Consider the following 115,343-nt stretch of genomic DNA (forward strand, 5'->3'; position numbering starts at 1 on the left):
CTCGCCGCGTGAGGCGTGGCGAGCGTTGGCTCGCATGGATGGAAAGCTGGACTGCGGTGGGAGGCGGGTGAAATGCGCTTGCGAAAACACGCTTGCGCAAACACGGTTTGATTACGACAATTCAGAAGTAGCCGTGCTGGGAAGCGGCCATCTAACGGAGGATTCGATGAAAAGGCCCATGCGCTACGTCGTTGCCGCGGCAACGTTTATCGGACTGGCGGTGCCGTTTTCCGCATCGCACGCCCAGCTTGGCAACCTGCTCAACCAGAACTCCGGCAACGGTGCGGCGACGGGTTTGAGCGGCCTCACGGGCGGCAGTTCGTCAGGGGGTCTGGGCGACCTCGGGAGCGCGTTGTCCGGCGGCTCGGTCACGTCCAGCAGCAGCAGCAACGTCGCGGGCGTGCTGCAGTTCTGCATCAAGAATAACTACCTGGGCGGCAGCAGTGCGTCGTCGGTCAAGGACTCGCTAATGAGCAAGCTGCCGGGCGGAGCCTCGAATTCGAACAGCAGCTATAGCGATGGCGCGAGCGGCATCCTCGACACCGGTAGCGGCCAGAAATTGAGCCTGGGCGGCGACGGCGTCAAGCAGCAACTCACCAAGCAGATCTGCGACAAGATCCTCGACCAGGGCAAGTCGATGCTGTAGCGCGTTTCGCTAACCGGCACGCTCAGGCATGTTTCAATTTGCGGTCCACGGGTGGCTGAGCCGGATGAGCCGGATGACCCGGCTGAGCGTGCGGCGGCACGCTCTTCACCCGCAATGGTTGCGGGCGATGTGCCTCGTTATGCGGGTGGCCGCTCGGGTAAGCCGTGGCGTGGGTAGCCGGATGCCCCCGGTGCGGCGCTGCCACTGAACGCAGATTCTCGCGGCGCCGAACCACTTCGAGGCGCCGGTCTCCATGGCCGTAAAAATGCCGATGGCGTCGGCCGTCCGATCCCGTGACCCAGATATAGGTATCGCCGCCCACGAACACGATATCGCTTTTGGCGGCAACCGAGATGTAGGCGTCGTTGGGTTCCGGGACGACCTGTTCCACCATAACCGGTCTCACGGCAACCGGCGCCCGGGGCGCGGGCGGATTGCCCGCCACCACGGCGACCCGCGCGGGCGGTGGACTGGAGCGCGCCGCGACCGGTGTCGGCGCAGTGGTCACGCAACCGGACAAGCAGAACGCCGTCGTGATTGCGGCGATGGATGGTGCCAACTTCGTATGTGTCAAACGTGCCCCGCGTGCCGGTCATGATATTGAGTCGGGATATCGGCCCCTTGAAAGGAATCTTTAATCCTGGCTTGTGAGCGTGCGCGGCGCGCGGATTATTGGAGATTTTGCTTTTGTCCGTGCGAGGCTTTATTCTTCCGGAGCTTTCGCGCAGGGCCTCCTGTCGTCCGGCTGATGGTTCGGTTGATGCACACCCTTCAGCCTTGGCTTTTTGTGCCGTTAGCACAGTGAACGTATCCATATAAACGGACGGGTCGCGCGTCCTCGCAGAATGCAGACCACTGACAGAGACATGACAAGGGCGAACGGTTTGGCATTGCACGACCAACGGGCGCTTGCCCATGGTTGACGCTTCCAGTCCCGCCAACCCGGCCGACAGCACCGCGCTGGCCGCGCCGACGATCGAAGCTCAATTGCAGGCAGTGCGCGACGGCGGCCAGCCATGGGCGGGGACCTGGGCCTGGTACCGGGCCGGTGAGCAATTGCACCTCGCCGGTCAAGGCCATGCGCCGTTTGCGTGGCCGCCAAACCTGACCCAACACGGGCTCGCCCAGCTCTGCTCGCGGCGCGGCTGGCTGAGCTGGCCGACCGGCTGTGGCGAAAGCGTGCTCGGCTGGCTGGTGGCGCCGGCCGAATTCGCCGGTGACGCGTCCCTGCTGGAATTTGCCCGAAGTCTGGGAGAGCGCGCGCAAACCGATGCGCTCGCACGTGCCCAGAACACGCAGCGAGTGCTGTATGAGATTGCCTACCTGGCGAGTTCGGTACCGGATCGCGCGGAGTTTTTGCGGCGGGTGCACGAGCGGCTCGGTACGATCATCGACGCCGAGAACTTCTACCTCGCGCTGTACGACCGCAAGAGCGGCAGGATTACCTATCCGTACTATGTCGACGTGATCGACACCGACGTCATCGAGGCGGAGAACTTCGACATTCTCGACCCCGAGCGTCCGTCGATGACGGCGCAGGTGCTGACCACCGGGCAGCCGTTGTTCGTCGACGCGGCGATGATTTTCGCGGGCGTGGAGGCGGGCGTCTTTTATCCCATTGGCGACTGTCCCGAGTTCTGGATGGGCGCGCCGCTCAAGAATGCCTCGGACGAAGTGTTCGGCATGCTGGCGATGCAGGTGTACGACGTCTCGCGGATCTACAGCGCCGAGGACCGCGAACTGTTCCTCGTGGTGGCGCGGCACGTGGCCATGGCGCTGGACCGGATTCTCCACCGCGCCGATCTCGAAGAGCAGGTGGCGCGGCGCACCTCCGAGCTGTCGCGCGTCAACGAGGCGTTGCGTGAAGGCATTGCCGAGCGCGAGCGGGCCGAACACCTGCAGGCGACGCTATTCCAGATTGCGGAGCTGTCGAGCCGCCCTGGCGACATGGTCGAGTTCTTTCGCAGCCTGCATCACATCGTCGGCGAGTTGCTGGACGCGCACAACTTCTATATCGCGCTGTTCGACACGGAGACGCGGATCGTCTCGTTTCCGTACTATGCCGACGAACACCTGCACGAGCCGCCGCTGCCGCGCCTCGATCGGCGCGGGCTGACTGAATATGTGATCAAGCAGCGCCGCCCGTGTCTGATCGATGCGGATACCGCGTTACAGCTGATCGCCGCTGGCGAAATCGACATGGCCACGCGGGATGTGCGAATGTGCTCGTGGCTCGGCGTGCCGCTGTTCGATGGCGATGATGTGCGCGGGGTGCTCGCGGTCCAGAGCTATGCACCGCTCGTGCGCTATTCGCAGCGCGATCAGGAACTGCTGACATTCGTGTCGCGCCATATCGATACCGCGCTATCGCGCCGTCGCGCCGCCGAGGCATTGCACGCGGCCAACGCTGAGCTTGAAGCGCGGGTGCAGATCCGCACGCGCGAACTGGACAACGCCAACGCGCGCCTCGTGCATGAGAACTCGCACGATGCCCTGACGGGACTGCCCAACCGCAGTCATCTGTTGCACCGGTTGCAGTCTGCGTGGAGCGCATATCGCGAGGAAGGCCGCGAATTGACGGTCATGTTCATCGATCTGGATCGCTTCAAGATCGTCAATGACAGTCTGGGTCATCACTTCGGCGACCTGCTTCTCGTGCAGGCGGCGGCGCGTCTGCGCGGCTGCATGCGCTCGACCGATCTGCTGGCGCGGCTGGGCGGCGACGAGTTTGCGGTTCTCTCGCCGAATGCGTCGCTGTGCGATGCCGTCGCCACCGCGGAGCGCATCCTGGAGGCGTTCGATCTGCCGTTCGATATCGACGAACATATGGTGTTCTCGTCGTGCAGTATCGGTATCGTCAATGCCGATGGTCAGTACCACAGCCGACCCACCGATCTCCTGCGCGACGCCGATATCGCCATGTATCGCGTGAAAAACGCCGGTCGCGACAGTTTCGTGGTGTTCAACCATGAGTTGCGACGCGAGGTGCTGGATCAGGTGGAGCGCGAGGGTGCGCTGCGCAATGCGCTCAAACGGCAAGACGAACTGCTGCCGTTCTTCCAGCCGATTGTGGATGTAGCGACGGGCGACGTGGTGGCGCTCGAAGCGCTGATTCGCTGGCGGCAGCCCGATGGCCGCATTATCAGTCCGGGCGAGTTCCTGCCGGCCGTCGAAGGTTTGCGCTTGATCGGGCGCCTCGACCAGTACATGCTCACGCGTGTCGCCATCATTTTGTCGGACCCGCAGCGTGCGGACTGGCCGCCAGTCCACGTGAACTGTTCGAGCTTCAGTATCACGCGGCCGGAGTTTGCCGACGAGGTGCTCGCCTTGCTGCATAAGCATGGCGTATTGCCGTCGCGCGTGTGTCTCGAATTGACTGAGGGCGCGCTGGTGGCGGAACCGGATCTCGCACGCAGCACCATGCAGCGTCTTGCGGACAACGGCATGTCGGTGGTGCTCGATGACTTCGGGGCGGGGTTTTCTTCGTTGAGCTACGTCCATCAGTACCGCTTCAGCGGTCTGAAGATCGACAAGTCGTTTATTCTCGAACTCACCACGAGTTCACGCAGCCGGGCCATCGTCAGAGCCATCGTACGCATGGCCGAATCGCTTGGGCTGACGCTCGTTGCGGAAGGTGTCGAAGATGCCGGTACGCTTGCCGTGTTGCGGGAGATGGGGGCCGCTCAGGCGCAGGGATATTTCTTCGCGAGGCCCATGCCGCTCGACGTCCTGCTCGGCTCGCCGAACCAGCAGCGTCTCGCTCTCAAACCCGCGGAGATATCGGCCTCTTAGCACAGCTGACGGGTGAATTCCGGATGCGCTAGCCGGTGTCTGGCTGAGGCTCGAGTTGAAGCTGAAGCTGAAACTGAAGGGCAATGAATCCCGCCGGCCGCGCACACTCTGCGGCCGGCGCTTTCACAACCTCAGGAATTCGCGGCCGCCGCGACGTCATCGAGCTTCCAGGTTTTATCGAACCACGGCGCGAGGGGGCCATACAGCCGGAAGATCATAAACCAGCTCTTGCCCGGAATCGTTTGAATCCAGTTGCTCTCGTGTCCCGAGGGGGACCGCGGACCAAAATAGATATCGTACGAACCGTCGCTATTCTTCTTCAGGCTCTTTTCGCTCGACACGCTTGGGAATTGCTGATCCGTCTGCAGCATCGAACGGGTTTGCGTGTCGTACAGGACAATCGACCAGAAGTTTTTTACCGGCACGTTTGGCGGAACATGCAGGACGTAGTTTTTCGCACCGTCGAATGGCTTGCCCTCGCTGTCCCGGTTCGACGAAGCGTACTGCGATCCGATACCGGGCATCGCGACCGCCATGGCCGGCGTGACGACGGTGGCGGCGTAAAAGTACAGGGTGCGCGCGTCGAAGTTGCGCGCGCCGTCGGCCAGCCACTCATAACTTCCGCCGATAAACGGTGTGATCCAGTGCCGGTCCGGGTAAATGAGCACCTCTTTTTCGCGGTTGGCAAAGTCGATGGTGCGCGCGGTGGCGTTGCCCACGGCCGCCGCGTCGATCAGGATCTTCTTCATCCGGTCGTCGGGTGCAAAGGGCTTGCCCTTTTCGATGCCGATGGCGCGGAAAATCCCCGTCATGTCCGGGCCGTATGCACCCGCCGGTTCTTCCTGGATGATCTCGTTCACTTCATCGTAGAACGTGACGTCGTTCGCGTGGATCGTGTTCATCTCCTTGTCGGACATGTTGACGAAATGGGTCGGCGGCGGGTTGTCCTTTTGCGCGTACGGATAGACACGCAGATGCGCCTTGATGCTTTCGGTCGCAGGACGGGCCGAGCCGTTTTGCAGGAAGCCGCGTCCTACCAGCCAGTTTCCGTAGGTCGGCGATTTGACGATGTGATAGCCCTCCGTGGGCAGCGGTCCGCTGTAATCGGGCGGCACCACCAGATACTTGCCGCCGCGGCCCTTGTCGGGACCCGCGATACCGTAGTCCGTCACGTAGCGGAACCAGAAATCGTCGATCACACCAAGCACAGCCGGAGGACCTTCCACCACCACCGGACCGTTTTTCAGATCGAGCCAGCCAAAGTAGTAAATCGACTCGGTATTCGCGGTCAGAAATAGTGACTTCGAATCCATCAGCGTTTCGAAGATGGCGATGGTGCCGTTATCCGGCCCGAGCTTGCGCAGTGCTGTACGCATCGCCACCAGCGAGGCCCCGGGGATGCCGCTCAGAAACGCCTCGACGCCTCGTTGAAAATCGAGGTTGTCGTAGACCATTTGCGCGGTTTGCGGCGTCGGTACCCCGTCGATAAATTCTAGCTTGCCGAGGCGGGTTTCAGCCGTCGATGGCGTCAGAATTTGCGGAGGAAGGGGCGTGGTCATCCGCAAGTTGTCCTGAGCGCATGCGGCGGCCGTCCACACGAATGTCAGAGCCGCTACCGTAAGACGGGTTGCAGTGGTGCGAGAGTGTTTCATGGGTTATCCGTTATCAGTGTGTGACGTGATGCGATCCACACTGATAACGGGATTCAGGTCTTTTTGCAAGAAAGTCGGATTGCTAACCACCTATGGTTTGTCGACTCGCTACGCCATTTGAAATGCCGATTGTCATTGTTCAGTTAATCACAATTTTTCCCGCTTTACTGAAGCGATACGGTGACGGTGCAACGCGGACGCGGTGATATCCGAACCCGTGCGATGATGCGGGTTCTCTTCATATTTTCGTACCGTACAGCCATGTCATCGACCAGCGCTACGCGCGCTAATGCGCTTCCTCTCAACAGCATCGGCAGCATACTCGCGGCCATGTTCTGCTTTGCTGTGGTGGATGCCCTGGCGAAGACGGTCGCGTTGCAATATCCCGCCAATGAAGTGACCTTTTTCCGCATGCTGTTCGGCCTCGCGCCGGCCATCGCCATGTGCTGCCGGGGACGTGTCTCCTTGTTCGAGCGCCTCGCCAACCTCGATATCAAACGACAGACCCTGCGCGCGCTGACACTGCTCGGCGCCTCAGGGCTGTTCTTTGCCGGCTTGCCTTATGTCCCGTTGGGCGAAGCGGTCGCTCTTGCGTATTCGGAGACGCTGATCGTCATTCTGCTTGCGCCGCTGATCCTCAAGGAACGGTGGACGGCAAACGGTGTGGTGGCGGCGCTGGTCGGATTCTGCGGCGTGCTGCTGGTGGTGCGCCCAGGCGGCGCTCAGTCGAACTGGCTGGGGCCGGTGTTGCTTCTGCTGAGCGCATTCTTCGGCGCGTTATCGATCGTGCAGATCAAGCGCATCCGGTCCACCGACGACTCGTCGACGACGGTCCTGTTTTTTACGCTGGTGGGAACGGGTGTGACGGGCCTGACGCTCGTCTTCAGCTGGCGCACGCCATCCGCCAGTGCGCTCGTGACCATGGCATTTCTCGGCGCTTTCGGCACTGTCGGGCAGATTCTGATGACGGCCGCTTTTCGCCGGGCGGATGCTGGAAAACTTGCTCCGTACAACTACACGAGTATCGTGTGGGCGTCGTTGTTCGGGTATGTCGTATGGGGCGAGACGATCCAGGCCATGTCCCTGATGGGCATTGCGCTGATCGTTGGCAGCGCGATTGCGGTCGCGGTGGGCCGCAACGACAAGGAAGGCCCGCTCGCCTAACCTTCACGCAGAAGGCAGGTCCGCCAGACGCCTCCGGCGCACGGCCGAGGCATGCGGCACGCCCGGCACCAGAAACGTCGATCCGACAAGCACGACGGCGGCTACCGTAGCCAGCCAGTAGACCGGCGCAAACGAACCGGAGGCGGCTTTGCAAAGCCCGCCCAGCACATTGCCCACCGCGCCGCCCACACCGAACGCCGCTTCGCAGATGCCGCACACCATGGCGGCGAGCCTGGACGCACTGGTCTTGGCCACGTACGCATGCAGCAAGCCGAAGATCGGGAAAAACGAGCCACCGAACGCGATTGCCGCGACTGCGAGTGCATAGCTGCCCGGATGCGACGCGGCGACCAGCGACGCGCCGAGAAACAGCACGCCGGCGCAGACGAGCGCGGTGCGCAGGCCGTCACGTGGTGGTGCGCCCGCGCGACCACAGGCGTGATCACGATGGGTGCGCCTGTCGCCGAGCATGCCGAGCGCCAGACCGCTCACCGCGCCGACCAGACCCACGAGTGCCCACGCATGGGCGGCGACCTCGAAACCCAGATGCAGGTCGTCGTGCGCATAAGCGGAGAAATACGTGATGAACGGGACACCGGCCAATCCGCACAGCAGCGCGATGGCATACACCAGCAGGTAACGTCGCGCGACCATCTGGCGAACCCTGGCGCCGCCGCGTGGCAGTGCGGCCTCGCGCCATGGGTCAACCGGTCGACGCAGGCAGCCGAGGCGGGCAAAGACGATCGCAATCAACGCGACAAGGAGCATCGTCAGCGCCGCGCTGACGAGCCAGACCGAACGCCAGCCCCACCAACCCAGCAACGCAGGCACCATCAAGCCGTTCAGCAGGACGCCGTAGTTGGTACCGCTGGAGATGACGCCAATCGCTTTCGCCTGATGCCGCGGGTCGATCAACGGTGTGATCAGCACCATCATCGGCACCCACGTCGCCGCCGCACAGGCGTTGAGCGCGATCAGCACGCCACCCATCAGACAGGTGCGGCTGGCGAAGGCGAGACACGCGAGACCGGCTGCCGAGAGCAAGGTGGCAAGCAGCACGATTCTGGCCGGCCCAAACCGGGCGGTGGCGAAGCCTGACAGCAGTGCCATGGCGACATTGGCGAGTTGTCGCGCAGCCGTGATGAAACCGGCCTGCGCGTAGTCGAAACCGATCGTGTGCTGCATCTGCGGCAGGAGGACCGGGAACAGGTAGACCCCGAACCCATACGTCGCGGCAATCACGGCGCTCAACAGCAACGTCAAGGTGAAGGGATTCGAAACGCGGGGCAGGGTATCCATCGTGATGACCGGAAGCGAGAGGGTAATTTCATTTTCGGCCACACGGCTTGATGACGGAAATGATTTAATTTACTACCATTCATTAAGCCGCCTAATCATTGATCCCGCGCCATGAACCTCGACCCTGCCTTGCTGAACGCGTTTGTCGCCGTCACGGAAGCCGGTGGTTTCACAAAGGCAGCACGACGCCTGAACCTGACGCAACCGGCGATCAGCCATCAGATCCGGCGGCTCGAAGAAGAGGTGGGGCGGCCGCTGCTCTATCGCACGACGCGAAGTCTGACCTTGACCGAAGACGGCGAGGAATTCCTGCGCTATGCGCTGCAGATTCTCGATGCCATGCAGGCAGTGACGCGCCGCTTTCGTTCGTCGCCGGTCGTGGGCAGCGTGCGCTTCGGTGCGCCGGATATTTTCATGGGTGAGCGGCTCCCCGCGCTGCTGACGCAGTTTTCGCGCGCCTACCCGAACGTGCGGCTCGACGTGAGCGTGGGCATGAGTCTCGACTCGCAGGCGATGGTCGAAGCGCAGGAACTGGATCTGGCCGTCGTGCTGTGCGCGCGCCCCGAAACGCAGCGTGACGCGGAGGGCGTCGTGCTGCGGCGCAGCCGTTTCGTGTGGGCCGCGGCCGATTCGTTCGAGTTGCGCGAAGGCGGGTCGTTGCCGCTGGCGTTTTTCCCGGCGCCGTGCGTCAACCGGCGGGTGGCCGTGGAGGCACTCGAGGGTTTGCCGGTCGACTGGCACGTCGCGTTTACCTCGTCGAGCCAGTCGGGCATTCGCGCGGCGGTCATGGCCGGGCTCGCCATCACGCCGTTGACCTATGACGATCTGGAGCCCGGCATCGTGGTGATCGACGGGCGCTATGGCCTGCCGCCGCTACCGGAGGCGGAATTCAGACTGCTGTGGGGCAAGGGCGACAAGACGCTCGCCGTGCGGGAATTCGGACGTCTCGTGCTGGATACGCCAGCTGAGGTCCCGTTCCGGACCCGCAAGGCCAAGGCCGCCTGAGCGTAAGGAAGGGCGCACACGGAGTGCCAGGGGCGCGCACGGAGTGCCAAGAGGGGCGTTCGCGAGGCGCGCTCGCGATGCGCTCAGATTCGCAACAGACGGACGCGACGCACACACCTTCATGTGCGCACGCCCGCCTGTCGCAAGCCTTATTTCAACGATTTCAGACCTTGTCGACCGAAGCCTTGTAGATCTCGGCGATGGCCGCCGCCAGGCTCGCGTCGAACTCGCTGTCGCTCATGGAAACCTTGAGGTCGTTGATCAAAGCCCGGGAGAAGCTGGCAATCATGCCGTGATTGGCCGCCAAGCGTTCGCAGGCATCGGTGCGCGTATAGCCGCCTGACAGCGCGACCACCCGTACCACACGCGGATGGTCGATCAACGGACGATAGAAGTCGGGCACATCCGGGATGGTCAGTTTGAGCATCACCTGGCTCGTTGCCGGCAGGGCGTCGAGTCCCTTGAGCAGTTCGGCGCGCAGCGTGGCCTCGGCGCCTGCCTTGTCCGGACTTTTGATCGACACCTCGGGCTCGAGGATCGGCACCAGACCGTGTGCTTCGATTTGCGCGCCCAGCGCGAATTGTTGCTTCGCGATCGCCGCAATACCGTTTTGCGAATTCAGCTTGATGACCGAGCGCATCTTGGTGCCGAAGATTCCCAGCCTGGCGGCCCGCGCGAGCAGGTCGTTCAGCCCCGGGATCGGCTTCATCAGTTGCACGCCGTCAGCCTCGGTTTCCAACCCCTTGTCGACCTTCAGGAACGGCACCACGCCGCGGTCTTCCCACAGAAAGCTGGGCACCGGTTTGCCCTGCGCCTGCCCGTCCATGGTCGCCTCGAACAGGATGGCGCCGATCACCTTGTCGCCGGTAAAGGCGGGCGCCGTGATGATGCGCACCCGCATCTCGTGGATCAGCTGGAACATCTCGGCGTCGCCGTTGTAGGCGCTCTCCGGGATGCCGTAGAGCTTCAGGGCACCCGGTGTCGAGCCGCCGCTCTGGTCGAGCGCGGCAAAAAATCCCGGTTTTTCACGCACTTGCGCCAGCATCTTGTCATTTGCCATGGACATCTCCTTCGTTCGAAAACCGATTACCTGACTCAAGCCTAACGGGTCTGGAGCCATTGCGTTCAATAGATGAAGTGTACTGCGATGAGCGCCGCTGTCCGGTTCGATCAAAAGACGCGCCCAAACGTTCAATGACTATGCCGCTCGTGCGCCGCCGGGCGTGGCGGCTTCGCCTGCCGGCTCAGCATCAGGGTGACGATAGCGGAGACGGCGAGCGTCGCGGCGACCACGTACAGGCCGGCCGAATAACTGCCGGTCACGTTCTTCAGCCAGCCGATCACAAACGGTCCGACGAAGCCGCCGAGGTTGCCCACCGAATTGATCATGGCAATGCCCGCTGCCGCGCCCGCGCCGGAAAGGAAGCCGCTGGGCATGGCCCACAACGGCGCTTTCGCGGCGCTGATGCCGATGTTGACCACCACCAGCGCGAGAATCACCATCAACGCCGTGCTGGCCTGACCGACCAGCACGAAGCCGAGGCATGCGAGGACACACGGAATGACCACGTGCCACGTCCGTTCTCCGGTGCGGTCGGAATGTCTGGCCCACAGGATCATCGCGAGCACGGCCAGGACGCTGGGGATACCGGCGATGAGGCCGGTTTCGAACGAGCCGAAACCGTATTGACGGATGATGAGCGGAGCCCACAGTCCGAGCGTGTACAGACCCGCCGAAGTGCCGAAATAAATCAGCGCGAGTGCGAGGACGCGGGGATCGAGCAAGGCACGCAGCGCGCCTGCGGTATGGCCGGCGTGCGACTCGCGGGCGTCGGCTTCCGTCTTCAGTTTCGCGATCAGCCATGCGCGTTCCTCGGGCTGCATCCAGTGCGCTTTCGCGGGCGAATCCGTCATGTACTTCAGCACCACGAAGCCCAGAATGATGGCGGGGATCGCTTCGAGGAGATACAGCATTTGCCAGTCTGCGAGTCCGGCGAGCGGTGGGAGTTTCATGATCGCGCCCGAGATGGGTGAGCCGATCGCCGTGGAGATGGGCGCCGCCGCCATGAACCACGCAGCCGCCACGGCGCGCTGACGCACCGGGAACCACAGGCTCAGGTAGAGAATGATGCCGGGGAAGAAACCGGCTTCCGCGACACCGAGCACAAAGCGCAGCGCATAGAAGCTGTGCGGCCCGACCACGAAGGCGGAAGCCGCCGAGACGATGCCCCATGTCACCATGACCCGTGCGATCCACAGACGGGCGCCGACCCGGTGCAGGATCAGATTGGATGGCACCTCGAACAGGAAATAGCCGATGAAAAACAGGCCGCCGCCGAGTCCAAACGCGGTCGGAGACAAACCGATGGCCTTGTTCATCGTCATCGCGGCGAAGCCCACGTTGACGCGATCCAGAAAACTGACGAAATACAGCAGCATGACAAACGGAATGATCCGCAGCATGAGCTTGCGGGAAACCCGGGCTTCGAGATCGGAAATCATTGTCTCCTCCTTGGAGGCGTGAGCAGTGCTCGATGGCAAGCGGCATGCGCCGGTCTGCTGCTTCGTATGTGGCTGCGCAGGGACGAGCCGGACCGGCCGCGCGAGGCGGCGGTTCGGTCGTCCTGGTCTGGATGTAGCGGGACGCTTCGGGAGCGTCCGTCGTGGGATGCGATGGACGCTCGGGTAGGCGTTTGACTGCGCGCGACGATCCCGCGCGCTTACGCGGCGTTCGCGCGGGGCACGGCCGATGTCTCGATGAAGCCGCACACGGCGGCCGTGACCTGCGCGGTGGTGGCCGTGCCGCCCAGGTCGCGCGTGTGCAGCGACGGATCGGCGGTGACAGCTTCGACGGCCCGCATGACACGTTGCGCGGCAGCTGTTTCGCCGAGATGCTCGAGCAGCATGACGACCGACCAGAAGGTGCCGACCGGATTGGCGAGGCCCTGGCCCATGATGTCGAACGCCGAGCCGTGAATCGGCTCGAACATGGACGGGAAGCGGCGTTCAGGATCGATGTTGCCCGTCGGCGCGATACCCAGGCTGCCGGCGAGGGCGGCAGCCAGATCGCTCACAATGTCCGCGTGCAGGTTGGTGGCGACGATCGTATCGAGCGTCGCGGGACGATTCACCATGCGTGCGGTCGCCGCGTCGACCAGTTCCTTGTCCCACGTGACATCCGGGAATTCCTGGGAGATTTCGAGGGCGATCTCGTCCCACATCACCATTGCATGGCGTTGCGCGTTGCTCTTGGTGATGACCGTCAGCAACTTGCGCGGCCGGGATTGCGCGAGGCGGAACGCGAAGCGCATGATCCGCTCGACGCCGGCGCGCGTCAGGATCGACACGTCGGTGGCGGCTTCGAGTGGATGGCCCTGATGGACTCGGCCGCCGACGCCTGAGTATTCGCCTTCGGAGTTTTCGCGGACGATCACCCAGTTCAGATCTTCCGGCTTGCAGCGCTTCAACGGCCCATCGATGCCCGGCAGGATGCGGGTCGGCCGGACGTTCGCATACTGGTCGAAGCCCTGGCAGATCTTGAGGCGCAGACCCCACAGCGTGATGTGATCGGGAATGTCCGGGTCGCCGGCCGAGCCGAACAGGATCGCGTCCTTGTCACGCAGGGCGTCGAGGCCGTCCGCGGGCATCATGATGCCGTGTTTGCGGTAGTAGTCGCCGCCCCAGTCGAAGTCTTCAAACTCGAACGCGAATGCTTTGGTGGTCTTCGCGAGGGCTTGCAAAACTTCCGCGCCGGCCGGTACGACTTCCTTGCCGATGCCGTCGCCGGGAATGGTTGCGATGCGATAGGTTTTCATGTCTCCGTCCTTCAGGTTGGGTTCGTGTGAATGAACTTTACCGCTCTCAGGACGCAAAAACCGGTGCTAGACTCAAAGCATCTTTAACTTAAATTCACAAGTGAATCTCATGGCCGAAGCCGTCCAGCCGTCCGATCTGAGTTTCTTTTCGACGCTCGCGGCCTCCGGCAGCCTGAGCGCCGCCGCGCGCGAACTGGGACTGACGGCGGCGGCCGTCAGCAAGCGCCTCACGCAGATGGAGCGCCGCGCCGGCGTGGCGCTCGTCAACCGCACAACGCGGCGTATGACGCTCACGCCCGAGGGCGAGTTGTATCTGGAACACGCGCGCCGGATTCTCGACGAGATCGATGAGTTGGCCGGCCTGCTCGGCAGCGCGCAGCAAAGCCCCAAAGGCTTGCTGCGGGTCAACGCGACGCTGGGATTCGGCCGTAGCCATGTCGCGCCGGTGGTCTCACGCTTTGTCGCGAAGTATCCGCAGGTGTCGGTGCAGCTTCAGTTGTCGGTGACGCCTCCACCGTTGACCGACGACGCGTTCGACGTCTGCATCAGGTTCGGCGAGCCGCCGGATACGCGGGTGGTCGCGCGTCGACTGGCCGCGAATCGCCGGGTGCTGTGTGCGGCGCCTGCGTATATCGCGTCGCGCGGATTGCCGGCCGCGGCGCACGATCTGACGCGGCACAACTGCATCGGCATTCGGCAGGGCGACGAGGCGTATGGAGTGTGGCGATTGACGTCGGGGCGGGGCGCAGCACGCAAGACAGAGGCCGTGCGGATCAACGGCAGCCTGACGACGAACGACGGCGAGATTGCGGTGAAGTGGGCACTCGAAGGCCACGGCATCCTGATGCGCGCCGAATGGGATATCAAGCCGTACCTTGCCGACGGATCGCTCGTGCGGGTGCTGCCGGATCATGAAACGCCTAACGCCGATGTGTTCGCGGTTTATTCGCAGCGTCATCAGATGTCTAACCGGATTCGCGCCTTCGTTGACTTCATTGCGGTTGAGCTTGGCGGGGAAGTGCGCGCGGTGAGGTAAGTAGCAGGGGCGTGCGCGCGCAGACGCTCGGCCCGCCTGGAGTTCAGCAGGCCATTTAAAATAGTTCGGTGTACTAGATAAAATTCTCTGGTCAGACGTAAGTCGTCGGTCGCTTCTGCTGTCGGTATCTTTGACTTCCTTCATACCTCTGCTGATCAGATTCGCTCCCATATTTTGAACGAGATGTGATCTCCTCTCACAGCAATAGCCGCATTGATCCGATGACCGACGATCGGAATGTGGCCTATTTGTAGACATCATCCACTCGTCTGGCTACTCCATATCATATTTTTAATACGACAGATTATTTGGGAATCCAGATTAAAGTCTCACGAATACCGATCCTCACGAAGGTAGGTAAATTTAACGGAATCTAACATTTTTCACCTTGTTTTAAGGGGAAAAATGAGTCGCATCCATTTCGTGGGTGTGGTGCCGAACAGTTTGTGTCCCCCTGCTCGACTACTTTGATTTGGCGTCTGTGTCAGGAGGGATGCATCCCAGTCGTGTCAAGCCTTCGATGTGCGCATGCTGCGCGCGGATCGTATCTCTCCCTATCCAGACCTGTTCAATGAGTGGCTTTCGAGGCGGGGTTCGAAGCAAATCGATTCTGCCCCACATGGTCGCGAAGATCCGGTTTCTTCAGATGATCGGACTTAGAACGGCTTTTCAAAAAAATGGCATGAATGGGTAATTAGGAGTGCGTCATGAAGAGATATAAAAACGGACTCGGTGCGATCGGGACCAGGAGGATGGCGATTGCAGCGGCCGCCACGCTATACGCGGCAATGGTTTGCGCGCAGCCGGATCCGAACACCGCGCAAACGGCGCCAGGCGGAAGCACCGCTTCTTCGGCGCCCGTGCTGCTGGCGGAGAATCAGAATCCCACACAAGACTGTCCGGAGGGGGCAACGCTCGGTTGTCGGAAGGACGAAGGCGGCCCACAACCGGTGATCGGTAACGGCCAGGCTGCAAATAACAGCGGCGGGACAGTTGGGCCGTTGGGGTCACTGGGTGCAGTAACCGGGCCGGGCTCCACGAATGGCCCCGGTGCGGGCGGCCTGGGCGCCGGTAGTGCGGGCGGCAGCGGCTCTGGCAGTGGTGGGAACGGTAATGGCGGTACGGGTACTCATGGGCCTAGCAGTGGTGGTGGTTCTGGTGGTGGTGGTTCTGGTGGTGGTGGATCTGGTGGTGGTGGTTCTGGTGGTGGTGGATCTGGCGGTGGTGGTTCTGGTGGTGGTGGTGGTGGGTCTGGTGGTGGTGGATCTGGCGGTGGTGGATCTGGCGGTGGTGGATCTGGCGGTGGTGGTTCTGGCGGTGGTGGATCTGGCGGTGGTGGGTCTGGCGGTGGTGGGTCTGGTGGTGGTGGTTCTGGCGGCGGTGGGTCTGGTGGTGGCGGATCTGGTGGTGGCGGATCTGGCGGTGGTGGTTCTGGCGGTGGTGGTTCTGGCGGTGGTGGTTCTGGCGGTGGTGGTTCTGGCGGTGGCGGTTCCGGCGGTGGTGGATCTGGCGGCGGCGGGTCTGGCGGCGGCGGTTCTGGTGGTGGTGGATCTGGCGGTGGCGGGTCTAGCGGTGGTGGGTCTGGCGGTGGTGGATCTGGCGGTGGTGGATCTGGCGGTGGCGGATCCGGTGGTGGAGGTTCTGGCGGCGGCCACGGCGGCGGTCATGGTGGTGGTTCAGGCGGCGGTGGTTATGGCGGTGGTGGTTCTGGTGGTGGTGGTTCTGGTGGTGGCGGTTCCGGTGGTGGTGGATCTGGTGGTGGCGGTTCTGGCGGTGGTGGTTCTGGCGGTGGTGGTTCTGGCGGTGGTGGTTCTGGCGGTGGTGGATCCGGTAGTGGAGGTTCAGGTGGCGGCCACGGCGGCGGTCATGGTGGTGGTGGCTCCGGTGGTGGTGGCTCCGGTGGTGGTGGATCTGGTGGTGGTGGTGGTGGTTCTGGTGGTTCTGGTGGTTCTGGTGGTTCTGGTGGTTCTGGTGGTTCTGGTGGTTCTGGTGGTGGTGGTTCCGGTGGTGGTGGATCCGGTGGTGGTGGATCCGGTGGTGGTGGATCCGGCGGTGGCGGTTCAGGTGGCGGTGGTTATGGCGGTGGTGGATCTGGAGGTGGTGGATCTGGCGGCGGCCACGGCAGCGGCGGTTCCGGAGGCAGCGGCGGTTCCGGAAGTAGCGGTCATGGCAGCGGCCACGGAAGCGGTGGATATGGCGGTGGTGGTTCGGGCAGCGGTGGTTCCGGCAGCGGAGGCTCCAGTGGCTCTGGCGGAGGCGGCCATGGCGGCGGCTATGGCGGCTGCGGCAGCGGTGGTGGTAGCGGCAGCGGACACGGTGGCCACTGACGTTGGCAAGCCAGCTCGAAAAACGGGCTGGCAAACCGGAAGCATCTTCGCGTTGCAATTTCGCGAAGATGCTTCGTTCGTCACGTCTTGGCTATCTGACACTGACGCGACGAAGAGTCGGCCACCCGATCTCGCCGTAAAGGCCTGCGGTCGGTCGGGCGGGCGCGCCAGCGTCATCCGTTCATGGATGATGCCCGCAGCGCCGCGAACCGGCCGCAAAGATCATTGAACCGTGGGCTGGGCAGCCTGGCTGCTTGCCGCACTGGCACTGTGCGCCTCGGGCGCTGCCGCCCCAGACGCCCCAGACGCCACTGGCGCTTTGTCCGGATTGCGCGGATCGTGCAACTCGCTGTCGGACCAGCCGCCGCCGAGATCGCCGATCAGCGTTGCAGTGTCCACAAGCCGCGTTTCCTGCACATTCAATGCCGTTTGCTGACTGCTCAACTGGGTCGCCTGCGCGGTTGCCACGGTGGTGTAGTCGACGGTGCCGGCCTGGTATTCGTTGAAGGCGATCTCCGTGCCGTGGGTGGCGTCGCGCACGGCGGCATCCAGCGTATTGCTTTGCTCGGCCAGGATACGCAAGCCGGACAGATCGTTTTCGACATTCTCGAACGCAGTCAGCACCGTGCCGCGGTAGTTCGCCACCGACGCGTCGTAGGCGGCCCGCGCGGCGGCCACTTTGCCGCTCCGCTCGCCGCCGTCGAAGATCGTTTCCGTGGCGCTGCCCCCCAGCGACCACACGTAATTGGCGACATGCAGCAAGCCGCCCAGCGGCGACTGCGTAAAACCGTCCAGCGCCGAGAGCGACACGTCCGGGTAATACGCGGCCACCGCGATGCCGATCGTCGCGTTCTCCGCCGCCATCTGACGTTCGGCGGTGGCGATATCGGGCCGGCGCTGCAGCAGGGTCGACGGCACGCCGACCGGAATCGAAGGCAAGCTGGGCAACGCGGGATTGAACGGAATGTCCAGGTCTTCCGGGTTCTTGCCGACCAGCACGGCAATGGCATGCGCGTACTGGGCGCGCGCCACCCCGAGTGCGATCAGACTGGACTGGGCGTTTTCGAGCTGGGTCCGCGCGGTGACCACGTCGGACGGCGCGATGGTGCCGTACTTGTCCTGATTCGACACCACCTCGAGAAAGTGCTGATACGCTTTGACGGTGTCCTGCAGCAGCGCGATATTGGCGTCGCTGGTACGCAGCTGGATCACCGTGGTCGCGAGCGTCACCTGTTCGGAGAGCGTCGCATTGGCGAGCGTCGCTTCGCTCGCCTGCGCGGTGGCGGAATTCTCCTCGACCGTGCGGCGCACCGCACCCCACAGGTCCAGGTCCCAGCTGACATTCCCTTCCAGCGATCCCGAGTTGTTGATCGGCTGGATGGTGGTGCCGAAATTGCGGCTTGCGGCCTGGCTCGACGAACTGGTGGCGCTGCGCGCGCGGGTGGCCGACCCGGTCACGCCAATCGTCGGAAACAGCGCGGCGCGCGCCACCTTCACCTCGGCGAGCGCTTCCTGATAGTTGGCATAGTCCTGCCGCACGGTCTGGTTGGAGACGGCCACCTGCGGTTCGAGTTCGTTGAGCAGCGGATCGTTGAAGGCGGTCCACCACGCGCCCTTGGGACCGTCGGCGGCCGGCTCGGCCTGGCTCCAGCCCGGCAACTCGCGGTAGGTTGCGGGAACACTGACCTGCGGCCGTTGATAGTTCGGGCCGACCATACAGCCGCCGAGCAGCAGGGTGATAGCAGCGGCTAACGATTTTGCCAAGCGTTTGGCCAGCGGTTTGCAGTCAATCTTCATCTTCATGCCTTCGTATCCGTTTGCCCCGCTTGCCGCGGCGGTCCCATCTGCTCTGCCTGCTTGTTCCACGGCAATGCCGAGGACCACCTGACCAGCTTCGAGCGCAAGCGGTCCAGATACAGGTAAATCACCGGCGTCGTATAAAGCGTGAACACCTGGCTCAGGATCAGGCCGCCCATCACCGTGATACCGAGCGGCTGGCGCAGCGACGCGCCCTGGCCGATGCCGATCGCGAGCGGCACCGCGCCGAGTACCGCGGCAAAGGTGGTCATCATGATCGGCCGCAGACGCACGACCGCGGCGCCATGAATCGCTTCCTTGGCGGACTTGCCTTCGTTGCGCTGCAACTGGATCGCCACATCCACCATCATGATGCCGTTTTTCTTCACGATCCCAATCAGCAAGATGATGCCGATCAGTGCGATCACCGAGAACGGCGTGCCGAAAATCAGCAGCGCGAGGGTGGCGCCGATGCCGGCCGAGGGCAGCGTCGAGAGGATCGTGAGCGGGTGAATCGAGCTCTCGTACAGCACCCCGAGCACGATATACACCACGCCTAGTGCGGCGAGGATCAGCAACGGAATGGTGCCCGTCGATTGCGCATAGGCCTGCGCCGCGCCCGCGAACGAACCGTGGATGCTGGCCGGCATGCCGATCTCGCGGGCCGCGTCGTCGATCGCCTTTTGCGCCGTGCTGAGCGAGCCATCGGGCGGCAGGTTGAACGAGATCGTCGCGGCCACGAGCCCGCTCTGATGGTTCACCTGGGTCGACGTATGGTTGTTGACGTAGTTCGTCATGGCCGGCAGCGGCACCATCGTTTCGGCCGCAGTACTGTCCGCGCTGCCGCTCGAACTGCCGCCCTTGCTGTTCGCGATGCTGTTGGTGGTCGCGTTGGCCTGGGCGTTCGAGTTCAACGCGTTGGTGGTCGAAGTAGCCGCCTTGGTGCTGATCGCGCTCGGCGCCGTCACGCCGGTCACCGTGGCGCCCGGCATTTGCGTCTGCGCGGTGCCGGGCGCATTGCCCGCCGCCGTGCTCAGATAAATCTGGCTGAGCGTCTGCGGATATTGCCAGTACTCCGGCGCCACCTCCATCACCACGAAATACTGATTGAGCGCGTTGTAGATGGTCGAGACGGTGCGCTGGCCGAATGCGTCGTACAGCACGTTGTCGATCTGGTTCGGCGCAAAGCCGTAGCGCGCCGCCGTGGAGCGGTTGAAATTGATGTAGGTCTGCAGACCGTTTTGCTGCAGGTCCGAGTTCACGTCGAGCACCTCGCCGCGCATCTTGCCGAGCGCGGTCACGAGCTTGGGTGTCCACGAAAACAACGCGGCGGAGTCTTCGCTCGTCAACGTGTACTGGTACTCGGCAGCCGACTGCCGTCCGCCGATGCGCAGATCCTGCTGGGCCTGCATGAAGAGCCGCGCGCCCGAGACCGCGTTCAGCTTGGGTCGCAGGCGGTTGACCACTTCGGTGGCGGTCGCGTGGCGCTGCGCCAGCGGCTTGAGTTCGACGAACACGTTCGCGGTGTTCAGCGCGCGGCCGCCGGTAAAGCCGGCAACCGACTCCACCGCCGGATCCTTCTGCACGATCTCCTGCAACTGGGCGAGCTTCTTTTCCATCGCCGGGAACGAGATGCTCTGATCGGCGATGATCTGCCCGATCAGAATGCCGGTGTCCTGTTCCGGGAAGAAGGTACCCGGCAGCAGCTTGAGCAGGAACACGTTGGCCACCATCAGCCCGATCAGCAGCAGGATGACCAGCAGCGCGTGGTCCAGCACCGCCGTGAGCGAACGCGAGTAGGCATTCTTGAAGCGGTCGAATTGCGCTTCGATCCAGTTGGCCCAGCGCGCCCGCGAATGGCCGGCGTGTTCGCGGCTCAGGACGTAGGCGCACATGGCGGGCGTCACCGTCAGCGAGATCACCAGCGAGATCAGGATGGCAATGGACAGCGTCACCGCGAACTCGTGGAACAGCAGGCCGACGATGCCCGGCATCAGCAGGATCGGCAGGAACACCGCAATCAGCGAGAGGCTCATCGAGATCACGGTGAAGCCCACTTCGCCGCTGCCCTTGAACGCCGCCTCTTTCGGACTCAGGCCCAGTTCGAGGTGGCGTGTGATGTTTTCCAGCACCACCACCGCATCGTCCACCACGAAGCCGGTGCCGATGGTGAGCGCCATCAGCGAGAGGTTGTCGATGCTGTAGCCGAGCAGATACATCGGCCCGAAGGTGCCGACGATCGACAGCGGCAGCGCCACCGCCGGCACCAGCGTGGCGCGCGGCGACTGCAGGAAGATGAACACCACGCCGACCACCAGCAGCACGGCAATAAACAGCGTGCGCTCGGTATCGGCCACCGAGGCGCGCACCGATTCCGAGCGGTCGATGGCGACGTTGACATGCACGCTGTGCGGCAAGGTCGCTTCGATCGCCGGCAGGACGTTGCGGATCTGCGCGACCGTGCTCACGACATTGCTGCCAGGCATCGGATAGACGATCACCAGCACCGCCGACTTGCCGTTGTAGAGCCCGGCGTTGCGGATATTTTCGTTGGAGTCCCTCACCTGGGCGACGTCGCGCAGCAGCACCGGCGAGCCGTTGCGGTAGGCGACCACCAGGTCGCGGTAAGGCGCCGCCTTGGTGATCTGGTCATTGGACAACACCACGTAGCGCTGCTCGCCCTGGTCGAGGTGACCTTTGGCGCTGTCGGCGTTCGCCGCGGAAATCGCCGCGCGTACGTCTTCGAGGCCGATCCCGTAGCTATTCAGCTTGCCCGGCTGCAACTCGACGCGCACCGAAGGCAAGGCGCCGCCGCCCAGCGTGATCTGACCCACGCCGTTGACCTGCGAGAGCTGCTGCTGGATCACCGAATCGGCCGAGTCGTAGAGCTGCGCCTTGGTGAGCGTGTTCGAGGTCAGCGCCAGCACCATGATCGGCGAATCCGCCGGGTTGTACTGGCGATAGGTCGGATTGCTGCGCAAGGTGGTCGGCAGGTCGGCGCGGGCCGCCTGGATGGCGGCTTCGACATCGCGCGCGGCGCCGTTGATGTCGCGCTTGAGCCCGAATTCGACCACGATCATCGACGAGCCGACATAGCTGGTCGAGGTCATCTCTTCGACATCGGCGATCGAGCCGAGCCGCCGTTCGAGTGGTTCGGCCACGGTCGAAGCCATGATGTCCGGGCTGGCGCCGGCGAGGTTGGCCTGTACCACGATCACCGGAAAGGCGATGTTCGGCAGCGGCGCGACCGGCAGCCGGAAATAGGCCAGCGTACCCGCGATCAGGATCGCGACGGCCAGCAGGGTGGTCGCGACCGGACGCCGGATGAATAACGCCGAGATGTTCAAGGCGTGTCCTCCGCCGTACCTGCGGGCGCACCTTCAGAGGGACCCTGCGGCTTGTTGCGGTTGCGCCAGCGTCTCGTGCGCTCGGCCATGCGGTCGAAGAACAGATAGATGACCGGCGTGGTGAAGAGCGTGAGAATCTGGCTCAAGGCCAGCCCGCCGATGATCGCCAGACCCAGCGGGCGGCGCAGTTCGGAACCCGTGCCGGTGCCGAGCAGCATCGGCAGCGCGCCCAGCATGGCGGCGAGCGTCGTCATCAGGATCGGCCGGAAACGCAGCAGCGACGCCTCGAAGATCGCCTCGCGCGCCGGCTTGCCGTGGTTGCGTTCGGCATCGAGCGCGAAGTCCACCATCATGATGGCGTTTTTCTTGACGATGCCGATCAGCAGCACGATGCCGATAATGCCGATCACGTCGAGGTCGCTGCCGGCGATTATCAGCGCGAGCAGGGCGCCGATACCCGCGGACGGCAGCGTAGAGAGAATCGTCACCGGATGGATGAAGCTCTCGTACAGCACGCCCAACACGATATACACGGCCACCAGTGCGGCGATCAGCAGGTACACCTCGCTCGACAGCGAATCCTGGAAGGCCTGCGCCGCGCCCTGCAGCGACGAGGTGATCGACGGCGGCAGATTGACCGCCTGTTCGGCCTCGTGGATCTGCTTGACCGCCGTGCTCAGCGACGCATCCTTCGCGAGGTTGAACGAGATGGTGACGGACGGGAACTGCGCCAGATGGCTGATGACGAGCGGCGACTTGACGATCTGGATCTTCGCGATCGCCGACAACGGCACCTGGCCGCTGCTGCCGGTCTGGCTCGGCAGATACAGGTTGCCGAGCGAATTCACGTTCGGCAGCGTTTCCGGTTTGGCGACGAGAATCACGCGATACTGGTCCGACTGCTGGAAGATGGTCGAGACGATCCGTTGACCCAGGGCGTCGTAGAGCGCGTTGTCGACGGTCGCCGGGGTGATGCCGAAACGCGCGGCCAGTTGCCGGTTGACTTCGACGTTCACGCTCAGGCCGTCGGAATTCATATCGCTTTGCACGTCGGCGAGCGACGGAATCTTCTGCAGGCGCGCGATCAGTTCCGGCACGTAGGTCTGGAAGGCCTGCTGGCTCGGGCCACGCAGCACGAAGCTGTACTGGTTCGGCGACACCGTGGTGTCGAGCGTCAGGTCCTGCTCCGGCTGCATGAAGAGCTTGATGCCGGGCACATTGGCGACTTCCGTCTGCAGGCGCCGCGCGATCTCCTGGGCGGTGTCCGAACGCTTGTCGTGCTCGCGAAGATTGATCAGGAAGCGGCCGTTGTTGAGCGTCGAGTTGGTGCCGTCGATCCCCACATACGAGGTGAGCGAGACCACGTCGGGATCTTTCAGGATCTGGTCGGCAAGCGCCCGCTGGCGCGTCACCATCGCCTTGTACGACACCGAGTTGTCGGCCACGCTGATGCCTTCGATCACGCCGACGTCCTGCACCGGGAACAGGCCCTTCGGAATCACGATGTAGAGGAAGCCGGTCAGCACGAGCGTCAGGACGAACACCACGAGCGTGAGCAACTGGTGATCGAGCACCCAGCGCAGGCCCTTGTCGTAGGCATGGAGCGTCTTGTCGAAGAGGCCCTCGCTGATCCGCTCGAAGCGGCTTGGATGGCGTTCCGCCTGGGCGCGCAACAGCCGCGCGCACAGCATCGGCACCACCGTCAGCGAGACCACCGCGGACAGCACGATGGTCACCGCGAGCGTCACCGCGAATTCGCTGAAGAGACGCCCGATCACGCCGCCCATGAAGAGCAGCGGAATCAGCACGGCGATCAGCGAGATGGTCAGCGAGAGAATCGTGAAGCCGATCTGTCCGGCACCTTCCAGCGCGGCCTCGAGCGGCGTTTTGCCCTCCTCGAGATAGCGCACGATGTTCTCGATCATCACGATCGAGTCGTCCACCACGAAGCCGGTGGCGATGATCAGGGCCATCAGCGAAAGGTTGTCGATCGAGTAGTTCAACTGGTACATCACCGCCAGCGTGCCGATCAGCGAGACCGGCACCGACACGCTCGGGATGATCGTGGCCGGCACGTTGCGCAGGAATACGAAGATCACCGCCACCACGAGGATGATGGCGAGCACCAGTTCGAGCGCGGCGTCCGACACCGACGAGCGGATCACGCCCGTGCTGTCCGAGACCACCGTGACCTTCATGCCCGCCGGCAGCGTCGATTCGAGCTGCGGCAACTGCTTCATGATCTGGTTCACGGTGGCGATCACGTTCGCCCCCGGCTGGCGCTGCACGTTCAGCACGATGGCCGGCGTGCCGTTGTACCAGGCGCCGCGTTCGACGTCCTGGGCCGCCGAGGAGACCCGAGCCACGTCGCGCATGAACACCGGCGCGCCGTTCTGGTAGGCGATCACGGTATCCAGGTAGTCCTTCGGATCGGAGATCTGGTCGTTGCCGTTGATCGTGTAGTCGAGATCCGGACCGTCGAAGTTGCCCTTCGGCTGACTGACGTTGACGTAGCTGAGCAGGGTGCGCAGATCGTCGATATTCAGACCGTAGGCGGCCAGCTTTTGCGGATCGGCTTCGACGCGGATTGCCGGCACGTTGCCGCCGCTGGTCGTCACCACGCCCACGCCGGACACTTCCGAAATCTTGGTGCCGAGACGGTTGTTGGCGGCGTCCTCGAGCTGCGTGAGCGACATCGAGTTCGAGGTGACCGCGAGCGTCAGGATCGGCTGGTCGGCCGGATTGACCTTCGCATAGGTCGGCGGTGCGGGCAGGCCGCTCGGCAGGTAGCTGTTGGACGCGTTGATGGCTTGCTGGACGTTCTGCTCGGCGACGTCGAGGTTCAGCGACAGGTCGAACTGCAGCGTGATGACCGAGGCGCCATCCGAGCTGTACGAGGTCATTTGCTGCAAGCCGGGGATTTCACCCAGTTGCACCTCGAGCGGCGCGGTCACGGTGGTGGCCATCACGTCCGGGCTCGCGCCCGGATAGAAGGTCTGCACCTGGATGGTCGGATAGTCGACGTTCGGTAGCGAGGAGACCGGCAGCACGCGTACCGCGACAAGGCCCACCAGCACCATGGCGATCATCAGCAGCAGCGTGGCTACGGGTCTAAGAATAAACAGGCGGGAGATATTCATCGGCGCGTGGGTCTTCGTCTACGAAGCAGCGTCGGCGGCGGCCGCACTGGCCCCCGAGGCGTCGCTCGAGGCCCGCTTGTGATGGGCTTTGGCGCCGCTCGCGGCGGCCGCATCCGAAGCGTCCGTTCCGGTCGTCGCGCCCGAAGCGCCCGCAGCGCCCGAGGCTGCCGAAGCACCCGACGCAGGCCGCGCCGCGGACGCCTTGATCGGTGCGCCGTCGCTCAGGCGGTCGGTGCCGTCCGTGACGACGATGTTGCCCGCCGAGAGTCCTGACGTGATAACGGTGTTCTTGCCGTCGCTCGGGCCCAGTGTGACCTTGTGCACGGAGACCGTGTTATTGGCGTTCACGAGGTAGACATAGTCGCCGGGCGCCCCGGTCTGCACCGCCGGCGTGGGCACCAGCACGGCATTTTGCAGCGTGTCGACCAGCAGCTTGATATTGACGAACTCGTTCGGGAACAGCGCCTCGTCGTCATTGGCAAAGGTGGCCCGCAAGGTCACCGTGCCGGTGGCCGTGGCCATCTGGTTGCTCACCGCGTACAGCATGCCGGTGGCGATCTGCTTCGAGTTGTCGCTGCTGTAGGCGGTGACCGGCAGGTTCGCGCCGGTGCCCATGCGTTGCAGCACGCTGGCGAGCGCATCCTGCGGCACGGTGAACTGCACCGTGGTCGGCTTCATCGTGGTGATGACCACGATGCCCGGCGACGACGATGCCGTCACGTAGTTGCCCGGGTCGACGAGGCGCAGGCCGACGCGCCCGGAAACCGGCGCGGTGATGTGGCAATAGGCCAGATCGAGATCGAATTGCGCGATGTTCGCGAGGTCCACCTTGATGGCGGCTTCGTCCTGCTGGACGAGGAACTGCTGGTCGGTGAAGGTCTGCTCGGCAATCGACTTGTGTTCGTTCAGTTGCGTATAGCGTGCGAGGTCGGCGCGCGCCTGGGCGAGCGAGGCCTGGTCCTTCGCGAGCGTGGCCTGGGCCTGCTGCTTGTCGATCTCATACTGACGGGGATCGATCTGGGCGAGGAACTGGCCTTTCTGCACGTCCTGGCCTTCGTGATAACCGACCGCGGTCAGATAACCGCTCAGTTGCGGCAGCACCGTCACCGTCGCAACCGGCGTCACCGTGCCGAGTTCGCTGAGGGTTTGCGGCATGGAGCCAAGCGTTGCGGTGGCCGTCGTCACGACTTGCGGCGCGGCGGCGCGAACGGGCTTCTTCTGGCGCAGCACGTGCACAACCACGACTGCAACCAGCACCAGCACAATGACCGCGAACAGGATCAACCCGCGGCGTGAGCGCTTCGGCTGCGTGGACACGGCTTCGCTCATATCTTTCTCCGAAAGCTTTTATTGCTATTGACGATTATTGTTTGACCCGGCACCACCCGGCCGGACCGGCAAAAACTACTGACACTGCTCGCGCGACCGGTTCATCTGTCCGGTTCGGCCAAGCAGGCCGCGGCGGAAAAGCCGGATTTGCCGCAACTGCGCAAAGTGCCACGTTTACTGCGTGTTGTCACCCTCGAGCCGCTCATATCGCCGCGACTTCGCAAGGGTGGCTAGCCATGCGTGCGAGTGTAATGTGCCAGGGCGGCCTCACCGACTATCGTGACTGCGGAAAGGATTGCGAGGAGTTACTGAGAGGGCGCTGTGTAACTCGCGGTAACGGTTCCGCACGTTTCGAAAGCTTCGATGCCGCGCAGCGTGCTAAACGAAATATAACGAAAGCAATGGGTAAGGATTGCTGCAGGCTGCATCAGGCATGTGCACCGCGTATGCGAGGATGACAGCGGTATGGCCGTAAGGTGGCGGTAGCGTCAGAAGACCTCCGCGACGTTGCCGGCATCGGCGCAACTGACGAGCCGCAGCGCGCGGTCGCAACCTCAGCGCATGGCCGCCTGCATCAGCAGGCGAAATGGCAGCGCAAGCAGCATCGCGCCGGCCACGCCAACACACCACAGCGCGATGAACCAGAGCACACGCTTGAGCCGGCCCCGGGCGGGCTGCTTCGTCGCCTGAAGTGACGCTGGGGCGGCTGGGGAGGATGGGGAGGATGGGGAGGATGGGGAGGATGGTGGGTGGCGCATGGCAGCCTCGCTCGGCGAGCTTAGTGGTACTTCGCACCCGGGGCCGATTTGCCGCGGAACACGTGGTATCCAAGCGTCGTGTAGACAAGGATGACCGGCAGGATGATGACCGCGCCCACCAGCGTGAAAAGCTGGCTCGAACGTGGCGCGGCCGCGTCTTCGAGGGTGAGCACATTGGGTATGGCATACGGCCAGATACTGACGAGCAGGCCAAGATAGCCGAGCAGAATCAGCAGCAATGCCAGCAGAAAGGGCGTGTTGTCGTGATGCCGCCGCAACGCGCGGAACATGAACAGCGCGGTAATCACGACCAGAAAGGGCACCGGCAGCAAGCGGTGCAGCAGACCGGAGTCGAACCAGCGCTGCGCGATTTTCGCGTCGGTGAGCGGCGTCCAGATCGACACGACGACCATGAACGCGAGCAGCACGAGCGTGAGCGGACGCACCACTTCGTGCAGCCGGTGCTGCAGGTCGCCCTCGGTTTTCATGATGAGCCAGCAGGCGCCCAATAGCGCGTAGGTGGCCATCAGGCCGAAGCCGGTCAGCAGGCTGAACGGCGAGAGCCAGAAGAACGACGGTCCGGCGAACACGCCGTCGGTCACGGGAATCCCCTGCAGATAAGCCCCGAGAATGACGCCCTGAAAGAACGACGCACCGCCCGATCCGGCGATGAACGCGAGATTCCAGAGGTTCTTCGTGCGGGTCGCTTTCTCGCGAATCTCGAACGAGACGCCGCGAAAGATCAGACACACGAGCATGGTGACGATCGGCAGATAGAGCGCCGAGAGCACGATCGAATAGACCGTGGGAAAGGCCGCGAACAGCGCGGCGCCGCCGAGCACCAGCCAGGTTTCGTTGCCGTCCCAGACCGGTGCGATCGTGCTGATCATCAGGTCGCGTTCGGCGTCGTCGGGGAAAAACGGAAAGATCAGACCGATGCCGAGATCGAAGCCATCCAGGGCGACATACATGAAGAGCCCGAGAGCAATGATCGCGGCCCAGATAGTCGTCACGTCCATGCTGTGCTCCCGTTCAGATGAATGGAGAGTGCTGTTGTCTACCGCGAGTGGTCACCGCTTTTTTCCGCCGTTGCCGTTGGCTGCCACGGTGAGCGGGTCATTCGACCGCCGCCAGCGGTCGGCGGCCACTGCTGTTCGCATCGGCGCCCGGCACCGGGCGCGGCGCTGCTTCGTCGAATGGCGGTCCGAGTCGCAGCAGTCTGAAGATGTAATAGATGCCGGTGCAAAACACCAGGAAGTAGACGATCACGAAGATCATCAGCGACACGCTCACGTCCTGCTGCGTCACGGGCGACACTGCTTGCGCCGTCCGCAGCACGCCATAGACGACCCACGGTTGCCGGCCCATTTCGGTCGTGATCCAGCCGGCGATCAGCGTGATGAAGCCGGCTGGACCCATCGCCAGCATGCAGGTCTGAAACACCCGGCTCTCGTAGATGCGCCCGCCGCGCCGCAGGATCAGGCCGATCACGGCCAGCAGGATCATCAGCATGCCGAGACCCGCCATGGTCCGGAAGGTCCAGAAAATGACGGATGAATTCGGCCGGTCGTTCGCGGGAAACTCCTTGAGGCCGCGAATTTCGCCGTCCCACGAGTGCGTCAGAATCAGGCTGCCCAGGTGCGGAATCTGGATCGCGTAGCGGGTCACTTCGGCCTGCATGTCCGGAAAGCCGATCAGGTTGAGCGCCGTGCCGCCGTGTTCCGTTTCCCACAGGCCTTCGATGGCGGCGATTTTTGCGGGTTGGTACTTGCGTGTGTTCAGACCGTGCTGGTCGCCTACCTCAGCCTGGATCGGCGCGAGGACCAGCAACAGCCATAGCGCCATCGAAAACATGGTCTTGACCGCAGGATCGCGCCGGCCGCGCAGCAAATGCCAGGCGCCGGTTGCCGCCACGAGCAGCGCGCCGACGATGAAGGCGGCAATCGCCATGTGCGCGAGGCGATACGGAAACGAGGGGTTGAAGATAATCTTGAGCCAGTCGAGCGGGACCACGTGCCCGTTCTCGACCGTGAAGCCCTGGGGCGTCTGCATCCAGCTATTCGAGGCGAGAATCCAGAAGGTCGAGATCAGCGTGCCGGTAGCCACCAGCAGCGTGGCGCCGAAGTGCGCGGCCCGCCCCACACGGTCCCAGCCGAACAGCATGATGCCGAGGAAGCCGGCTTCGAGGAAGAAGGCGGTCATCACCTCGTAGGTGAGCAGCGGCCCCGTGATGGGTCCCGCGAATCGGGCAAAGCCTGCCCAGTTGGTGCCGAACTGATACGCCATGACGACGCCCGACACCACCCCCATGCCGAAGCCGATCGCGAACACCTTCGACCAGAACAGGCACAGTTCCTTGTAGTGCAGCTTGCCGGTTTTCAGCCACGCGCCTTCGAGTACAGCGATGAAGCTGGCAAGGCCGATGCTCATCGCGGGAAAAATGATGTGAAACGACACCGTGAATGCAAACTGCAACCGCGAAAGATCCAGCGCACTGAGGTTGATCATTGCGGGCTCCCGGAGACGAGGGCGGGCTGGGTTGGCGAAGCGATGCCGCACGCACCTTGGCAACATACACGCTTTTTCGCCGCCGTGGGCTTAAGGCGTGCCGGCTGATTGCCCGCGACGTCTGAGGCGCCATGCAGCAGACGTCAGGCGTTTCCCTGCATGAGGCGCGAGCGGACGAAGCCAACGTGCTCGCGCAAGACATAAAACGTGTCGGCATAGGCGAGCGGCATGCGCAGGCTGTTGAGCGACTCTTCGATCTGATCGAGTTCCTGGAACAGCGCTTCGCGCTCGGCCTGCGTCGGTTCCTTCAAGGCTTCCCGTTCGACCGCAATCAGCGAGCCGTAATAACGATAGATGCGCGACCTCACGCGCCAGCGATACAGGCCGGGGATCAGACGCAAGGCCGGAAACAGCAGCACCGCCACAGGCAGCAGCAGCACCAGCGTGCGATCGCCGACGCTCGCCAGCCAGAACGGCAGATTACGATAAAGAAAGCTTTTGCCGGTCTTGTAGTAGCGCTGTGCATCTTCGCTGATGGGGTATTCGTGCTCGACCGCGTTGGGAAATTGACCTGCGTGCTGCAGGAGACCGGGCATGCCGTGAATTTCCTGCGCGGCTTCGATCAGCAGGTCGGAGATAGCGGGGTGCAGGTTGGTGCGGGCCACGATCTCCACGGTAGGACTGATCAGATGGACGGTGTCGGCCGGTATTTTGTGCCGCAGATCGAGCACGCCGGGCGGTAGGTCGATTTCATCCAGATACGGAAAGAGCCGCGTGTACGCGCTGGCTTCCTCGAAGTCGATCACCGAAATGCCAGGTACGCGCAGCAGCCGCTGCATCAAGGCGCGTGTGGCCGAATCGCCGTTCAGGATGGCCGCATCGACCTCGCCGGAGACGAGCTTGGTCGCCGCCTGCAGTCCGTCGTCGGGGAGCAGGGTGGTGTTGCCGCCCGGTCTGATGTCGTTCGCCTCCAGCAGTTTGAGTGCGAGCTCGCGCGTGCCGCTGCCTTCGCGGCCAATGGCGATCCGTTTGCCTTCGAGTTGCGCGAGGCGCGTGATGCCGGTGCCGCGATAGAAGACCACCAGCGGGTCGTAGAACACGCTGCCGAGCGACATCAACGACGATGCGGCGAGTCCGTCTGCGACGCCGCCCTGTACCAGCGCGATATCCACGTGCTGTTTGGGGTCCAGCAGACGCCGCAGATTCTGCAGCGAGCCGTCCGACTCCAGCACCTTCAAGGTGACGCCGTTGCGGGCGAGAATCTTTTTGTACTCGTTGGCGGCGAGCAGAAACGAACTGTCGTGAGGACCGGCGCTCATCGTGATCGTATGCGGCGGCGCCGGATCCACCAACCAGATCACCAGGGTAATGACCACCACCACGAAGATGGCGATCGGCGCGAAGGTCAAGGTCAGATCGCGCAGATCGGCATGGGAATGCTCGCCGGGAAAGGTCGGAGGGCGCGGGCGACGATGTCTCATATCAGTCCGTTCGGGGGCGGGGCCGGTCTTATTGGGCGGGTAACCCGTGTCTGTGCGTATAGCGTAGCAGGATTGGCTATCCTCTGATGTTTGCCGTCTGGGGGAAAGTGTTAATCAGGATCGCTTAGCAAAATCCCGCGGCATGCTCGCTGTCGCATACGCCTGAACGAGCTTTAAGAGGCGAGCGGGACGACCGCACCGCCGCGCGAGGGGTGCGGCAACGGCAAGCCGTACGGCCCAGTCTGCGTGCGCGCCGTACTGTAGGTGTGCGTACGCGGGGCGCTACGCGAGAACCCTGCCGTGGCGGCGGCATCGCCTCGCGGTCAGTCCGCGATGCGTTTGTCCGCCAGGGCGTACTGGCAGTCGGCCAGCACCTGGGTGACGAGCCGGGCCTGAAAATTGAGGTCGTCCGTATCGAGGATTTCTTCGACTGCGTCGCGTGCCCACTCCGTCTCGACAAAGCGCGCGTGCCGCCCGGCAATCTCCAGCGCGAGGGCCGACAGCCTCGCGACACTCAGCCAGTCAGCTTCCCGTAAGTGTCGATCGAGCCACTTGCGGGCTGCCTGCACGTAAAAGGCCGGTTCCGGCCAGCTCTCGTTCAGGTACCAGGCGCCGAGGCTCCCGCAGGTGAGCCAGCACAACAGTTCCACGCGATCGCGTGGGCTCAGATGAAGGCGTACGTCACTCATGGCGACACTCGCTACGCGGAGTTGCATTCGGTTCGCGACGGTGCGTGAACCGTCCTTTGAAGTCACTCCACGATAGCACGCACTGGCGGGACGCTGTGAACACCGCGCGGCAACTGTCTCCTGGAGAGCAGTTGCCGTGGGCTCAGAAGTTGTACTGCAGATAGATCTCGCTGAAATTGGCGCCCGGGTTCGGATGGTCGATACCGGCATTCGACAGATGCTGGAAGCGGAACCCGGCCTGATACTGCTGATGCCCGCCGAACTGCGCGCCGACGCCGACCATATCGGCAAACTGGAACGACGATGAGAAGGTGCGCGTCTCGGTCTCTCTCACATGGGAGAGCAGGCGCACGCCAACGCCGGCTTCGACGTACGGGCGAATCCAGCCCGAGCTTCTGATGAAGCGGAACACCGGCGTCAGGCCGAATTCCCAGATACTAGAATGAGCCGCTTCGCTTTCCTGAATGTCCCAGTAAGCCGCATGCGCTTCGCCGACGACAGTAAAGTGAAAGCCGCCGATTTCCCACCAGCTTAATCCCGGGTCCCAGACGAAACCGAGATCGGCCTTTTTTATATCGTGATCGGCCACGCCACCGGCAATTTGTACCCCGAACTGATCGGCATGAGCGCTCGCTGTACCGATCGTCAGCGCGCAAAACACCATGGCGCGGACACATTTTCTTTGAAGAGACGTTTTGATTGATCGCATGGGGTTCCGACCACTTGAGTGACTTGTTTATTCGAGCAAGCTTTTTTCTTAAGACACACGTGCAAGCGCAGGACATCTTCGTGTTGCTCCGATTGCACGCTTGCCACTGTACAGAGCTTTGCTTGCTTTAGCTGTGCAGCGGGACACACAGGGAACGGCTTTAGCGTCTGGATGATGAAGGGAATTCTAAAGCGATACCCACGCGCGCAATGTTGGCTCGAAGGCAAATGAGTTTGTTGTGTTCCGCAACGATAGGGCTGGAGCTGTCTGGAAGATCCATGCGCATATTTGTCAGAGAATTAAATTCGCTGCGGGGGCAAACACGCGTTTGATACGAGATGCCTGAGTCGCGTTGCGCGTCCTCAGGCATCGTGTCGTATTGATGTCGAGTTGCCGTGATGGTTCGTGCTTTGATCGCAGTCTATCCGAGCTGCGAAAATCGTGCATCGAAGCTGTGAAGGCAACGTCGAAGTACAGCGCCTATTCGAGTGTCACGGATTCGGAGTTCGCCGACGCTGCACGTGTTTCGCCCAGCTTGATTGCCGGGACGATCATCACCGAGACGACGGCCAGAAACGAGATCACCAGAATGGAAGCGAAGGTCAGATGCAGCGATTGATGCAGGGCGAGCCGCACGGCCGCACCACTCGCCGTGCTGCCCGGCGCGGCATCCAGAATCTGGCGCAGCTGATCCGCAGTCACCGCGGCGATACCAGACGAATGCGCGAGCCCGTAGTTGAGCACTGCGCCGAACATCGCAGCGCCGAGCGTGCTGCCCAGGTTGCGCGAGAACAGATTGGATGCGGTGGCACTCCCGCGCTCGGACAGCTTGACGATTTCCTGAATCAGGATCAACGAGCTTACGCTGACGATCCCCATGCCGAAGCCCATCACCAGCGAACCGAGACCGGCAACGACCGGGCTGCTTTGCGGCGACAGGATAGCGAAGAACACGGCGCCCGCCGGAAGAAACAGACTGCCGCCGATCAGGGTGCGCCGCAGCCCCAGCCGATGGAAGGAGCGCGCGGCAAAGGTGGCGCCGCTCGGCCAGCCGACCATCATCATCGTCAGCGCGAGGCCGGCGATGACTGGTGAGCGGCCCAACACGCCTTGCACGTACATCGGCAGAAAACTCGTCAGGCCCATCAGCGCCATGCCCGATAACACGGTGGCGAGGTTGCACGCGGCAATGGGCCGATGACCCCACAGCGCAAACGAGATCATCGGATCGGCCGCGCGGCGCTCCTGCCATACGAACAGGATGCCGCACACGACGAACAGCGCGAACTCGAATCCGACGAGCGTGTTGCTGGAGCTGCCGGCGTCGGTGAGTGCCATCATCAGTGCGCCGATCGAGACGGTGAAGAGCGTCGCGCCGGCGATATCGATCGAGGGGCGCTCGTGCTTTTCGTGTTCGTGCAGAAAGGCGATGAAGCCGGCCGCCGAAGCGAGACCAATGGGAATGTTGATCCAGAAGATCCACGCCCACGACAGATCGCGAATCAGCAGACCGCCTGCCATGGGACCGACCACCGCGGCGATGGCCCACACGCTCGCCAGATAGCCCTGAATCTTGCCGCGTTCGCGAGCGGGGTACAGATCGCCGACGATGGTCAGCGTGACCGGCTGAATCGCGCCGGCGCCGATCCCCTGGATCAGGCGAAACACGATCATCGACGGCATGGACCAGGCGAAGCCGGCGAGCACCGAGCCCACCAGGAAGATGGCGATACCGATCAGGGCGATGGGCTTGCGGCCGTACAGATCGGCCAGCTTGCCGAACACGACGGTCATCGCGGTCTGTGCGAGCAGAAAGGAGGAGAACACCCAGCTATAGAGACGCAGGCCGCCGAGCTGCGTCACGATCTGCGGCATGGCGGTGGAAACGATGGTGGCTTCGATCGCCACCATCGCCATCGATGCCATGACCGCGGCGATTACGAGAGGTCGTACTGTCCTGGGATGCTGTGACATGCCGTCTATATGGAAGAGGGGAAAGCCATGCGCCTTCTGAAGGCCGCTCGAACGCGTAGCAGGTGCGATGCGGGCAGCGTCGGCATTCCGGAAGGTGCGCACCGTGAGGCGGTCTTTCTGGAACGACAGGGACGCTACGCAGCGTTTGCTTAAGCGGGAGTACGGATGTTACCGCGTCATCGCAGGCGTTGCTGCCTCGCCGTCATGCGATCTTTGCCATAAGCGCGATGCCATGACATGGTGCGACGCACCACAAAATTGCACCAACTCAAATCATCCCGCGCCGCGAAGGCGCGTGGCCGGTCCGCGGCCACGCGCTGGAGGTGCTGTATGAAGGCCGATTTTTTCCGCCTGGCCATGCCCTGCGAAACGCTTCGCCTTCGGGGCGCCGAGCCTTGTCCAGCCGCGCTTTCGTCGATGACTGCGCGCGCTGGCCGCCGCCGCTATTCCGTTGCGCACGCAACCTTGCTCCCCGTCATGGCATGTCTATTGCATTGCAACGCATCGAGGTCAATGGCGGTCTCAACGTATTGAAACTTGAGGGGTCGCGCGTTTGTCGCGGCCCACAGGGACAACGGCGTCCCGAGTATCCAGCAGCCCATCGAGCAATCGGTGCGCGCGCTGGGCACTCGGGACGCTTTTTTTTGCGCTGTCATTTCAAGGTCGGCACGGCGGTGCCGATCGCGCTCTTCACCCGCTTCACCCTGCGAGAGAGACCCATGAAACATCTTTTGAATTCGCTCACGAGCGGTAACTGGCGTGCATTGCTAGCGTGCTTTCTGTACTTCGACACCGGCTTCACGGTGTGGGTGATGTTCGGCCCGCTCGCTCCGTTCATTCACAAGGACATTGCGATGTCGCCCGCGGAGCTGGGCTTTCTCGTCGCGGTGCCGGTGCTCGGTGCCGCGATCCTGCGCGTGACCCTCGGCAATCTGTACCAGGCCTACGATGGCCGCCGCATCGCGTTGCTGGGGGTGGCGCTCTCGGCGCTGCCGTCCGTGATCCTGCTGGTATCGCCGACGCCGCCTTCCTATGTGATGCTGCTGGTGCTGGGCGTCTTCCTCGGCGTGGGTGGCGCCAGTTTTGCCGTGGCCTTGCCGATGGCCGGCAGCAACTATCCGCCCAAAGTGCAAGGTCTCGTGCTGGGCCTCGCCGCCGCCGGCAACATTGGCGCCGTGCTCGACGGCTTCCTGTTCCCGGGCATCGCCGACCAGTACGGCTGGACCAGAGCCGCCGGCGCGGCGCTGCCGTTGCTGGCGTTGGCCGCCGTGGCGGTGTTCTTCCTGGCGAAGGACCTCGGGCCGAAATCGGGCAGTGCGCCGCGCGCCTTGCGCAGTTTTCTGATTACGTTAGTTGGACTGATCGTTCTCGTGCTGGCCGTGCATGCCGGTGTCTTCGGCGGCGGTAAAACGGGCGTGCTGCTGTTGCCGGTGCTGGGTGCATTGCTCGCCATTGCGGTGCTGCCCAGGCACTATCGCAGCGTGCTGACGGAAAGCGACACGTGGGTGGTGATGCTCGTGTATAGCATTACGTTCGGCGGCTTTGTCGGCATGTCGTCGTATGTGACCACGCTGCTGGTCTCGCTGTACCAGTTGCCCAAGCTCGAAGCGGGCTTGTTCATGTCGCTGCTGGCCTTTACCGGCGCGTTGGTGCGCCCGCTTGGCGGCTTGATCGCCGATCGCATTTCGGGCGTGCGTGCGCTGGTGCTGCTGCTCGCCGGCATCTCACTGTGCGACTTCGCGTTCGCCGCATGGATGCCGCCGCTGCCGGCCGGCATTGCGCTGCTGGTGGCGACTTACCTGTGCTTTGGACTCGGCAACGGTGCGACGTTCCAACTGGTGCCGCAGCGCTGGAAGGGCAAGACCGGCCTGATGTCGGGGATCATCGGCGCGGCCGGCGGCATCGGCGGCTTCTATCTGCCGGTCATCATGGGCATGGCGAAGGAAAGCACCGGTAGCTATCAGATGGGTTTCGCCACCTTCGGCGTGCTGTCGGCGCTCGCTTTCGCATTGGTCGCGCTGCATCGCGCGCGCTGGCTCAAATGGGCGTTGCCGGCGGAGAGCATGATCGTCGCCACGCCCCTTTCGGTCGCAGGTGTGCGGGTGGACAGCGGGGCGTGAACTGGGCGGCAAGCATGCCGCATCGCTGGGGTTCGTGAACAGAGGCTCGTGTCGTATGACACGGGCCTTTTTGACTCTGGCGTTCTTGTTAGCCGGGTGAACAGCGTGCTAATGCGTGAGTCGTCAACTCACGCGTAACGGCGCTCGTGTTCAGAAATAGCAGGCGCTGCAACGTCCCCGTGCGCGCGAATCGCCTGTCCCACACTCACCATCGCCTCGCCCATCGCATCGCCCACGAGGATGACGGCAGGGCTGCCAAGCCCGGCTTCTCGCGCGGCAGCAGCAATCGTCGCAAGTGTCGCCAGTACGTGGTGTACGTCGGATGTGCCGGCGGACTGCACCACCGCCGCGGGCGTGGCGGCCGGCATGACGGTGAGTAGCGCGGCGCAGATGCTGTCGATGCGGCTCATGCCCATATAGATGGCCAGCGTTGTTCCAGTCGCGGCAAGCGCAGCCCAGTTGGGTTCGCTGTGGTCGCGCAGGTGCGCCGTGATGAACGTCACGCCCTGGCAGTGGTCGCGATGCGTGAGCGAAATGCCGAGGCTGGCGGCCGCCGCGAACCCCGATGAAATGCCGTTGACGATCTCGAACGGAATCTGTGCGCGTCGCAATTCGCTCAACTCTTCTCCCGCGCGGCCGAACAGCAGCGCGTCGCCGCCTTTCACGCGGACCACGTGCCGTCCCGCGCGCGCATAGCGCAATATCAGCCGCTGAATGAAGGCTTGCGGCGTGGACTTGCAGCCGCCGCGTTTGCCGACCCGGATGACGCGCGCCTGCGGTGCGAGCGACACGATCGCGGGGTTGACGAGATCGTCGAGCAGCAGGATGTCCGCGCTCGCCAGCAGCCGCGCGGCCCGGATGGTAAGCAGATCGAGCTCGCCCGGACCTGCGCTAAGTAAGGTGACCTTGCCGGTTGCCATGATGATGTCCTGGTTCATGCGCCGTGGTTGCGGTGTTCAGCCGATGTGGGTCGCCGAATGCAAACGGCGTCCGCTCGTCGTGTTGAACGAGGGGACGCCGTTGTCCTGAGCTTGCGTGATGGGTGCGCCGCGTGGGTTATGCCGCCCACATGGTCGCGTGATTTGGTGCGCCGACATCGTTGCCGGGCATTCTATCAAAGGCAATATCCAGGCCATCTGAAGAAATCCTCGCGCTGCCTGAGGGCAGGGACGCAAGCGCCTGCTTTAAGTGCAAGCCGCTGCACGGATGAAGTGCTGCACCGCACCAGCGTTGTGCCGTCCCGCCTCAAAATGCATCGCCCCGCAGCGCGCACCGGTAGCCCCTGAAACAGGTGAGAAGCCCGCCGTTACGGCCGGCCGCGCCAGAGCTTCCCCGCATGGCATAGCCCTTGCATAAGAGTGCGTGGCGGATCAACGATGATCCGGCCAGTATTGCAGCAAAAGTCACTCCTAGATTACGGGCTTTTGGACAACGGCGTCCCCCGAATTCAGTCGCATCGACGATTGGATCCGCGGGACGCCTTTTTATTTGCCGGACGAAAATCATGTCGCGAATCGAGCTGAAAACCGGGCTGAACCCTGAAGAAACCCCTGTCATGAACGTGGTAGTCATCGGCCACGGGATGGTGGGTCACAAGCTCCTCGAATGTCTCGTGGACGAAGCAAGGTCGGCACTGCATATCACCGTGCTGTGCGAAGAACCGCGTCCCGCCTACGACCGCGTGCATCTGTCCGAATTCTTTGCCGGCAAATCCGCGGAGGACCTTTCGCTCGTGAAGCCGGGCTTTTTCGAGCGCGAGAACGTCCTGCTCAAGCTCAATGCCAAGGCGGTGTCGATCGACCGCGCAGCGCGCACGGTACGCATCTCGACCGGCGAGACGCTGTCGTACGACAAGCTGGTGCTCGCCACCGGTTCGTCGCCATTCGTGCCGCCGATCGCGGGCAATGATCGCGAGGACTGCTTCGTCTACCGCACGATCGAGGACCTCGAGGCGATGCAAGCCTGCGGCGCGCGCGCGAAGACCGGCGTGGTGGTGGGCGGTGGTCTGCTTGGGCTGGAATGCGCGAAGGCGCTGCGCGATATCGGATTGACGGCGCATGTGGTCGAGTTTGCACCGCGTCTGATGGCCGTGCAGGTCGACGAAGGCGGCGGCCGGGTTCTGCGCAGCAAGATCGAAGAACTGGGTGTGCAGGTCCATACCGGCAAGCAGACGCTCGAAATCGTCGACGGCGAGACGGGGACGCATCGCATGCGCTTCGCGGACGGCACGCATCTCGACACCGACATGATCGTGTTTTCCGCGGGCATCCGGCCGCGTGACGAGATGGCGCGTGCCTGCGGCCTCGAACTGGGTCCGCGCGGCGGCATCGCGATCGACGACAACTGCCGCACCAGCGACGCCGACATCTATGCAATCGGCGAATGCGCGGCATGGAACGGCATGGTGTATGGACTCGTGGCGCCAGGCTACGAAATGGCGCGCATCACCGCCAGCCAGTTGCTGGGCGACGAGGCAGGCTTCGCTGGTGCGGACATGAGCACCAAGCTGAAACTGATGGGCGTGGATGTGGCGAGTATCGGCGATGCACACGGCAAGACGCCGGGCAGCCGCAGCTACCAGTTCAGCGACGAGCGCAAGCAGGTCTACAAGAAGCTGGTGGTCTCCGAATGCGGTAAGCAGCTGCTCGGCGCGGTGATGGTGGGTGACGCCGCCGAATACGGCACGCTGCTGCAAATGATGTTGAATCGCATCGAACTGCCCGAAGCGCCGGAATTTCTGATCCTGCCGTCGAGCGACGGCAAGGCCAGGCCAGGACTCGGCGTCGACGCGCTGCCCGAGGCCGCGCAAATCTGCTCGTGCAACAACGTCTCCAAAGGCGCAATCTGCGCGGCGGTAGGCGCGGGCGCGACCAGCATCGGCGCGCTGAAGACTGCAACCTGCGCGGGCACTTCGTGCGGCGGATGCGTCGCGCTCGTCACCCAGGTGATGAAGGCCGAGATGAAGAAGCAAGGCATGGCCGTCAACAACCATGTCTGCGAACACTTCGCGTATTCGCGCCAGGAACTGCATCACATCGTGCGCGTGGAAGGGATCAAGAGCTTTGGCGCACTGCTCGACAAACATGGACAGGGTCTCGGTTGCGACATCTGCAAGCCGGTCGTCGCCAACATTCTTGCTTCGTGCTGGAACGAGTTCGTGCTGAAGAAGGAACACGCCAGCCTGCAGGATTCGAATGACTACTACCTCGCCAACATCCAGCGCGACGGCACCTATTCCGTCGTGCCGCGCATGCCCGGTGGCGAGGTGACGCCGGAAGGGCTGATCACGGTCGGCCAGGTCGCCAAAAAGTACGGCCTCTATACGAAGATCACCGGAGGCCAGCGTGTCGACCTGTTCGGTGCGCGCGTCGATCAGTTGCCGCTCATCTGGGAAGAGCTGATCGCGGCCGGATTCGAATCGGGTCACGCATATGGCAAGTCGCTGCGTACCGTGAAATCGTGCGTGGGTTCGACGTGGTGCCGTTACGGCGTAGGCGACTCGGTTGGGCTCGCGGTGGCGATGGAAAACCGCTACAAGGGTCTGCGCTCGCCGCACAAGATCAAGTTTGGCGTCTCGGGATGCACGCGAGAATGTGCCGAAGCGCAGGGCAAGGACGTCGGCATCATCGCGACCGAAAAAGGCTGGAACCTCTACGTGTGCGGCAACGGCGGCATGAAGCCGCGCCACGCCGAACTGCTCGCCGCGGATCTGGACCGCGAGACGCTGGTGCGCTATATCGACCGTTTCCTGATGTTCTATGTTCGGACTGCAGACCGTTTGCAGCGCACCAGCGTGTGGCGCGACAACCTCGAGGGTGGCCTCGACTACCTGATCGACGTAGTCGTGCACGACAAGCTGGGACTCGCCGCGGAGCTGGAAGCGGAGATGCTGAATGTGGTCGACACGTACGAATGCGAGTGGAAAAAGGCCGTGACCGATCCCGAGACGCGCAAGCGTTTCCGTCATTTCGTCAACAGCGACAAGCTTGACGGCAACGTGACCTTCGTCGAGGAGCGCGGCCAGATTCGTCCCGCGACACCCGCCGAACGCGAGGCCGTCAAGCCATTTCCGGTTCCGGTGGTCGCCGAGACCGTTTGAGTCCGATGTCTACAGCCCCTGTCACTCATTGCGAGGAAACCATCATGAATCTCGAGAAGCCTGCGTCTAACTGGGTGTCGATCTGCGCGCTCGACGACATCGTTCCCGACACGGGCGTGTGTGCGCTCGTCGAGGGCCGGCAGGTGGCGGTGTTCAACGTCGCGCAGGGCGAGGGCGGCGTCTATGCCATCGACAATTACGACCCCTGTTCGCACGCAGCGGTGCTGTCGCGCGGGTTGATCGGCAGCCTGGGCGAGCGCATCGTAGTGGCCTCGCCGATCTACAAGCAGCATTTCGATCTGCGCACCGGCGAATGTCTTGAAGCGCCCGAGCATTCGGTCAGTGCGTTCGCCGCCCAGGTCAAGGACGGCCACGTGTGGGTCGCAGTGTAAGAAGGTCGCGCACGTGATGAGCAACGCAAGCGTCAAGACGGTGTGCCCCTACTGCGGCGTGGGCTGCGGGATGGTCCTGCAGGTGGAGGGCGGCCAGGTCGTCAAGATCTCCGGGGACAAGGAGCATCCGGCCAATTTCGGACGACTCTGTACCAAGGGCTCGTCGGCCCACGTTGCATTGCGCAAGTCCGGACGTCTCGACAGCGCATTCGAGCGTCGCGAGCGCAATAGCGACCCAATCCCGCTGCCGATCGACCAGGTCATTGCCGACACCGGCCGCCGCCTGCGCGCGCTGCTCGACAAGCATGGCCCCGACGCGTTGTCGTTCTACGTCTCGGGGCAGATGTCCATCGAGGCACAGTATCTCGTCAACAAGCTCGCCAAGGGTTTCGTCGGCACCCACAATATCGAATCGAACTCGCGCCTGTGCATGGCGAGCGCCGGCAGCGGCTACAAGCTCTCGCTGGGCGCCGATGGCCCACCAGGCTCGTATCAGGATTTCGACAAGGCCGATCTGTTCTTCGTGATCGGCGCCAATATGGCGGATTGCCATCCCATCCTGTATCTGCGCATGATGGAGCGCGTCAAGGCCGGCGCCAGACTGATCGTGGTCGATCCACGTCGCAACACGACTGCGGACAAGGCGAACCTGTTCCTGCAGATCAAGCCGGGCACCGACCTCGCGCTGCTGAACGGCCTGCTGCATCTGCTGCACGAAAACGGTCATACGAACCCGGCGTTCATCGCCGCCGCGACCCAGGGCTGGGACGACATGCCGGCTTTTCTCGCGGACTATACGCCGGACAAGGTGGCGGCCATCACCGGTCTGCCCGAGGCGGATATCCGCACCGCCGCGCAATGGATCGGCGCCGCGCCGGAATGGATGAGTTGCTGGACCATGGGTCTGAACCAGAGCACACACGGCACCTGGAACACCAACGCCATCTGCAATCTGCATCTGGCGACGGGCAAGATTTGCCGCCCGGGCAGCGGACCGTTTTCGCTGACGGGCCAGCCCAATGCCATGGGCGGCCGCGAAATGGGCTACATGGGGCCGGGTTTGCCGGGCCAACGCTCGGTGCTGGTGGAGGAGGACCGTGCGTTCGTCGAGGACCTGTGGCAGGTCGCACCCGGTACCCTCAGGACGGCGCTCGGAAAAGGCACCATCGACATGTTCTCGCGCATGGCCGAAGGTGAAATCAAGGCCTGCTGGATCATCTGCACGAATCCGGTGGCCAGCGTCGCGAACCGACAGAACGTGATTGCAGGCTTGCAGGCCGCGGAACTGGTGATCGCGCAAGATGCGTTTCTCGACACCGAGACCAATCGTTACGCCGACGTGCTGTTGCCCGGCGCGCTGTGGGCCGAAGCGGAAGGCGTGATGATCAACTCCGAGCGCAACATGACGCTCATGCAAAAGGCCATCGACCCGCCGGGCGCGGCACTGCCGGACTGGCAGATCATCGCGCGGGTGGCCTGCGAAATGGGCTTCGTGGAGGCGTTCAGCTATGCAACGGCTGACGAAGTATTCGCGGAGATCACCCGTGCGTCGAATCCGAAAACCGGCTACGACCTGCGCGGCGCGAGCCATGCACGGTTGCGCGAAACCCCGCTGCAGTGGCCGTGCGCGCCGGATGCGGCGCATGACCGCAACCCGCTTCGTTATCTGAACGACGGCGTCAGTCAGACGCTCAAGGCGTTGCCGGACGGCAGCCGGCCGGCGCTGGTCTTCCCGACTGCGAGCGGCAAGGCTGTGTTCTTCGCGCGGCCGCATACGGAACCCGCCGAACTGCCATCGGCGGAATTTCCGCTCGTGCTGAACACCGGGCGCCTGCAGCATCAATGGCACACGATGACCAAGACCGGCAAGATCCCGATGCTCAACAAGCTCAACGCGAAGCCGTTCATCGAGATTCACCCGGAAGATGCCGTCGCGCTGGGTATCGAAGCGAAGGATCGCGTCGAAGTGCGTTCGCGGCGCGGCCGCGCGGTGCTGCCTGCGGTCGTGACCGAGCGCGTGCGCGCCGGTTCATGCTTTGCGCCGATGCACTGGAACGACGTGTATGGCGAAGACCTCTGCATCAACGCGGTGACCCACGACGCAGTCGACCCGATCTCGCAACAGCCGGAACTCAAGTTCTGCGCCGTCGCGCTCACGCGCGTCGCAGCGGAACCGCTCACCGCGCCAGACGATTCGGCCGGCTCCGACACCCTTCACTCCGGCATCGAAACCGCGGCCCCGGCGCTCGCGGCGGATGTCAGTTCTACCAAGGAAAGGGACATGTCCCGTATCGACGCCCTCGTACACCTGCTCGGCATGCCGGAAGTGCCCGCGCCGCAGCTCGACGACGCTCAACGTGCCTACGTAGCCGGTTTCGTCGCAGGACTGCGCGGCAGCCCGCGTGGTGAAGCGAACAGCGTGCCGCTGCTGCCGGCGAGCGCGCCGCTGCCGCTCGCCACCCGCCTGTGGTTCGACGGCATGCTCGCCGGCCTGTACAGCCGTACGGATCGTGCGGATACCGGCACGCCGTCGCTGGTGACGGCGGACGCGACAGCCTCTTCATCCGCGGTGCGGATCGCGCGGGCGCGGCCGAAGGTGCTGCTGCTGTGGGCCTCGCAAACGGGCAATATCGAATCGCTGACGGAGGCATACGCGACCCAGCTGATGGAGTCGGGGTTCGAGATTCGCACGACCTGTATGGCGGATTACGATGTTTCCGCGCTGGCGAAAGCGCAATACGTGCTGCTGATGTCGAGCACCTTCGGCGATGGCGACGCGCCGGACAACGGCGCGAGTTTCTGGAGCGCGCTGCAGGCTGACAACGCACCGCGTCTCGACACGGTGCGCTATGCGGTGCTGGCGTTCGGCGATCGTAATTACGATGCGTTCTGCGGCCATGGCCGTGCACTGGATAGGCGCCTGGCGGAGCAGGGCGCGCAACGCCTGTTGCCGCGCGTCGACTGCGATTCCGAGTTTCAACCGGCGGCCAACGCGTGGCTCGAACGGATCGTCGCGCGCATCAAGGAAGAAGACGCCGCACTCCATGAAGTTCCAGCGGACGGCATGATTCCCTCGGTCCTGCCGGGCACGCTCGCGACCAAAGCGCGTCCCGCGGCCTCGCGGCTCGTGACGAACGTGCGGCTCAACAAGCAGGGGGCGTCGAAGGATACGCGCTATTTCTCCTTGTCGACCGCGGGTTCGGGTCTCGAGTATGAGGTAGGCGACGCGTTGGGCGTGTGGCCGAGCAACTGTCCGGAACTGGTCGACGAACTGATCGGCTTGAGCGGACTCGCAGCGGATGCGGCGGTGAGCGTCAGCGGTGTCGGCGAGATGCGCCTCGCCGATGCACTCGGCAAGCACTACGAAATTGCCCGGCCGAGCGCCGAGGCACTGACGTTCATCGCCTCACGCGATCGCAGCGGCGCGCTCGGCGCGTTGCTGGGCGAAGACCGCAAGGCGGATCTGAAGAAATGGTTGTGGGGCCAGCAGTTGGCCGACGTGCTGCACGAGTTCCCCGTGACGCTGACGGCGTCCGAGTTGCTGGGCACGCTCAAACGCCTGCAACCCCGGCTCTACTCGATTGCATCGAGTCCGAAGGCGCATCCGGGTGAAATCCACCTGACGGTAGCGGCGGTTCGCTACAACAACGGCCGCCGTCAGCGCAAAGGCGTGTCATCCACTTTTCTCGCGGATCGCGCGGGTGAAGTCAGTGTGCCCGTGTACGTGCAGAAGTCCGCGCATTTCCGGCCACCGCGCAACGGCGACACGCCGATGATCATGGTGGGCCCAGGCACCGGCGTGGCGCCGTTCCGCGGATTCCTGCATGAACGGCTGGCACGCGGCGACACGGGCCGCAACTGGCTGTTCTTCGGCGAACAGCATGCCGCGACGGACTTCTATTACGGTGACGAACTGGAAACGATGCGCGCGAAGGGCCTGCTCAACCGCCTCGATCTGGCGTTCTCGCGCGATCAGAGCGAGAAGATCTACGTACAGGACCGCATGCGCGAACACGGCGCGCAACTGTGGGCATGGCTCGAAGCAGGGGCGCACTTTTATGTGTGCGGCGACGCCAACCGGATGGCGAAAGACGTCGACGCGGCGTTGAAGGCCGTGGTGGCGACCCACGGAGGCATGAGCGACGGCAAGGCGCAGGACTACGTGAGTGGCATGGCACGCGACAAGCGCTACGTGCGGGATGTGTATTGAGGTGCCTCGATGTCTGCGCATGCCCCGCAGACCTGGAGAAAAACGGCAAGCGGCTCGCCCGTCAGGAGCCGAAGAACGGCGTGCAGTAATCCGGCGGTCCGACGCAGTCGCCGGGACCGTTTGGTGCGCCGTGTAGGGAGGCGCATCCGCACAACGTGGCGCCAGCGGCGACGCACACGGCGAGTCGTACCAGCTTGAAGTAAAAGGTCCGCAGTTTCATGAATTTGATCAGTTTTACAGAGCAATGTGCGCTGAGCCACGCGCTACGCTGGCGCAGCGCCGGGTAGGTCCGCGCGAGGAGCACGCGATATCAATGATGTGCGTACAGCGTGCGGTTCAGGTAGGCACGATGGCCGTCCTGTCCGGCATGGACCAGACTCTGATAGACCTCGGCGTGCGACTTGCCCGCGCTGGCCTGGCCGTCGGCCCACTGACTGCCTTGCGACTGCTGGGCGAGGGTGGTGGTGCCGTTAGCAGGGGCGCTGTTTTGTGCGGGGGCATTCTGAGCCAAAGCCGCACTGCTTGCGAAAATACCGGCTAATACGGCGAGCGTCGTGAGTTTCATCGATTCATCTCCATGCAAGGGCTTGAGGCGACCGGGCTGTACGGCTACGTACGGCCCGTGTGCGTTGTTCAGTGAGACGCAGAATACGGCGCACGCGCTATCGCAACGGGAGCATGAAAATGAAGAGATATTTAAAGTCGCGGGGAATAGATTACGGAGCGGAAAGGCGGACGCGCGACGAAACTGGACGCGGGAGCGTATTGCCGAACGACACTTGGCGCAGGTTTACCGGAGTATGCTCGGGTAATCCGGGACTCCTGAACAGCCCGATAAATGGTCAAATGAGCCTTAATCGCGAGCTTTGACCGTAGCGGTTACAACGGTTCCCATCCCGTTCCAACGTTTTGCGAAGCACAACTGGAGCGCATCCATGAACGTCAGTCCTCTCGCCGGCAAGCTCCCGTCGCACGACATGCTCGTCAATGTCCCCCGGCTCGTCACCGCGTACTACGCCGAACAACCCGACCCGGCGCTGGCCGCGCAACGGGTTGCGTTCGGCACCTCGGGGCATCGCGGCTCGCCGTTCGAGCGCAGCTTCAATGAGTGGCATGTGCTCGCCATCACCCAGGCTATCTGTCACTATCGAAAGCAGCAGGGTATCGATGGACCGCTGTTTCTCGGCATCGATACCCACGCGCTGTCCGAACCCGCCAACGCGAGTGCGCTCGAAGTGCTGGCCGGCAATGGCGTCGAGGTCATGATCGCGCCGGACGGCGAATACACGCCCACGCCGGCCGTCTCGCGCGCGATCCTCGTGTATAACCGTGGCCGCACGTCCGGACTCGCCGATGGCATCGTGGTGACGCCTTCGCACAACCCGCCCGAAAGCGGCGGCTTCAAATACAACCCGCCCAACGGCGGACCGGCTGACGGTAGCGTCACCGGCTGGATCGAGAAGGCAGCCAACGCCCTGCTGGAGAGCGGCCTTAACGGCCTGCTGCGTGTGCCGCTGGCCCGCGCGCTGACGGCGTCGACCACGCACCGGCACGATTACCTCAACACGTATGTCGACGACCTCGCCAACGTGATCGACATGGATGTGATTCGTGGTGCGCCGATCCGCCTCGGCGTCGATCCGCTTGGCGGCGCGGGTGTGCACTACTGGGGGCCGATTGCGGAACGATACGGCCTGAACCTGACCATCCTCAACGGTGCAGTGGACCCCACCTTCCGCTTCATGAGCCTCGATTGGGATGGGCGGATTCGCATGGATCCGTCCTCGCCTTACGCCATGCAGCCGCTGCTCGCGCAGCGCGATCATTTCGACGTCGCCTTTGCCTGCGATACCGATCACGACCGCCATGGCATCGTCACGCGCGGGGCCGGTCTGCTGCCGCCCAATCACTACCTCACGGTGCTGGTCGATTATCTGTTCGCGCATCGGCCCCACTGGCCGGCTGGCGCGGCAGTGGGCAAAACCATCGTCAGCAGCCAGATGATCGATCGCGTCGCCGGCAAACTCGGGCGCCCGCTTTACGAAGTGCCGGTGGGCTTCAAATGGTTCGTCGACGGCCTGGTCGACGGCTCGCTCGGCTTCGGCGGCGAGGAGAGCGCGGGCGCGAGTTGCCTGAGGCTCGATGGCACGGCGTGGACCACCGACAAGGATGGCATCGTGCCCGCGTTGCTGTCGGCTGAAATCACGACACGCATGGGCCGCGACCCGGCCGAAATCTACCGCGACCTGACCCAGCAGTTAGGCATACCGACCGAACGCCGCGTGCAGGCGGCCGCGAACGCAGCGCAGCGGGCCCAACTGGGAAAGCTGTCGCCCGCGCAGTTTCCGCACACCCAGCTGGCCGGCGAAAAGATCGAGCAGGTGCTCGACCGCGCGCCGGCGAATCAGGCTGCGATTGGCGGTATCAAGGTGATCACGAAGAGCGGCTGGTTCGCCGCGCGTCCATCAGGGACCGAGGACATCTACAAGATATATGCCGAGAGTTTCCTGGGCGACGAGCACCTGAGCCGCATCGTTGAGGAGGCCCAGGCGATGGTGGACAGCACGCTTGCGCAACAGGCGACGCCAGGCGGCTAGCGCAAACGTCGCTTCAGGAATTCGACGCCAGTCTTACGCCGGGTTCTTCGCGTGATCTTTGTCGCGCATCGCCGCGACATGCTGCTTGGCCGCCTCGTTGCTGTGCGACAGACCGCGCAGCGCCAGCGTGGCGGCCACTTGCGTCTCGTGCGCAACGGCACTGCGGTCCTGCTCGAATTGCTTCGCGGCGGTGCGCAGATGGCGGGCTGCCTGCTCGTGAAGCTCGGCTGCGATGGCGTGGTGCTGTGCGGCGCTCGTGTTGCTATCGGTGGTGGCGGTGGTTGGCGGCACGACCAGCGGCGCGCCGGCCTGATGCTTGTGGGCCTCGTTCGCCCGCTCGATGGCGTGCAAGGTGTGCCCGTGCGCCATCATGGCCTGATGGGCGGCATGAGCGAAGTCTTTGCCGTCCTCGAAGTGCCGTGACGCTTCGCGGTGAAATCGCCCCGCCTGCTCGTGATGCGATGCCGCTGCGTCGAGATGTTCCTTTTTGCTGGGTTTGGTCGTCATGTCTGTCTCCTGTGCGCCTGCTCTCCTGGGTGGGCCCACACGTTCGACAAGGTGACGTGGAGAACAAGGGTTGGCGTGTTCCCCAAAATAGCACTAATCGGCAGCTATGGCGACGCCGCCTCTGCCAGCGCCTCAAGATACGTCCACGGATAGATGCCGCGCGCGTGGCCGTCGCTGAAGACGAGTTGCACGCCATAACCCATAGGCTGGACGTCGGTCAGCACCACATCGGGAAAGGGCTGAAGCGTGCCGCCATCGAGCACGATGCGACGGCATTGCGCGCACCGACAGGCTTGACGCAACTGCGCATGAGCGATGCGGCGTTCGCGTCCGTCGAACCCTTGCAGGGTCAGTGTACGCGTGGTGGCGTCCATGACGATTCGCTGTGGCGCGCTCATGTGGCAGCGCCTTCGATCTGTTGCAAGGCGATGCGGACCGCCTTGCGCACGTCCGGATCGCGATCCTGCAGCGCATCGCGCAGTGCGGGCAAGCTCTGTGGATCGCGCAGTTCGCCGAGTGCCAGCGCGGCTTCCTTGCGCAGGTTGCTGACTGTATGGGTGAGGAGGGCGGCGACCGGCAGCGCGGCGCCGGGCTGACCAAGCTGACCGAGCGCGCGCACTGCCCGCAGGCGCACCTGCCAGTAGTCGTCACCGAGGGCGGCGATCAGCGGGTCGCGTGCCGAGGCGGCGCGCAGCTTGCCGAGCGTCGTGGCGCCTTCCTCGCGCACCTGCCAGGCGTGGTCGTGCAAAGCGCCGAGCAGCGCGGTCGTCACGACGGTATCTGCGGCCGGTGCGAAACCCAGTGCGCCGACGGCCGCGCGCCGTACATCGGTTTCTGCGTCCTCCGTCGCCAGCGCGGCGAGCGGCGGCAACGCGCGCGCGTCTTTCAGCCAGCCGAGTACGCCGACCGCTTCCAGCCTGACAGTGGGCGCGTGATCCGCCAGCGCATGCAGGGCCGGCAGGAAGGCGTTGCTGTAGCGCAGTTCGCGCAGCCCTCGCAATGCCGCCGCCCGCACGAACGGCTCCGGACGTTCGACCCAGTGGCTTAGCACGGCTCCCGACGCCGGATCTTTTAACTCGGTAAGACTCTGTGCGGCGGCCGCGCGGACTGCGTCGTCTGTGTCGAGCAGCGCGCCGCAGAGGGCTTCGACAATCTCTTCCTGTTCCCACGACGCAAGCACGCGCGCCGCTTCGAGCCGGACCTCAGCGGCGGGATCGTCGCGCAAGGCGGCAACCAGCGCGGGCAGCAGTTCGACTTCTTCGAGGTCTGCGATGTCGAGCAGTGCGATGCGGCGTACGGCGGCGTCTTCGTCGGCGAGACGCGCAAGCAGCGCGGCGCTCTGCGGATCGGATGCGTCGAGGAGAGCGGCGATGTTGGACGGCACAGTCATGGCTTGAGGGGTCGAAACAGGATGAGGGATCGGAACGTCACAGCTTCGAAGCGGCGCGACGCGTGCGAACAAAACGTGGGGCGCTCAGGACTCCGACAAATGCGGATGCACCATGGCGCGCCGGCGTCCTAGCGCAGCAGGTAAGGAATGTCCACCTTGACTGCGTCGGTGGGGCAATCGCGCTCGCAAGGCATGCAGTACCAGCATTCGTCGAACTGCATAAAGGCTTTTCCCTTGCTCAGATCGATCGCAAGCAGGTCCAGCGGGCACACGTCGACGCATACCGTGCAGCCTTTGTCGGCAATGCAGAGGTCTTCGTCGATCGTCACCGGGGCGCTGCTGCGCTGAAGAATATCGTGGGGCGTATAGGACATGATGGCCTCGTGTCGATTATTCAACCGCTGCGGCGAGCGCGGCGGAATCGCGGATGCGGAGTTTCTGGTAAGCGCTGCGCTCGTCGTCGGCGAGCGGCACGATATAAGGCTCGACCGCGCGCTTCTCGCTCGTCATGCGGCCATGCTCGTCCTTGCGCAGATGCGTGTGGCAGAACCACTGTGCGTCGTCGCGCTGCGGAAAGTCGACGCGGTGGTGATAAAGACCCCAGCGGCTTTCGGTGCGAAAAAGCGAGGCACGTGCAGCCATTTCCGCGCAGTCGCGAATCGCGCGGACTTCGGCCGCACGCATCAGTTCGTGCGGATTGAGCGCACGGATGGAGTCGATGTCCTCCGCGATTTCGTCAAAACGTTGCAGGCCGATCTCCATCTTGCGCGTCACTTTGGGCGGCTGCAGATAGTCGTTCACCATGCGCCGCAGCTTGTATTCGACCTGCGACGGCGCGTGGCCATTGGCGCGTTCGAGCGGCGCATAAACGCGCGCGCGTTCCGCCGCGACCTGCTGTTCGTCCACCACTGCGTGCTCGCGGCCAGCTACGTAGTCCGCCGCATTCTGACCGGCAAACCAGCCATACGTGAAGGCGCCGAGCATGTAGTTATGCGGCACCGCCGCCATGTCGCCCGCCGCATACAGTCCCGGCACGGTGGTTTCGGCACGCGCGTTGACATAAACTCCGGAGGCGCTGTGCCCACTGCAAAAGCCGATCTCGGAGATGTGCATTTCCACCATCTGCTGCCGGTAATCGGTGCCGCGCCCCGCATGAAAGCGTCCACGGCTCGGACGTTCGTTGGTGTGCAGGATCTGCTCGATCGTCTGGATGGTTTCCTCGGCGAGGTGGTCGAGCTTCAGGAACACTGGCCCATTGCCGCTTTGCAGTTCCTGATAGAACTCCCACATCATCTGACCGCTCCAGTAATCGCATTCGATGAAGCGTTCGCCCTTACCGTTGGCCGTGAAGCCGCCTAGCGGCCCGGTGACATAGGCGCAGGCCGGCCCGTTGTAGTCCTTGATCAGCGGGTTGATCTGGAAGCACTCGAGGTTCGCGAGCGCGGCGCCGGCGTGATAGGCCATCGCGTAACCGTCGCCGGCATTGGTGGGATTTTCGTAGGTGCCCATCAGATAGCCCGACGAGGGCAGCCCCAGGCGTCCCGCGGCGCCGCAGCACAGAATCACCGCTTTGGCGCGCACCACGTAAAAATCCGCGGTGCGGCAGTCGAAACCGAGTACGCCGCAGACACGCCCTTGCGCATCGATCAGAAGACGCGTCGCGACGATCCGGTTGGTGAGGGCAATCCGCGCCCGTTTGAGCTGACGGTACAGCACTTTCTTGATGTCGTGGCCCTCGGGCATCGGCAGCACATACGAGCCCATGTGATGGACCTTCTTGACCGCATAGTCGCCGGTGCCGTCCTTCTCGAACTTCACGCCCCAGCGATCAAGTTGTTCGATCGTCGTGAAACTGTGCTTCGCGTAGGCATGGACGGCTTCCTGGTCGACAATGCCGTCATTGGCGATGGTGATTTCGCGGGTGTACTGCTCGGGTGTCGCGTGGCCAGGAATCACGGCGTTGTTCAGGCCGTCCATCCCCATCGAAATTGCGCCGCTGCGCTTGACGTTGGCCTTTTCCAGCACCAGCACCTTCAGGTCCGGATTGCGCTCCTTCGCCTTGATGGCGGCCATCGGTCCGGCCGTACCACCGCCCACGATCACTACGTCGTACTCCAGAACATGCGTATTCATGGTGCTTTCCTCGCGTTGCGGCGCGGCTTGCGACGATCGGTGCGCAGCCGGTATTGGAACGCGTCGCCGCGGAAGTAGAGATATTCGTAATCGATGGGCGTGCCCGCCGCATCGTGCGTAAGGCGCTCGATGCGCAATATCGGACTGCCCTCCTCGACCGGCAGCGCGGCGGCGATTTCATCGTCGGCGAGAATCGCGTCGATCGCCACGTCGGCATGGCCGAGCGGCACACCGCAGTCGTTTTCCAGAATCAGGAAAATGTCGCGGGTGACGAGGTCCGAATTGGCGAGACGCTTGCCGAACACTTCGGGTAACCAGGTAATTTCCAGCGACACGGCTTCGCGATTGAGCAGCCGCACGCGATGGATTTCGGCCACCGGTGAGCCCTCTGGAACATTCAGTTTGGCGGCGACATGGCGGCTCGCTTCGACAATCTGAAAACTGCGTAACTGGTTGACGATTTCGTAGCCCATCGACGACATGGCCTCGCCGAACCCCTGCAGCGAAGTCACATTCTGGAATGCCTTCGGCTTCGAGACAAAGGTACCCTTGCCATGCAGCTTGAAAAGCAGGCCTTCTTTCTGCAGATCGCCCAGCGCCTGGCGCACCGTGATGCGGCTGACGTCGAACAGGGCGCACAGTTCGTGCTCCGAAGGCATCTGACTGTGCGGTGCGTAGGTGCCATCGAGAATCCGGCCGCGCAGGGTGTCCTTGATCTGCTCGTAAAGCGGCTGCGGCGAGAATGGCAGGAGATTGGTCTTGGGCATGAGGAACTTGTTATAACAAGATGAAAATGCAGTGTAGTCAAGGCTCCTGCCGGTTCAAACCAAGCATTTGCGATATCCATTAGCGGTTTTGCTGATAAGCGCGTCTGGATGAGATAGCAGGCGCTGGCGCGGGCCGCCTTCCTGCTGTTGAGAGTGGCCATTGCAGCCGCGTACGACGGCGCAGGCGCCGATTGCGGCGTTGCGCCATGGCAGAGAGTGGGGGTGAAACGCGCGGCCCCTGCAGCGGCGATTTTTCGCCGGGCACAGACCCTGTGCTGCGAAAGCGAGCCGCCGCGCGCAATTACCGTCTGAAACCCTTCATCGCTTCGGCTTCGATGGCAGCCGTCCGTTCCTCGCTCGCCTCGATGGGGTCCATGGCATCGTCGATAGAAAATGCCGCGCGTTCGGCGGTGGCTTCTGTTTCGTCGTCCGCGAAATCGAAAGCCTCATCGTCGTCGCCCGGGGGTTCGAGCATGTCGGCAATCATGGCCGCTAATTCCGGTGTATTCCACGGCGCGCCATGGCGTTTTTTCTGCTTGATATAGTGCCGGATCTCAGCATCCTGCTCTGCGGTCAAAGGAAGGCCACGAAACGTGTTTTGCGGAGTAGCGTCGGTCATGGTACCGCTCCTTGCTCGTCATATCCTGAGTGTATTCCCATTGGGTCAGGATCATTCACTATTGAATACGGGTTTGGCCGGCCGCGCCGAATGGCTGGGCGCTACACGTATAGCCAACTATCGTTAAGCATGCGCAGAACTTGCGACTCACGGATCGACGGCGTGCGCAAGAAAAATAATACAGAAAAAATCCTGCGGGTAGACACAGTTGAATTGCCGTTCGCGAGACTTCGAACTTCAGGTTTTCACTGGCTTTAGAATTCCGGGTGCGATATTTATAGGGGAGCAGTGAGCCTGCACCATCTATTTCATTCGTCGAATCCCGTGATAAAAATCCCCTTGTCCGATGACGCATGGATGCGCGTCGAGCATCTGTTTATCGAGTCCCAATCGCCGCGCGGAAGACCGCGCCGGGCGCCACGCGAAATCCTGAATGCCATTCTGTGGATTCAGCACACCGGGGAGAAGTGGCATCGACTCCCCGCGAGTTTCCCGCCGCAGCAGACCTGTTACGCGCGCTACATTGCATGGCGCCGGGCAGGCACGTTACAACGCGCGATGGACCTTCTCGGTATCCGGCAGTGCGGTGACGCGGCGGCGTAACGCCGTAACGCGCGCGACGTAACACGGCCGCAGAACGTGTCCGTCGGAACGTTCTACGAGCCGTCGCTCATCCCTGACTCAAGACTGTAAATCCCTGTTCTAAAAGAGTTTTTCCGCTTCGGGGCACGCCGCTGCCGGAGACCAATGAAAATTGGCATACAAGTTGCTCTCAGAGGTTTGTTTGGCAACTTGATGAAGGCAAGCCCATGCAGACTCAGCAGATATGGAATCAGCCCGAGCGCCAGCGCGATGGCGCGTTTGCAACTGCAATCTTCGGTCAGCAGCGCTATGCGCTACCCGATGGAGACGTACGGGACAGTTTGGGCGATCGCGTGGCCGAGGGGCTGGACGCGGGCGAATTCCATTTGATGTTTCAAGGTGTCTATCAGGTCGGCACGAGACGCCTCGCGCGGGCCGAGGCGCAAGTGCGCTGGATGCATCCGCAGTATGGGCTATTGCTGCCAGGTGCTTTCATGTCGCAGATCGAGCAATCGGATGTCGCCTATCAGATGAGTTGCTTCATGGTTGAGCGTGCCTGTCACGAACTGAGTGTTTGTCTGGCGCGGGGATTACAACCGTGTCCGGTGTCGATCACCGTTCAGCCCGCTGTGGCAATGTCCGAGTGCTTTGCGCAGGACATCCGCGAGATCGCGCAGTCTCATGGCGTTGCACCGAATCTGCTGGAACTGGAACTGCCCGAGAGCGAGGATGCGGCGCGGATTCTCTCGGTGCGCGCACTCACGGAGGACGTGAGAGATCTGGGCGTGGGGATTTCATACGGGGAATTCGGCGCGGGACGGGCATCACTTGCGAGCCTGGCTGCGCTTGATGTCGATACGGTCAAGCTGACGCGCGAGTGGGCGGCGGCGGTACCTGGCGACGCCCGCTCCTGCAAGATTGTCGAGGCCATGTTTGCGTTGTTCGAAACGCTGGACGTGCGCGTGATCGTCAGCGGGGTTGAGACGCAAGAGCAGGCGCAGTGGCTGAGCCGGTGGGACAGGGTGCTGGTGCAGGGCGGATTCCTCTCGCGGCCGGTCCGCGAACTGGCGGGAATCGTTGCGTAACCGTGGTGCACGGCCACGCAGGAGCGAAGGAGTGTGGGGCGACCCGGGGGGCGTCGAAGTTCACATTCCGGATGCTCGACGTCAGCTGTAGGACTACGAATCAATACATTCTTTGATTGTTACGCTGATCCGGGGAAAGGCGGCTCTATCGCGGCGGGGTGAAGGTTCCGCGTTGAGCGCCTGAGACGCTGTCTTCGTGGGATCTTTGCAGGTTCACGGAGGCGGTTAAAGAAGCTTGTGTAACGACAACGCGCCAAGACGCGCACAAGAATAAACAAATGCACAAAAGACCGCCTGCACAAGCACCCAAATGCATTCCGACCGCGATCGCGCTTGGCGCGGCCCTGGTCTTCTCCCTTCCGGCACAGGCCGTAGACCCAGCCCTCAACGCGCTCGGTCAATCCGGAGGACTGGTCATTCCCTATGGCTTCACCTTGCCATCCGGTGTCGCCGAAGCGCAATACAACGATTACCTCGATCCGCGCTACGGAAAGGAAGCCACGGGCTCGCAGATCTACTGGGGCGCGTTTGGCCTGTTTCCCTACGTGGAGGTGTCGGCAGGGCTCGCGAACTATCCGGGCAATGTACCGGCGCTGCTTCCCGGCGCCGATCACTTCATCCTTCGTCACCTGATGGCTGACGTCAAAGTCGAAGTGCCGCGCTTTTTCCGGTATCAGCCAGATATTGCATTTGGCGTAACGGACGTGGGCGGTCAGTCGCACTTCTTTCGTTCCAAGTACGGCGTGATGTCGCAGGCGTTCGGGCCGGCCACGCTGACGCTCGGCTACGGGCAGGGCGACCGTCTGGACGGTGTGTTTGGCGGCGCGCAGTTGGCGCTCTGGAATACCGGGCTGTCGCTGCTGGCTGAAGACGATGCAAAGACTCCCTATGCCGGGATCCGCTACCAGTCCCCGGCAATCAGTTGGCTCGCCGACGCGAGCCTGGTGGGCACCTTGATGGGATCGGTGCGCAGGACCGATGGTGTGGCGCCACGTGCCTCCGTTTCGATTGGTGTGCAGATTCCGCTAGGAAGGCGGTTCAGTGCCCAGCGTTGTGTCGATCCTCTGTGCAAGGACGATTCAGCGGGCACGACGGCGGCTGAAAACGATGAGAGCGACCGTCACGCTATTGCGCTACACAATCTGCCGCCGCTCGCCATGACGAGCGCTACCGCCAAAGACAATGGCCGGGCGGGTGATGCGATTGCCTACGTTCCGCCGCTGCAGTCGTATGCTTCGGTTGTCGTCAGCGAAGAACCATCCGTTATCCCTGGCACTGCCGCGCCGGCCGTGCCAGTGGTGCCGCAGGCACTGGACACATCCGCGCTGGAAGCCATTGTGCACCGGCTCGTCGAGGCGGGACTCGAGCGCGTGCGGGTCGGTGTCAGCGGAAGCGATCTGATCGTCGAATACGAAAATCACCGCTATAACCAGAACGAAGCCGACGCACTGGGCGTCGTGCTGGGCGTCGCAAGTGTCAACGCGCCGCATGGCATCGAGCGGATTCGTGCCGTGATCAAGAAGGCGGACGAACCCATTGCCGAGGTCAGCGTGGATCGCAATGCCTATGCCCAGTTCGTTGCGGGTGGGGCGCCGGGCCTGGCGAGCGGAACGCTGACGATGCACTTGCGTCCCACGTACGACGCCGATGCGATCACCTGGTACGGCGATGCGCGCAGCCATGGACTCACGCGCATCCAGATCAAGCCGGTCACCAGTTATCTGTACGGCACCGAGTACGGCAATTTCGATTTCTCGGTGGGAGCAGACGTCGAAGCGTTCGTGCCGCTGTGGCGTGGCGCGGAACTGTACGGCAGTTATATCGCGCCCATCTATAACACGAAAAACATGAACGACGGCCGCGTGTTTGGCGAATACCGTCTGCGTGGCGGCCTAACGAGTGCCGCGCTGGCCCAGAGCTTCTGGGTGATGCCGCAGGTGTTCGACGCGGTGGCAGTGGGCAAATTCGATTACGACTACCTGGGTGTCGAGAACGAGACCACTGTGTTCGTGCCGGGACGGCCGGACCTGGTGCGGTTGAGGCTCGCCTATCTGCATCAGGAGCCGGGTCACGAGGCGTTGCCCGACGAGAAAAACGCGGTGCTGACGTACCGCTGGGTACAGCCTGCATGGAACATGTGGATCGAAGCGGGCGTGGCCCGCTATGTCGACGGCGACAAGGGCCCACTAGTCACACTGACGCGCTGGTTCGATGACGTGTCGGTCAGTGTGTCGGCCGAGCACAGCGGCGAGGGGACCTTTGTTGGCGCGGCCATCAGTTTCCCGCTTACGCCGCGTCAGGGCATGAAGCCGGGTATCAGTCAGCTGGACGGAACGGGACAGTTCGCGCTCGATTTCCGCACGCGTATCAGTTCGCGGAACTATCTGAATACCGTGGCGGCGCAGAACCTGGACTTCCCCTATAGCACACAGGCGCTTGACCTGAACCAGGGGCGCTTCAGCGCCGAGTACTTTGCGACGCAGCTCTACCGGATGCGCGATGCCTACGTTCGCTATACGCGACCTGATGACGACACACCTACAGCGCAGCCGCATACGCAAATGGAGACGCCTGAGCCCTCAAGCTCGGCAGCCTGCGAGCCGGGTGCCTGCCCCATCCATTCACAAGACGTAGGCGAGGGACAGGCCCTTGCGCCTGTCAATTATCAATGACGTCCTCCAGGAGAAAATCGATGAAGCTTTTTAACGCCGCCTCGCTGCAGACCTTGCGATTTGGATCCGTTGCGCTCGCAACCAGTGCGTTGGTGGCGTGTGGCGGTGGAGGTGGCTCGCCGAAAGGCACCGTGAGCGGAACCGCCGCAGTCGGGGCCGCACTCGCCAATGCGACTGTTCAGTTGACCTGCAAGAGTGGCGCAGGGAGCACAACCGCCAATGCAAACGGCGCCTATTCCGCGTCGTTCCAGTTTGAAGGGCCCTGTTCGATCAGCGCAACGAGCGGTGCGATCACGCTCAATTCGTTCGCCGCAGGCTCGGGGACCTTCAATGTGACGCCACTCACACAGCTGTTGTTGAGCTATCTGGCAGGCGAACTGGGCACGACGGTGGACGGCTTGCTCGCTGGAATTGCCACGAATGCGACCTATCAAAACGCACTGACGAACAGCACCTTGATTGCAAACGCTGAGGACGGCGTGGCCAAGCTGCTGCGGACCATGTACGGTGTGACGCTCTCGACTACCTCGTTCCTCACGGCGTCTTTCACGCCGGGACAGCCTGGAGCCGACGCAGACCTGGATACGCTGATGGCCGACGGAGCGATCGGCAGCGATGGACAACCGGCCAGCACCCTGGTCAACGCTGCCTTTGCGGCGGGGACGGCGGTCGGCAATGGTTCTAGCGGGGCTTCCAGCGGCACAGGGACACCGACGGGTGGTGTCGGTGGCACGAGCGGCACGTAAGCGGTCCACGCAACGTATGCGCGTCCTTTGAAAAAAACGTCGCGCAGCAGGTCACGGGCACGCGTGCACTCTTGCACCCGTCTGCTCGTGACGCGCAGTAACCACAGCAATCACGTTTCAACGTTCCCATTGTGCGTAACACCACCGGCCACGCTACGTAACATCCCGGCCTTCCAAAGCTTGAGCGCGCGGTCGATAGCGCCTGTCACCCCCCCTCGCAACGACGAAGAGCCTTGTTTGAAAAGGCCTTTTTTGTTGCGCCGCGAAATGCCCTCGTGTTGCAGACCCCATTGGCACGGGATGTGCAAACAGGTTGTGAAGACAACAAACCACATCAACACGGGGAAGCGCAATCATGGGTACAGAAAACCGCAACGAGCATGGCAGCGACATCGAGGTACTGGACGGCCCCTGGCATCTGGGCGAACAGAGGGCATTTGGTCAGGCTGCTGCTTGCGGAGTGTCGGCGCATGAACACGAGAGCGATGTCTGTGCCGTGATTCTGGCGGGTGGTTCGGGTACCCGTCTGTGGCCATTGTCGCGCGAGCAATATCCGAAGCAGTTGATCGGATTGCTAAAGACCGAGTCGCTTCTGCAACAGACCGTCCGTCATGTCGAGGGACTGGAAACGAACTATCCCTGCGCTGAACGCATGCTGGTGGTATGCGCAGAGGCACAACGATTTATCACCGCACATCAGTTACGCGAAGTGGGCGCGGCCGCGCAGATCGTGCTTGAACCGGCGCGCCGCGATACCGCTGCGGCACTGACGGCCGCGGCGCTCATGCTGACGCGCGAGGGCCGCGACTCGATCATGGTCGTGATGCCGGCTGATCATGCAGTAGACGACTCCACCGCGTTCCGTCGCGCGCTGAGCGCCGCGACCCATTACGCGGATCAAGGCAACATTGCGACGCTCGGCGTCGTACCGACGCATGCCGAAACCGCTTATGGATACCTCAAGATCGGTGCGCCGCTGAGCGCGTTTGGCGGCTACAAGCTTGATGGTTTTGTCGAAAAACCCGGCATCGAACTGGCGCAGCGTTATGTGTCCTCCGGCACGCATTGGTGGAACAGCGGCATCTATGTGGTCCGGGCAACGACCTGGCTGGCTGCGATCGGAGAACTCCAGCCTGCCATCTTCGCTGCGTGCCGGCAGGCCGTCGAAGGTTCGAAAATGGATGGCGAGTTCTGCAGGCTTGACCCGGATGCATTCGCTGCATCGCCGGCCGATTCAATCGACTACGCCGTCATGGAACGAATCGGCAATCTGCGCAATGAGGTTGCCACCGTCGTGATTCCACTTGACGCGGGCTGGTCCGATGTCGGTTCGTGGGATGCCGTGGCGAATGCGCTTCCCAAAGACGAGGCGGGCAACGGGACGCGGGGGCAGGTGATGCTGGAACGCGCGTCATCGACGTTCGTACACGCCGAAGGACGGCTCGTGGCCTGTGTGGGGACGCGCGATCTCGTGGTGGTCGAAACCGCGGACGCAGTGCTGGTGGTCGCGAAAGACGCCGTCCAGCATGTCAAGGGTCTCGTTTCGCAACTGAAGGCGAGGCAATGCCCGGAGGCCGACGCGCCGCGCAAGGTGCACCGGCCGTGGGGCACCTATGAGTCGGTGGACCACGGCGAGCGCTATCAGGTCAAACGCATTGTTGTGCAACCGGGCGCCTCGCTGTCCCTGCAGATGCATCATCACCGCGCGGAGCATTGGATCGTCGTGCGGGGCACAGCGCTCGTGACGCGCGGCGAAGAGACGTTCCTGTTGAGCGAGAACGAATCGACCTATATCCCGCTTGGCGTCAAACATCGCCTTGAAAACCCGGGAAAACTCCCGCTCGAGTTAATCGAGATCCAGTCGGGTTCCTATCTCGGCGAAGACGACATTCAACGTTTCGAAGATCACTACGGCCGCGCATGACATTGCGCTGGCCTGGTCTTTGCTTATTAGGGTGTGGACCACGCAGCAAACCGTTGCAACGAAACGCAAGATAGCGCTGAAGTCCAGACCAGATCGAGCTCTGACGATACACCCAGGGTTTTTCAGGCGATAGCGTGCAACGTGACGCGTCATTCGTGTTACGTAACGCTCGACCGGCTAGAACGTTTGAATAAAAAAATGATGCTTCAGATAAGGACTACTGATTCAGTAGTCGGTTGAATTGAGATTGTGGACCGGGGGTTAAAAAATGTCGGGGATCATTACACGCGTGCTGGACGGCGTGCTTATTGTGTTGGGCGCGCTCGGGGCGATTCATCTCAACGATGCCAATGCCGGAAGTCTGCTGCATTTCGACGGATCACTCGTGGCGTTTGCCGTCGCACTGGCCTTATCGGTCTTTCCGGCTTGCGGCACCTACCGGCCGCCGCGCACGCAGTCGCTTCTGAACATGATGAGCCGGACGATTCTCGCCTGGCTGGTGGTTCAGGCCTGCGGTTTCGTGCTGCTGTACGTCCTGCATCGTGCACATCTCGTGTCCCGTCTGTGGTTCCTCTACTGGACCATTACCAGCGGCCTCGGCTTGCTGATCGCCCGCACGCTGGCGCTCGGTGTGCTCACGCTGTTCTGGCGTCTCGGCAAGCGCGCCCATTGTGCCGCGTTGCACGGTATCGGCGCGCATACCGCTTCACATACCGCATCACATACCTCTTCGCTCGCAGACGATCACGCGGTTGCAGGTTCGGCTCGACGCACCGTGAAGCGCGGCTTCGACATGATCTGCGCACTCTTAATGCTGGTTGCGTTGGCGCCCTTGTTCGCGGTGGTTGCCGCACTGGTGCGACGCGACGGTGGTCCGGTCACTTTTGGGCACGAACGCGTGGGCCAGAACGGGCGCAAATTCCGCTGCCTGAAATTCAGAACGATGGTGGTGAATGCGGACGTCGTACTGAAGGAACTGCTCGCCAATGATCCGGCAGCTCGCGCGGAATGGCAGCAGGACTTCAAGCTGAAAAACGACGTACGGGTGACCGCAATCGGCCGCTTTCTCCGCCGCACGAGTCTCGACGAACTGCCGCAACTGTGGAACGTCGTGCGCGGCGATATGAGCCTCGTCGGCCCGCGTCCGGTCGTGGAACAGGAACTCGAACGATACGGTCACGACGTTCGCTACTACCTGATGGCGAAGCCGGGCATCACGGGCTTGTGGCAGGTGAGCGGGCGCAACGATGTCGACTACGCGAAACGTGTGTCGCTCGATGTGTCGTATGTCCAGCGCTGGTCGCTCTCGCAGGACGTGGCGATTCTGCTGAAAACGGTCGGCGTCGTGATGCGGCGTGAAGGCGCTTACTGAATCGTTGGCGTCGAGCTGCGCCGCCCGGAGGCGCTGCTCAGGCGCCAACGATCCGATCGGCGTCAGGTAATGCCGATCGCGGGTTCCTAGTTGGCGGTGCCGGGCGCGGCGGATTCGGGGCTTGAATAAAGCGCCTTGCTGTTCCAGCCATCGTATTGATAAGGATTGCTGGCGTTGCTGGCCGCCGTGCTGTCTTTGTGCTGGGTGCTGAAACGGGCGAGTTTCTGGCGGTTGGTGAGGTGCTTACCCGAACTTACCGCATACGGATCGCGCGGCTTGGCGGTGGCTGAGGCAGCTGCGGAGGCGGCAGAAGCGGGCAGTGCTGCGGAGGCGGGCTGCGGCGTCATGGCTTCGATCTGGGAACGCGCTTCGGTATGACTGGCCGCGTCCGGATGAGCGGGGCGGGACTGCTGGGATTGTGCGGTTGCTATGAAAGCTGTAAGCGAAGCGAGCACGGCGGTGAAGCGAACAAGTCTTCTCATGTCGAGGCGAAGAAGTTTGGAGTACGGAGCGGCCGGCAAGCCATCGGAAGTGTGGTGACCGGAAGAGCGTTTAAAAGGCGGGATCAGCAGCGTTTGTTGAGTTCCTGCCACTGATACTAATGGGCCAGAAGCGATGTTACGTAAACAATCCGAAATGCGAAAGCTGGGGTTTCCTGGTGCGGACCATTCCGCGCGAATTCCCGGTGTCAACGAACCGGCCGGTTCACCCCTCCCAGACCGAAAACATGACACGCGGGCGGCCAGAGCCGCGCGCAAACGCTGCCTCGCCGGCTTCACGCTGTTCGCCATGGCGCTGTCCGGTTGCACGTTTGCGCCCGGCATGACCTTCAAGGCGGCCGGCGGGGATGGCCGGGCCGCTGCGGCGCTCAGTCGCGAAACCGCCAGCAGACCACCCGCCGCCAGTGGTTCGGGCGCAGGCGCGGACGTTGCCGCGGCGTCCACGAGCGACGCGGCGCCCGCAGGCGCGATGGTGGAAATCAACACCGGACTGATTGCGAACGAGCGCGCAGCGGTGGTGCCGGGCATTCCGCGCGACGTGCAAGACCTGTTTTCCAAAGCAGGTCCCTATGCCCTCGGACCCGGTGACGTGTTGAGCATCATCGTATGGGACCACCCGGAGCTCAATATGCCCGTGGTCACAACTCCCACGGGGATCGACGCATCGGGCTCGAATGCGGTGGTCTCGGGGTACACCGTCGATTCGAGCGGTTCCGTGCAGTTTGCGTATGTCGGCGCGCTCAAGTTGAGCGGTCTGACGGAAATGGAAGCACGCGATCTGCTCGCGAAACAGCTTGGGCGCTACATCCGCAACCCGCAAGTGACGCTGCGCATTCAGGCCTACCGCAGCAAACGTATCTACCTTGATGGCGAAGTGCGCGTGCCCGGCTTGCAGGTCATGAACGACCTGCCCATGACGCTGCCGGAAGCGATCAACCGGGCGGGCGGTTTCACCCCGCAAGGCGACCGCTCCGTCGTGGCCGTGACACGTGGCGACAAGACGGTGGTGGTCAACCTCGCCAGCATGATCGAGCAGGGCATCAATCCCGACAACATCATCCTGCGTGACGGCGATCTCGTGCGGGTCTTTTCGCAGAACGACAGCAAGGTTTTCGTGCTCGGCGAAGTGGGACATACCACCACGCTCACGTTGAACAACGGACGTCTGAGCCTCAACGAAGCGCTGGGCGACGCCGGCGGGATCAGCCCCTACTCGGGCGACGCGGGTCAGGTGTACGTGGTACGCAGTCCGAAATCCGGAACGCCCACCGTGTTTCATCTGGATGCCACCTCGCCGGCGGCGATGGCGCTCGCGAATAACTTCGAATTGCAGGCGAACGACGTGGTGTTCGTCGACGCGTCATCCCTCGTGCGCTGGAGCCGGGTGGTCGGGATGTTCCTGCCGAGCGCCCAGACCCTGGCTACTGGCCGGAGCATAGCTTACTGATGAAACCCATTCTGGTGATTTGTACTGCGAACGTCTGCCGCAGCCCCATGGCCGAAACCGTTTTCAGACAGGCGCTACCCGATGCCCGCGTGCTGTCGGCGGGAATCGATGCCGTGCCCGGCATGTGCGCAGATCCTCGGGTCGTCGCGTTGCTGGCATCCGTTGGGATGCATGTCGGCGAGCACCGCTCCCAGGCACTCTACTCATGGATGATCGAAGCGTCCTGGCCAGTACTCGTGATGAGCGAGCGCCAGAAGCGGGTGATCGAGCGACGCCATCCCGCTGCGCGCGGGCGAGTGTTCCGCCTGCTGGAAGAGCGGGACATCGACGATCCGTACAGGAAAGGTGCGGAGGCCTATCAGGTCGCGCTACGCAGCATTTACGAAGGCGTCGAGCGCTGGTCGTGGCATCTGTCGCGTCTCACAGCTGAATCGAAGTTAGGAGTTTGCGCATGAACCCACTCAATGCACCGATCGACTATGTGGACGCCGACGAGCGGCCGCCGGAACATCTCGGCAAGTATCTGGACGCGCTGTACGACAACCGCAAGCTGATCGCCGCGGTGACGGGATGCGTGCTGCTGATCGGCATCGCGTATGCCGTGCTTGCAGAGCCGGTGTATCGGGCCGATATCCTGGTCCAGGTCGAGGAAAATCCCAGTTCGACGAAGAATCTGTTCGGCGACGCCGGGTCGATGTTCGATGTCAAGACCGCCGCCTCGGCCGAAATTGAAGTGCTCCGCTCGCGCACGGTAGTGAGCCGGGCGGTGGATAACCTCGGCCTCTTCATCCACGCTTCGCCGCGCTACGTTCCGGTGATCGGGCGCTGGATCAGCGACCATGCGGACGGTGTGTCGACGCCGTGGCCCGGTGGCTACGTATGGGGCAGGGAGCGTATCGACGTGCCGGTGTTCGACGTGCCGGCGAATCTCTACGAACACACCTTCACGCTAACGAGAGGAACGGGGCGCGCCTACGAACTCGTCTACGGCGACATCCGTCTGCATGGCGAAATCGGGCAAACGCTGCGAGCGACGACCGCCACCGGCCCGCTCGAATTGCTGGTTGACGACATTCAGGGGAACCCGGGGGCCACTTTCCAGCTACGCAGATCGTCGCGCCTCGTCACCATCGAGAAACTGCAGGACGACCTGACGATTGCGGAGAAGGGGAAGCAGTCCGACGTGATCGGCGCGACGCTCGACGGCACGGATCCGAAGCGCACCAGCGACATCCTGAACGCGATCGGCACCGAGTACGTGAGGCAGAACGTCCAGCGCAAGTCAGCGGAAGCGGAACATTCGATCCATTTCCTCGAAGCGCAATTGCCGGAACTGAAGACGCAGCTGGAGACCTCGGAGAGCCGCTTCAACACGTATCGCGCAAGCCACGGTACGGTCGATCTGAGTGAGGAGGCGACCTCCTTGCTGCAACGCTCGGTGGAGGCGCAAGCACGCCGTGCGGATCTGCAGCAGAAGCGCGAGGATCTGCTGGCGCGCTATACCTCGGAACATCCGGCCGTCCTCGCGGTGGATGCCCAGTTGCAAACGGCGCAGGCGGAAATCGAGCGGATTGCGGGCGAAACGCGTGCGTTACCGCCGCTCGAACAGGACGTGTTGCGGCTGCAGCGTGACGTGCAGGTCAACACCGACCTGTACACGAGTCTGCTCAACACGCAGGAGCAGTTGCGGCTCGTGAAGGCGGGCAAGGTCGGCAACGTGCGGCTGGTCGATACGGCCGCGGTACCGGAAGAGCCAATCCGGCCGAAGCGCGCGCTGGTGATTGCGGGCGCGCTGCTGCTGGGGCTGTTCATTGGCGTAGGGGTTGCGTTGACGCGGCGCAAGCTGTTCGACGCGATTGACGATCCGTACGAAATCGAGCGGCTGACGGGGCTGCCGGTCTACGCGAGCGTGCCGCACAGCCGCAATGAGGAACTGCTGACGCGCTCGCGCCGCGTATCGCCCTCGAAGGGGCTGGTCCTTGCCGGGTCGGCCAATACCGATCCGGCGATCGAGAGCTTGCGCAGCTTCCGTACCGCGCTCGAATTCACGATGCACGAGGCGCGCAATCGTCTGGTGCTGATCACGGGACCGACCCCCGCGATCGGCAAGTCGTTTATCTCGCTCAATCTGGCGGCCGTGGTCGGCGCTTCCGGCAAGCGCGTGCTGCTGGTGGATGCGGATCTGCGCAAGGGATTTCTGCACCGGCACATCGGCATCGAACGCGGACCGGGCTTGTCGGAACTGGTGTTAGGCACGCATCGCGCAGACGAGGTGTTACAGAAGGATGTCTTGCCAGGGGTCGACTTCATTTCGCGGGGCAGCTATGTGCCGAATCCAAGCGAGGTGCTCTCGCACGCCAACCTGCATGTCCTGTTCACGCGTCTCGCCTCGGGCTACGACGTGGTGCTGTGCGATGCGCCGCCGATCCTGCCGGTGGCCGAGACGACGGAACTGGCGCGTCTGGCCGGAACGATGTTCATCGTCGCGCGGCAGGGTGTAACCGGGATTGGCGAGATTCGCGAGTCCGCGCGCAAGCTTTCGCAGATCGGGGTGGAGATTCGCGGCGTCATCTTCAACGGGCTGCGCCTGCGACCCGGACGATACGGTTACGGCTACGGGCGATATCGCTACTCAAGCTACAACTACGAACCCTACGCCCAGGACTGACGTCATGAAAACGACGGCAGCGCCGCTGCGAATTGCCATCAACGGGCGCTTTCTGTTGCGCCCCGCCACGGGCGTCGACCGCTTCGCGTTCGAAGTGGTGCGTAGTCTCGACGCGTTGCTCGGCGAGCGCCATCCCGCTGTGTCCGCGATGACGGTCGAGCTACTGGTTCCCGAACGGGAAAAGCCGGTGTCGAACCCGTTTTCGCATATCGGCATGCGCGTGGTTCGCGGCGGGCAAGGTCAGCTTTGGGAGCAGTTGCATTTGCCGCGCGCGGCGCAAGGCGCCTTGCTGCTGAATCTGTGCAACACCGCGCCGCTGTTCCTGCGTCATCAGGTGGTCGTATTGCACGACGCGGCGCCGATGCGCGTGCCGGAGAGCTACAGCCGGACGTTTCGCACGTGGTACCGCCTGATGGCGCCCATGATTGGCCGCTCGTGCCGGCGCATCGTGACGGTTTCGCAGTTTTCGAGCCGCGAACTGCGCGACATCTACCGGATCCCGGCGGGGAAGATCGGTGTCGTCTCGGAGAGCGGCGAGCACATGCTTCGACCCGCGGAGGACGCCGGCATTCTGCGCAAGCACGGCCTCGGGCGGCGCCCCTTCGTACTCGCCGTGAGCAGCCTGAATCGTCACAAGAACTTCGGTCTCGTGGTCGACGCGCTGCGCCTGATGCCCGATGCGAGCTTCGATGTCGTCGTGGCAGGCGGCACCGACCCGGCGGTATACGGATCGAGCGCCGCGCCGCTGCCGGCGAGCATCAAACATATCGGCTTCGTTTCGGATGGCGAACTCAAGGCACTGTTTCGCAAGGCCGTGTGCTTCGTCCATCCTTCGCGCTACGAAGGATTCGGTTTGCCGCCGGTGGAGGCCATGACGCTCGGTTGTCCCGTGATCGCGGCGGACCTGCCGTCCGTGCGCGAGGCCTGCGGCGACGCTGCCATCTACATTTCGCCCGACGACCCGGCTGCGCTAGCCGTCCAGATCGATCGTGTGACCGCGAACAGTACGCTGCGCGCGAGTCTGCGCGAGCGCGGTCTCGCGCGAGCCGCGCAATTGACGTGGCTGGCCACCGCCGAACAACTTCTGCACGAGATATCTCCATGGACCGCATGCCCGCAAATCTAGAAGAACCGATGCGTTCGCACCCAGGCTCGTCACTGCCGCCGCACGGCGATGGCCGTCGCGAGTTTGGCCGCGTCGCTGTCGTGCACGACTGGCTGACCACCTACGCCGGATCCGAGAAGGTGCTGGCGCAGATCCTGCAGATCTGGCCGCAGGCCGATCTGTTCACGGTGGTCGATTTCCTGCCGGACGACGAGCGTGCCAAGCTGGCCGGCAAACGCGCCACGACCTCGTTCATCCAGCGCTTGCCGCGCGCGCGCACGTCATACCGCACTTACTTGCCGTTGATGCCGCTCGCCATCGAACAGATCGATGTGTCCGGCTACGACCTGGTGATTTCGTCGAGTCATGCGGTGGCGAAAGGCATCCTCACCGGACCGGATCAGTTGCATGTGAGCTACGTGCATTCGCCGATCCGCTACGCGTGGGACCTGCAGCATCGCTACCTGAGCGAATCGGGGCTGAATTCAGGGCTTAAAGGTGGCATCGCGCGCATCCTGCTGCACTACATGCGCATCTGGGACCAGCGCACTGCGCACGGGGTCGATGCCTTCATCGCGAACTCCAGTTTCATCGCGCGACGCATCCGCAAGGCATATGGCTACGATGCCGCCGTCGTGTATCCGCCCGTGGACATCGAAAGTTTTGCGCTGCGCATGCAGAAGGAAGACTTCTACCTGACCGCGTCGCGGATGGTGCCGTATAAACGCGTGCCGCTGATCGTAGAGGCGTTCGCCCATACGCCGGAGCGCCGGCTCGTCGTGATCGGCGACGGACCGGACTTCGAACGGGCCAAGGCTGTTGCGACACCTAACGTGACGCTGCTGGGCTACCAGTCGGATAGCGAGCTGATCGATTACATGCAGCGGGCCAAGGCGTTTGTGTTCGCTGCCGAAGAGGATTTCGGCATCGCGCCGGTCGAGGCGCAGGCCTGCGGGACGCCTGTGATCGCATACGGGCGAGGTGGCTCGCTCGAAACGGTGATCGCATCCGACGATGTGCTCACCCGCACAGGCCTGTTCTTCACGCATCAGTCTGTGTCCGACGTGATCGACGCAGTGGATCGTTTCGAGGCGATGGGCGACTTCGATCCGCTCGCCTGCCGCGCAAACGCCTTGCGCTTTACCGCCGAGCGCTTTCGCGACGAGCTGCTGGAGATTGTCGCGAAGCTGGCTATGCACCGGGAGGACGGAGCATCGTCCCGCATGGCGACCAGTCGTGCTGCGGCAAGCAACGTGCAACGGAGCGAGACGTCATGGATCTGAGCCTCGCGGGTGGCATCGTCATCGGCCTGGGCCTGCTGGCACTCCTGCTGCCGTATCAATGGGCCGTGTACGTGATGGTGGCGAGCACGCTGTTCGGTGCGACCGAAGCGGTGGCGTTCGGCGGCATCGGCGTGTTGCCGGCGAGCCTCTTCATGCTGTTTTTCATCGTACGGACTTTGATGCGCGAAGATTCGCGCGCCATGTGGGCCAGCGTTCGCATCGGCTCGCCTGGCTTCTGGCTGCTGCTGCTGGCCGGCTACGGATGCGTATCGGCGCTGGTGTTTCCGCGCGTTCTCGGCGATTCGACCTTCGTGTACGCGATCGATCGTTCCGATACCAGCACCGCGCAACTGACGCTGCAACCGCTCGGCCCCGTGTCCGGCAATCTCAGCCAGTCCGTGTACCTCGTCGGTGAGTGCTTCCTGTACATCGCCGCCTCCATGACGATGCGCCGCCGCGATGCCAGCAGGACCATCGCCGATGCATTCCTGTTCCTCGCAGCGCTGAACGTGATGGCGGCCGCTATCGACCTGCTTGGCGGCGCCGTAGGTGTCGACCTGCTGGATGCGATCAAGACGGCCCAGTATTCGATCATCGACGATGCCGCGATCGGCAGTGTGCGGCGCATCAGCGGCACCTTTTCGGAATCGTCCGCGTTTGCGGGGTTTTCGTTACCGCTGTTTGCGTTCGCCGCGAATCTCTGGCTCCTGGGGTATCGCCGCAAGCTGAGCGGGCCGCTCGCAGTGCTGACGGCGGCCTTTATTCTGTTGTCCACATCGAGCACCGGTTACGTTGGCCTGGGCGGTTATCTGATCGTGTTCGCGATGAGCCGATCCGGTTCGGTCGTACGCGCCAGTCGCAGAAGAAAATTCCAGGTCATGACGATCGCGTGCGTGCTGATGGTGTTCGTCGTCGGTGCGCTGATTGCGACCGACTCGCCGGTTATAACGGCAGCCGCGAATGTGATCGACCATACGCTGACCAACAAGATGGATAGTGACTCCGGAATCGAACGGAGTGCCTGGAATTTACAGTCGCTGGTGAATCTCGTCGACACCTTCGGGCTTGGCGTCGGACTCGGCAGCGCGCGAGCGTCCAGTTTCATCGCGGTCACGCTCGGCAATCTTGGTCTGCTCGGCGCGGCGCTGTTTGCACTGTTCTTTTATCGGACTGTCCGGCGCCGGACACCCGCCTTGAACTGGGGATCCGATCGGGTCGTCAGCTTCGCCGCCGTGCAGGCGCTGTTCGCGTCGCTGATCGGTGCGACCCTGTCCGGCACCGTGTTCGATCTGGGCGCGTGCACGTATCTGTTTGCGGCAGTCGCATTCGGCGTACTCGATGTCAGGCGTACACCGGTGGTGAGACGCATGGAGCGTGTCCGATGATGCGCGCAACCGGCAGAGGCCATCATTCGATGCGGGCACGAAGCTCATGAGACCCTTGTCTTCGCGTACTCAGCTGGCGGCGGTCTACCTCGCGTATGCGTTCCGCTATCTTTATCCGCTGATCATGTTGCCGTACTACGGACGCGTCTTGGGTGCGAACGGCTACGGCACCGTACTGGCGGGTACGTCTCTCGCGAATTCGTTGTGGCTTTTCGTGAGCTTCGGTTTTCCGACCGTGGGATCGCGCGACACCGTACACGCTGCAGATGCCGAGCAGCGCGCCGAGATCCTGAAGGTTCACGTCACCACGCGACTGCTGCTGTGCGTGCCGGCGATGATCGTCGGGCTGGTTGCGATCTGTTTGTCATTGACCTTCCGTAGCCGTCCTTTGACCGGAGCGATCGTGATCGCAATGGGGCTCGTGGCGGCGTTCAATGTCGGCTGGTTTCTGGTCAGCACCGGACGGGCTCTGGTAAGCGTCTGGATCGAAGTGATCGGTTTCGCGCTGTCGTTCCTGCTGATCGTCGGCTTCGTCCACCATGCGTCCGATGTCGCGCGCGTGTTTCCGCTGTTGCTCGTATCGAGCTGTATCCAGCTGGCGTTGGCCTACTGGATGATCCGCGCCGATTTCCGCGGCATGCTTGCCAGCCTGAGAGCCGCGGTGGATCTGATCCGCAAGTCGACCACCATCTTTATCTACGGCGGAACCTCCGTCTTGTTGACAGGGGCGTCGACGTTCCTGTTGTCGACAATGGCAAGCCAAACCGAGGTCAGCGCGTTTGGGATTCCTGAACGACTGATTGCCGCTGGATTGAGCCTCATGTCGCCGGCCGCGCAGATCCTCGTGCCAAAAGTGACCTACATGGTCAGCCGGGACACCCGCGAGGCCAATCGCCTGACGCGGCGCATCTTCGTGTTCTTCTTTTCAGGCGCGGCGCTCGGCGCGCTGGCGACCATCACGCTGTCGGGATGGCTGATTCCCCATGTGTTCGGCGTGGGTTTCGAGCGCAGCGTGCCCGTGCTGAATCTGATGGTGCTCGTTCTGCCCATCAGCGTCTGCACTCAGGTGCTGGGCATGTATTTTCTGGTGCCGCGCAAGCTGGAACGCTTGCTCGCGCGCTCGGGTGTGCTGAGCGCGATCGTGAACCTCGCCTGTGCGGTGCCGCTCGCGAGCCATTGGGGGGCGCTCGGCATGGCGAGCGCACGTTTGATCGGAGAACTCACCATGCTCACCGTGCTGGCTAGCGGTATGTGGCGCGCCCAATTGCTGGCAGAACTCTTCGAGACCGGCGGCAAGCTGGCCATGCCTGCCAATGACAACACCATTCGTTCATGACGGGGATTTATGACGACCTGTGACCTTCACGCTCCGCCTGGTATGGCGCCTGACCGCTCCAGCAGCATCGCGCCGCGCATCTGTGCCGGCATCGCGACACGCGGCCGGCCCGCCGAAGTGGCGACGATCGTCGCGTGCCTGCGCGCGCAAACGCTACGGCCGGCGTCGATCATCGTCGCCTGCACGAGTCCCGACGACATCGGCGCGCTGCAGGAAGCGCACGACCTGCGCATCGTCTTCGTGAAGCCGGGCCTGACGCGGCAGCGCAACAGGATTCTGGACCTCATGCCGGCGCAGACCGACTACATCGCTTTCTTCGACGATGATTTCGTCCCGCACCCGGACTGGCTGCGCGAGGCGGCCAGTGCGTTCGCGGCCGATCCGGCGCTCGCCTGTGTCACGGGGCATGTCGTCGCGGACGGCATTCTCGGTCCTGGCCTCACGGTCGACGACGCGACGCGTGCGCTGGCAGAGGTGCAGCCGGAACGGCACGGCTGGGTCCGCGATGGCTACAGTCCCTACGGCTGCAATATGGCGTTCCGTGCGTCGGCGGTGGCGACCTTGCGTTTCGATGAGCGCCTCGTGCTGTACGGCTGGCTCGAAGATCGCGATTTCGGTGCGCGCGTCGCGCAGGCCAGAGGCCGTCTCGTGAAACTCGGCACCGCGCTTGGCGTGCATCTGGGCGTGAAGCGCGGACGCGTGCCGGGTCGCCGGCTCGGCTATTCGCAAGTGATGAATCCCGTCTACATGATGCGTAAAGGCACGATGTCGCGCGGCGAAGCCTGTCTGCAGATCCTGCGCAATGTGACCGCGAACGTGTCGAAATCGGTTGCTCCGGAAACGTACATCGACAGGCGCGGCCGGCTGGTCGGCAATCTCATCGCATTCGGCGACGTGCTGCGTGGCCGCCATACGCCGGAACGCGCGGAGTCGCTGTGAACTACGCATCGCATACGCCCCGCGTCGCACTCATCAATGTCAAGTACAGTCCGAATCTCGGCGACGGGCTGCTGTCTGAATGCCTCGAAGCGGAACTGGCAAGCGTGTTGCCGTCAATCGCGATTCGCGTGATCGACCTCGCGGGCCGCACCGAGTACGACCCCGGCACACGCTCGCGCAAGTCGGTGCTGACGCTGATGCATCACAGCCCGCTCATGGTGCGCCATGCGATCGCGCAATCCGTGCTGGGCTCCAGACTGCACAGGCACCTGCGTCCGCACTGGCGCGCGGAACTCGGCCGCGTGGATGCCGTGATCGTTGGCGGCGGGAATCTGCTGAGCGACGCGGATCTGAACTTTCCGCTCAAGCTCGATGCGGTGATGGCGGAAGTGCGCAGCATGAAGCTGCCGGCCGCGGTATTCGGCGTGGGCGTTTCCGACAACTGGACGCCCCGCGGAGAATCCCTGTTCCGGCGTGCGTTCGGCGGACCGCAACTGTTCCATGCCTCGGTGCGCGACCCGCGCTCAGCCGAAATCTGGCGCCAGCGTCTGAGTCCAGCCGGCATTCCACCTGCCCAGGTCGTGCACGACCCCGGGCAACTGGTGTCGCGGCACGTGGCGCGCAGCCGGTCGCGAGACAGGGCGGGTACGGTGATCGGTCTCGGTCTGACCCATCCGATCGCACTCAAGTACCACGGCGGCAACACCCATATCTCCACCGCGGCACAGGCGGCGTGGTATTGCGCGCTGGTTCGGGCGGGCAGGGCGCGCGGTTGGCGCTTCGTCGTGTTCGCGAACGGAAGTCCTGAGGACGAAGCCTATCTCGGCGAGTTGCGCCCCGCGCTTGCCGACGCGGCCGGCCGCGAGCACATCACCTTCGCGCCGCGCGCGGACACGCCATCCGATCTCGCGCGACTGATCTCGTCGTTCGACCTGCTGATGGCACATCGGCTGCACGCCAATATTGCGGCGTTTTCGTATGGCATCCCGCAGATCGGTTTCGCGTGGGACGTCAAGCTCGAAACATTTCTTGCCCAGGTCGGGCGAGGGCATTGTCTGTGCCGGGTGGGTGCCGATGCGATCGAGGCCGTCGTCGATCTCGCGGCACGGCAGCTCGGCGAGGGCGTCGATGCGCGGATGCATCGCAGCGTCATCGCACAGGCGCGCGAGCACGTCGCTGGTCTGGCTACTGCGCTGCTGGCAGCGACGCGCTCGCGTGCCACGGACGATTTCGCGCAGACTGCGCTGGAGGCACGCGTATGACCACGATGCGGCCAGACCGGCTGGTGATTGTCAACGATGCGTCGGTGGCGAACGGCGGCGCCACCGCGCTCGCCTTGCTCGAAGCACGCCTGATGCGCGCACGCGGAATCGAAGTCACCTATATCACGGGCGATGCCGGGGCCAATCCCGAGTTCCAGGCGTGTGGCCAGGACACGATCGGACTCGGGCGCGCACCGCTCTTGCAGGCGGGCGTGGGCGCGCTGCGTCAAGGCGTGTACAACGCAGACACGGTGACCATGCTAAACGGCTGGATTGCGCAACACGACACACCGGGAACCGTCTACCACGTGCATGGCTGGAGTCAGATCCTGTCGCCCTCGGTGTTCACGGCATTGAATCGCGTGCGCGAACGGATGGTGATTACCGCGCACGACTTCTTTCTCGTCTGCCCGAATGGGGCATTTGCCGACTATCGCGCAGGCACGGTCTGCACACGCGTGCCGCTCGGCGTCGCGTGTCTGACGCGGCATTGCGACAAACGGCATTACATCCACAAGGTATGGCGCACGGTCCGGCAGGCGGTGCAGTCGCACACGCTGCACTTCGCTCCGAACGGGCCACGCGTGCTGATGGTGCATGCCGCGATGCGTGAACCGCTCGAACGCGGCGGGATTCCCGCGGCCAGTCTGCAGGCGGTGCCGAATCCCGTCACGCCGTGGAGCGATACGCGCATCGCCGCGGAACACAACCGCGAATTCATTTTCGTGGGACGTCTCGCCGCGGAGAAGGGCCCCGACCTCGCCGCCGCCGCCGCGCGTCGTGCCGGCGTGCGGCTCGTGATGATCGGCGACGGTCCGATGCTGCCGGCACTGCGGGCCGCTTACCCCGAGGTCACATTCTGCGGCAGGTTGACGCCGCAGCAGGTCGCACGGCGCGTGCAGTCCGCGCGCGCGCTGCTGATGCCGTCACGCTATCCCGAGCCCTATGGGCTCGTGGCAGCCGAGGCCATGTGGAGTGGCTTGCCGGTGATCGCTTCGCGATCGGCGCTGCTGGCAGCGGATATTGTCGGCTGCGGGGCGGGGGAGGTGTGCGACCCCACTGACGAACCGGCGTTTGCCGACGTTATTGCCCGCATCGCACGGGATGACGAGGCGACCCGGCAGATGAGCCTGACCGGCCACACGGCGACGCGCCACGTGGGGCTGTCGCCGGACGCATGGGCGGAACGCCTGCTGGCAGTCTTTGCGGACTGCCGAACGACCCAACCAGTGATCACCGGCTCCATACCGTTGATGAGCAACCCGTTGAGCGAAAGTTAGCCATCCGATACATTGCGCTGTCGATGTCAGGCGCGGTCGGTCAATTTTAGGGAAAGCACGTGATTCAGCGGATCTTCAAGCTGGCAAAAACCTTGTACCTGTCCGTATTCATGAGCGTGGCCTATCGGGCCATGCGCCACAAAAGAAAGGATCTGACGAGCGAGCGCTCGCCCGGCTCGATCAAGATCGTTTGCCGGTATGGGTTAAAAAACGGACTGGCAAATGGGGCGGTTTACAACGGCCTTGCACTCGAGACGCTGGGATACGCGGTCGAGCAGCCCGACGTCACCGCGGCGATGCGCAATCCGTTCAAAACGATCTTCTGCCGGAAGGGCGGCCTGTTCATCTTTCATTGTGCGGCACCGCAGTTTCTGTTGCTCGCCTGGCCGCTACGGCGTCTCATCCGCAGTGGCAAGACCATTGGCTATTTCGCGTGGGAGTTGGCCGAGCCGCCTCGCGACTGGCCGAAATACAAGGACGTCTGGGACGAGATCTGGACACCGAGCCGGTTTTCGGCGCAGAGCCTGGCCAAACTCTATGACTGTCCAATCCGGGTCGTGCCCCATGTGCTATTGGAAAAAGGCAGCCCGCGTGGCTGGCGCAAGGGCGAAGAGGCTTTGACCTTCCTGACCATGGCAGATGCGCGCTCGAGCCTTGCGCGTAAAAATCCCCGTGCGGCCGTCGAGGCGTTTCGTCGCGCCTTCCCGAATGAATGGGACGTCTCTCTGGTGATCAAATTGCAGGCGAATCAGGCGTCGGAGGAAGTGAACACACTTCTCTCCGAGGCTGAAGACGATCCCCGCATCTGCATCATCCAGGAAACGATGACGCGAGCCGAAGTGGACCGGCTGTTTTCGGACGCTCACGTGTACGTTTCGCTGCACCGTGCCGAAGGGTTCGGATTACCGCTGCTGGAAGCGCGCCTGTTTGGACTTGCCACGCTCGCCACGGCCTGGTCAGGCAATCTAGACTTCATGAGCGAAGAGGACAGCGTACTGATTCCCTGCGAACTAGCCACGATGCGCGACGAAGGTGGCGTCTACGGTGAGGTGACGTGGGCGGAGCCTGATGTGGATGCCGCAGCGCTCGCCATGCGCCGCTTTTACGAAGACCCGGCATATCTCGCCAGAATCGCCAAGGCCGGCTGGGAAGCCAGCAGTCCCGAGCGTCAGTTGGCACGCCTCGCCGAAGCTCTGAGGATACCTGATGAACCTCTCATGCTGGACGCGTCGACGTGACGCTGAGTGGGACAGCCGGTTCAGCAGATGGAACGGTTCACCTCAGTCGTGCAAGCGGAATGGGTATCGAATGAATAAGATTGCATTTAACGTGGTCGTGTTTTCGTGCGTCACCGGAATGTTTTGTGCACCGACAGTCGCGGATGAAGCGATGACGGTGAGCCGCTTTGTAGACGGCATTGCGGTCAACACCCACGTCAATTACACGGATGGCGCCTACGCCAACCTGAAGAATGTGCGAGACGATCTGGTCTGGCTCGGCGTGAGCCACGTCAGGAATGCCGCGCCCGGCGGATCGGCGCCGATCTCCTCGTATCTGTATCTTGCACGCGCGGGCATCAAGTTCGATTTCACCGTTCGACCCGATGTCACGCAGTCGCTCGCACAGATCAGGCTGGTCGAAGCAGTCTCGCCCGGTAGCGTCGAAGCCGTGGAGGGACTCAACGAGATCAACAACTGGCCGGTGACCTATGGCGGCCTCACGGGCGAAGCAGCAGGCCTCGCGGCCCAGCAGGCGATCTATGCCTTCGTGCATGGCGATGCATCGCTTGCCGGTGTTCCCGTCTACGATCTCACGGGGTACGACCTCCAGCGCGTCACGAGCGGGTCTGGCGCCGCTGACTATGCCAACCAGCACGTCTATCCCCAGAACGGCGAACAGCCCGGCTACAACGCCAACGGCGACGCGTGGATGGGAGCGGGAATCAAGGGCCTGGCGAAAATGGGTCTGCCTATGGTCATCACCGAGTTTGGCTATTTCAGCCTGCCGCAGAGCGGTTGGTATCAGATCGGCGTTGATGAGGAAAGCCAGGCAAAAGGCATCCTCAACGGCGTGTTGGATGCGGCCATATCAGGCGTATCGAGACTTTACCTCTACGAATTGCTGGACGAAAAGGCGGATCGGCCTCGCGTCGACGCTGGGATGCACTACGGTCTGTTCAGCTTCGACAACCGGGCAAAACCGGCCGCCATGGCGCTGCACAATCTCATTGCCATATTGAAAGCCAACGACGACACGGCGTTGCAGCGTGGAGATGGGCGGGCGTGGCGTTATACGTTGCCTGACCTGCCGCCGTCTGCCAGAAGCCTGCTGTTGCGCAAGGCCGACGGAACGTTCGTACTCGCCTTGTGGAACGAAACGCCGTTCTGGGACCGGGCGAGGGGAACACCGTTGACCTCGGCGCCGGTACCCGTTTCGGTCGATCTGGGCCGCACGGCCACGCGGGTGACGGTCTATGACCCGCTGAGCGGCAGCGCTGCTATCCAGACACAGCAGAACGTCAAACAGGTACGGGTCGACGTGCCCGATCATCCTGTTTTGCTCAAGGTGGTGTTTCCGGACTAGTGCCTCGCGTCTCGCCCCATACGTCTTGCGCTATTCACATGCTCCGATAACGCAAACGCTATCGGCCCATCCGGTTTCGACATTGGAGCCGGCACGCCTCATCCGTACACTTGTCGTTCAGTGCTTGCTGAGAAGCATTGTGTCGAGCCATGCAGGCCATTGGCCGCGCATACGGCCCACGACGATACCCACGACAACGAAAAATGGCCGCCCCAGGCCATCTCGACGGAGACGCGAGTTGGACAAACAGACCTTTCCTGCCACCGCCGCCGCGGCGCGGCCCGCTCGCTTCAATTACCGCTGGCACGTGCTGCTGTGGCTGCTGGTCGGCGGGATCATCAATTACATGGACCGTGCCAGCCTCTCGATCGCCGCGCCCGGCATGATTCACGAACTCGGCCTGACGCGCACGCAGATCGGGCTGCTCGGCAGCGTGTTCGCGTGGACCTATGCGGTGATGCAGTTGCCCGCGGGCTGGGTGATCGACCGCTTCGGCGCCAAACGGGCTTACGCGCTGGGCATGATCTGGTGGAGCGTCGCGACCTGGTTGACAGGCGTGGTCGGTTCGATCTCCGCCTTGCTGGTGATGCGGGCGCTGCTCGCCGTGGGGGAGGCGCCGTGCTGGCCGACCTCGGCGAAAATCACCGCGGCGTGGTTTCCTGCCAAGGAACGCGGGTTCGCAACAGGCGTGTGGGATTCGTCGTCCAAGTGGGGACCGGCGCTGGCTCCGGCCATGCTGGTCGCGCTGATGATCGCGTTCGGCTGGCGCTCGCTGTTTCATGTGACGGGCGCGTTCGGGATCGCCTTTGCCCTGCTGTTCCTGATGCTCTATCGCAATCCGGTCGACAGCAAACGTCTGTCGAAGGAGGAATTCGCCTATATCGAAGCAGGCGGCGGCGGTCATGAACGCTCGCTGACCACCTCGTCGATCCGCTGGCGCTCCCTGTTCACACGCCGCAGCGTGTGGGGCATGATTCTCGGCTACTTCTGCACGATCTGGCTGTGGAACATCTTCCTCGTGTTCCTGCCGCTCTATCTGCTGGACCGTTTTCATATCTCGTTCACGCAGCTTGGCGTGGTGGCCGGCATTCCCTGGGCCGGCGGCGCCGTGGGTGAAATCGCGGTGGGTTATCTGGCCAAGAAGATGGTCGACCGCCAGTGGGTCTCGCCGATCGACGCCAAGCGCCTGCTGATCGCCTGTTGCGCGGCAGGCGCCGCCGTGTGCGCGATCGCGTTGCCGTTCACCCATGCACTTAGCGTGACACTCGCGCTGTTTACGGTTGGCCTCGCGTTCATCGCTGCCGTGGTCGGTTCGGCGTGGGCGCTCGCGGCCGATGTTGCGCCGTCGTCGATGGTAGCGTCGGTAAGCGCGATCCAGAACTTCGGCGGCTACTTCGGCGGGGCGTTTTCGCCTGTCGTCGCCGGCTTTATCGTCGACCGTACGGGCTCGTATGCGCTCGCGTTCATCTCGGGCGGCATCATTGCCGGATGTGCCGCGCTGTTTTACTGGTTCATGGCGCGCGAGCCGATCCGCGACGACAGCGCCGCGCCGGCAGCTTGACGTCAGCCGGTAGTGGGCAGGTCGGCGCTCACTCAACGACCTCTGGGTCGTATATGCTTCGGCTTGCCCCGCCTTACCGGAGATACCTGTGTCCAATTGGCCGCGCCTCGCCCTGATGAGCATGCTCATCCTTTTCTTGCCGGCCCTCGCTCATGCGGAGCGATGCTGGATGGTGGGGTGCACCGGTAACATTGGCTATGTCTATCTCCCCGATAGTCAAATCGCGTTGCAGCAAGACACGCGCTTCGTGACCGTCAACTCGGTTCGCTACACGCTCGACACGTCCGGCAAGCTCCTGCGCGACTATGGTCTGCCCGCTCTCGGGTCGACTGTCACGCTGAACAATGCGGCCGTTCTGCTGCCGTATCAGGCGCTCAGTCAGCCATCCGTTCTCAAAGAGACTACCAGGTGGCCTTATGACTACAACGCGCCCGGAAAAACTGCTTCGCTCTACCAGTACAAGATCGACGAAGCGCTGGGCAATGCCCTACGCGCAGGCGCGACCCTCCAGGTGATGGGCTACCTCGGCGATCGGGCCTGGGGATATTCCCATCTCTTCATGCTCGTCATGGTGAAATCCGACTGAGTCCGACGCGCGCTATCGAGCGCGTTTTTGGTGCGCCAGTGAAATGCGCGCTAGTCGCATCGAGTTTCGCGCCTTGTCAGAGGCATTTCGCGCCGCGTGAGACCAACTGGTCGCAAATCACTGGAGAGCCGGGCACACCGGCATCAATATCCGTCTGTCGCAAGCAAGTGAAGCCCGGCTTCACCCAGTAGAGGGTTGCCGAGGGGTGACCACCAGCGTTTGATCGTCCGCGAAAAAACCCTGGAATAAACCCCAATGCCTTGTGTTCGCCCTGATGTAGACGCAGTAAGCGGTGCGCAGGAAGCGGCGGCAGGGCAGAACCAGACGAACCACTGTCAGCCGGAAGGCAGTTTTCCCTCTCGATTCATTTTATATTTAATCAGGAATCTTAATCATGTCGAAGATGCTCGCAAGTCTCGTTCTCGCCGCTGCCGCGCTTGGCGCGCCCGTTCTCAGCTTTGCACAGTCGAATGCGCCGCTCACGCGTGCGGAAGTTCGTGCGGATCTGGTTCGTGTCGAGCAGGCCGGATATACGCCGTCCACCAACGACCAGAACTACCCGGCAGACATTCAGGCCGCGGAAGCGAAAGTCGCTGCGCAGAACGATCAGCAATTGACGCGCGAAGCCGTAGGCGGCGTCGCCCAGAACGGCAGTTCGGCATCAGGTGCGGCATCGCACGCCGCGATGCACCCCAGCGCGGGCTGCGTGGGTCCGGTCAGCTTCTGCAACACCTTCTTCGGAAGCTGAATGATGGAGTCAGGAACCTGCGTCATGGCCTGTGTTGCGCAGGATTCCAGACTGTTCGAATTGCAGAGGTAGATGGCTTGATAAACAGAATGCGCCCGCGTTGTTCTATGGGGTCGTCGGTCAAGCCGGCTATTTTTCAAAAAAATAAATGCTTATATTGATGGAGTTTCGCCGTGAAGATTTTGCCTCTCGCCGCATCGATCCTTTCCTTGTCCGCCTGTCTGTTTGCATCAACCGGTGCCACGGCGCAGACCACCCAGCCCGCGCCGATCAAGAACATTGTGCTGGTGCACGGCGCATGGGTGGATGGCTCGGGTTGGAAGCCGGTCTATGACATCCTGACCCGCGACGGTTACCACGTTACCCTGGTGCAGGAACCGTTGACCTCGCTGGACGACGACGTCAGCGCCGCCAAACGCGTGATCGACCTGCAGGACGGCCCGACCATTCTCGTCGCGCACAGCTACGGCGGTTCGGTGATCACCGAAGCCGGTGTCGATCCGAAAGTGGCGGGTCTGGTGTACGTGGCCGCGCATGCGCCGGCAGTCGGCGAAGACGAGTCGGATCTCGGCAAGCAATATCCCAGCTATACGTCGAAGCAGCCGGGCGCGATCAGGAAGACCGACGACGGCTATACCTACCTGAACCCGGCGGACTTCCCGAAAGACTTCGCGGCCGATCTGCCGCTCAAGCAGGCCCAGTTCGAAGCGCAGTCGCAGATCCTCACGGCCGCGAAGGTGTTCTCGGCGCCGATGACCGTCGCCGCATGGACCACCAAGCCGAGTTGGGGGATCGTCGCGGCCGACGACAAGATCATCAATCCGGATCTCGAACGCTTCTACTATCAGCGCGCCCATAGTCACACCACCGTGCTGGCCGGTGCGAGCCACTCGGTCTACGAATCGCGTCCGAAGGAAGTTGCTGCCGTGATCGAAGACGCAGCAAAGCACGCCAAGCAGTAAGGCGCCGCCGCAGTCCGGGCAGACCAGTATTGCCAATACTAGTATGACTGCTGGACTGGCTGTCGATGCCGCGATTCCGTAGCATGGCCCATGGCCGCTCCGGCGCGACACCACCTGTCGCGCCGGCTCCGCAGCGGCAATCCCGACGTGACGCGGTGGAGTCAAAAGCCCACGGCCACGTCTACTCCGGATCGAGCCATGGCGAACCCGCAACAAAGCGTCACGCAAATCTCCCCCTCTTCGGCGCACGACGGCGCCACGCACTGGAAGCGCAATCTCATCGTCTGCGTGTTCGGCTCCTTTACCACCATTGTGGCGATGACCTTGCTGCTGCCGTTTCTGCCGCTCTACGTCGAGGAACTGGGCGTCAAGAGTCACGCGGCGATCGTGCAGTGGTCTGGTGTCGCGTACGGCGCGACCTTTCTGTCCGCCGCGTTTACCGCGCCGTTGTGGGGCAAACTCGGTGACCGGTATGGCCGCAAGCTAATGCTGATTCGTGCCAGCCTCGGTATGGCGGTCGCCATGTCGCTGATCGGCATGGCCCATAACGTCTGGCAACTGGTGGCGTTGCGTCTGCTTGCGGGGTTGCTGGGCGGTTATGCGTCTGGCTCCACCGTGCTGGTCGCCACCCAGACGCCCAAAGCGCGCTGTGGCTGGGCGCTGGGCATGCTGGCCTCGGGAATCATGGCCGGCAATCTGGCGGGCCCGTTGATCGGCGGGTCGTTGCCGCCGCTCATTGGCGTGCGGGCCACTTTCTTCGCGGCGGGCGCGTTCATCTTTATCGCGTTTCTCGCCACGGCGTTCCTCCTCAAGGAAGATCCGCACCGCGCCGCCACGAAAAGCGCGGCACAGGCGGTCAACTGGCAGGCCATCGCGGACCGGCGCCCGGTGGTCGCCATGCTCGTCACGGGGACCTTGCTGATGGTGGCGAATATGTCCATCGAGCCCATCATTACCGTGTTCGTCGCGCAGATCGTCGAGCTGCGTCAGGTGACGTTCGTTGCGGGGCTGGTCATGTCCGCGGCGGCGCTCGGCAGTATTCTCTCGGCCTCGCGTCTCGGACGGCTGGCGGACCGGGTTGGCCACCGGAATGTGATCGTCGGCTGTCTGGCGGTGTCGGCGGTCCTGCTGATCCCGCAGGCGTTCGTGACGGCCGGGTGGCAGCTCGTTGCGCTGCGCTTCCTCATGGGCATGGCATTAGGCGGCCTCTTGCCCTGTGTGGCGAGCGTGATACGGCATAGTGTGCCGCAGGGCATCGCCGGGAAAATGCTCGGCTATTCGACCTCGGCGCAGTATGCGGGGCAGGTGCTCGGGCCGCTGCTGGGCGGCTTCGTTGGAGGACACTTCGGCATGCGCGCGGTGTTTCTGGGGACCTGTGTCTTGATGGCCGCCGGGGCGGTCTACAACCAGATCAACCGGGCCACGGTCAGCCGTGGCTCCGTCGCGCTTTAAGTCGAGGCAAATCCCAGTTGCCGGTGAGCGGTACGAACCGTTCAGGATGCCTCGGCATCAGACCGCTCCACATCGAGGCGTGATTCTTGCGGCGCTTGTTAGCGCGGGCCCGAATGCCGTCTACTCGGGTCCACGCGCGGAAATCACCCTGCGGCCGCCGGGCCGCATACATACCGAAGGAGTACTCCATGGAAACGACCAAAGTGGAAGGCACGTTACGCGAAGTGACGGGCAAGGTAGAGGAAGCGGTAGGCGGTCTGCTTGGCGATACGGGCGCACAGTTGAGCGGAAAAGCAAAAGAACTCGGGGGCAAAGCGCAGAAACTCTCTGCTGACTTCGCCGATATGCTGCGCGATACGACGCTCGAGCGGCCCCTCATGGCACTGGGGATTGCAGCAGGTGTGGGCTTTGTATTAGGAATGCTGAGGGCGGCGAACCGTGCATCGGCAGACGACGTCCGTCGCAGCAGGAGATAGCGGTTAGAAGTGCCATCATTTTCTGCCATGCGCAGAACAGTGCTTCCGATGGCGTAAGCGCGGCCCGGTCGACGCGGAATATTTGCCCGCAGGAGTGTCAGCATGTCAATCCATTCTAGAGTCACGAGTTGGCGCAACGTAGGGCGGTTCTGTGTGGAACGGGCGGCGGACTACAGCGAGCTGCTGGCGCTCGAACTGGAGCAGACCAAACGACGCCTGATTCGTGAAGTGGGCGCGCTGGTCGCGATGGCGGTAGCGGCGCTCTTTGCGCTAGCTTTTGTCTGCATTGCGATCATCGCAACCGCGTGGCAAACCGCATACTTTCTAACCGTGGTGTGGGGCGTGTCGGCAGGCTGGCTCGTGCTGGCGCTGCTGGCGTATCTTGTCGTGCGCGCGCAGAAGCCGGCACGTTCGCTACATCTGTTGCACGCCGAACTGATGAGCGATCTCGAGACCGTAAAGGAGGCTCTCAAATGAACCACGGAAGCTTGAGCCACGAGGACGCGCGGGCCGTGATCCTGTTACGCATGGAAGCCTCGCGGGCAGCACTGCTTGCGACCCGCGCGCTGCCTGCGCAAGATTCAGGGCAACGCAGAGGTGCGTTCACCGGAGCGGTGAGCGTCGCGTCAGCATTTAAAACGGCGCCGCGCGTCGGACTGCTTTTGGCGCTTTGCGTTGCCGCTGTTGCGTTTGGCCCGCGGCGAGCGATAACGGTGGCGGCCAGGTCCGCACTGACGGCATGGCTCGCCGGGAGTGCCAGGAAACTTGCGAGTGGTGGATAGCGACTAGCGGGAACGCCGGATGTTGTGATCGTGGTTATTCGCGGCCTCGTGCTTTCCCATGCAATGCCGCCACCAAGGTTATTGCCTGAGTTCTTACGACAACCACTCGCATGCGAATCGCGCACAGAACGCCGCGCTCATGCCCAACACGGCAATCCAGCACAGTGCACGTAATATCCAGTGCGCGCTGAGATCGCCTACGGCAGAGCGCTTCGTACTCAGCAGGACGAGTAACACCATGACAGGGGTCGCCGTCGAACCATTCAATACTGCTGCCCAATACAGCAAGCGGCCGGGCTCGAATCGCAGCAGCGACAGCACCACACCCAGCGCGACGCCCACCGCCATGACGACGAGCAACGCCCGCGCAATGACGCGATCACGCTCTTCGCCACGCCCCCGTTCCAGCGCGCTTGCCGCGGCGTGCGCGGCGGAACCCGCGAGCGGCGGCAACGCGAGCAGCGCGGTGCCGATGAACGCAAGCCCCAGCACAGGACCCGCAAATGCGTGCGTCAGAGGCTCGATGATACGCGCGGCATGGTCGACATCATGGAGGCCGGCCCGCATCGAATGTAGCGTCGCTGCGGCGGCGCACAGGATGAAGATACCCACTGAATTCGACAATGCGGTCCTGATTAGCGTCTCTCTACGCGCCCTGGTCAAGCGACGTTCGAGCGCCGCGGCGCGGTCTTCGTGTCGCTTGTCATGGTCGGTCCGCAAGAGTTCTACTTGCTGTTCCGCCTGCGAATAGAGGAGATATGGACTGATCGTCGTGCCAAGCACGGCGAGGAGCATTGTGAAGTAGTCGGCGCTCCAGTCGATGTGTGGGATAAATGCCTGAAAAGCCACTTCGCGCCACGGCAGATACCGCACCAGGGTGACCCCGACGTAAGCGAAGAGGCTTGCCGTCAGCCATTTCAGCACCTGGGCGTAGCGGGCATAGGGCACGCACCATTGAAGCGTCATCGATACCAGCCCGAAGACTGCGGCAAACACGATGACCGAGCCATGCCACAGAAATTGCGCGGCCACGCCCATCGCGACGACATCCGCCGCGATGTTGAACGTGTTCGCTATCAGGAAGCGCGCCACAGCCAGATAAAACAGCGCCGGCGAATAGTGCTCACGCATGTTGGCCGTGAGCCCTTTGCCCGTCGACACAGCAACGCGCGTCGCCACGAGCTGAAACGCCACCATCGACGGATACGACAGGACGCACGCCCACAGCATCTCGTAGCCGAATTGCGCGCCCGCTAGCGAATACGTAACGATACCGCTGGGGTCGTTGTCCGAGGCCGCCGAGACGAGTCCGGGCCCCATATCGGCGGCCCAGGAGCGAGCGGGGGTCTCGTCGTGATCCTGTGCATTCCGGGCGCTCGCGTGCCGGACTGTGCGTTCCATCATGAGGTCTCCCGCCAGACAACACGCATGCTGAAACAAGCAACGACTGTTCCCGGCTGGCAACGTGTGGCGATGACGGTGTCCGTACTCGTTCCGAAATCAACTGACCCGCCAGGTACGTTCGATGCTGCGCAGCATGGCATCACCCACCGGAGCGCAGCCATGCAAACAGACCCCACCATTGATCCCGTCGCAGATCCCGCCAATCAGCCTCTGGATGAACCGGAAGATCAGCCACGTCCGCTGCCAGGTACGCTGCCGCGAAGGGATCCGCTGGCCCCGGATGTTTCTACTGAGGACGACGGACTCGGCACAGATGAGTCGTTGCGTCCAGACTAGAGGTTGCCCGATCCCGCGTTTCTAAACGGTCCCTGAGCGGACTCGCGGGGATGGCGCTTACCAATATCAGCAGGGGCTCTTACGCGTATCATTTGCAGAGGCCGTCAATTGCAGCAAAGCGGTCGACATCGCAACATGGAGCCAGGACCGCGGCATGGATCGGGAGCCCAGCAGATGAACGATCCGTACGACCTCCAGCGCTTCGTCGACGCCCAGAATCCGGTGTTCGCCCAGGTATGCGCCGAACTGGCAAGTGGCCGCAAGCGCAGCCATTGGATGTGGTTCATATTTCCGCAAATTCGCGGGCTGGGTAACAGCGCCATGGCGCAACGCTTTGCGATTTCTTCGTTGGAAGAAGCGCGCGCCTATATGGATCACGCTGTATTGGGCGAGCGCCTGCGCGAAACGACGCGGCTCGTCAATCAAATCGAAGGACGCTTGATCGAGGAAATTTTTGGCTATCCTGATCATCTGAAGTTTCGATCCTCGATCACACTGTTCTCGCGCGCCACGGACGATCATCAGGTTTTCGTCGACGCGTTGCGTCAATACTTCAACGGCGAGGCCGAGCCCGACACGCTGCGCCTGACGGGTCAGCGCGAGGCATAAACGCAGCGCTGAGAATTCCACCGCTTGCCGCACAGCGAATTCAGTCCGACCCCAAATGACTATGTTGCAGTGCATCCAGAATAAGTCTATAACCATCCATATGGATGTTCTATAGATGGTTATGGGATGGGAAAATGAAAAATCCTGCAACGTCTGAGGGCACGCGCCCCAAGGGCGGCGAGTCGGAAAAGATCACCATCAATCTCGGGCCGGTCGACCTCGGACAGATCGATCTTCTGGTTGAAGAAGGCTTTTATTCGAACCGCACGGACCTGATTCGCACGGCCATTCGCAACCAGCTCGCGCTGCATGCGCAGGTCGTGCAGGAAACCATTACACGTCGTGCGCTCGTACTCGGGTTGCAGCACTTTTCCCGGCAGGACCTCGAGGCGGTGCGAGCCGCTCATCAACGCCTGAGCATTCAGGTGCTGGGGCTGGCGAGCATTGCCACTGATGTCTCCGCAGAACTAGCACTCCAGACCATCGAAAGCGTGGTGGTACTGGGCGCGTTTCACGCTTCGCCAGCCGTGAAGGCTGCACTCGCGGACAGAATCCGCTAATCGTGCGAAGACCAGCACGCTCCAACCCCAACGATTCCCAGACCAGCTTGCTCACCGGACAAGGTTATGAAACTGAACGAAGGATTCCTAAGCTCGATGCACGAAGCAATGACGCTGCTGCGTACTCGCGGCGCTGCGGAAGCAACCGAGGTAATACAACGTGCATTGCGAGGCGAGTCCACCGCTGCTGCGGCTGCTGCTGCGAGCGGACGTGTGCCGCAAAACGAGATGCCGATACCCGCAGCTTCCGCGTGTGCAAACGTGAGGAAGCGCACAACGTTCGCACGCACGACGCAGGAAGCAAGCGTCGAAGTGGAGGAACGCGGCCATTTCAGCAGGCTGGTTTATTCGAATGCTGCCGGCAGGCGTCAATATCGGCTCTATGTCCCTGCGGGGACGACGGGTGAGCCACTTCCATTGATCGTGATGCTGCACGGTTGCACGCAGGACGCCGATGATTTCGCGAGAGGCACGCAGATGAACGCGCTTGCCGAACGGCATCGATGCCTCGTTGCTTATCCGGTGCAGCCACAGGCAGCCAATCCGTCGAAGTGCTGGAACTGGTTCAAACCCGACGACCAGCAGCGCGAGCGCGGTGAGCCTTCGTTGATCGCAGGCATCACAGGTGAAATCATCGCGTCCCATCACGTCGATCCTGCACGGGTTTACGTTGCAGGCATGTCCGCGGGCGGCGCCATGGCGGCCATCATGATTGAATCGTACCCCGAACTGTACGCCGCAGCCGGTGTGCATTCCGGTCTACCCGCGCGCTGCGCGCATGATTTACCTTCTGCGCTCGCGGCCATGAAAGGCGGTAGACGCGTAGCAGGAGAAGGCCGCACAAGGAATGGCGCGAATTCACCGCAACGGCCCATGATCGTCTTTCACGGCGACGCTGATGCAACGGTGCACATCACGAATGCGACGCGGATCGTGCAGCGTTTTGGCGTTCAACCGGGCCCGCAGGAAACCCGTCGCGTCAATGCAGGGCGGCGGGCCTGCAGCGTGTCAAGCTGGGTCTCCAGTGACGGTATTGACGCAGAATTGTGGACCATTCATGGCGCGCCGCATGCGTGGGCTGGAGGCAATGGCCAAGGCAGCTATACGGACCCGAGTGGTCCCGACGCGAGCGCCGAAATGCTGCGTTTCTTTCTCGATCATCCACGGCCTGAATGATGCGTCTGCACGACGCATTCGGGCTTACGCTTGATCAACCGGGCCAGAACATGCCGATTGCCGCCACGCCCATCGCCGCGGTGGCAATCCAGCCGACCGCGCGCAGCAGACCGGCTACGGCAAACTCGCCCATGATCCGCCGCTTACCCGACATCAGCATGACAAGCGCCATAACCGGTACTGCGGCGAGGCCGTTGACAACGGCACTCCAGTAAAGCGCCTTGATCGGATCGAAGTGGCTGAAGGTCAGGGCGACGCCACCGAGAATCGACACCGCAATCACCGTGTAAAACTGCTTTGCAAGGTTGACCTGCAGCGAAAGGCTATTGCGCCACTTCATCGTTCCGGCAGCAGCGTAGGCGGCGGAGCCGGCCAGCACAGGAAGCGCGAGCATCCCCGTGCCGATGATGCCGAGGCTGAACAAGGCAAATGCGAGATTCCCGGCGATGGGCTTGAGAGCGCTGGCAGCGTCGGCGGTGGTGTTCACCGTGACGTGATGAGCATGCAGCGTCGCCGCTGCTGACAACATGATAAAGAACGCAATACCGTTGGACAGGCCCATGCCGACCCATGTGTCCAGATTGATACGCTTCAATTGCGCGGCGGCCTGGGGTGGCGCACGCAGCAGAGGCCGTTGATCGGGATTCGAACGGATCTCTTCGACTTCCTGCGACGCTTGCCAGAAGAAGAGATAGGGGCTGATCGTCGTTCCCAGCACGGCGACCACGGTGGTTAGATAGGGGGCCGAAAAAACGATTGGCGGCTTGACGATACTCATCCCGACGGCCTTCCAGTCGACCGGAATCACGAAGGCAATTGCAACGTAGGCGAAGAGCGTCAGCGTGAGCCATTTCAGGTAGCGTGCATAGCGCTCATACGGCATGAACATTTGCAGCAAAAGGGAAAATACGCCAAGGAGTACGACATACAGTTGCACCGGTCCACCCAGGACCAGCTTCGCGGCGGCACCCATTGCGGCGATATCGGCGGCGATGTTGATCGTGTTTGCAACGAACAGCAGCAGGACGGCGGAGTACAGGACGGCAGGGGGATAGTGACGTCTCAGATTGGTGGCGAGTCCGGTTCCGGTCACTCGTCCCATGCGTGCGCTGACCAGTTGAATGGCCACCATCAACGGGTACGTAAGCAGCAGGGTCCACAACAGCCCAAAGCCGAACTGCGCGCCGGCCTGCGAATAGGTGGCAATGCCGCTTGGATCGTCGTCTGCCGCTCCTGTGATGAGACCCGGCCCGAGGCGCCTCATCCACGAGCGCTCCGCTTTGTCTTCGACGGCGAGCTCCGGTTCGAGCTGGTCCTGTAGGTTATCTACGGTCATTTTCGGGGTCCAGGTGGTCGGCTCGAAGCTGTCTTTTCGTAATATTTGGGGCGTGGCCTGTTTGCCATGCAGGGCGTGCGTCGCGTAGGCAGGTAGGGCCGCTGCCGCAGGTCGTGTGTGACGTGCATGAAGGCTGTGTGATACGTGGCTAGTGCGCTCTTACGTCGACCGCTTATGCGGCGTAGTCCAGTTCGTGCTGGGATCAATTCAAGGCGCGAGCAAGGCGTGTTCCCGAGTTCGAATGCCTGCTTCGCTGAGCGCCCGAGGCGTATGCCCCGTGTGCTGCACGTCCGGGATTCAACTTTCTGATATTGTCTGGAATCACTCGAATTCGATACCTCCCATCCGGCGCATGGCTATAGCTTCGCAAATGCGAAGGATCCTGACGGGAACTCCATCTCGATCTCATGCCGAGCTTTTCGCGCCGATCGCTAGCGGACGACGTCAGCTTTCGGATGCGTAATTATTATTTGAAACCCAAGCCTTTCAAAATGCCATCAACGAAGTTGAACGTACCCATTGCGGCAACATCGACGGAGATTCCCGTACAAAAGCAACTCGACGCCTATAACGCTCGTGATATCGAAGCATTCATGCAATGCTGGGCCGACGACTGCGAATACCATGAATTTCCCGACCGGCTGCTCGCCCGCGGAGCCGCACAGATTCGCGAGCGCATGGTTCAAAATGGGCTCGCCGCGGATGAATCTGGACGCCGATTAGCAAATCGTTGCGACTGTCATATTGGTCACCCGCACGTCACTCACCGCGTGAAAACATAATGAAAATTCCAAGCGCACCGCAATCGGGCTATCCTGGCATCTCCCTTCGTCAACTCGAACGCAGCGACCTGTCTTCATGGTACGCATACCTCGCTAATCCCGACGTCGTTCGACACACCAGCTGGAACCTGCATTCAGAAGCCGATCTCTTGCCCATGTTCGATGGGATCGACTCCGAATTGCCGACTTCAATCAGGCGGATGGCGATCATCAGTGATCTTTCTGGCGAATTGATAGGGACGATTGGGTTTCACACCGTCTCCAATGTCAACCGCACTGCTGAAATTGCCTACGATCTCGCGCCCAACCATTGGGGGCAGGGCATTGCCAGCACGGTCTGTGCGGCGGTCACGCAGTGGTCGTTCTCTGTACTAGGATTCATCCGGGTTCAGGGGACGGTTCTTGAGACGAACGAGGGTTCAGCACGCGTCCTGCAGAAATGCGGGTATCGACACGAAGGATTGCTTCGCTCGTTTCGCATGGTCCGAGGTACACCGGGGAATTTCCACCTGTATTCGCGCTTGAGCGGAGACTAGTCGGATGAGGCGTTAGGACCAACAGAGCCTTCACGAGCGAGGCACGGCTAGTCTCGGCTTTTCCTGGGGATGCCTTGGCATGCATACTGTCTGCTCCACCACGCGAAGGTCGAGGAATTCCATGCTGACAGGAGGATGCTACTGCCGTGCCATCCGGTATGAGGTTCATGCCATGCCGTTCGACACGACGCTTTGCCATTGTGTCACCTGCCGGAGGGTCTCGGCAGCGCCCGCTGTTGCGTGGTTTAGCGTAAGCAGCGACGGACTTCGTTGGGTGCACGGCACACCCAAGACGTTCGAATCCAGTCCAGGCGTGGTACGCGCCTTTTGTGGTGAGTGCGGGACGCCATTGACGTATGCAATGGCCACATCGTCCGATGTGATTGATGTTTCGACTTGCTCTCTTGACGAACCCGGTGATGTTCCGCCGGCGACTCACACGTGGACAAGCTACCGGATTTCCTGGGATGCGGCTGTGGACGGATTGCCTGCCCATCCCGAAGCCGGTTAGCGGGACGTTCGATCGCGCGTGCTGCGTTTGCTATTCGTTGCAAGCCCCAGAGGTGTAGGGAGAATTTGAATGGGGGCAGCGCGGCCGTGGAGTTTTTCGCAGTCCGGAATAGTCCCTTTGATTGCCCAACAGAAGAGAGATAATTTCCTTCTTTGGCATTGCCACACACCGGTGGTGTTATAAGCATTTAACCCGTCTCGAATCATTTCTTGCCCTCCATCCAAACCCGTTTGCATTGGCGTTCGCGTTCGCGTTCGCGAAGGGCCGATCCGCGAGAGGCCTGGAATACGCATTGGGCACGGCGCTCCTTCAGATTGCAGGTAGCCATCTACCCGTGCGTCTGATGTTTACAACCGCCTGACCCTGTACTAGGATAAATTTGCCGGTGGCCTGTGTCGTACCAAGACATTTTTACTAACCGCAGGTCAGTTGCATTCGCATGTCGAGCCATCAAAGATGCTGTCTGCGACAACACGGGCCGATGCGAAAGGGCATTTTCTGCCTTTGATGAAACGCTCACATTGACGCTGAATGAGGCCATACGACGCCTCGCCAGCCCCATAAGTGAGCGGAAGACGGCCCTTGGCGAACCACGGAACAAGTCTTTCACGAATCTGGATGCGTCTTTTGGTAGCGGCTTTTTCGAGGAAGCGCGATCATGAGCATCGCCATGCCGGCCATCGCTGTTCTGGAAGCCATAGTAATTTCTGGCCTACTGTTTGTCGTGACTCGGCGTCGACCTCAGACATCGATCGAGGGTATTAATCCACCCAATCTTTACAAACATCAGCACGACACGCCTTCGACCGGGATGGTCGCGGCACATGCGCTCCCCACCAAGGCACCCTCACAAGAGAGTCTGATCAGGCTGAACGGGAAGCTGAACTCGCCCAGTGCCCACCGGCCACTGGGCGTGCCACTGCGTACGATCGCCTCTGCAAGAGCGATTCGCCGACACGCTTTCGACAGTGGCACGGCGACGGCGAGCACAAGAAGCCTCCACGCCGACACAACCATGAGGACCGGCCGCGCGCCTGAGTTCTGTGCCGTGAGCCCCTATCTGCCTTTTGCGATTCTGCTGCTGGACGAGCGCGGCAGGATAGCGAGCGCCAATGCATCGACCGCTCGCTTGTTTGGTTATGAAGACGACGAGCTCACAGGAGCGCCTGTCGATGCGTTGGTGCCTGAATTACACGCTGAGCGCTGTTTATCGCTTCAGGCAGAGGCGTTCGCGTTGCGGGACACCCGCAGCGTTACGCCGATGCATGAACTGTCTGCGCGACGCAAGGGCGGTGGGGAGTTTCGCGTCGAGATCGGGTTCCACGCGTTTCGGCCCGATCAAGGCTTGACACTCGCGTTCATTGTCGACAGGACGGACCGATATGAACTGCTCCGCAATCGCCTCGACGTGGCCCATCTCGCCCGCGTGTCCACGATGGGACAACTGGCTTCATCGCTAGCGCACGAGATCAATCAGCCGCTGACGGCGATTCTGAGTAATGTGCAGGCCGCACAGCGCTTTATGGCGGCGGAACCTGCGGATCTGGCCGAGGTACGGGAAATACTCGAAGATATTGTTCAGGATGACTATCGGGCAAGCGAAGTCATCCGGAGGATTCGGGCGGTCGTCAAGAAAGGCGATCTGGAAGTCGCGCTGCTCGATCTCACCGCGGTGATCCGTGACGTCATCCATCTGGTGCAGAGTGACGCGATTGTGCGCGGCACGCACGTCACGCTGGACCTCGAGGGCGATCTCCCGGGTGTGCGCGGCGATAAAGTGCAATTGCAGCAAGTCATGCTCAACCTCCTGCTTAACGCGTTCGATGCGATGAAGGACGTGCCGGCACCGGATCGCGTCGTAGCGGTGACGCTTCGATCCCACAGCAACGATACGGTGTGCATTTCGGTTCGCGATGGCGGGTGCGGGCTGACGGCCGACAAGCTCGACAAGATCTTCAAGCCTTTCTTTACATCGAAACCTCAAGGGCTTGGCCTGGGGCTGTCGATTAGCCGCACCATTATCGACATGCATCGCGGCCGGCTGTGGGCCGAAGACAATCTCGACGGGGGCGCAACTTTCCATATCACGTTGCCGGTCGAGGTTGTGACGTCCCAGCAAGAACCGGGAAGGGCGTCATGACACTAACGGATCCCCAGGTCTATGTCGTCGATGACGACGATTCTGTTTGCCGCGCCCTGGCGCGCTTGATCCAGTCTGCGGGCTACAAGGTGCAGACATTCGGCTCTGCGCGTGCCTTTCTCGACCGGAAGTGTTCAGGCACGACGCCGGCGTGCGTTATCCTCGACGTGCAATTGCCCGACCTCAGTGGACTGGAGCTTCAGCAGGCACTCGATGCCACGATGCCCGTTATTTTTATCACCGGCCACGGTGATATCCCCATGACCGTCGGTGCGATGAAGGCCGGGGCAACGGATTTTCTGACCAAACCCATTCGCGATGTCGACCTGCTGCACGCAATCGCGCAAGCGCTCGAGCGCGCATCGCATACGCATCAGGCACGCTGCGAACTCGAAGCCATCCGGAGTCGCCTCAATCGCCTGACACCGCGAGAACGCGAAGTCATGGACCGCGTCGTCGAGGGCCGTCTGAACAAACAGGTGGCGAGCGAACTGGGCACCGCCGAGCAGACCGTCAAGATCCACCGGGCACGTGTCATGGCAAAAATGGAAGCCGCGTCGCTGGCCCAACTGGTTCGTCTCGTCGACAGGATCGGCCTTGGCGATTCTGCTGAAACGCCGCAGCAAGGCAAGCATTCTTAAGCCGATGTGGATAGCAATCTGTAAGCAGACTGTCCGTGTCGCGTGTCGATATAGCACTAACGTCTAATACTGAAATTTTCCGCAAGCTCCTACGCTGGAATCTACGGAGTGCGGCCGCGTGTGCTCCCGGATACTGGGCTGCATACAATGGCAAAACTTAAACCATTCGTTGTGGTCGTCGACGACGATGATTCGGTATGCAGAGCGATCAGACGACTGCTGCGTTCGATCGGCATTGCTGCCGAAACGTTCGGAAGTGGCGCTGCGTTTCTCGACCTTTTGTCGTCTATGCCGTCATATCGGCCCGACTGCGTGATCCTCGACGTTCAGATGCCTGGCATGAACGGACTGGAGGTTCAGCAGCGTCTTTCAGGAAAGGATATGCCGGTCATCTTCATCACCGCTCACGACGATATCGGCGTGCGCGAGCAAGCGATTGCAGGAGGCGCCGTGGCCTGTTTGCGCAAGCCGTTCAACGACCAGTTGTTCGTCAAGACCGTCCTGACGGCCCTCGATATGGAACAACCGTCCTAGCAGGTTGGCGTCTTTCAACCAACCGTTCAGCGAAAGCCGGCGCGCAAGCCATCGATCGAATCGGAGTCTGAACATGCTGCGGATCATGCGAGCTTTGAATGGTTTTCTGGCCTTGGCGCTGGTCTGTTCTGCGATGGCCCAGCAACCCATTATCTATCCCGCCAAGGGGCAAAGTCCGCAGCGTCAGCAGACCGATACTGCGGAGTGCCAGGTTTGGGCGAAGCAGACCACCGGCGTCGACCCCGTTGCAGTGGCCCAGCAGTCGACCATGCAACCGGGTGTACCGCCTCCACAAGGTGAACGCGTCCGGGGCGCGGCAGGCGGCGCCGCATTGGGCGCAGCCGTCGGCGCAGTGGCGGGCGACGCCGGCAAGGGCGCGGCAATTGGCGCGATCACGGGCACCGCAGCGGGCGGCATGCGTCAGAGACGTACGCAGCGCGCGGCAGCGGCGCAATCGCAGGCCAACCAGCAACAGGTGTCGCAGGAAATGACGACTTTCAACCGCGCGGTAGCGGCATGTATGACTGGCCGTGGCTACACGATCCAGTAGCGGGATGCGCCGGAGGAGTTTCTGCCATGAAACGCAAATGCCTGGGCCTGGCGATTACCGCGGTGTGCTCCATTGCATCGGCGGCGCTGTACGCGGCCGACTTTGATAGCTCGCGCCAGTTGATCTGTGCCACGTTCGACGCGCACGGCTGCGATCCGGGCGTGGTGTGCGAGCGCGCCCTTCCCTCGGAATTCGGCGCGCCGCAATTCCTGCGTATCGACTTCGCGAACAAAACGGTAGCTGGGCCGCGTCGCGTGACCCCGATCCGGTTCATGGACAACGGTCAGTCGCAGATTCTCATGCAGGGAACCGAGCTTGGCTACGCGTGGACCATCGTGCTGGACAAGGACGATGGTTCGCTGACCGTAACACTCGTCAACCGTGACGATGTGCTGGTGCTGTTTGGCGCCTGCACGCCCCTGTAGCCGCAACGGGTGATCTGATGAAACGTGCAAGCGTGACGGTTCAAACGCAACATTCAGCGCAGGCAGCTCGCTATCCGCAGGCAAAAGCGCGCTTCCACGCGCGTGGCTGCTGGCCCCTCCCATTAGGTGCTGTGCTTTTACTCGCTGCCTGCCACAAGGCACCCGCACCGCCGCCTACGCCCACGGTCGAAGTCACGGTACTGCAGGTCGAACCGCATGACACACCGGTCGATTTCGAATTCACCGCGCAGACGCAAAGCTCGCGCGAAGTGGAAATACGCGCGCGGGTGGATGGCTTTCTCGACAAGCGGGTCTATACCGAAGGGGCCCTGGTTCACACCGGACAAGTGCTGTTTCAGATGGACCCGAAACCGTTCAATGCCGCGCTTCAGACCGCCAAAGGGCAGCTTGCGCAACAGCAGGCGCGGCTCTATGTGAGTAAAGCCAATCTGGCACGCGTGATTCCGCTCACCCGCCAAAATGCGTTGAGCCAGAAAGATCTGGACGACGCCACCGGCAACGAAAAGGAAGCCGAAGCCGCGGTGATCGCGGCCCAGGGCCAGGTGGAGACGGCGCAACTCAATCTCGGTTACACGACGATCAAGTCGCCGCTCACGGGCTTGTCGAGCTTCGCGCGGCAGCAGGACGGCTCGTATGTGACGGCAGCCGGATCGAGCTTGCTGACCTATGTTTATCAACTGGATCCGATGTGGGTCAACTTCAGTATTTCGGAAAACGAACTGCTGAGCTATCGCGACCAGATCGTGAGGAAGCTGCTGATTTTCCCGCCCAGTAAGGACTTCGAAGTCAGTGTGATTCTGGCCGACGGTACGGTGTATCCCGAGCACGGTCATGTCGACTTCACCAACCCCGCCTTCAGCACGCAGACCGGCACCTTCCTCGTGCGCGCCGCATTCGCTAATCCCACCGGCAGCCTGCGTCCCGGTCAGTTCGTCCGCGCAAGGGTGGCGGGCGCGATCCGCCCGAATGCGATTCTGGTTCCGCAGCGGGCGGTGTTGCAAGGCGCGAAGAGTCATTTCGTGTGGGTGGTCGATAGCGACGCGAAAGCGCACCAACGGGTCGTGGAAACCGGTGAATGGCATGGCGATGACTGGTTCATCACCGATGGGCTTCATGCGGGCGACCGCGTCGTGGTAGACGGGGCGATCCGCGTGGCAGCCGACACGCCGCTGAAGATCACCGGTGCGACCGCACCGGCCAGCGACGCCTCGCCCGCGGCTGCCGCCAGCGCGCCGCCGCTGGTAGCGCACGCGCCCAACGCGTCCGCGCAGCAGTAGGCGGGCGACATGAACATCTCCCGCTACTGCATCGACCGGCCGATCTTCGCAACCGTCATTTCGATCGTGATCACACTAGGTGGCGCGTTGGCGATGCTGAGCTTGCCGATCGCGCAATACCCCGATATCACGCCGCCGCAAATCACGATTTCCGCGAGCTATCCAGGCGCCAGCGCGGATGTGGTGGCGAACAACGTGGCCGCGCCGATCGAGCAGCAGGTGAATGGCGCGGACAATATGATCTATATGAACTCGTCGAGTTCGTCGACCGGCACCTATACGCTCAATGCGTTCTTCCAGATCGGCACCAATCCGGAACTCGCTCAGGTGGACGTACAGAACCGCGTGAATCTGGCGCTGCCGCAACTGCCGTCGTCGGTGCAGTCGCAGGGCATCCAGGTACAGAAGAAATCCTCGGCGTTCATGATGGTGATTGCGATCTACTCGCCGACTGACCGCTACGACGCCACCTACATCGCCAATTACGCCAATATATACGTGCTCGATGCGCTCAAACGGATTCCGGGCGCGAACCAGTCGAGCATCTTCGGCACGCCAGACTACGCCATGCGTATCTGGCTCAAACCCGATCGCATGGCGCAGCTTGGGGTGACTGCGGCGGATGTGCAGCGCGCGGTGGCCAATCAGAACCAGCAATTCGCGGTGGGACGGATTGGCCAGTCGCCTACGGGCTCGCCGGTGGAGCAATCGTTCGCAGTCACGACGCCGGGACGGCTGACCGATCCGGCGCAATTCGAAAACATCATCATTCGTGCCGCCAACGGCGACGCGGCCATCGTGCGACTCAAGGACATCGGCCGCGCCGAACTGGGGCAGAAGGACTATTCGATCCGCAGCAGATATCAGGGCAAGCCTGCAACGGTGATCGCCGTGTTTCAGCAACCGGGCGCCAACGCGCTGGATGTGGCAAAACAGGTCCGTTCAACGCTTGCTTCGATGAAGAAGCAGTTTCCGGAAGGCATTGACTACGACGTTGCCATGGATACGACGGAGTTTACCCGCGCCTCGATCTCCGACGTCGTGCACACCTTCTTCGAAGCGCTGGTGCTGGTCGTGATCGTCGTCTACGCGTTTCTGCAGAGCTTCCGTGCGACGCTGATTCCGGTGCTGGCCGTGCCGGTGTCGATTGTCGGCACGTTCATGGGCATGCTGGCACTGGGATTTTCGATCAACATGCTGACCTTATTCGGCATGGTGCTCGCAATCGGCATCGTGGTGGACGACGCGATCGTGGTGATCGAAAACGTCGAGCGCAATATGAACGTGCACCGGCTGAGTCCAAAAGACGCCGCCAAACGCGCCATGGACGAAGTCTCCGGACCCGTGGTGGCGATCGTGCTGGTGCTGTGCGCGGTGTTTGTCCCAGTGGCGTTTCTCGGCGGCATCACCGGTCAACTGTACAAGCAGTTCGCCATCACGATTGCGATTTCGGTGGTGCTGTCAGGCGTGGTTGCGTTGACCTTGTCGCCCGCGCTGGCCGCGCTTTTGCTCAAGCCTGGACACCATGAAAAGAAGGGTTTTTTCAAATGGTTCGATGCGTCGTTCGAAAGACTGACGGCGCGTTACTCGAACATGGTCAAGCGGGTGATCAAGCGCTGCGTGATTGCGCTGCTGCTGTTTGCCGGCATGATCGCGCTCTCCGTGGTGATGCTGCGCACTATCCCCACGTCGTTCCTGCCGCCTGAGGACCAGGGCTATCTGCTGGGCGCCGTGATCATGCCGGATGCGGCGAGTCTCGACCGTACCGGCGCGGTGTCGCAACACGTCACCGATTACTTCATGAAGCAGCCGGCTGTTAGCAGCGTGACGGTGGTGGATGGTTACAGCCTGCTGGATAGCCAGAACAAGAACAACGCGGGAGCCTTTTTTGTCGGCTTCAAGAGTTTCGACGAGCGCTATAAATTCGCCAACATCAAGACGCAGAATGCGCGTGCCGTGCTGATCGATGCTTACAGGACGCTCTCGCAGGTGAAGGAGGGGATCATCTTGCCGGTGAATCCACCCTCCATTCCAGGGCTCGGCACGACGGGCGGTACCGAAGTGTGGATCCAGTCGCAGGGCGATTCGACCACCGCGCAGCTTGCCGAGGTGGTGCAGAATTTTGTCGCCAGGGCCAAGGCGCGCCCTGAACTGGCCGGCGTGACCTCGACGTTCAATGCCTCGGCCCAGCAGTTGCTGGTCGATGTGGACCGCGACAAATCCGAGACGCTCGGCGTGCCCGTGGAAGATGTGTACAGCGCCATGCAGACCATGTTCGGCTCGCTCTACGTATCGCAGTTCAACCGGTCGAGCCGTCTCTGGCAAGTCATTCTGCAGGCCGAACCATCTTACCGGCTGAGTCCGGCGGACCTCGACCAGATTTACGTGCGCAGCAAAAACGCAGAAATGGTGCCACTCAAGGCGGTCGTGACCTCGAAGTTCGCCACCGGGCCGGATCTGGTGACGCGCTTCAACAACTTCCCGGCTGTGAAGGTGACCGTGAACGCGGCGCCTGGCTACAGCTCCGGGCAAGTTCTGAGCACGCTGGACGAGGTGGGCGCCGAAGTACTACCGGCCGGCTACAACCTCGGATGGAGCGGTGAGGCGTACGAAGCGAAGCAGTCGGGCAGCACTTCAGGGCTGGTATTCGTGTTCGGGCTCGTGATGGTGTTCCTGATTCTCGCGGCGCAGTACGAGAAGTGGAGCTTGCCGATCGGCGTGCTGATGGCGGTACCGTTCGCGCTGTTCGGCGCATTGCTGGCCATCCTGTTACGCGGCCTCGAAAACGATGTGTACTTCCAGATCGGCCTGACGATGCTGGTCGCGCTCGCGGCGAAGAACGCGATTCTGATCTTCGAATTCGCCGTGCTCAATCGCGAAGGCGGGGCGTCGGTCTACGACTCTGCCTTGAGCGCGGCGAGCGAACGGTTACGGCCGATCATCATGACTTCGCTTGCGTTCATTCTCGGCTGCGTGCCGCTCGCTATCGCGACGGGCGCGTCCGCGAACAGCCGGCATTCGATCGGCACGGGTGTGATTGGCGGGATGCTCGGCGCCACGGTCATCGCCGTGTTCTTTATTCCGATGTTCTTCTACCTGCTTGAATCGCTCTCCGAGCGCGGCGACAAGAAGGGGGGCAGTGCCTCAGGCGGCGGCGCAGCGGAAGGCGCCGCGCCGCTTGCGGGCGGACCCGGCGGCCCGACGGTCAAACCGCTTGCCCCACGCGAGGACGAATGACATGCGCCGCCTTGCGTTCCTGCCTTCGCTCATGCCGTTGTTATTCGGCACGCCGCTGTTGTTCTCGTTGAGCGGCTGCCTGCTCGGCCCTGACTACACGCGCCCGGCGATCGACACGCCGGCCACCTACCGCTTTACCGTCGCGCAATCCAGCGAGGTGGCCAACACCGCGTGGTGGGAACAGTTTCAGGACCCGGTACTCAACCAGTTGATCGCCGAGGCGCTCGTCAACAACAAGGATGTAAAGATCGCGGCGGCGCGCGTGGATCAGTTCCTCGGTCAATTCGTCACCACGCGCGCGGGCCTTTTCCCGCAGGCAAGCGCGGGGTTCGACGCGCAACGGCAACGCGTCTCGCAGGTCGGGGCGACGCCGCTGCCAGCGGGAGTATCGCCGGTCTATAACCTGTTTCAGCCGGCTCTGTCGGCGCAGTGGGAAATCGACGTGTTCGGCAGGGTACGGCGCGAAACGGAATCCGCGCGTGCCAGTTTGCTGGCGAGCGAGGAAGGGCGACGCGCGACGATTCTCACGCTGGTGGCGTCGGTGGCAACCACCTACATCAACCTGCGCGATCTCGACGCGCAACTGGTGATCGCCAAAGCCACCACTTCGAGCCGGGCGGAATCGGTGCACGTGTTCACGCTGCGCTTCGGCGGCGGCGATGTCTCACAGATGGAACTGGCGCAGAGTCAATCGGAGTACCAGGCGTCCCTCGCGACCATTCCGCAACTGGAGGCCCAGATCGCGCAGCAGGAAGACGCGCTGTCGGTGCTGCTGGGGCGTAACCCGGGCGACATCCTGCGTGGCCGCGAACTGTCCGAACTGGTGGTGCCCGCCGTGCCCGCCGGCCTGCCATCCGATCTGCTCGAACGCCGCCCGGATGTGGTGCAGGCCGAACAGAACCTGATCGCCGCCAACGCGCTGATCGGCGCGGCACGGGCGCTGTATTTCCCGTCGATCTCATTGACGGGTCTGTTCGGTTCCGCCAGCACCGACTTTGCGAAGCTGTTTACCGGACCGTCGCGGGTCTGGGCGTTTGCCGGTTCGGTGAACTTGCCGATCTTCACGGCAGGCAGTATCAGCGGTCAGGTGAAACAGGCCGAGGCGCAACAGCAACAGGCCTTTTTCCAGTACCAGCAGGCCATTCAGACCGCCTTCCAGGAAGTCGACGATGCGCTCATTGCACTGCAAAAGTCGCGCGAGCAACTGGACGTGCAGGGCCAGCAGGTGGACGCGCTGAGTCAGTATTCGCGGCTCGCGCGGTTGCGCTACGAGGGCGGTTACACGAGTTATATCGAGGTGCTGGACGCCGAGCGCAGCCTCTTCAACGCGCAGTTGAGCTACACGCAGACGCAAGGCGTCGTGTACTCGTCGGTGGTGGCGCTCTACAAGGCGATGGGCGGTGGCTGGGTGATCACGGCGGAAGAGATGACCCATCATGACGCCACGCAGCAGCAGGCACCAGGTGGCACGCCGCAGGACCCGCAGCACGACTTGCAGCAGGCACCGCAGGGTACTCGCGAACCGCCAACCGGTCAGGCGGTTGCAGGGTTGCCGCAATGAATTCCACTTCAGCGGCAAGCCTGATCGCCTGCCACGAATGCGATCTCCTGCAGCGCGCGCTGCCGCTGCCGCGCAACGGCGTGCTGCGCTGCCGGCGCTGTGGTGCCGAACTGGCGCGCGACCGCCAGGACAGCATCGATCGTGCACTGGCCTTTACGCTTGCCGCCATGGTGCTGTTCGTCGCGAGCAATGCTTTTCCGATGGTCGGTCTGGAAGTCAACGGCGATCGGGTGAAGACCACCTTGTCGGGCGCCGTGCGGATTCTCTACGACGATGGAATGTGGCCGCTCGCCGGACTGGTGTTCGCCACGACCTTCCTCATGCCGCTGCTGCAAATGGCGACCATGTGTTATCTGCTCCTGCCGCTGCGTCTTGGCCGTACACCTTATCGGGGCGATCTGATCTTTCGGGCACTGCATCTCGCGCAGCCGTGGGGAATGACAGAGGTGCTGATCCTTGGCATGCTGGTCGCACTGGTGAAGCTCGCGCATATCGCAAGCGTGGTGCCGGGTACGGCGCTCTATACATTCGTCATCCTGATGATCCTGCTGGCCGCGGCAAGCAGCGCCTTCGATCCGCACGATGTCTGGGCGCGCGTGAGCACGCTCGAACCAGAGACTGTGCGGGTGAGCCGCGCAACATCGGGAACCGCTGCGCGCGCGCCCACCGCGCTGCGTTACGGGCTCACCACCTGCCACAGTTGCGAACTCCTCACGAGGATTGCAGGGGAGGGTCATGGCGCGCCGTGTCCGCGCTGTGGCGCCGCATTGCACGCCCGTAAGCCGAACAGCATTTCCCGCACATGGGCGTTTCTCATTGCCGCGATGGTGTTGTATATCCCGGCCAATCTGCTGCCGGTGATGAACACCCGTTCGCTGTTCGGCAGCGAGAAGGACACGATCATGAGCGGCGTTGCCTATTTATGGACCTCCGGATCATGGCCGCTTGCGATCGTGGTGTTTATCGCGAGCGTCGCCGTGCCGATGCTGAAGATCATGGCGATCATGTTTCTCGTGATTTCGGCACAACTGCGTTCACCGTGGGTTCCGCAGCAGCGCGCCCGCATCTACCGGCTGGTGGAACTGGTCGGCCGCTGGTCGATGCTCGATATCTACGTCATCACCATCCTCGTCGCGCTGGTGCAGTTCAAGGCGCTTGCGACCATCCAGGCCGGACCGGCCGCGATTGCCTTCGGCGCGGTCGTCGTGCTGACCATGTTTGCCGCCATGGCGTTCGACCCGCGCCTGATCTGGGACCGGCTGGAGAATCCGCATGGCCAGGCCTCCTGATCTTCCCGATCCCAAGTTCCCGGATGCCGTCGCCACCCCGCGTGCGCGCTGGCGGGTGCAGATTATCTGGCTGGTGCCGCTGGTCGCGCTGCTGATCGGCGCGTGGCTCGCGATCAAGACTGTCCTCGAGCAGGGTCCGACCATCACCATCACCTTCAACACGGGTGAAGGACTGGAAGCGGGCAAGACCAAAATCAAGTTCAAGGATGTCGAGATTGGCGTGGTCAAACACGTCACTCTGGCGAGTAACCACCGCTCCGTTGTCGCCACCGCCGAGCTGGACAAAGACGCCGAATCGCTGCTGGTCGACGATACCCGTTTCTGGGTGGTGCGACCGCGTATTTCAGGCGGGACCGTATCCGGTATCGGAACGCTGCTGTCCGGCTCGTTTATCGGCGTGGACGTGGGCAGCTCCGAGAAGGGTCGGCATGACTACGTTGGTCTGGAGTCGCCACCGGTGATTCCCAGCGGCGTGCCGGGACGTGAGTTCACCCTGAAGGGCGACGATATGGGCTCGCTCGACGCGGGCTCTCCCGTCTATTACCGACGGCTTCAGGTCGGTCAGATCACGTCGTATCGGCTCGACGAAAACGGCAAGGGCGTCACGATGCATGTGTTCGTCAACTCGCCCTACGACAAATACGTGAAACCCGACACGCGCTTCTGGCAGGCGAGCGGCATCGATGTCTCGCTCAATTCGGGTGGGGTGAAGATCAATACGGCATCGCTGGTCGCCATCCTGATCGGCGGCCTGGCATTTCAGACTCCTGACGATACGGCGGATCAACCCGAGGCCCCGGCGAACGCGCGGTTCGACCTGTTTCAAGATCGGACCGAGGCGATGAAACAGCACGATACCATCGTCGACATGTACGTGCTCAATTTCAAGGAGTCCGTACGAGGACTGACGGTTGGCGCACCCGTCGATTTTCTCGGCATCGAGGTGGGGGAAGTTTCGGCCATTCACACCCGTTTCGATCCGGTCTCGAAGCAATTCAGTATTCCTGTCGAAGTGCGCTTTTACCCGGAACGCTTTACGTCGCGTTTTGCCTCCGGTGGGAACGGAAACCGGATTACCAACGATCGCCGGCAACTTGCCCAATGGCTCGTCTCACGTGGTCTGCGTGCTCAGTTGCGCACAGGCAATCTGTTGACCGGGCAACGCTATATCGCCGTCGACTTCTTCCCCAACGCGCCCAAGGCCGAAATGAAATGGGACGTTTACCCTCCTGAGATGCCAACCATTTCAGGCGGACTACAGTCGCTGCAGGAATCGATCGCCACGCTCGTCGCCAAGCTCAACAAGATCCCGTTCGAGGCGCTCGGCAACGATGCCCGTCAGACGCTGCGCGATGCGAGCGCGCTGCTCCAGAGTCTGAACAACGATGTCGCGCCGCAGGCGAAGCAGACGCTGGCAGCGGCACAAACGGCACTCAGCGCTGCGAACGCCGCATTGCAGCCCGATTCCGCGGTGCAGGCGAATGCCGCTGATGCGATGCAGGAAATGGCCCGTACGGCCGCCGCCTTCCGCACGCTGGCAGACTATCTGGAACGTCATCCAGAGGCGTTAATTCGCGGCAAGCCGGAGGATAGCAAGTGATGCGCACACGCCTCGTCACGGCCATCATGCTGGCTAGCGCAATCTTCGCAGGTTGCGCCACGCAGAAAGCAGACTTTTACACCCTGAGTCCGGCGGCGCCGCACGAAGGAGGGCGACCGGCCACATCGGTTAGCGTCTCGGTGGGGTGGGTGAGCGTGCCTGAGCTGGTCGATCGGCCGCAGATCGTGGTCGACTCGGGCGCCAATCGCGTCGATATCAACGAGTTCGCGCGTTGGGCCGAGCCCCTGAAAAGTCAGATTCCCCGTGTGGTCGCGGCGGATCTCGCGCAGGAGCTGAACAGCACACGGGTGTCGGCTTCTCCAGCTATCGCCGATCCAGCCACGGTCTATCGGGTGCGGATCGATATCCAGCGTTTTTCGGCGACGCTCGGCGAGTCCGCCACGCTCGATGCGTTGTGGTCGGTTGTCCCGCCCGGGGCCGGCGCGCCGCTAACCGGTCGGACTACGCTGAGCGAGCCATGTGCGGGTGGAGGCTACGATGCGCTCGTGGCGGCCTACAGCCGCACGCTGGCCGCGCTCAGTCACGATATTGCAGCGAGAATCGGTCCACGGCCCGCACAGGCACCCTGAATGAACGCGGCATTATCTGCCGCTCTGAATCGCTTGGAGCGTGTGGGTTCTACGCGTTTTCGCCCCAAGGCCGGCAGACTGTACCGCTCAACCGGTCGACGTGCTAGCGCAGCGGCCACACGAGCGCGCCAAACCCAGTCGCAGCCGCCCGGCACTCACTGTTGCCCTGACGCCGCATTCACATCGGCACACCCACAGGCCGTCTCCAGCGTATCGCTCGGTGGTCAACTGACCGAACACCTCGCCGCCCCGCAGGGCAGGTGAGGTTGGCCGGGAACGCCACACACGGCGCTGCTCACCGCAGCCGCAATCGCGCGTCCCGCCGCTCTTCACGGCCTCCAGCGCCGCGGTGATGTGGCCGCCACACCGGCACTTCCAGAGCCAGACGTTAGCGCCGCGATATTGAAGCGCGACGAGATCGCCGAAACTGCGGCCAGTGACATCCTGAGTTGGGGGAAACGGCCATTCAGGCGGCAGAGGGGTAGGAATACGCTTGTTCACGGATGGTAAATGGGACCTGGCATCGCACTTTCAAGGCGTCGCTGGCGGTCGTCGATTTGCGGGTGCGTTTGCGGAAGGTGGGGGGAGAGCGGTTTCATACCATCGCCCCGGCCGATGGACGAGTCCAGCAAGGCGCTCTCGCGTACACTTTGCCCGGTCAGCGCGTGTTTTGGACCCATTTGAAGAAAACCCACCATGAAACGCTACGAGGCTCTCGCCAACTCGATTGCTGACGGTATCCGCTCGGGGCAGATTCCGATCGGCTCCCGGCTGCCGTCGCTGCGCCAGATTATCGCGCAGCGCGGTGTCAGCCAGTCGACGGTTTTCCGTGCGTACTATCTGCTGGAAGAATGGGGGCTGATCCGCGCCGAAGAGCGCGCGGGCTACTTCGTGACGCCCGGTGCGGCGGTCAGGCAGGTGCCGTCGCATCAGGACGTGCCGCTCGCCGATTCAACCAGGGTCGATATCAGCGATCTGGTGTTTTCCGTCCTCGATGCCGCGAAGCATCCCGATATCGTGCCGCTCGGCTCGGCGTTCCCGTCGCCCCTGTTGTTTCCTACGGCTCGCCTGCTCAAATCGCTGACCCAAGGCACCCGCGCGCTCAGCCCGTGGAGCACGGTCGTGGATCTGCCGCCCGGCAACGACCATCTTCGGCGCCAGATCGCGCTGCGCTATGTGGCCACCGGCATGTCTATCCTCCCCGAGGAGATCGTCGTGACCAACGGCGCGCTGGAGGCGCTGAATCTGTGCCTGATGGCGGTCACGCGTCCGGGCGACGTCGTTGCAGTCGAATCGCCGGGCTTCTACGCGGCCTTGCAGGCCATCGAGCGGCTGGATCTGCGCGCGGTCGAGATTCCCGTCCATCCCGTCACGGGTCTCGACCTCAATGCGCTCGCCGCTGCGCTCGACAAGCATTCAATTCGCGCATGCTGGTTCATGACCAATTTCCAGAATCCAACCGGCGTCACCCTTGCCGATGAAAAGAAGAAGCGGCTCGTCGACATGCTTGCAGCCCGCGACATTCCGCTGATCGAAGACGACGTTTATCAGGAGTTGCACTTTAGCCGTGACCGGCCGCTCCCTGCGAAAGCCTTCGATAGCAACGGACTGGTCATGCATTGCAGTTCGTTTTCGAAGACGCTTGCCCCGGGCTACCGTATCGGATGGGCGTCTGCCGGGCGTTTTGCGGATCGTGTGCAGCGGCTCAAGCTGATGACGACGCTCTCGGCCAGCATTCCTGCGCAGGCGGGCATTGCGGACTATCTGGAGCACGGCGGGTTCGACCGCCATCTGCGCAAGCTACACGCTGCGATGCAGACGCAACGTGCAGACATGGAAGCGGCTTTGCGGCGTTACTTGCCGCGCGAGGTCCGATGGGTGACGCCCTCGGGCGGTTACTTCCTGTGGCTGCAACTGCCCGATGCGGTCGATGCCATGGCGCTGCACCGGCTCGCGATCGGCCGTGGTATCAGCATCGCGCCGGGTCCGATCTTTTCCGCGACGCATGCATTTCAGAATTGCGTGCGGATCAACTTTGGGCATCCGTGGAGCGCCCGGATCGACGCAGCCATCCGGGCCCTGGCCGAGATTCTCGACGACCCGGCGGTGCACGCATCCGCCTGATGTCCGTTCAGTGCGACCGTGCTGAGCCGCTTGCTGGCAAGCCGTACGCCCCAATAGCAATGGGGTTGAGCGGCCAATCCAGATGGCGATCCGGCTTTCAGAAGCCCTGCATTGCGCTCGTGGCGTCCGTGACCAGATGCACAAAGCCGAATATGATCCCACCGATGGCCACTGCCAGGAACACCGCCACGAACGGCAGCAGGACAAAATTCACGTTGGCGATGTCCGCCTCATGCGACGCACTGTTGCGCACGCCGAAGAAGCTGGAAAGAACGATGCGGACGAGTCGGAGGAATTCCATGATGATGCTCCTGGTGGTTTGGAATGTGTTCATCATCCAGCCGCGCGGTAATCGGAAACAGCAGCAGATTCGTACAATGCGTGGTAAGCACGGGGCGCGGTTGCCGAATGTTTCGACGTGGGCTTGAATCACAACCAAAGCACGCTCGTTCTTTTTGTTGATAATTTATCTTATGTCAAATTACAAAAACGCTTTCCTTCACATCCCACACCGCGCCTCGACCGGCCTGCAACACCTGTTCGGCTAACGTAATCACAGTGACCACCCACAAAGGTTTGAAGGAAACCCAGCGGTCATACAGCAAACGACCTCGAAGCGTCGCTGCGACATTCCTATCACGCTGCATCGATTATGTTGGTGTGCTGGATTCTGAAATCTGGGCGTTTGGCGAGACTAAGTCCCCATTCTTCGAGAAGACAGTCGCGCACCAGTTCACCTGTCCCGTAGGCATCTGCCTCCTCAGGAATATCACAGTACAGCGCGATATCCGTTGCGTTACGCCGTTGTTGATAAAGCTTCGACATGTCGCCATACATCGAGTGGTACCACATCGCCGCCTCAGCACGCGCTTCGCTGCCCGGATTCAGATTGAGCGCCGCCCCACGAATGATCTGACGCGCCACCGGAAAGGCCGTTTTGTGAGGATTCGGCGGGGCCGCGGGCTTCCTCATCGCACTCGCTTTCGGCAAAAAATGCTCTTCGTAGATTGAAATAAGGTCTGTCACGATGTCCCGGCGTTTCTCGTTCTGTAGCACGTAGACCCACTGCACGATGCGGTAAACCTGCTCGCAATGCCGACATTCATGGCTAACCGTGTCGGCGTACTCGGCCAGTATGTAGCGGACCACATCGTTTGGGTCCACATCAATCGAAGTGGCAATCCCCTCGACTCCAAGCGGCGTCGCAATGACGTCCGCGAGATCAGACGGCAGCGTAATGACCCATTTGAAAGGCGAAAAGCTTCCGGCCGAGTAAGTTGGATTTTTGGCGTGAATTTTCGCCGGTTCGGGGACAATCGCCGCGGGCCGCGGGACACCAATTTCGGCGAGCGCATTGATTCCCACCCCCAGCACGCCGCGAGCCGCCATTCGAGCGGACGGCAACGACTTGTCGCGATTGAAGAGGCTCGATCGAAACCATCGTTCAAAGGCGATCATGGGATCGATGAGCAAGTTGCGTATATTTTCACGCAAGCCAGTCGCCATTTTTTCACTCCACTCAGAACACGTCAGGCGCCCCACCGCACTTCACCCTCCCTGCGCGACACGCTCCTCGAGCCTGCGCCGAACTTTCGCCACGTTGATCCCATACGGACCGGGCGTGTCGGCAAGCGGCATATACGGCGCAGGCGTATGCAACAGATAGGCCTGCGTTTCGTCGATCACGATCCGGTCGCTCGGGTCATAGCCCATATTGCCAAGCTGACGGGTCAGTTCGGCACGTTCTTCGTAACTCAAGCCCTGCCACCAGAATGCACGACACGCGTGCGCGTACGCGTCGTCGGAGAAATATTGCCAATGACCCAGCTCATGGCTGAGGATCGCCGCCCGGATCGGCGCGTCGATCATCTCGCCCCCTGGAGCGGGTCCCATCCCCGGAATGGTGATCAGGAAATCGCGTTCGTTCAACGCTTTCCAGCTGCCGTTGTCGTCATAAATCAGGTGCCATCGGACGAGGATCGTCTGCAACGCGTGCTCGCCATTGGTCAGCAACATATGCTGCCGACGGGCCACATCGAAGAAATAGGCTATCTCTGTCGTAGCGAAATTATTGCCGGCCGTGAGGCCCGCCGGATCGGCACCAAAACGCCGCGCATGCGCCGCGATCTCCGCCATCGTCACGACACGATCGCGCGGCATGTCCCTGCGTTCGAGCAAGGCTACGACGCGCGAGAACATCGCTCCCTGATCCGCGAGATCCGGCGCATGCATGACGAAGAGGCCCGGACGGTCTGTGATGGTGAAAAGCATCAACCTGGGCTCGGCAGGCAATGCGGTTGCAAGTTGCGCAAGCGGAACAGGCGATGCCTCAGCATGTTCCGCCGCTGCCTCGAGCCGCGCGTCGTGCGACTGCCCGAGCGCTTCGCCCGGCAGCCACATGAGCAGGCATTGCGCCGCCACGCACGCCCCCGCCAGCAGACGCCCCCAGCGCACTCGCCGCGGTTTCATGGACAACCCTCCTTACGGCCGGGTTTAGTCGGTCACCGTCACGATGGTCACACGGCGATTCTCCGGAGCCGTCGGGTCGCGGGTATTCAGAGGCTCGGTAGAACCCTTGCCGACCGACGACAGACGCTCAGACGCGATGCCGTCCTTCTGTGTCAGGTATTCCACCACCGCCGCGGCACGATCTTCGGACAGCTTCATGTTGGCATCCGCATTGCCGCGCGGATCGGCGTGACCTTCCACGCGGAATTTATACGCCGACAACTTTTCCGATTGCAGCGCCTGCGCCACTTTGTCCAGCGCGGCCTGCGCCGTTTCGGTGAGCGTCGACGAGTTGGTGGTAAAGGTGATGAGCATCTGCGCGGCGGGCGTTTTCGCGGGCCCAGGCGGCCTGCCCGGCGCGCCCGGCTGTTTGTTCGACAGGACAAACCCGCGCGTAACGATGTTGTCGCTCCCCTCTTGCGGTTCGAGCGCTTTTGTTACGGACTGCTCGTTAATGTCCTGTTCTTTCAGGACGGGTTCCTGGGCATATGCGAGGCGGCCCGCCGCAGCAAGGCACAGCACCGCAAAAGCCACTGGGCGCGCAAGCCGGGTACTGAAAGCACAACGTATCAAGTGTGACATACGGCAACCTCCGAAGAATTCCAGTCATGGGCGCAGCTTGACGACCGACTCCCACCCGACGTTCGCGACATCCATCAGACCAGCAAAACGTTGTCCGTCCGGCAATGCCGTTCCAATCAGCAATGATGCCGGCACGGCACCCGATCCTTCGCTCCACCACGCACCCACTCCGGGCGTGACACACGCAGCGAGCCGGTCGCCGAAGCCTTCGCCGGCCTGCACCTCGTCCTCGAGCGTCATCCGCCATGGACCCGGCGTGGATTCACGCCCGGCCGGCCCCCACGTATTCAACTCCGCGTCAAAGCGCTCGAGCTCGAAGCCGTCGGCGAGCGTCGACAGGGCGCGCCGCGTGGCTTCGTCATACCAGGCCTGAGCCACGCTGAGCCAGCCGGGCAACTCTCCGCCCGGCACGGGTGCCGCCAGCGTGAACGGAAAGTACCGCCCCACCCGGTCGACGCCCGGCAGCAGCACGCCCACCCAGGCCGACGCGCCGCACACCCCCGCCCCCAAGGCGAAACACCACACCGGCATGGTCAGATACACGGACAACCACTGTGCACCGAACGACTGCTGGCCGAACAACATCCCCTGTTGCAGGCATTCATCCCATGCCTTGACGAATTCCACCGGCAAGCGCCGCGACACGAAATCGCCGTGCGTGCGGACCTTGCCGAAAAAGCCTGGACCTGGCAGGACCGCATCGTTCATAGCTGATCCATGCAGCGGAACTGTTCCAGTGCCGTGCGCCGAAACGGATTTACCACACTGCTCGCGTCGAGTTCCAGTGCCGCCTGCCGGCCGTCCGAGTCGAAATTCAATTTGAAGCGGTCGGCTTGGGCGGTCGGTACGAGGCTGGCGCCGTCCATCAAATGCAGCAGCGCCCACGGCCCGTCGGCGCGCGCGGCGGCGGCGTTGCCGGGCGGAGCGAATTCGACGTGCGCCTGCCCCGTGCCCTTCCCGCTTGGCCACTGGAACACCATGGATTGCAACTGGTCCGGCTTCACGACGAGTTGCTGGCCGTCGATATCGAGCGTGAACTGCGTAATCGCGGGATCGAGCGAGACCGCCTTCACCGAGAAGCGCACCGAGACGTCACGTCCACCGCCACGGAAAAATGCGTCGCGGATCTGTGCCGCGCGCTGGAACTGCGCGAGCACGTCCACGGGAATGCCGAACGAATCCGCACCGGCACGCCAGCGCCATGTCGGGCCGGACATGTCGACCAGGTTCGCGAGGTTCTTCTGGAAGAAGTCGTCGACGAGGCCGCCAGGACCGAGAATCCGGCCGAAGTCGTCGGGCGCCGCATCACGCGTGGAACTGCGCACCAGCGGATAGCGCCCATCGAGCGCCTGCCGGCACAACTGCGCGACGTTCGACTGCCAAAGCGCGTTGAGCCGGGCCCGCTCGCCACCGACCATCAGCGACGACGCGCTGGTCGCCACATCGTTCGCGACCGCCGCGAGCGGCGCGGGGGCACCTTGCGCCGCCACCTTGAGCTTGTTCAGCGCATCGCCGGCCGGCGGCGCCAGACCCTGGCGGCGTGCCGCGTCCGCCGCTTCGAGATACGCCGCCGCATCCTTGATCGCCGCGAGTTGCGTGTCGAGCGGAACCGGCCCTTGCGCGCCCGGCTTGCCGGCGAGATCGTGCAGTCCCTGGAAATGCGCATCCACGGGATTGAGCTCCGCGGCAGGCGGCGGCGCCGTTTCGTCCGGCTGATTGCCGAGCGCGTTCTCGAGACGCTTCTTCACGGCATCGAGCTTGCCGCTCAACGCCGCGCCCGCCTGTTCGGTCAACGAACCACCGGTCTTCACGGTTCCGAGCGTGGTTTCCTGCGCCGCGGTCAGCATCAGCGAACGCAGCGGCGAATCGGCTGCGGCCAGCAGATTGGCGACGCGCGCCCCTTTCTCGATGCCGTCGATCGGCACCACGTCGATATCGTTTAGCAGTGCATCCCATTGCCGGATGTACTCGTCGTAATAGAGACGGGTCATCCCTGCCTTCAGATCGTCGATGCCGTTCGGAGTGAGCACCGATTCTTCCCTGCCGAGCACCCAGTCGTCCCTGGCCACGTCGATCACCGCCTGCTCGCGCAACTGGCCGAACTTCTGGTAGCCCGCCCGCGTGTAGGCACCCGACACCCCACGCGTCAACGGCGCACCGCTCTTGCGCACCAGCACCAGCGCGGCGTTACGCCCGGCCGCATTGGCGACGCTGAATTCCGCCAGTTTCGCCTGTTCGAGGTCGCGCTTGACTCGGTTGAACATGCGTTGTGCCAGAGGCATCTTCGCCAGCGTGGCCCGCGCTTGAGCAATCAGGTCCTTGTCGAGCGGCAGCGATGCATCGAACTGTGCTGGCTGAAACAGCGCGGCGAGGTGGCCGTCGAGATCGTTGCGCTGGTCGTCGGATGCGTCGCGCAACGGCCCGCGCCGCCAGTCGACATCCGCCCACAGCCGCACCGAATCGGCGTCGTAATGCAGCGAATCGCCCAGCATCAGATAAGCGCGCAGCACTTCGTACTGGAAGTCCGGATTGTTGGCGTCGCCGCGGCGCAGCTCTTCCTCCATCCTGCGCACGACGAGCGGCAACAAGGTTTGACGCAGCAGGCGCCGATAACTCGCCTCGGCCTCCAGCCCCAGTTTGTCGCCCTGATAGAGACCGAGCCGCGATAGCCATGGGACGCGCTTGTCGCGGTCCGCATAGCCGCCGGGAATATCGCGGGCGGCGTTGAGCAGCGGCAGCAACGCGAGCGGGTTGTCGCCCGCCTGCGTGTTCTGGGCCAGCTTCTGCAGATCGGTCACGTGTTGCTGCACATCCGCGATATACGCGCTGTTGCGCTGATAGCTGATAAAAAACAGCACCAGCGCGAGCACCACGACCACACCGATCAGGCCCAACGCGGCGCGCTGAAACCAGGCGCGGCGCCGTTCGAGTTTCGCGTTGGTCCCGGCCAGCCCCGCTTCCTGGAAAATCACGTCGCGCAGCAGCCGGGTGATGAAGTAGGCCCGGCCGCTCGCCGGATCGGGCAGCACCACCTGACGTTGCAGGCCGAGTGCCGCCGCCATGGCGCTCATCACGCGGTCGATCGGGCGTCCCTCCTGGGTGCCGCTCGTGAAATACACGCCACGCAGCAAGGCCGATTGCTCGAAGCGGGAGGTACTGAACGTTTCGTCGAGAAAGGCGCGCAACACATTCTCGAGTCCGGCGAACTGCTGCGGAAAACCATAGATGAGCGCGCGCCGGCGGGTGTCGGTTTCCTGCTGCATCCGGCGCAGTACGTTGGCCTGCAACTGCTTTTCGAGCGCGTCGAATTCAGCCGGAAAAGCCGCCAGCGCATCGTCTGGCGTTCCCTTCTCGGCGAACTCGAAGGTCACGCCCCAAACCTGTTCGCGCTCGTCGCGGCCGAGGTCGTCGAAAAACTCGGCGAAGCCGGCGAGCAGATCGCATTTCGTCACCACCACATAGACCGGAAAGCGCATGCCGAGCTGCGTGTACAGCTCCTTGAGCCGCTCCCGCACGGCGGACGCCTGGAGCGCCCGCTGGGTCTCCGTGAGTTGCAGCAGATCCTGCGCCGACAGCGCGACGATCACGCCATTCAGCGGCCGCCGTGGACGGAATTTGCGCAGCAGTTGCAGGAAGCCACCCCATGCCGCCTGATCGGCTGCGGCAAAGCTGTCCTGGGTGGTGAAACGCCCGGCGGTATCGAGCAGGACGGCGTCGTCGGTGAACCACCAGTCGCAATTTCGCGTGCCGCCCACCCCACCGACGGCATGACTGCCCAGGCGCTCGGCGAGCGGAAACTTGAGGCCGGAATGCACCAGGGCGGTGGTCTTGCCGGTGCCCGGCGCGCCGACAAACATGTACCACGGCAACTGATACACATACTGGCTGCCGAAGCGGCCCTTCACGCGCGCCTTGCGTAGAATCGCCATCGCTTCCTCGAAGCGCTGCCTGAGCGCGGCGACATCCGCTTCGGACTCCTTCTTGCCGGGCGCGACCTCGGCCGGTCCTTGCGCCACCACGCGGGTGAAGTGGACGTTGGCGAGCCGCACCCGCAGCCAGCGCACACCCCAATACAGCGCCCACAGCAGCAGCAGGATGACGATCACCGTCCAGCGGCTGCCGGCCGTTTCGAGCGGTGCGTTGCCCGCCCAGGCGAGCAGCGGCCCCTCGATCCACACGATCAACGACAACGCGAGCACGCCGAGAAGCGAGAGCACGACCGGACGCCACAGCCAGCTGATCAGTTTCATGGGCGGTCCCCTCCGGACCCTGATGGAGAGATGGCGAGCGCGCTCACGATGCGGCTCCTGGCGCCAGAACGGTGATATCGACGCGGCGGTTTTTTGCACGGTTCGCGGCGGTATCGTTCGGCGCGACCGGCTCGGTATCGCCGCGGCCTTCCGCCGTGAACCGGCCCGGCGATCCGGCACGCGCCGCGAGGAGGTTCTTCACCACTTCCGCGCGTGCCTGGGACAGATGCCAGTTGGACGGAAAGCGCGCCGACATCAAACGCTGATTGTCGGTATGACCGGCGACCACGACATTGCCGGAGACATCCTTCAGCGCGTCGCCAATGCGCTGGATCAGCGGCAGATAGTCGGGTTCGAGATCCGCGTTGCCCGACGCGAACAGGCCGTCGCCGTTGATCTCGACGATCGTGCGGTCCGGCTGCTCGGTCACGCGCACGAGTCCCTTGGCGACTTCGGGAGCGAGGAACTGGGCGAGTTTCGGCGCGGGCTTCGGCGCGGCCGCGACGCGCGCGGCAAGCAGCGGCGCAGGCGCGACACGCACGCCGTGGAGCGCCGCGAAGACCTGATCCGAGGCGTCGTTCAACCTGAAACTCAGCGCCAGGTGAACGATCACCAGCAGCACACACGCAGCCGCCGCGGCGACCCACAACGGCAGCAACTGCAGCAACGGTTTGCGTTCCGCCTTGACCGGCAGCCAGTGCGGCGACAGCTCGCGTTCAGCGGCGC

General features: G+C 62.7%; 91 protein-coding genes (1 of these 91 cut by a window edge). 55 read left to right on the plus strand and 36 right to left on the minus strand.

From position 1 onward, the window contains the following. The first annotated feature begins 166 nt into the window (after positions 1-166). Entirely contained in the window at positions 167-646 is a 480-nt protein-coding gene (locus P3T43_RS02340; protein ID WP_429279403.1) for a DUF2501 domain-containing protein, read from the plus strand. Between the two features lie 22 nt (positions 647-668). Here P3T43_RS02340 and P3T43_RS02345 read toward each other — a convergent pair whose 3' ends face one another. Further along, entirely contained in the window at positions 669-1,220 is a 552-nt protein-coding gene (locus tag P3T43_RS02345) for a hypothetical protein (RefSeq protein ID WP_429279404.1), read from the minus strand. A gap of 341 nt (positions 1,221-1,561) precedes the next feature. Between P3T43_RS02345 and P3T43_RS02350 the strand changes: the two genes are divergently transcribed. After that, positions 1,562-4,438, plus strand: coding sequence for a bifunctional diguanylate cyclase/phosphodiesterase (locus P3T43_RS02350; protein ID WP_429279405.1), 2,877 nt, complete (start codon positions 1,562-1,564; stop codon positions 4,436-4,438). A gap of 131 nt (positions 4,439-4,569) precedes the next feature. Here the strand turns inward: P3T43_RS02350 and P3T43_RS02355 are convergent, their stop codons facing one another. Beyond that, positions 4,570-6,090 carry a DUF1254 domain-containing protein gene (locus P3T43_RS02355; protein ID WP_429279406.1) on the minus strand — a complete coding sequence of 507 codons (1,521 nt, stop codon included), beginning with the start codon at positions 6,088-6,090 and terminating at the stop codon, positions 4,570-4,572. A 261-nt stretch (positions 6,091-6,351) separates the two neighbouring features. Here P3T43_RS02355 and P3T43_RS02360 point away from each other — a divergent pair, with 261 nt between their 5' ends. Then, on the plus strand, positions 6,352-7,254 hold the full coding sequence (locus P3T43_RS02360) for a DMT family transporter (RefSeq protein WP_429279407.1): 903 nt from the start codon (positions 6,352-6,354) through the stop codon (positions 7,252-7,254). Between the two features lie 3 nt (positions 7,255-7,257). Here the strand turns inward: P3T43_RS02360 and P3T43_RS02365 are convergent, their stop codons facing one another. Then, the gene (locus tag P3T43_RS02365; protein WP_429279408.1) at positions 7,258-8,553 is read right to left on the minus strand and encodes an MFS transporter; all 1,296 of its coding nucleotides are present in this window, start codon (positions 8,551-8,553) and stop codon (positions 7,258-7,260) included. A 111-nt stretch (positions 8,554-8,664) separates the two neighbouring features. Between P3T43_RS02365 and P3T43_RS02370 the strand changes: the two genes are divergently transcribed. Beyond that, the gene (locus tag P3T43_RS02370) at positions 8,665-9,558 is read left to right on the plus strand and encodes a LysR substrate-binding domain-containing protein (RefSeq protein ID WP_429279409.1); all 894 of its coding nucleotides are present in this window, start codon (positions 8,665-8,667) and stop codon (positions 9,556-9,558) included. Between the two features lie 163 nt (positions 9,559-9,721). On the opposite strand, the gene P3T43_RS02375 is transcribed toward P3T43_RS02370, so the two are convergent. The 3 genes from P3T43_RS02375 to P3T43_RS02385 all read right to left on the minus strand — a co-directional run bounded on the left by P3T43_RS02375 (position 9,722) and on the right by P3T43_RS02385 (position 13,373). Then, positions 9,722-10,618 (minus strand): fructose bisphosphate aldolase, encoded by an 897-nt coding sequence (locus P3T43_RS02375; protein ID WP_429279410.1) that lies wholly within the window; start codon positions 10,616-10,618, stop codon positions 9,722-9,724. 131 nt (positions 10,619-10,749) lie between these two features. Next, positions 10,750-12,060 carry an MFS transporter gene (locus P3T43_RS02380; RefSeq protein ID WP_429279411.1) on the minus strand — a complete coding sequence of 437 codons (1,311 nt, stop codon included), beginning with the start codon at positions 12,058-12,060 and terminating at the stop codon, positions 10,750-10,752. Between the two features lie 218 nt (positions 12,061-12,278). After that, the gene (locus P3T43_RS02385) at positions 12,279-13,373 is read right to left on the minus strand and encodes a tartrate dehydrogenase (RefSeq protein WP_429279412.1); all 1,095 of its coding nucleotides are present in this window, start codon (positions 13,371-13,373) and stop codon (positions 12,279-12,281) included. A gap of 109 nt (positions 13,374-13,482) precedes the next feature. Between P3T43_RS02385 and P3T43_RS02390 the strand changes: the two genes are divergently transcribed. Further along, on the plus strand, positions 13,483-14,409 hold the full coding sequence (locus P3T43_RS02390; RefSeq protein WP_429279413.1) for a LysR substrate-binding domain-containing protein: 927 nt from the start codon (positions 13,483-13,485) through the stop codon (positions 14,407-14,409). 1,041 nt (positions 14,410-15,450) lie between these two features. Then, on the plus strand, positions 15,451-16,965 hold the full coding sequence (locus P3T43_RS02395; RefSeq protein WP_429279414.1) for a hypothetical protein: 1,515 nt from the start codon (positions 15,451-15,453) through the stop codon (positions 16,963-16,965). Here the strand turns inward: P3T43_RS02395 and P3T43_RS02400 are convergent. The 10 genes from P3T43_RS02400 to P3T43_RS02445 all read right to left on the minus strand — a co-directional run bounded on the left by P3T43_RS02400 (position 16,959) and on the right by P3T43_RS02445 (position 34,468). Beyond that, a complete protein-coding gene (locus P3T43_RS02400; protein ID WP_429279415.1) occupies positions 16,959-18,539 on the minus strand; it encodes an efflux transporter outer membrane subunit in 1,581 nt (526 codons plus the stop codon). The genes P3T43_RS02395 and P3T43_RS02400 overlap by 7 nt on opposite strands. Continuing rightward, positions 18,536-21,880: an efflux RND transporter permease subunit gene (locus P3T43_RS02405; RefSeq protein ID WP_429279416.1), complete on the minus strand. Its 3,345-nt coding sequence runs from the start codon at positions 21,878-21,880 to the stop codon at positions 18,536-18,538. Before P3T43_RS02405 ends, P3T43_RS02400 begins: the two co-directional genes overlap by 4 nt. Continuing rightward, positions 21,877-25,020, minus strand: coding sequence for an efflux RND transporter permease subunit (locus P3T43_RS02410; RefSeq protein ID WP_429279417.1), 3,144 nt, complete (start codon positions 25,018-25,020; stop codon positions 21,877-21,879). Before P3T43_RS02410 ends, P3T43_RS02405 begins: the two co-directional genes overlap by 4 nt. An 18-nt stretch (positions 25,021-25,038) precedes the next feature. Further along, the gene (locus tag P3T43_RS02415; RefSeq protein WP_429279418.1) at positions 25,039-26,349 is read right to left on the minus strand and encodes an efflux RND transporter periplasmic adaptor subunit; all 1,311 of its coding nucleotides are present in this window, start codon (positions 26,347-26,349) and stop codon (positions 25,039-25,041) included. 778 nt (positions 26,350-27,127) lie between these two features. Further along, positions 27,128-28,126, minus strand: coding sequence for a cytochrome d ubiquinol oxidase subunit II (gene cydB / locus P3T43_RS02420; protein ID WP_429279419.1), 999 nt, complete (start codon positions 28,124-28,126; stop codon positions 27,128-27,130). A gap of 97 nt (positions 28,127-28,223) precedes the next feature. After that, on the minus strand, positions 28,224-29,615 hold the full coding sequence (locus P3T43_RS02425; RefSeq protein WP_429279420.1) for a cytochrome ubiquinol oxidase subunit I: 1,392 nt from the start codon (positions 29,613-29,615) through the stop codon (positions 28,224-28,226). A 143-nt stretch (positions 29,616-29,758) separates the two neighbouring features. Continuing rightward, positions 29,759-31,096, minus strand: a complete 1,338-nt coding sequence (locus tag P3T43_RS02430; RefSeq protein WP_429279421.1) for a TAXI family TRAP transporter solute-binding subunit — start codon at positions 31,094-31,096, stop codon at positions 29,759-29,761. A gap of 323 nt (positions 31,097-31,419) precedes the next feature. Continuing rightward, positions 31,420-31,785, minus strand: coding sequence for a hypothetical protein (locus P3T43_RS02435; protein ID WP_429279422.1), 366 nt, complete (start codon positions 31,783-31,785; stop codon positions 31,420-31,422). A gap of 142 nt (positions 31,786-31,927) precedes the next feature. Beyond that, positions 31,928-32,494: an acyloxyacyl hydrolase gene (locus tag P3T43_RS02440; protein ID WP_429279423.1), complete on the minus strand. Its 567-nt coding sequence runs from the start codon at positions 32,492-32,494 to the stop codon at positions 31,928-31,930. Between the two features lie 480 nt (positions 32,495-32,974). Beyond that, the gene (locus tag P3T43_RS02445; RefSeq protein WP_429279424.1) at positions 32,975-34,468 is read right to left on the minus strand and encodes an MDR family MFS transporter; all 1,494 of its coding nucleotides are present in this window, start codon (positions 34,466-34,468) and stop codon (positions 32,975-32,977) included. A gap of 719 nt (positions 34,469-35,187) precedes the next feature. Between P3T43_RS02445 and P3T43_RS02450 the strand changes: the two genes are divergently transcribed. Next, a complete protein-coding gene (locus P3T43_RS02450; protein ID WP_429279425.1) occupies positions 35,188-36,588 on the plus strand; it encodes an MFS transporter in 1,401 nt (466 codons plus the stop codon). Positions 36,589-36,716: 128 nt separating this feature from the next. Here P3T43_RS02450 and cobA read toward each other — a convergent pair whose 3' ends face one another. After that, on the minus strand, positions 36,717-37,526 hold the full coding sequence (cobA, locus tag P3T43_RS02455) for a uroporphyrinogen-III C-methyltransferase (RefSeq protein ID WP_429279426.1): 810 nt from the start codon (positions 37,524-37,526) through the stop codon (positions 36,717-36,719). 617 nt (positions 37,527-38,143) lie between these two features. Between cobA and nirB the strand changes: the two genes are divergently transcribed. Genes nirB through P3T43_RS02470 form a run of 3 tightly spaced genes read left to right on the plus strand, consistent with a single transcriptional unit; the run spans position 38,144 to position 45,289 of the window. Then, the gene (nirB, locus tag P3T43_RS02460) at positions 38,144-40,687 is read left to right on the plus strand and encodes a nitrite reductase large subunit NirB (protein WP_429279592.1); all 2,544 of its coding nucleotides are present in this window, start codon (positions 38,144-38,146) and stop codon (positions 40,685-40,687) included. Between the two features lie 44 nt (positions 40,688-40,731). Next, complete coding sequence (gene nirD, locus P3T43_RS02465) at positions 40,732-41,079, plus strand: nitrite reductase small subunit NirD (protein WP_429279427.1); 348 nt, start codon at positions 40,732-40,734, stop codon at positions 41,077-41,079. A gap of 16 nt (positions 41,080-41,095) precedes the next feature. Continuing rightward, on the plus strand, positions 41,096-45,289 hold the full coding sequence (locus P3T43_RS02470; RefSeq protein ID WP_429279428.1) for a molybdopterin-dependent oxidoreductase: 4,194 nt from the start codon (positions 41,096-41,098) through the stop codon (positions 45,287-45,289). Between the two features lie 61 nt (positions 45,290-45,350). Here the strand turns inward: P3T43_RS02470 and P3T43_RS02475 are convergent, their stop codons facing one another. Together P3T43_RS02475 and P3T43_RS02480 are read right to left on the minus strand one after the other, a co-directional pair. After that, positions 45,351-45,509 (minus strand): hypothetical protein, encoded by a 159-nt coding sequence (locus P3T43_RS02475; protein WP_429279429.1) that lies wholly within the window; start codon positions 45,507-45,509, stop codon positions 45,351-45,353. A gap of 90 nt (positions 45,510-45,599) precedes the next feature. Then, on the minus strand, positions 45,600-45,854 hold the full coding sequence (locus tag P3T43_RS02480; RefSeq protein ID WP_429279430.1) for a DUF4148 domain-containing protein: 255 nt from the start codon (positions 45,852-45,854) through the stop codon (positions 45,600-45,602). Between the two features lie 370 nt (positions 45,855-46,224). Here P3T43_RS02480 and pgm point away from each other — a divergent pair, with 370 nt between their 5' ends. Continuing rightward, entirely contained in the window at positions 46,225-47,886 is a 1,662-nt protein-coding gene (gene pgm / locus P3T43_RS02485; protein WP_429279431.1) for a phosphoglucomutase (alpha-D-glucose-1,6-bisphosphate-dependent), read from the plus strand. 33 nt (positions 47,887-47,919) lie between these two features. Here the strand turns inward: pgm and P3T43_RS02490 are convergent, their stop codons facing one another. The 7 genes from P3T43_RS02490 to P3T43_RS02520 all read right to left on the minus strand — a co-directional run bounded on the left by P3T43_RS02490 (position 47,920) and on the right by P3T43_RS02520 (position 53,302). After that, positions 47,920-48,393, minus strand: a complete 474-nt coding sequence (locus P3T43_RS02490; protein ID WP_429279432.1) for a hypothetical protein — start codon at positions 48,391-48,393, stop codon at positions 47,920-47,922. A gap of 104 nt (positions 48,394-48,497) precedes the next feature. Then, positions 48,498-48,791 carry a DUF971 domain-containing protein gene (locus tag P3T43_RS02495; RefSeq protein ID WP_429279433.1) on the minus strand — a complete coding sequence of 98 codons (294 nt, stop codon included), beginning with the start codon at positions 48,789-48,791 and terminating at the stop codon, positions 48,498-48,500. Beyond that, positions 48,788-49,783 carry a HEAT repeat domain-containing protein gene (locus P3T43_RS02500; RefSeq protein ID WP_429279434.1) on the minus strand — a complete coding sequence of 332 codons (996 nt, stop codon included), beginning with the start codon at positions 49,781-49,783 and terminating at the stop codon, positions 48,788-48,790. Before P3T43_RS02500 ends, P3T43_RS02495 begins: the two co-directional genes overlap by 4 nt. A 128-nt stretch (positions 49,784-49,911) precedes the next feature. After that, the gene (locus tag P3T43_RS02505) at positions 49,912-50,157 is read right to left on the minus strand and encodes a 4Fe-4S dicluster domain-containing protein (RefSeq protein WP_429279435.1); all 246 of its coding nucleotides are present in this window, start codon (positions 50,155-50,157) and stop codon (positions 49,912-49,914) included. A 16-nt stretch (positions 50,158-50,173) separates the two neighbouring features. Then, positions 50,174-51,916 carry a fumarate reductase/succinate dehydrogenase flavoprotein subunit gene (locus P3T43_RS02510; RefSeq protein WP_429279436.1) on the minus strand — a complete coding sequence of 581 codons (1,743 nt, stop codon included), beginning with the start codon at positions 51,914-51,916 and terminating at the stop codon, positions 50,174-50,176. Further along, positions 51,913-52,683: a GntR family transcriptional regulator gene (locus P3T43_RS02515; RefSeq protein ID WP_429279437.1), complete on the minus strand. Its 771-nt coding sequence runs from the start codon at positions 52,681-52,683 to the stop codon at positions 51,913-51,915. The genes P3T43_RS02510 and P3T43_RS02515 overlap by 4 nt, the downstream gene beginning before the upstream one ends. A 301-nt stretch (positions 52,684-52,984) precedes the next feature. Then, complete coding sequence (locus P3T43_RS02520; protein WP_429279438.1) at positions 52,985-53,302, minus strand: hypothetical protein; 318 nt, start codon at positions 53,300-53,302, stop codon at positions 52,985-52,987. A 324-nt stretch (positions 53,303-53,626) separates the two neighbouring features. On the opposite strand from P3T43_RS02520, the gene P3T43_RS02525 reads away from it, so the two are divergent. From P3T43_RS02525 to P3T43_RS02550, 6 genes are all read left to right on the plus strand, one after another. Further along, entirely contained in the window at positions 53,627-53,905 is a 279-nt protein-coding gene (locus P3T43_RS02525; RefSeq protein WP_429279439.1) for a transposase, read from the plus strand. 206 nt (positions 53,906-54,111) lie between these two features. Next, a complete protein-coding gene (locus tag P3T43_RS02530; protein ID WP_429279440.1) occupies positions 54,112-54,969 on the plus strand; it encodes an EAL domain-containing protein in 858 nt (285 codons plus the stop codon). Between the two features lie 278 nt (positions 54,970-55,247). Beyond that, positions 55,248-57,641 carry a YjbH domain-containing protein gene (locus P3T43_RS02535; protein ID WP_429279441.1) on the plus strand — a complete coding sequence of 798 codons (2,394 nt, stop codon included), beginning with the start codon at positions 55,248-55,250 and terminating at the stop codon, positions 57,639-57,641. 20 nt (positions 57,642-57,661) lie between these two features. Further along, a complete protein-coding gene (locus P3T43_RS02540; protein WP_429279442.1) occupies positions 57,662-58,387 on the plus strand; it encodes a carboxypeptidase regulatory-like domain-containing protein in 726 nt (241 codons plus the stop codon). 355 nt (positions 58,388-58,742) lie between these two features. Then, the gene (locus P3T43_RS02545; protein WP_429279443.1) at positions 58,743-60,311 is read left to right on the plus strand and encodes a mannose-1-phosphate guanylyltransferase/mannose-6-phosphate isomerase; all 1,569 of its coding nucleotides are present in this window, start codon (positions 58,743-58,745) and stop codon (positions 60,309-60,311) included. A 268-nt stretch (positions 60,312-60,579) separates the two neighbouring features. Continuing rightward, positions 60,580-61,683 (plus strand): sugar transferase, encoded by a 1,104-nt coding sequence (locus P3T43_RS02550; RefSeq protein ID WP_429279444.1) that lies wholly within the window; start codon positions 60,580-60,582, stop codon positions 61,681-61,683. Between the two features lie 86 nt (positions 61,684-61,769). Here the strand turns inward: P3T43_RS02550 and P3T43_RS02555 are convergent, their stop codons facing one another. After that, positions 61,770-62,474, minus strand: a complete 705-nt coding sequence (locus P3T43_RS02555; RefSeq protein WP_429279445.1) for a hypothetical protein — start codon at positions 62,472-62,474, stop codon at positions 61,770-61,772. Between P3T43_RS02555 and P3T43_RS02560 the strand changes: the two genes are divergently transcribed. The 19 genes from P3T43_RS02560 to P3T43_RS02650 all read left to right on the plus strand — a co-directional run bounded on the left by P3T43_RS02560 (position 62,473) and on the right by P3T43_RS02650 (position 83,733). Continuing rightward, on the plus strand, positions 62,473-63,630 hold the full coding sequence (locus P3T43_RS02560) for a polysaccharide biosynthesis/export family protein (RefSeq protein ID WP_429279446.1): 1,158 nt from the start codon (positions 62,473-62,475) through the stop codon (positions 63,628-63,630). The two genes, P3T43_RS02555 and P3T43_RS02560, sit on opposite strands and share 2 nt — an antisense overlap. Further along, a complete protein-coding gene (locus tag P3T43_RS02565) occupies positions 63,630-64,085 on the plus strand; it encodes a protein-tyrosine-phosphatase (RefSeq protein WP_429279447.1) in 456 nt (151 codons plus the stop codon). The genes P3T43_RS02560 and P3T43_RS02565 overlap by 1 nt, the downstream gene beginning before the upstream one ends. Continuing rightward, complete coding sequence (locus P3T43_RS02570) at positions 64,082-66,298, plus strand: GNVR domain-containing protein (RefSeq protein ID WP_429279448.1); 2,217 nt, start codon at positions 64,082-64,084, stop codon at positions 66,296-66,298. Before P3T43_RS02565 ends, P3T43_RS02570 begins: the two co-directional genes overlap by 4 nt. A 4-nt stretch (positions 66,299-66,302) precedes the next feature. Next, positions 66,303-67,424, plus strand: a complete 1,122-nt coding sequence (locus P3T43_RS02575) for a glycosyltransferase family 4 protein (protein ID WP_429279449.1) — start codon at positions 66,303-66,305, stop codon at positions 67,422-67,424. Positions 67,425-67,432: 8 nt separating this feature from the next. Then, positions 67,433-68,686: a glycosyltransferase family 4 protein gene (locus P3T43_RS02580; RefSeq protein WP_429279450.1), complete on the plus strand. Its 1,254-nt coding sequence runs from the start codon at positions 67,433-67,435 to the stop codon at positions 68,684-68,686. Continuing rightward, the gene (locus P3T43_RS02585; protein ID WP_429279451.1) at positions 68,677-70,071 is read left to right on the plus strand and encodes a hypothetical protein; all 1,395 of its coding nucleotides are present in this window, start codon (positions 68,677-68,679) and stop codon (positions 70,069-70,071) included. Before P3T43_RS02580 ends, P3T43_RS02585 begins: the two co-directional genes overlap by 10 nt. A 46-nt stretch (positions 70,072-70,117) precedes the next feature. Next, a complete protein-coding gene (locus P3T43_RS02590; protein ID WP_429279452.1) occupies positions 70,118-71,407 on the plus strand; it encodes an oligosaccharide flippase family protein in 1,290 nt (429 codons plus the stop codon). A 9-nt stretch (positions 71,408-71,416) separates the two neighbouring features. Beyond that, positions 71,417-72,346: a glycosyltransferase family 2 protein gene (locus tag P3T43_RS02595; RefSeq protein ID WP_429279453.1), complete on the plus strand. Its 930-nt coding sequence runs from the start codon at positions 71,417-71,419 to the stop codon at positions 72,344-72,346. Next, complete coding sequence (locus P3T43_RS02600) at positions 72,343-73,608, plus strand: polysaccharide pyruvyl transferase family protein (protein ID WP_429279454.1); 1,266 nt, start codon at positions 72,343-72,345, stop codon at positions 73,606-73,608. The genes P3T43_RS02595 and P3T43_RS02600 overlap by 4 nt, the downstream gene beginning before the upstream one ends. Beyond that, the gene (locus tag P3T43_RS02605; protein ID WP_429279455.1) at positions 73,605-74,888 is read left to right on the plus strand and encodes a glycosyltransferase family 4 protein; all 1,284 of its coding nucleotides are present in this window, start codon (positions 73,605-73,607) and stop codon (positions 74,886-74,888) included. The genes P3T43_RS02600 and P3T43_RS02605 overlap by 4 nt, the downstream gene beginning before the upstream one ends. Before the next feature lie 59 nt (positions 74,889-74,947). Continuing rightward, entirely contained in the window at positions 74,948-76,126 is a 1,179-nt protein-coding gene (locus tag P3T43_RS02610; protein ID WP_429279456.1) for a glycosyltransferase family 4 protein, read from the plus strand. A gap of 70 nt (positions 76,127-76,196) precedes the next feature. Next, positions 76,197-77,471: a calcium-binding protein gene (locus tag P3T43_RS02615; protein WP_429279457.1), complete on the plus strand. Its 1,275-nt coding sequence runs from the start codon at positions 76,197-76,199 to the stop codon at positions 77,469-77,471. 238 nt (positions 77,472-77,709) lie between these two features. Beyond that, a complete protein-coding gene (locus P3T43_RS02620) occupies positions 77,710-79,032 on the plus strand; it encodes an MFS transporter (RefSeq protein WP_429279458.1) in 1,323 nt (440 codons plus the stop codon). A gap of 88 nt (positions 79,033-79,120) precedes the next feature. Next, entirely contained in the window at positions 79,121-79,618 is a 498-nt protein-coding gene (locus tag P3T43_RS02625; protein ID WP_429279459.1) for a hypothetical protein, read from the plus strand. Positions 79,619-80,012: 394 nt separating this feature from the next. Next, entirely contained in the window at positions 80,013-80,366 is a 354-nt protein-coding gene (locus tag P3T43_RS02630; RefSeq protein ID WP_429279460.1) for a DUF4148 domain-containing protein, read from the plus strand. Between the two features lie 173 nt (positions 80,367-80,539). After that, positions 80,540-81,328: an alpha/beta hydrolase gene (locus P3T43_RS02635; RefSeq protein ID WP_429279461.1), complete on the plus strand. Its 789-nt coding sequence runs from the start codon at positions 80,540-80,542 to the stop codon at positions 81,326-81,328. A 198-nt stretch (positions 81,329-81,526) separates the two neighbouring features. Further along, a complete protein-coding gene (locus P3T43_RS02640) occupies positions 81,527-82,780 on the plus strand; it encodes an MFS transporter (protein WP_429279462.1) in 1,254 nt (417 codons plus the stop codon). Positions 82,781-82,968: 188 nt separating this feature from the next. Continuing rightward, positions 82,969-83,256: a CsbD family protein gene (locus P3T43_RS02645; protein ID WP_429279463.1), complete on the plus strand. Its 288-nt coding sequence runs from the start codon at positions 82,969-82,971 to the stop codon at positions 83,254-83,256. A gap of 102 nt (positions 83,257-83,358) precedes the next feature. Beyond that, positions 83,359-83,733 carry a phage holin family protein gene (locus P3T43_RS02650; RefSeq protein ID WP_429279464.1) on the plus strand — a complete coding sequence of 125 codons (375 nt, stop codon included), beginning with the start codon at positions 83,359-83,361 and terminating at the stop codon, positions 83,731-83,733. Positions 83,734-84,131: 398 nt separating this feature from the next. Here P3T43_RS02650 and P3T43_RS02655 read toward each other — a convergent pair whose 3' ends face one another. Next, entirely contained in the window at positions 84,132-85,442 is a 1,311-nt protein-coding gene (locus P3T43_RS02655; protein WP_429279465.1) for an NRAMP family divalent metal transporter, read from the minus strand. Positions 85,443-85,466: 24 nt separating this feature from the next. Here P3T43_RS02655 and P3T43_RS02660 point away from each other — a divergent pair, with 24 nt between their 5' ends. From P3T43_RS02660 to P3T43_RS02675, 4 genes are all read left to right on the plus strand, one after another. Next, positions 85,467-85,778: a hypothetical protein gene (locus tag P3T43_RS02660; protein WP_429279466.1), complete on the plus strand. Its 312-nt coding sequence runs from the start codon at positions 85,467-85,469 to the stop codon at positions 85,776-85,778. A 174-nt stretch (positions 85,779-85,952) separates the two neighbouring features. Continuing rightward, positions 85,953-86,387 carry a DUF1810 domain-containing protein gene (locus tag P3T43_RS02665; RefSeq protein ID WP_429279467.1) on the plus strand — a complete coding sequence of 145 codons (435 nt, stop codon included), beginning with the start codon at positions 85,953-85,955 and terminating at the stop codon, positions 86,385-86,387. A 134-nt stretch (positions 86,388-86,521) separates the two neighbouring features. Continuing rightward, complete coding sequence (locus tag P3T43_RS02670) at positions 86,522-86,947, plus strand: CopG family transcriptional regulator (protein WP_429279468.1); 426 nt, start codon at positions 86,522-86,524, stop codon at positions 86,945-86,947. Between the two features lie 66 nt (positions 86,948-87,013). Beyond that, the gene (locus P3T43_RS02675; protein ID WP_429279469.1) at positions 87,014-88,123 is read left to right on the plus strand and encodes an extracellular catalytic domain type 1 short-chain-length polyhydroxyalkanoate depolymerase; all 1,110 of its coding nucleotides are present in this window, start codon (positions 87,014-87,016) and stop codon (positions 88,121-88,123) included. 34 nt (positions 88,124-88,157) lie between these two features. Here P3T43_RS02675 and P3T43_RS02680 read toward each other — a convergent pair whose 3' ends face one another. After that, entirely contained in the window at positions 88,158-89,387 is a 1,230-nt protein-coding gene (locus P3T43_RS02680) for an NRAMP family divalent metal transporter (protein WP_429279593.1), read from the minus strand. Between the two features lie 479 nt (positions 89,388-89,866). Here P3T43_RS02680 and P3T43_RS02685 point away from each other — a divergent pair, with 479 nt between their 5' ends. From P3T43_RS02685 to P3T43_RS02755, 15 genes are all read left to right on the plus strand, one after another. Beyond that, complete coding sequence (locus P3T43_RS02685) at positions 89,867-90,241, plus strand: nuclear transport factor 2 family protein (RefSeq protein WP_429279470.1); 375 nt, start codon at positions 89,867-89,869, stop codon at positions 90,239-90,241. Continuing rightward, positions 90,241-90,777 carry a GNAT family N-acetyltransferase gene (locus P3T43_RS02690; protein ID WP_429279471.1) on the plus strand — a complete coding sequence of 179 codons (537 nt, stop codon included), beginning with the start codon at positions 90,241-90,243 and terminating at the stop codon, positions 90,775-90,777. Before P3T43_RS02685 ends, P3T43_RS02690 begins: the two co-directional genes overlap by 1 nt. A gap of 172 nt (positions 90,778-90,949) precedes the next feature. After that, complete coding sequence (locus P3T43_RS02695; RefSeq protein ID WP_429279472.1) at positions 90,950-91,288, plus strand: GFA family protein; 339 nt, start codon at positions 90,950-90,952, stop codon at positions 91,286-91,288. Between the two features lie 658 nt (positions 91,289-91,946). Continuing rightward, positions 91,947-93,428, plus strand: coding sequence for a sensor histidine kinase (locus P3T43_RS02700; protein ID WP_429279473.1), 1,482 nt, complete (start codon positions 91,947-91,949; stop codon positions 93,426-93,428). Further along, entirely contained in the window at positions 93,425-94,069 is a 645-nt protein-coding gene (locus tag P3T43_RS02705; protein WP_429279474.1) for a response regulator transcription factor, read from the plus strand. Before P3T43_RS02700 ends, P3T43_RS02705 begins: the two co-directional genes overlap by 4 nt. 147 nt (positions 94,070-94,216) lie before the next feature. Next, on the plus strand, positions 94,217-94,603 hold the full coding sequence (locus tag P3T43_RS02710) for a response regulator transcription factor (protein WP_429279475.1): 387 nt from the start codon (positions 94,217-94,219) through the stop codon (positions 94,601-94,603). A gap of 73 nt (positions 94,604-94,676) precedes the next feature. After that, a complete protein-coding gene (locus tag P3T43_RS02715) occupies positions 94,677-95,153 on the plus strand; it encodes a YMGG-like glycine zipper-containing protein (RefSeq protein WP_429279476.1) in 477 nt (158 codons plus the stop codon). A gap of 26 nt (positions 95,154-95,179) precedes the next feature. After that, complete coding sequence (locus tag P3T43_RS02720; protein WP_429279477.1) at positions 95,180-95,578, plus strand: hypothetical protein; 399 nt, start codon at positions 95,180-95,182, stop codon at positions 95,576-95,578. A 17-nt stretch (positions 95,579-95,595) separates the two neighbouring features. After that, positions 95,596-96,876 (plus strand): efflux RND transporter periplasmic adaptor subunit, encoded by a 1,281-nt coding sequence (locus P3T43_RS02725; RefSeq protein ID WP_429279478.1) that lies wholly within the window; start codon positions 95,596-95,598, stop codon positions 96,874-96,876. Positions 96,877-96,885: 9 nt separating this feature from the next. Further along, positions 96,886-100,113 (plus strand): efflux RND transporter permease subunit, encoded by a 3,228-nt coding sequence (locus P3T43_RS02730; RefSeq protein WP_429279479.1) that lies wholly within the window; start codon positions 96,886-96,888, stop codon positions 100,111-100,113. A 1-nt stretch (position 100,114) separates the two neighbouring features. Beyond that, positions 100,115-101,674 carry an efflux transporter outer membrane subunit gene (locus tag P3T43_RS02735; protein ID WP_429279480.1) on the plus strand — a complete coding sequence of 520 codons (1,560 nt, stop codon included), beginning with the start codon at positions 100,115-100,117 and terminating at the stop codon, positions 101,672-101,674. Then, a complete protein-coding gene (locus tag P3T43_RS02740) occupies positions 101,671-102,963 on the plus strand; it encodes a paraquat-inducible protein A (RefSeq protein ID WP_429279481.1) in 1,293 nt (430 codons plus the stop codon). The genes P3T43_RS02735 and P3T43_RS02740 overlap by 4 nt, the downstream gene beginning before the upstream one ends. Beyond that, positions 102,947-104,563 (plus strand): intermembrane transport protein PqiB, encoded by a 1,617-nt coding sequence (locus tag P3T43_RS02745; RefSeq protein WP_429279482.1) that lies wholly within the window; start codon positions 102,947-102,949, stop codon positions 104,561-104,563. The genes P3T43_RS02740 and P3T43_RS02745 overlap by 17 nt, the downstream gene beginning before the upstream one ends. Continuing rightward, positions 104,563-105,153: a PqiC family protein gene (locus tag P3T43_RS02750; RefSeq protein ID WP_429279594.1), complete on the plus strand. Its 591-nt coding sequence runs from the start codon at positions 104,563-104,565 to the stop codon at positions 105,151-105,153. Before P3T43_RS02745 ends, P3T43_RS02750 begins: the two co-directional genes overlap by 1 nt. Before the next feature lie 696 nt (positions 105,154-105,849). Next, entirely contained in the window at positions 105,850-107,277 is a 1,428-nt protein-coding gene (locus tag P3T43_RS02755; protein ID WP_429279483.1) for a PLP-dependent aminotransferase family protein, read from the plus strand. A gap of 97 nt (positions 107,278-107,374) precedes the next feature. On the opposite strand, the gene P3T43_RS02760 is transcribed toward P3T43_RS02755, so the two are convergent. The 7 genes from P3T43_RS02760 to P3T43_RS02790 all read right to left on the minus strand — a co-directional run. Further along, positions 107,375-107,578, minus strand: a complete 204-nt coding sequence (locus P3T43_RS02760) for a DUF2970 domain-containing protein (RefSeq protein ID WP_429279484.1) — start codon at positions 107,576-107,578, stop codon at positions 107,375-107,377. A 335-nt stretch (positions 107,579-107,913) separates the two neighbouring features. Continuing rightward, positions 107,914-108,783, minus strand: coding sequence for a hypothetical protein (locus P3T43_RS02765; RefSeq protein ID WP_429279485.1), 870 nt, complete (start codon positions 108,781-108,783; stop codon positions 107,914-107,916). A 42-nt stretch (positions 108,784-108,825) separates the two neighbouring features. Further along, positions 108,826-109,746, minus strand: a complete 921-nt coding sequence (locus tag P3T43_RS02770) for a hypothetical protein (RefSeq protein WP_429279486.1) — start codon at positions 109,744-109,746, stop codon at positions 108,826-108,828. Positions 109,747-109,770: 24 nt separating this feature from the next. Further along, positions 109,771-110,367, minus strand: coding sequence for an OmpA family protein (locus P3T43_RS02775; protein ID WP_429279487.1), 597 nt, complete (start codon positions 110,365-110,367; stop codon positions 109,771-109,773). 24 nt (positions 110,368-110,391) lie between these two features. Then, positions 110,392-111,075, minus strand: a complete 684-nt coding sequence (gene tagF, locus P3T43_RS02780; RefSeq protein WP_429279488.1) for a type VI secretion system-associated protein TagF — start codon at positions 111,073-111,075, stop codon at positions 110,392-110,394. After that, the gene (tssM, locus tag P3T43_RS02785; RefSeq protein ID WP_429279489.1) at positions 111,072-114,617 is read right to left on the minus strand and encodes a type VI secretion system membrane subunit TssM; all 3,546 of its coding nucleotides are present in this window, start codon (positions 114,615-114,617) and stop codon (positions 111,072-111,074) included. Before tssM ends, tagF begins: the two co-directional genes overlap by 4 nt. A 43-nt stretch (positions 114,618-114,660) precedes the next feature. Next, positions 114,661-115,343: the 3' portion of a DotU family type VI secretion system protein gene (locus P3T43_RS02790; protein ID WP_429279490.1), read on the minus strand. The gene runs 607 nt beyond the window's last position; the window shows 683 of its 1,290 coding nt (coding positions 608-1,290); the start codon falls outside the window, past its right edge — the gene reads right to left on this strand; the stop codon is at positions 114,661-114,663.

It is taken from the genome of Paraburkholderia sp. GAS41 (assembly GCF_050436545.1).
Taxonomy (GTDB): Bacteria; Pseudomonadota; Gammaproteobacteria; order Burkholderiales; family Burkholderiaceae; genus Paraburkholderia.

Excerpts from the sequence above, each read along its gene's own strand:
- P3T43_RS02340 (WP_429279403.1), top strand. The coding sequence starts at position 167 with ATGAAAAGGCCCATGCGCTACGTCGTTGCCGCGGCAACGTTTATCGGA.
- P3T43_RS02350 (WP_429279405.1), top strand. The coding sequence starts at position 1,562 with ATGGTTGACGCTTCCAGTCCCGCCAACCCGGCCGACAGCACCGCGCTG.
- P3T43_RS02355 (WP_429279406.1), bottom strand. The coding sequence starts at position 6,090 with ATGAAACACTCTCGCACCACTGCAACCCGTCTTACGGTAGCGGCTCTG.
- P3T43_RS02360 (WP_429279407.1), top strand. The coding sequence starts at position 6,352 with ATGTCATCGACCAGCGCTACGCGCGCTAATGCGCTTCCTCTCAACAGC.
- P3T43_RS02365 (WP_429279408.1), bottom strand. The coding sequence starts at position 8,553 with ATGGATACCCTGCCCCGCGTTTCGAATCCCTTCACCTTGACGTTGCTG.
- P3T43_RS02370 (WP_429279409.1), top strand. The coding sequence starts at position 8,665 with ATGAACCTCGACCCTGCCTTGCTGAACGCGTTTGTCGCCGTCACGGAA.
- P3T43_RS02375 (WP_429279410.1), bottom strand. The coding sequence starts at position 10,618 with ATGGCAAATGACAAGATGCTGGCGCAAGTGCGTGAAAAACCGGGATTT.
- P3T43_RS02380 (WP_429279411.1), bottom strand. The coding sequence starts at position 12,060 with ATGATTTCCGATCTCGAAGCCCGGGTTTCCCGCAAGCTCATGCTGCGG.
- P3T43_RS02385 (WP_429279412.1), bottom strand. The coding sequence starts at position 13,373 with ATGAAAACCTATCGCATCGCAACCATTCCCGGCGACGGCATCGGCAAG.
- P3T43_RS02390 (WP_429279413.1), top strand. The coding sequence starts at position 13,483 with ATGGCCGAAGCCGTCCAGCCGTCCGATCTGAGTTTCTTTTCGACGCTC.
- P3T43_RS02395 (WP_429279414.1), top strand. The coding sequence starts at position 15,451 with ATGGCCCCGGTGCGGGCGGCCTGGGCGCCGGTAGTGCGGGCGGCAGCG.
- P3T43_RS02400 (WP_429279415.1), bottom strand. The coding sequence starts at position 18,539 with ATGAAGATGAAGATTGACTGCAAACCGCTGGCCAAACGCTTGGCAAAA.
- P3T43_RS02410 (WP_429279417.1), bottom strand. The coding sequence starts at position 25,020 with ATGAATATCTCCCGCCTGTTTATTCTTAGACCCGTAGCCACGCTGCTG.
- P3T43_RS02415 (WP_429279418.1), bottom strand. The coding sequence starts at position 26,349 with ATGAGCGAAGCCGTGTCCACGCAGCCGAAGCGCTCACGCCGCGGGTTG.
- cydB (WP_429279419.1), bottom strand. The coding sequence starts at position 28,126 with ATGGACGTGACGACTATCTGGGCCGCGATCATTGCTCTCGGGCTCTTC.
- P3T43_RS02425 (WP_429279420.1), bottom strand. The coding sequence starts at position 29,615 with ATGATCAACCTCAGTGCGCTGGATCTTTCGCGGTTGCAGTTTGCATTC.
- P3T43_RS02430 (WP_429279421.1), bottom strand. The coding sequence starts at position 31,096 with ATGAGACATCGTCGCCCGCGCCCTCCGACCTTTCCCGGCGAGCATTCC.
- P3T43_RS02435 (WP_429279422.1), bottom strand. The coding sequence starts at position 31,785 with ATGAGTGACGTACGCCTTCATCTGAGCCCACGCGATCGCGTGGAACTG.
- P3T43_RS02440 (WP_429279423.1), bottom strand. The coding sequence starts at position 32,494 with ATGCGATCAATCAAAACGTCTCTTCAAAGAAAATGTGTCCGCGCCATG.
- P3T43_RS02445 (WP_429279424.1), bottom strand. The coding sequence starts at position 34,468 with ATGTCACAGCATCCCAGGACAGTACGACCTCTCGTAATCGCCGCGGTC.
- P3T43_RS02450 (WP_429279425.1), top strand. The coding sequence starts at position 35,188 with ATGAAACATCTTTTGAATTCGCTCACGAGCGGTAACTGGCGTGCATTG.
- cobA (WP_429279426.1), bottom strand. The coding sequence starts at position 37,526 with ATGAACCAGGACATCATCATGGCAACCGGCAAGGTCACCTTACTTAGC.
- nirB (WP_429279592.1), top strand. The coding sequence starts at position 38,144 with ATGAACGTGGTAGTCATCGGCCACGGGATGGTGGGTCACAAGCTCCTC.
- nirD (WP_429279427.1), top strand. The coding sequence starts at position 40,732 with ATGAATCTCGAGAAGCCTGCGTCTAACTGGGTGTCGATCTGCGCGCTC.
- P3T43_RS02470 (WP_429279428.1), top strand. The coding sequence starts at position 41,096 with ATGAGCAACGCAAGCGTCAAGACGGTGTGCCCCTACTGCGGCGTGGGC.
- P3T43_RS02475 (WP_429279429.1), bottom strand. The coding sequence starts at position 45,509 with ATGAAACTGCGGACCTTTTACTTCAAGCTGGTACGACTCGCCGTGTGC.
- P3T43_RS02480 (WP_429279430.1), bottom strand. The coding sequence starts at position 45,854 with ATGAAACTCACGACGCTCGCCGTATTAGCCGGTATTTTCGCAAGCAGT.
- pgm (WP_429279431.1), top strand. The coding sequence starts at position 46,225 with ATGAACGTCAGTCCTCTCGCCGGCAAGCTCCCGTCGCACGACATGCTC.
- P3T43_RS02490 (WP_429279432.1), bottom strand. The coding sequence starts at position 48,393 with ATGACGACCAAACCCAGCAAAAAGGAACATCTCGACGCAGCGGCATCG.
- P3T43_RS02495 (WP_429279433.1), bottom strand. The coding sequence starts at position 48,791 with ATGAGCGCGCCACAGCGAATCGTCATGGACGCCACCACGCGTACACTG.
- P3T43_RS02500 (WP_429279434.1), bottom strand. The coding sequence starts at position 49,783 with ATGACTGTGCCGTCCAACATCGCCGCTCTCCTCGACGCATCCGATCCG.
- P3T43_RS02505 (WP_429279435.1), bottom strand. The coding sequence starts at position 50,157 with ATGTCCTATACGCCCCACGATATTCTTCAGCGCAGCAGCGCCCCGGTG.
- P3T43_RS02510 (WP_429279436.1), bottom strand. The coding sequence starts at position 51,916 with ATGAATACGCATGTTCTGGAGTACGACGTAGTGATCGTGGGCGGTGGT.
- P3T43_RS02515 (WP_429279437.1), bottom strand. The coding sequence starts at position 52,683 with ATGCCCAAGACCAATCTCCTGCCATTCTCGCCGCAGCCGCTTTACGAG.
- P3T43_RS02520 (WP_429279438.1), bottom strand. The coding sequence starts at position 53,302 with ATGACCGACGCTACTCCGCAAAACACGTTTCGTGGCCTTCCTTTGACC.
- P3T43_RS02530 (WP_429279440.1), top strand. The coding sequence starts at position 54,112 with ATGCAGACTCAGCAGATATGGAATCAGCCCGAGCGCCAGCGCGATGGC.
- P3T43_RS02535 (WP_429279441.1), top strand. The coding sequence starts at position 55,248 with ATGCACAAAAGACCGCCTGCACAAGCACCCAAATGCATTCCGACCGCG.
- P3T43_RS02540 (WP_429279442.1), top strand. The coding sequence starts at position 57,662 with ATGAAGCTTTTTAACGCCGCCTCGCTGCAGACCTTGCGATTTGGATCC.
- P3T43_RS02545 (WP_429279443.1), top strand. The coding sequence starts at position 58,743 with ATGGGTACAGAAAACCGCAACGAGCATGGCAGCGACATCGAGGTACTG.
- P3T43_RS02550 (WP_429279444.1), top strand. The coding sequence starts at position 60,580 with ATGTCGGGGATCATTACACGCGTGCTGGACGGCGTGCTTATTGTGTTG.
- P3T43_RS02560 (WP_429279446.1), top strand. The coding sequence starts at position 62,473 with ATGGCGCTGTCCGGTTGCACGTTTGCGCCCGGCATGACCTTCAAGGCG.
- P3T43_RS02555 (WP_429279445.1), bottom strand. The coding sequence starts at position 62,474 with ATGGCGAACAGCGTGAAGCCGGCGAGGCAGCGTTTGCGCGCGGCTCTG.
- P3T43_RS02565 (WP_429279447.1), top strand. The coding sequence starts at position 63,630 with ATGAAACCCATTCTGGTGATTTGTACTGCGAACGTCTGCCGCAGCCCC.
- P3T43_RS02570 (WP_429279448.1), top strand. The coding sequence starts at position 64,082 with ATGAACCCACTCAATGCACCGATCGACTATGTGGACGCCGACGAGCGG.
- P3T43_RS02575 (WP_429279449.1), top strand. The coding sequence starts at position 66,303 with ATGAAAACGACGGCAGCGCCGCTGCGAATTGCCATCAACGGGCGCTTT.
- P3T43_RS02580 (WP_429279450.1), top strand. The coding sequence starts at position 67,433 with ATGCGTTCGCACCCAGGCTCGTCACTGCCGCCGCACGGCGATGGCCGT.
- P3T43_RS02585 (WP_429279451.1), top strand. The coding sequence starts at position 68,677 with ATGGATCTGAGCCTCGCGGGTGGCATCGTCATCGGCCTGGGCCTGCTG.
- P3T43_RS02590 (WP_429279452.1), top strand. The coding sequence starts at position 70,118 with ATGAGACCCTTGTCTTCGCGTACTCAGCTGGCGGCGGTCTACCTCGCG.
- P3T43_RS02595 (WP_429279453.1), top strand. The coding sequence starts at position 71,417 with ATGACGACCTGTGACCTTCACGCTCCGCCTGGTATGGCGCCTGACCGC.
- P3T43_RS02605 (WP_429279455.1), top strand. The coding sequence starts at position 73,605 with ATGACCACGATGCGGCCAGACCGGCTGGTGATTGTCAACGATGCGTCG.
- P3T43_RS02615 (WP_429279457.1), top strand. The coding sequence starts at position 76,197 with ATGAATAAGATTGCATTTAACGTGGTCGTGTTTTCGTGCGTCACCGGA.
- P3T43_RS02630 (WP_429279460.1), top strand. The coding sequence starts at position 80,013 with ATGTCGAAGATGCTCGCAAGTCTCGTTCTCGCCGCTGCCGCGCTTGGC.
- P3T43_RS02640 (WP_429279462.1), top strand. The coding sequence starts at position 81,527 with ATGGCGAACCCGCAACAAAGCGTCACGCAAATCTCCCCCTCTTCGGCG.
- P3T43_RS02645 (WP_429279463.1), top strand. The coding sequence starts at position 82,969 with ATGGAAACGACCAAAGTGGAAGGCACGTTACGCGAAGTGACGGGCAAG.
- P3T43_RS02650 (WP_429279464.1), top strand. The coding sequence starts at position 83,359 with ATGTCAATCCATTCTAGAGTCACGAGTTGGCGCAACGTAGGGCGGTTC.
- P3T43_RS02655 (WP_429279465.1), bottom strand. The coding sequence starts at position 85,442 with ATGATGGAACGCACAGTCCGGCACGCGAGCGCCCGGAATGCACAGGAT.
- P3T43_RS02660 (WP_429279466.1), top strand. The coding sequence starts at position 85,467 with ATGCTGAAACAAGCAACGACTGTTCCCGGCTGGCAACGTGTGGCGATG.
- P3T43_RS02665 (WP_429279467.1), top strand. The coding sequence starts at position 85,953 with ATGAACGATCCGTACGACCTCCAGCGCTTCGTCGACGCCCAGAATCCG.
- P3T43_RS02670 (WP_429279468.1), top strand. The coding sequence starts at position 86,522 with ATGAAAAATCCTGCAACGTCTGAGGGCACGCGCCCCAAGGGCGGCGAG.
- P3T43_RS02675 (WP_429279469.1), top strand. The coding sequence starts at position 87,014 with ATGAAACTGAACGAAGGATTCCTAAGCTCGATGCACGAAGCAATGACG.
- P3T43_RS02680 (WP_429279593.1), bottom strand. The coding sequence starts at position 89,387 with ATGAGGCGCCTCGGGCCGGGTCTCATCACAGGAGCGGCAGACGACGAT.
- P3T43_RS02685 (WP_429279470.1), top strand. The coding sequence starts at position 89,867 with ATGCCGAGCTTTTCGCGCCGATCGCTAGCGGACGACGTCAGCTTTCGG.
- P3T43_RS02690 (WP_429279471.1), top strand. The coding sequence starts at position 90,241 with ATGAAAATTCCAAGCGCACCGCAATCGGGCTATCCTGGCATCTCCCTT.
- P3T43_RS02695 (WP_429279472.1), top strand. The coding sequence starts at position 90,950 with ATGCCGTTCGACACGACGCTTTGCCATTGTGTCACCTGCCGGAGGGTC.
- P3T43_RS02700 (WP_429279473.1), top strand. The coding sequence starts at position 91,947 with ATGAGCATCGCCATGCCGGCCATCGCTGTTCTGGAAGCCATAGTAATT.
- P3T43_RS02705 (WP_429279474.1), top strand. The coding sequence starts at position 93,425 with ATGACACTAACGGATCCCCAGGTCTATGTCGTCGATGACGACGATTCT.
- P3T43_RS02710 (WP_429279475.1), top strand. The coding sequence starts at position 94,217 with ATGGCAAAACTTAAACCATTCGTTGTGGTCGTCGACGACGATGATTCG.
- P3T43_RS02715 (WP_429279476.1), top strand. The coding sequence starts at position 94,677 with ATGCTGCGGATCATGCGAGCTTTGAATGGTTTTCTGGCCTTGGCGCTG.
- P3T43_RS02720 (WP_429279477.1), top strand. The coding sequence starts at position 95,180 with ATGAAACGCAAATGCCTGGGCCTGGCGATTACCGCGGTGTGCTCCATT.
- P3T43_RS02725 (WP_429279478.1), top strand. The coding sequence starts at position 95,596 with ATGAAACGTGCAAGCGTGACGGTTCAAACGCAACATTCAGCGCAGGCA.
- P3T43_RS02730 (WP_429279479.1), top strand. The coding sequence starts at position 96,886 with ATGAACATCTCCCGCTACTGCATCGACCGGCCGATCTTCGCAACCGTC.
- P3T43_RS02735 (WP_429279480.1), top strand. The coding sequence starts at position 100,115 with ATGCGCCGCCTTGCGTTCCTGCCTTCGCTCATGCCGTTGTTATTCGGC.
- P3T43_RS02740 (WP_429279481.1), top strand. The coding sequence starts at position 101,671 with ATGAATTCCACTTCAGCGGCAAGCCTGATCGCCTGCCACGAATGCGAT.
- P3T43_RS02745 (WP_429279482.1), top strand. The coding sequence starts at position 102,947 with ATGGCCAGGCCTCCTGATCTTCCCGATCCCAAGTTCCCGGATGCCGTC.
- P3T43_RS02750 (WP_429279594.1), top strand. The coding sequence starts at position 104,563 with ATGCGCACACGCCTCGTCACGGCCATCATGCTGGCTAGCGCAATCTTC.
- P3T43_RS02755 (WP_429279483.1), top strand. The coding sequence starts at position 105,850 with ATGAAACGCTACGAGGCTCTCGCCAACTCGATTGCTGACGGTATCCGC.
- P3T43_RS02760 (WP_429279484.1), bottom strand. The coding sequence starts at position 107,578 with ATGGAATTCCTCCGACTCGTCCGCATCGTTCTTTCCAGCTTCTTCGGC.
- P3T43_RS02765 (WP_429279485.1), bottom strand. The coding sequence starts at position 108,783 with ATGGCGACTGGCTTGCGTGAAAATATACGCAACTTGCTCATCGATCCC.
- P3T43_RS02770 (WP_429279486.1), bottom strand. The coding sequence starts at position 109,746 with ATGAAACCGCGGCGAGTGCGCTGGGGGCGTCTGCTGGCGGGGGCGTGC.
- P3T43_RS02775 (WP_429279487.1), bottom strand. The coding sequence starts at position 110,367 with ATGTCACACTTGATACGTTGTGCTTTCAGTACCCGGCTTGCGCGCCCA.
- tagF (WP_429279488.1), bottom strand. The coding sequence starts at position 111,075 with ATGAACGATGCGGTCCTGCCAGGTCCAGGCTTTTTCGGCAAGGTCCGC.
- tssM (WP_429279489.1), bottom strand. The coding sequence starts at position 114,617 with ATGAAACTGATCAGCTGGCTGTGGCGTCCGGTCGTGCTCTCGCTTCTC.